Below are 83,082 nucleotides of genomic sequence, written 5' to 3' on the forward strand. Positions count from 1 at the left end.
TTGGGGGGCACGGTGTCATGGCCGCGCGGCAGCCGCAGTGCCGAGCCGGCCGGCCAGAGCACCAGGGCGAGGACGGCCACCGTCGCCGCGATGCCGTGGCTGACCGAGCCGCCGACCGGCGGGCGGGGAAAGGCGACCAGCGCGATGGTGGCCACGCCACCGATCGCGAGCAGGAAGCGGCTGGGCAGCCCGGCCGCGTGCAGGACTGCGGCGACCGAGAGGTAACAGCAGCCGAGCAGCACCAGGGCCACCACCATGATCCAGGCGTCGGTGGCGTCCTGCCCCGCCAGCTCGCTGATGGTGTCCCGGACCGGGTCGTACCCGACAGGCTGTCGGGCCTGGGCCGCCGTCCAACCGGCCACCAGCAGCACGGGTGCGGCCGCGGCCGTGGCGACGGCCCAGTTCGGTACGGCGCGCATTTCGCCACGTTAACCGGCGCGGCTGCCGGGGGAGTCGGGTTCGCCGGTCCACCCCACCAGCGAATCGTGCCGGCCTGCCGGGTGCCCGGAGGCGGGGCGGCCACCCCTGACAGAATGCGGGTGAGGACTGTTCCACGATGAGGAGTTGCCAGCCGTGATCCGTACCCACAATGCCGGAAGCCTGCGCGCCGCGGACGCCGGCTCGACGGTGACGCTCGCCGGCTGGGTGGCCCGCCGGCGCGACCACGGCGGGGTCATCTTCGTCGACCTGCGCGACGGTTCCGGTGTTGTCCAGGTGGTGTTCCGCGAGGAAGATGCGCACGCGTTGCGCAACGAGTTCTGCGTGAAGGTCGTCGGCGAGGTGACCCGCCGTCCGGCCGGCAACGAGAACCCGGACCTGCCCACCGGCGAGGTCGAGGTGACCGCCGTCGAGCTGGAGGTGCTCTCCGAGGCGGCGCCGCTGCCGCTGCCGGTGGACGACCAGATCGAGGCCGGCGACGACATCCGACTCCGGTACCGCTACCTGGACCTGCGCCGCAGTGGCCCGGCGAACGCGCTGCGGTTGCGCTCGCGCGCCAGCCACCTCGCCCGGGGTGTGCTGCACGAGCGGGACTTCCTGGAGATCGAGACGCCGACGCTGACCCGCTCGACGCCGGAGGGCGCCCGCGACTTCCTGGTGCCGGTGCGCCTGCAGCCCGGCAGTTGGTACGCGTTGCCGCAGTCGCCGCAGCTGTTCAAGCAACTGCTGATGGTCGGCGGCATGGAGCGGTACTACCAGATCGCCCGCTGCTACCGCGACGAGGACTTCCGCGCCGACCGGCAGCCGGAGTTCACCCAGCTCGACATCGAGATGTCGTTCGTCACCGAGGACGACGTGATCGACCTCGGCGAGGCGATCGTCTCGGCGCTGTGGAAGGACCTGGCCGGGCACGAGATCAGCCAGCCGATCCCGCGGATCACCTGGCACGACGCGATGGCCCGGTACGGCTCGGACAAGCCGGACCTGCGCTACGGCGTCGAGCTGACCGAGCTGACCGACTACCTGCGCGGCACCGAGTTCCGGGTCTTCGCCGGGGCGATCGACGCGGGCGGCTACGTCGGCGCGGTGGTGATGCCGGGCGGCGCGGCGCAGAGCCGCAAGGAGCTGGACGGCTGGCAGGACTGGGCGAAGGCGCGTGGCGCGCGCGGCCTGGCGTACGTGGTGCTGGACGCCGAGACCGGCGAGGCGCGCGGCCCGGTGGCGAAGAACCTCTCCGCCGAGCACCTGGGTGGGCTCGCCGACGCGGTCGGCGCCAAGCCGGGTGACGCGGTCTTCTTCGCCGCGAGCGCCACCACCCGGGAGGCGCAGGAGCTGCTCGGGGCGGCCCGGGTCGAGATCGCCAAGCGGTCCGGTCTGATCGACGAGAGCGCCTGGGCGTTCTGCTGGGTGGTCGACGCGCCGATGTTCGAGCGCACGGACGAGGGCGGTTGGACCGCCGTGCACCACCCGTTCACCTCGCCGAACGCCGAGTGGGTCGACCGGTTCGAGGAGGCTCCGGACCGGGCCCTGGCGTACGCGTACGACATCGTCTGCAACGGCAACGAGATCGGCGGTGGGTCGATCCGTATCCACCGGGGTGACGTGCAGAAGCGGGTGTTCGACCTGCTCGGCATCACTCCCGAGGAGGCGCAGGACAAGTTCGGGTTCCTGCTGGAGGCGTTCAAGTACGGCGCCCCGCCGCACGGCGGTATCGCCTTCGGCTGGGACCGGGTCTGCATGCTGCTCGCCGGCGCGGACTCGATCCGTGAGGTCATCGCGTTCCCGAAGACCCGGGGTGGCTTCGACCCGCTGACCAGCGCCCCGACCCCGATCACCGCCCAGCAGCGCACCGAGGCCGGCATCGACGCCAAGCCCAAGCCGGCAGCGACGGCCCACACCGGCACCGCCGGCCCGGCAGCCCCGGTAGCCGACCCGGTCTGAGGCACCCCCGCCCGCACTTCCCTTGGTTGATCAAGAGGTTTGCGTCATCATCGCCCGGCGAGATGACGCAAACCTCTTGATCGTCAGTGGGGGAGTGGGCTCAGGTGCGGATGCTTGTTGTCGGGGGTAGTGGGTTTCTGGGGCGGGACGTTTGTCGGCGGGGCGTTGGCGCCGGGTTGGCGGTCGTCGGGACGTTTCACTCCGGTTCGATAGGCGTGCCGGGGGTGCAGGCGCGGCGGCTGGACGTGACCGATCGGGCCGCCGTGCGTGCGCTGGTCGCCGAGGTGCGGCCGGACGCCGTGGTCGGAACCCCCTATCGGTACGGGGACTGGGCGGTCACCGCCGACGGGGCCGCGAACGTGGCGGTCGCCGCCGCCGAGGTGGGCGCCCGGCTGGTGCACGTGTCCAGCGACGCGCTGCACGCCGGACGACCCGTGCCGTACGCCGACGACGAACCGCCCACACCGGTGCACGCGTACGGTGCCGCGAAGGCCGCGGCCGAGACCGCCGTGCGGGCGATCGACCCCGGTGCGGCCCTGGTGCGCACCTCCCTGATCGTGGGGGAGGGCAGCAAGCAGATCCAGCTCTGCCGGGACGCGCTCGCCGGCCAGGCCACCCTGTTCAGCGACGAACTGCGCTGCCCGATCGACGTCACCGACCTGGCCGACGCCGTGCTGGAGTTGGTCGCCTCGTCGTACGCGGGTCTGCTCAACGTGGCCGGCCCGGACGCGGTCAGCCGGGCCGAGCTGGGACTGCTGGTCGCCGAGCGGTACGGCCTGGATCCGGCCGGGCTGAAGACCACCACCAGCGCGGCCACCGGCCTGATCCGCCCCCTGGACGTACGCCTCGACTCCGCGCGCGCCGCCGGCCTGCTGCGGACGCGACTGCGTGGAGTACGCGAAGTCCTCGCCGGCTGACCGTGCACACTTTCTATGCACAACACTTGTGCATAGAAAGTGTGCAGAGATAGTGTGCAGACATGGCGAACGACGAAGACGCTCCGCGGGCGGCACTACGTGAGGTCCGCATCGACAAGCGGCAGGTCCGGGTCCTGGCGCACCCGCTACGAATGCGGCTGGTTGGCGCCCTGCGTGTGAAGGGGCCCGCCACCGCCACCACCCTCGCCGAACTACTCGGCACCAACACCGGCGCGACCAGCTACCACCTGCGCCAACTCGCCGAGGTCGGGCTCGTCGTCGAGGATCACGACCGGGGCAGCGGGCGGCAACGGTGGTGGCGGGCGGCGCACGATGTCACCAACTGGGAGCCGAGCGACTTCGACGACGACCCCGACGCACGGGCCGCGATCGAGTGGATCCAGGGCGACCAGGTGCGTCTCCTCGTCGAGACGGCCGAGCGCTGGTTCGCCACCCAGCACGAGTGGTCACCCGCCTGGCGGGACGGCTTCGGCATGGGCGACATCTTCATGACCATCCCGCCCGACCGGCTGGAGGAACTCAAGGCGGAGGTGTGGCAGGTGCTGGAGCGCTACCACCGCGAGGTCGAGCCCGCCGCCACCGACCCGGAGGCCCGTCCGGTGCAGGTCTTCCTGGCCGCCTATCCGCTGCGCGAGGGCCTCCAGTGAGCGCGAGGAGTGAGCCGGTGTTGCGAGCCCCGCAGTCGCGAACGAGAGGTGGCCCAGTGAGCGCGAGGAGTGAGCCGGTGTTGCGAGCCCCGCAGTCGCGAACGAGAGGTGGCCCAGTGAGCGCGAGGAGTGAGCCGGTGTTGCGAGCCCCGCAGTCGCGAACGAGAGGTGGCCCAGTGAGCGCGAGGAGTGAGCCGGTGTTGCGAGCCCCGCAGTCGCGAACGGAGATGTCGTCGTGAGCGCGCTGACCGTACGCCAGGTGCGACTTCGTTACCTCACGCTCTACGGCCTGCGTTGGCTGCCCACCGGCCTGATGATCCCGGTGATGATCCTGCTGATGCAGGAGCGGGGCCTGTCGCTGCCGCAGATCGGCCTGGTCGGCACCGCGCAGGGGCTGCTGGTGCTGGCGCTGGAGTTGCCCACCGCCGGGGTCGCCGACGCCATCGGCCGTCGACCCGTGCTGCTCGCCGCCGGGGTGCTCAACCTCGCGTCGCTGGCGTTGTTCGCGGTGGCCGACTCGTTCTGGCTGTTCTTCGTGGTCTGGGCGCTGCAGGGGGTCTACCGGGCGCTGGACAGCGGCCCGTTGGAGTCCTGGTACGTCGACGCCACCCTGGCCGTCGACCCAAAGGCCGAGTACGAGCGCGGCCTCGGGCACGCCGGCACCGTCGTCGGTGGCGCGATCGGTGCTGGCGCGTTGCTCAGTGGCGGTCTGATCGCGCTCGGCCCGATCGGGCCGGTCAGCGCGCTCACGGTGCCCGTGCTGGCCGCCATCGTCGCGCAGGCGGCGGCGCTGGTCGCGCTGGCCGTGCTGTTGGTCGAGCAGCGGTCGGCGACGGGGTTCGCGGCCGTGCGGGCCTCGGCCGCCCAGGCGCCCCGGATGATCGGCGAGGCGGTCGGGTTGCTGCGCCGGTCCCGGGTGTTGCTGGCCCTGGTCGCGGTGGAGCTGTTCTGGGGCTTCGGCATGGTCACCTTCGAGTCACTGCTGCCGGTACGGCTCGCCGAGGTGATCGGCGACCCGGAACGCGCCGCCGCGCTACTCGGGCCGGCGAACTCGGCCGCCTGGCTCGCCTCGGCCGCCGGCGCGGCACTGACCCCGCTGCTGCTGCGCTGGTTCGGCGCTGCTCCGGGCGCGGCGCTGCTGCGCATCCTGCAGGGCGTGACGGTGGTCGGGATGGGGTTGTTCGCCGGGCCGGTCGGCGTGCTGGTGGCCTACCTGGCCTGTTACGCCGTGCACGGCGCGTCCAATCCGCTGCACAGTGGGCTGCTGCACCGGCAGGTCGACGGCCCGTACCGGACCAGCGTGCTCTCGCTGAACTCGATGATGGGTCAGCCGGCCGGTGCGCTCGGCGGGGTGGCGCTGACCGCGCTCGCCGCCGCCACCAGCGTCAGCACCGCGATGGTTGTCGGCGCGGTGGTGCTGGCCGTCGCGGCTCCGCTCTACCTGCCCGCCTGGCTGGCCGGCCGTCGGGCCGCCCCGGTCGTCGAGCCGACCGCCGTCCCGGTACCCGTCGCCGACCGTTAGGACGGGCCCCTCGCCTGGCCGGACGACAGGCCGGTCAGGCGAGGCGGATCGAGCTGAGCGGGAGGGTGAAGGTGTAGCCGAGCCGACGGTACAGGCGGGCCGCACCGACATTGTGGGTGTAGACGCCGAGCCCCACGGTGTCGTGGCGAGCCAGCAGTGCCCGGGTCATCCCCGCGGTCAGGGACGCGCCCAGCCCTCGACCCCGTTGGTCGGGGGCGACGGTCAGGCCGGCGATGAAGCCGATGTCACCCTGGCTGCGGTCCGCGCCGCAGGCGACCAACCGGTCGCCGATCCGGATGCCGTACCAGTCCACCACCCGTGGGTCGCCCGGGCGGGCGGTGCTGCTGGGGAACGACTCCTCGACCAGCGCAGCCAGCGCCGGCTGGTCGGCGGCGGTGAGGCGTACCACCGGCTGCTCGTCCGGCTGCGCCGGCGGTCGTGTGTCCGTCCAGTGGAAGTCCCAGTCGCTGTGCTCGGCCACTGCCAGCCGGTCGACCAGCAGGCCGTGATCGTGCCGGGGAAGGTGCAGCCGGTGCCCCGACCGCAGCACCCCGTCGGCGGCGAGCGCGACACAGATCTCCAGCGCCGGCTCGGCCGGGCCGATCGCGCAGCCGGCCGGCCCGTGTTCGGGCGGGACCAGCCACAGCACGGCGCCGTCGCGCTGATAGCCGCGCACCGGCGGGCGTCCACCCAGCGCGTGCCGGGCGAACGGGTGGTGGCCGACGGCGGCCAGAATGGCGCTCCGGTCCTGGAGCACCTGCTCGTCGATGATCATGCTGCCAGCCTAGGGCCTGTTCCAGCGCCCGCGTCGGGCCGTCGCGGCGCGGGCACATCCACCATGGAGATTGGCGAGCCGACCGATTGGGTACATCACGCGCCGACCTACTGGGAACCCCCACCGGAGGACCGACATGCTCGCCATTCTCGCGGCCATCGTCTTTGGCTTTGCCCTGCTGCTCGACCTGCTCGACACCAACTTCGGAGCGCCGGACCTGTTCAACTGGAACACCCTCGTGCTCATCGGGCTGCTCCTGCTCTCGCTCTACCTGGCCGGCGTGGGCAGCGGCCCGCGCGGCGGTGGCGGCGGCCGCTGGTACCGGGGTCGGCGCCCCGGCCGTGGCTGACCGGAACCGATCACCGGTGGCGGGCCTGCGGCGCGATTCCGGCGTCGTGGGCCCGGCCCGGTACTGTCTTCGTGATGGAGTCCGACGCCCTCTTCTCCCTCGGTGAACCCGCCGGGTCGCGCAGCGCGCCCGACGGTCCCGCCGGTGTCGACGGCTTCACCGCGGTGGCCGACGATTCGCCCCTGCCCGTCCGGATGCGCCCCGTGACCCTCGACGAGTTGGTCGGGCAGGAGCACCTGCTCGCTCCCGGCGCACCCCTGCGGCAACTGGTCTCCGGCGGGGCGCCGATGTCGGTGATCCTCTGGGGCCCGCCGGGTAGCGGCAAGACGACCATCGCGCACCTGGTGGCCGGGGCGACCGACCGCCGCTTCGTCGCCATGTCGGCGCTCTCCGCCGGGGTGAAGGACGTTCGGGCGGTGATCGAGGCGGCTCGCCGCCAACGCCGTTCCGGGGGCCCGCAGACCGTGCTCTTCATCGACGAGGTGCACCGGTTCAGCAAGACCCAACAGGATTCGCTGCTCGCCGCCGTCGAGGACCGTACTGTCACCCTGCTGGCAGCGACCACCGAAAACCCGTACTTCTCGGTCATCTCGCCGCTGCTGTCGCGGTGCGTGCTGCTCACCCTGCAACCGTTGGACGACGAGGCGGTGCGGGGTCTGCTGCGCCGCGCGGTCGCCGACAAGCGTGGCCTGGACGGCGCACTGGCCCTGACCACCGAGGCCGAGGACCACCTGGTCCGGCTGGCCGCCGGTGACGTCCGCAAGGCACTCACCGCGCTGGAGGCGGCGGCGGCCTCCGCCGCGGCCCTGGGCGGCGGGCGGATCGACCTCGCCACCGCCGAACAGGCGGTCGACGTGGCGGCGGTGCGCTACGACCGCGACGGCGACGCCCACTACGACGTGGTCAGCGCCTTCATCAAGAGCATGCGCGGCTCGGACGTGGACGCGGCGGTGCACTGGCTGGCCCGCATGCTGGTTGCCGGTGAGGACGCCCGGTTCATCGCCCGTCGTCTGGTCATCTTCGCCAGCGAGGACGTGGGCATGGCCGACCCGACCGCGCTGAGCGTCGCGACCGCCGCCGCGCACGCGGTCGAGTACGTGGGGTTGCCCGAAGCGCAGCTCAACCTCGCCCAGGCGGTGATCCACCTGGCTACCGCACCCAAGTCGAACTCGGCCACCACCGCCATCGGCGCCGCGATCGCCGACGTGCGGGCCGGTCGCGGTGGCCCGGTGCCCCGGGGGCTCCGCGACGCGCACTACGCCGGCGCGCGCGGGTTGGGCCACGGGACCGGCTACCGCTACCCGCATGACGACCAGCGCGGCGTGGTCACCCAGCAGTACGTCCCGGACGACCTGGTGGGTACCGACTACTACCAGCCCAGCCCGCACGGCGCGGAGCGGTCGGTGGCCGGCCGGCTGCCGCTGCTGCGCCGGATCGTGCGCGGTCTGCCGGCCCCGGCCGCCCGCCCGGAGACGCCGACATCCAAGCCGTCCGTAACGGCGCAGACCGCGCCAGCGCTATCCCCGGGGGCCGCCCGTCCGACGGCGGGCCCGGGTGCCCCCGGCATGATGCAGGACAGCGGCACCGACGCCGCAGGAGAGGGTCAACAGTGAGATCGCGTGGTGGGGACCGCCCGGACGAGGGCCCGGACGAGCGGCGCGATCCCCGTGCCAAGACCCGTCGTTGGGGTCGCGGACGGGCGGCTGAGCCCGAGCCGGAGGAGCCGGTCGCCGGCGAGGAGTTCGGCTGGATCGACGACCTGCGCTCGGCCAAGCAGCAACGCGGCGAGCTGGGCCCGGACGGCGCACCGGCGGAGCCGAACCGACCCCGCGGGGGCCTGCCGCCGGCAGACCCGGCCGGGCCGCCGGTACAGGTCACCCCGCGTACGCCGGCAGAGCCGGCCGGTGCGCGCGGGCCGGAGCCCTCGGCGCCGCCGACCCCGCGACAGGGTGAACCGGGCGCCGCCGCCCGTCGGCCGGTCGACGGCCCCTGGCCGGGGGAGACGCCGCCGGCGGGCCGCCGCCCGGATGACCGGCCACCCGCCGCGGTCCCCGGCGTACCCGGCCAGCCGCCGCGCCGTGGCGTGCAGCCGGTGCCCGGCGCCCGTGCTGCCGTACCGCCGCCGCCGCCCACCGCTCGCCCGGGCGGGGGTGACCCGGTCGGCCCACAGGGGCCTCGCCCGGCACCCGACGCGCCCGGTGGCCCGGCTCGCTCTCGCGGTGCAGCGGCCCCTCCCGGCGCACCCGGGGGCCCACCGACCTCAGGCGCCCCGGCCGGTCGTCGTCCGGACGTCGCTGTTCCGCCGGGCCGTCACCAGGACGCCGCCGGACCCGGCGGGCATCCCGACGCGATGCCGCCACTGCGCCGTCCGGACGCTGGCCCGCCGAGCCGCCGAACCGACCCGGAGCAGCCGGTTCAGCCCGGTCGTGCCCGGCCGCCCGCCGACGGAATGCCCGCCGGTCGACGCGCCGCCGGGACGACACCGGACCCGGCACGGGCCACCGGAGCACCCACCGCCCCCGGGCCGACCCGCGTCGACGGCGGGCCGGCTGGCCCGGTGCCGCCGAGCGCGCACGGCCCGCGGCCAAACCCCGCCATCGATCGTGGCCCGCGTACCGCCCGGCGTCGTCCGGGCCCAGGCGACCCCGGAGCCCCCGAGTCCACCGAGCGGCGCGACACCGAGCGTCCCCGTCCGGCAGCCGGCGGGCGTCGCCGCGCCGCGGAACCCGACGAGCCGGTGGTGCCCCGCTCGGGCAACGCGCCACCCGTGCCCGGCTCGGGCAACGCAGCATCCGTGCCCGGCTCGGGCAACGCAGCATCCGTGCCCGGCTCGGGCGGCGCGGCATCCGTGCCCGGCTCCGGCAGTGCCGCACCCGTGCCTGAGGTGACCGGTGCGCACAGTGGCGCCCTGCCCACCGTCGGCCCCGCCGTCGGCACCGGTCGCCGTCGGGTCGTCTCCGACGAACCGGAACGCCGCACGCCACCCGGTGGCGAACCTCGGGCGGAGCGGCCGGACCGCCCGGAGCGGCCCGCGGACTGGCTCCGCCAGGCCGGTCGCCTGCCACACACCGACCCTGGCCTACCCCTGGTCAACCGCCGAGACGGCAGCCCGCCGGCCGGTGGTCGCCGTCCGACGTCGCCCACCGGGCCGGGAGACCTTGCCGACCAGGCATCCGGTCGGCTCGCCGTGCCGGACCCGGCCGCGGAGCGCGCCGCCGCCCGCCGGCCTGCCGGCCCGCCGGTCGACCCGGGCGCGGAAGCACCGGCCGGCCGTCGCGCCGTCCGACCGGACGCGCTGGGATCCACCGGAGAGCAGGCGGCGCCCTATCCGCCGACCGCCGGTGAACGGCCCGCCCGTGGGCGGGGCGGCGCGACGGCATCCACTCCGGACCCCACCGCCCGGCGTGGCCGTGCCGCGGGGCCCGGACCGGACGCACCGCCCACCCCGGACCCGACCGGGCGACGACGTCGTCCACCGGCCGAGCCCGTCCCCGACGGTACGGCCGGCCCCGGTCGACCCGGGCCCGTCAGCGACACCGGCGACGGCCCCTACGGCGGCGGGCGACCCGCCCCCGGTGCCGGTCCTGCGGCTCGGGGCGCCGCCCGCTCCGCCCCACCCGGCCGGGCGAGGCCCATCCCCGGCGACGCGCCGGCACCCGGCAACGGACGCCGTGGCGCTGACGGCCCACCGCGCCCCGGCCCGGGCGTCGCGCCGGCACCCCGGGACGCGACCCGTCCGGATGGTCCGGCCCGTGCGGCGGTGCCGCCGGGTGTGGACGGTCCGCCACGTGCACGTCCCGACGGTCCGGCTCGCGCCGCCGTCCGCCCGCCCGGCGCGCAGCCGCCCACCGACGACCGGACGACCGGTGAACCGGGGCCGACCCGTCCTGCCGCGCCGGTCGGCCGACCCGCGCCGGCCGACCGTGCCGCCGGACGTGCCCTGCCCCCGCATCGGGAGCCGGGTCGTGCCGAGCCGAGCGGTGTCGCGCCCGTGCCGCCGCCCGGACGCGCCGGTGAGCCCGTCGGTGTGGCCCGGGCCGCGGCCGTGGTGCCCTCCGCGTCCGGCCCGGTCGACCGGCCGGCACCGGAGCCCGCCGACGGACCGGCGCTGCGCTCGGCCGGCCAGGACCTGCCGGACGACGACGCCGCACCGGGCGCCCGCTCCGAGGAGCGCCGGCAGACCCGGGAACGACGCCGCCTGCGCGCGGCGGTGTTGGCGCTGGTCAGCATCGTGCTGCTCGGCGCGGTGCCGGTCTTCTTCGGCATCCGGACGCTGAGCCGTGACCCGGTCTTCGACAACCTGGACCAGCTCGGCGTGCCCGGCTGGGCCGCCGCGAAGACGGTCGACGACGTCAGCGGGAGCCGGTGGTGCCTGCTCGACTGCCGGTTGCGGGAGCGGACCGTGACCTCGGAGAAGGCGCCCAAGGAGACGGCGCAGGCCTACGAGGACGCGCTGCGTCAGGACGGGTGGCGGCCGTGGAAGGTGAGCCGCTGCCCGGAGCAGCAGACGAAGGGCAGCTACACCTGCTGGCGTCGCGACGAGCTGACCCTCGACCTGTGGGTACGCGAGCCGACCTGTGTGCCGCCGCCGGTGGACGGCGAGCCGGCAGTCGTCCCGTCCGGCGACCCGTCGGCCGCTGCGACCGAGTGCACCGGCTCGTTGGTGTCGGTGAAGGTGCGTAATGCGATCGACGACGAGCGGACCAGGCCGCAGCCGACCACCGACCCCTCACTGACCGGTGAGGATCCGTTCCCGACGGTCAGTGCGGATCCGCTGGGTGAGCTGACACCCTCACCGTCCTGAGCCGGTTTCCATCACGGACGGTAGGGTCTGGGGCTGGCGGCACGCCCGCTACCGGTGAACGTCGACGGCTCGACGGGCTTGACGGCCGGCGCGGGTGCCATGGTTGTGCGTTCCGGGGACGTCGGGTCCTGCGGAACTCTGCTTGAGGAGGACAGGCATGGGCGACATTGGAGCGATCGCGGCGCTGATCGCGGCATCCGCGTTCGCGGTGCTGGTGCTCATCCTGACGCTGCCCATCCTGCGGCTGCGGCACACGGTTGACGCCACCACCCGCATGATCAACGACTTGAACGATCGGACCGCGCCGCTGCTCGGTGACGTGAACACCACGGTGAAGAACGTCAACACCGCGCTGGAGCAGGTGCAGACCTCGCTCGACGGTGTGAACCTCCAGCTGGCGAAGGTCGACACCATGACCAGCCACGCGCAGAACGTCACCGCCAACGTCGCCAACCTGGCCACCGTCGTCTCCGCCGCGGCGGCCAACCCGTTGGTCAAGGTGGCCGCGTTCGGCTACGGCGTGCGTAAGGCCGCCGCCGGCCGCCGGCACGCCGAGACCGAGCGCGAGGTACGCGACACCATCAAGCAGCAGCGACGGGCCGCGCGACGCGGCAACAGCTGACCGGCCGGGACCAGGAGGTAGCGGGACATGAGGCGCTTGTTCTGGCTCGGCATCGGGGTGGCCGTCGGTGTGGTCGTGGTGCGCAAGGCCACCCGGACCGCGCAGGCGTACACGCCGGCGGGCATTGCCAGCTCGCTGACGGAATCCGCTGGCGGTCTCATTGAATCGCTGCGTAGTTTCGTGGAGGACGTCCGGGTCGGGATGGCCGAACGCGAGCAGGAGATCCACCACGCGTTCGCCCAGGGCGAGGCGTTCGACGATAAGTTCGCCGACCTGCGGGAAGACCCGCGAATCGGCGATCGAGAAATCTTTCCGGAGGAACACCAGCGATGAAGACGGCGGAGATCAAGCGGCGGTACCTCGCGCATTTCGAGGCGAATGGCCACACCGTGGTGCCGTCCGCTCCGCTGCCCGCCATCAGCGACCCGAACCTGCTGTTCGTCAACGCCGGCATGGTGCAGTTCGTCCCGTACTTCCTGGGTCAGCAGACTCCGGCGTACCAGCGGGCGGTCAGCGTGCAGAAGTGCATCCGCACCCCGGACATCGACGAGGTCGGCAAGACCAGCCGGCACGGCACGTTCTTCCAGATGAACGGCAACTTCTCCTTCGGTGACTACTTCAAGGCCGGGGCGATTCCCCTGGCGTGGGAGTTGTCCACGAAGCCGATCGCCGAGGGGGGTTACGGGCTGGATCCGGAGCGGATCTGGCCGACGATCTACCTCGACGACGACGAGGCGTACGAGATCTGGCGGTCGGTGGGGGTGCCCGCCGAGCGGATCGTTCGCCGGGGCAAGGCGGACAACTTCTGGTCGATGGGCATCCCCGGGCCGTGCGGCCCGTCGTCGGAGCTCTTCTACGACCGGGGCCCGGAGTACGGCCGTGAGGGTGGCCCGGCGGTCGACGAGGACCGCTACATGGAGTACTGGAACCTCGTCTTCATGCAGTTCGAGCGGGGCCCGGGCACCACCAAGGAGGACTACCCGATCCTTGGTGACCTGCCGGCGAAGAACATCGACACCGGCATGGGCCTGGAGCGGATGGCCTCGATCCTGCAGGGTGTCGACAACCTGTACGAGATCGACGAGGTCCGGCCGATCCTCGCCCGGGCGGCGGAGCTGACCGGTAAGCGGTACGGCGCGCACTCCGGGCACGTGGCCAGTGAGTCACACCCGGACGACGTCCGGCTGCGGGTGATCGCCGATCACGTGCGCACGGCGTTGATGCTGATCGGCGACGGCGTGACCCCGTCGAACGAGGGTCGCGGGTACGTGCTGCGCCGGATCATGCGTCGGGCGATCCGGTCGATCCGGTTGCTCGGTTGGCAGGAGAGGGCGCTGCCGGAGCTGCTGCCGGTGGCCCGGGACTGCATGTCCCCGTCGTACCCGGAGCTGGCGACCGACTTCGACCGGATCGCGGACTACGCGTACGCGGAGGAGGAGGCGTTCCTGTCGACCCTGCGGGCCGGCACCACGATCCTGGACACCGCGATCGCGGAAACCCGCATGGCGGGCGGTTTGGCGTTGTCCGGGGCGAAGGCGTTCCAGTTGCACGACACGTACGGCTTCCCGATCGATCTGACCCTGGAGATCGCCGCGGAGCAGGGCCTGAAGGTCGACGACGAGGGTTTCCGGCGGCTGATGGCCGACCAGCGGACCAGGGCGAAGGCCGACGCGCAGGCCCGCAAGACCGGTCACGTCGACCTGTCCGCCTACCGCTCGGTGCTCGACGCGGGTGGGCCGGTGACGTTCACCGGCTACAGCGAGGTGTCCCGCGAGTCGACGGTGCGGGCGCTGCTCGGCGTCGACGGCCCCCGCCAGGCGGCGACCGAGGGCGACACCATCGAGCTGGTGCTGGACACCACCCCGTTCTACGCCGAGGGCGGTGGCCAGCAGCCCGACCAGGGCATGATCACGGTTGGTGGCGGGCAGGTCGAGGTGCTCGACGTGCAGCAGCCGGTGCCCGGCCTGATCGTGCACCGCGCCCGGGTGATCCGGGGTGAGGTCCGCGCCGGTGAGGCCGGCTTCGCCGAGATCGACACGACCCGGCGTCGGGCGATCTCCCGGTCGCACACCGCCACGCACCTGGTGCACCAGACGATGCGCAACTTCCTCGGCGAGTCGGCCACGCAGGCCGGGTCGCTGAATGCCCCCGGTCGTCTCCGGTTCGACTTCAACACCCCGACCGGGGTGTCGCCGAGCGTTCTGCGTGACGTGGAGCAGCAGGTCAACGAGGTGCTCCTGGCCGACCTGGAGGTGCACGCCTTCATCACCTCGTTGGAGGAGGCGCGGCGGATCGGCGCGATGGCGCTCTTCGGCGAGAAGTACGGCGAGGAGGTGCGGGTCGTCGAGGTGGGTGACTACGCCCGGGAGTTGTGCGGCGGCACGCACGTGGCCCGCTCGGCCCAGCTCGGCCTCGTGAAGATCCTCTCCGAGTCGTCGATCGGCTCCGGTGTCCGCCGGGTCGAGGCGCTGGTCGGCATGGACGCCTTCGGCTTCCTGGCCAAGGAGCACCTGCTGGTCTCCCGGCTGGCCGAGCTGTACCGGGTGCCCAACGATCAGGTCGCCGACCGGGTGGAGCAGACAGTCACCCAGCTGCGGGACGCCGAGAAGGAGTTGGAGAAGCTGCGCGCCCAGCTGGTGCTGGGTGGCGCGGCGGCGCTCGCGGCGCAGGCCAAGGACGTGCGCGGGGTCGCGTACGTGGGCACCGAGGCGCCGGAGGGCGCGGCCGGCAACGACGTGCGCACCCTGGCCCAGGAGATCCGCGGCAAGATCGACCCGGCGCGGCCGGCGGTCGTCGCGGTGGCGGCGCGGTCGAACGGCAAGGCGTCCCTGGTGGTCGCGGTCAACGCGGCGGCGCGCAGCCGGGGCCTGGCCGCGTCGGATCTGGTGAAGGCGGCGTTCTCCGGGCGCGGGGGTGGCAGCCCCGACCTGGCCCAGGGCGGCGGCCTGCCCGCGGCCGAGGCGCCGAACCTGCTGCTCACCGTTGAGAAGGCGATCACTGAAGCGTGATAGACCATCACTGTCGGTCAGGGCGGGCCATGTGGCCCGCCCTGGTTCGTACCCGGCCGTTGGTGACAGCCGGTGTCTGAGTTGACGCGTGGTGTGCGCATCGGCGTGGATGTCGGTCAGGTGCGGGTGGGTGTCTCCCGCTCGGATCCGGACGGGATCCTGGCGACGCCGCTGGTCACCCTGGCCCGCGATCTCACGGCGGCGCCGGACGCGGTGCCCAGTGATCTCGCCGAGCTGGCCGCGTTGGTGGCCGAGCACGAGGCCGTCGGCGTCGTCGTCGGTCTTCCGGTCAATCTCGCCGGCAAGCACGGCCCTGCGGCTGTCCATGTGAAGGCGTACGCTGACCGACTGGTCGATGTGATAGCGCCTGTGCCGGTAACGCTCACTGACGAGAGGATGTCGACGGTGGTCGCCTCTCGTAGGCTTGCCGAGCGTGGCGTCCGAGGTAAACGTCAACGTGCGGTTGTCGATCAGGCGGCCGCGGTGGAGATCCTGCAGAGCTGGCTGGACGCGCAGCGGAGGCGGACGTAATGATCGACGATCTGGATCTTGGGTTCGACGAGCCGGAGCGGGGGGAGAAGGGCCGGCACCGGCGCGGCTTCCGCAAGCGCAAGAGCGGGTCCGGCGGCGGCCGGGGCAAGACATTCCTGGCGCTGCTGATGGCCCTGCTCCTGTTGGGCACCATCGGTGGCGGCGCGTTCTACGGCTTCGACCGCATCCAGAACTACTTCGTCACCCCCGACTACGACGGCGGCGGGACGGGCGAGGTCACCGTCGAGATCAAGAACGGCGCGCTGCTCGCCGACATGGCCGACGCCCTCGTGGCGGCCGACGTGGTGAAGAGCCAGAAGGCCTTCATCGAGGCGGCCGACGCCAACTCGCGCAGCAAGAACATCCAGCCGGGCACGTACAAGCTGCGCAAGCAGATGAGCGGCGCGAACGCCGTGACCGCGATGCTCGACCTGAAGAACAAGATCGTCAACGGGCTGACCATCCCCGAAGGCCGCACCAGCTTCAACATCTACAAGTTGCTCTCCGAAAAGACCAAGATCCCGGTCAAGGACTTCCAAGCCGCCGCGAAGGACCCGGAAGGGCTCGGCGTTCCGGACTGGTGGTTCAAGCGCGACGACGGCAAGAAGTCCGTCAAGTCCATCGAGGGCTTCCTCTTCCCGGACACCTACGAGATCCCGCCGAAGGCCACCGCGGAGAGCATCCTCAAACTGATGGTGAACCGCTTCCTCTCGGTCACCGGGGAGATGAAGTTCGCCGACCAGGTGCAGGAGAAACGAAAGGTCAGCCCGTACGAGGCGCTGATCGTGGCCTCACTGGCCCAGGCGGAGGCGGGCAACAAGGACGACCTGGGCAAGGTCGCCCGGGTGGCCTACAACCGGGCGTACGGCGAGTTTCCCTGCAACTGCCTCGAGATGGACGTCACGGTCAACTACTACCTGGAGTCGATCGGCAAGCCGACCAAGACCTCCGGGCAGATGACGGCGGCCGAGCTGGACGACGAGAAGAACCCGTACAACCGCAAGCTGCGCGGCATGATCCCCACCCCGATCAACAACCCCGGCAAGGAAGCCCTGGACGGGGCGATGAACACGCCGCCGGGCAAGTGGCTCTATTTCGTGGCGATCGACAAGCAGGGCCACTCGGCCTTCGCCGAGAACTACGAGCAGCAGTTGCGCAACGAGGACAGGGCGAGGGCGGCCGGGGTCATCAAATAGTGAGCAGGGCTGATGGCTTCCTTCCTGGTGGCGACCGTATGGGGGAGTGATGTCGACAGTGACCGGGCCGCCGGCCTCGACCGGCGGTGATCGTGCCGACCCGTAGGGCCGCCGTGCTGGGCAAGCCGATCGCGCACTCGCTCTCCCCGGTGATCCACACTGCTGGCTACGTCGCCGCCGGGCTGACCGGGTGGTCGTACACCCGGATCGAGTGCGCGGCGGCGGAGCTGCCGGATCTGGTCGCCGGCCTGGGCCCGGAGTGGGCCGGGTTGTCGGTGACCATGCCGGGCAAGGAGGCGGCGCTCGCCGTGGCCGACGCCGCGTCGCCGGTCGCCACCGCCGTCGGTGCGGCCAACACGCTGGTACGCCGCCCGGACGGCTCCTGGTACGCGGACAACACCGACGTCGCCGGAATGGTGCAGGTGCTCACCGACGCCGGCGTGACCGCCGGTGCCGCCGTGACGGTGCTCGGTGCCGGCGGGACAGCGCGCGCCGCGCTCGCAGCCGCCGCGCAACTGGCCTGTTCGTCGGTCACGGTGGTGGCCCGTCGGCCGGAGGCCGTCGAGGAGCTGCGTCCGGTGGGGGACGCGCTGGGTGTCGTGCTGACGCCCGCCCGATGGGTCGATGCGCCCGGGCGGTTCTCCACCGCCGACGTGGTCGTCTCCACGGTGCCGAAGGGGGTCGGCGACCCGTTGGCCACCGCGGTGGCCTGGCGGCCGGGCGCGGTGTTCTTCGATGCGCTCTACGACCCGTGGCCGACACCGTTGGCGACCGCCGCCGACGCGGCCGGCTGCCGGATCGTCTCCGGTCTGGATCTGCTGCTGGCCCAGGCGGTCGGGCAGTTCGAGCAGTTCACCGGGGTGCCCGCGCCGAGGGCGGCGATGGCCGCCGCGTTGGCAGCGGCTCGCGCCGGCTGAAGCAGCCGCACCTTAGCTGACGGTTAAGACGCGCTTACGGAAAACTGTCCTACCCCCGACATGCCCTGGTCATCGATACGCTGCTCACCGTTATGGACGCAGACACAGGGAGTTTCCTTGACCAGGCACGGACTGCACCGCATCACCCGGTTCCGTTCCGGACCCCGGCGTAAGGCGATTGCCATCGGCGTGGTCGGTGGTTCGGTGGTGGCCGGCATCGTGGCGACCATGATGCCGCTGCTGGCCAGCGACGACCTGTCGATCCGGGCGACGGCCGACACCACCGCGACCACGGTGTCGCAGGACGGTGACAACGCGGCCAAGACGACCCTCGCGACCTGCGCGACGCGCTGCGACGGCAACCCGCGTGGTGGCCGTGAGGCGGTCATCGAGTTCGCGGTGACCACGCTGCCGGCCGCCGCGGTCAACATCCGGGCGACGCTGCGAGTGCACGCCTGGGAGCAGTTCGCCGCCACGGTGACGGCGCACGCCTCGCCGCTGAGCGCCCGCGAGTCGCGGCCTCCCCTGACGCCGGCCGGTGCCGCCCTGGACAGCGTCACAAGCGTGTCCAAGGGCGTCAACGAATGGGATGTCTCCACGTTGGTCACCGGCAACGGCACCTGGACGGTCTCCCTGGCGCAGAGCGGCCTGGAGAGCCGGATCTACTGGGCGTCGGTCGAGAACCGCAACGTGGACCTGCGGCCCAGCCTGGTGATCAGCTACGACCTCGGGGCCCGACCGTCGCCGGTGACGACCACCCGGCCGGCGCCGCCGCCGTCGCCGAGCGCGTCGCCGACCACCGCCGCGCCGAAGCCGTCACCCACCATCGCACCGACCCGGACGGCGTCGCCGAGCGCCACCGGCACCCTTCCGGCCGGCAAGTGTGGGTCCGTCTCGGACAAGCTCGTCCCGTCCTGTGGCGCCTGGTGGGGCATGTACTCACCCGCCGGGGCGGCCGGCGGCTGGGACCACGGCAAGGCCGTCGCGGACGTGGAGGCGCAGGTCGGGCGCAAGTTCGACATCGTGCACCGCTACCACGACTTCTCCAACTCCGGCAGCAACGGCGCCTTCCCCGACGTGTACGAACAGCAGCAGATGCGCGAGGGCCGTCTGATGTTCTTCGCCTGGGAGTCCCGTGACTTCTCCGCCGGCACCACCCTCAAGTGGTCCGATGTGTACGGCGGCAAGCAGGACGCGACGATCGACGCGGTCGCTGGTCGGATCCGGGCCGCTGGCGTGCCGGTGTTCATCGGCTTCGACCACGAGCCGGAGGACGAGCCGAACAAGGGAAGCGACGCCGACTTCGTGCGCGCCTGGCGCTACGTCCACGAGCGGTTCGCCAGCGCGGGCGCGACCAACGCGGTCTGGGTCTGGACGATGATGGGCTGGTCCGGGCATTACTCCCGGTACGCCGGCCTGTACCCCGGTGACCGGTACGTGGACTGGGTGGCCTACGACCCGTACAACTTCCACGTCTGCAACGGCAGCACGGTGTGGAAGAGCCCGAGCACGACGGTCGGGGGCTTCTACCGGTGGTTGGACGACAACGGCATCGGCGCAGGTAAGCCCCGGATGCTCGCCGAGTTCGGCACCAACTTCAACTCCGCCGACCTGGGCGCCAAGCAGCGCTGGTTCCAGGATTTCCCGGCGGCGCTGAAGGCCCACCCGAAGATCAAGGCGGCCATCTACTTCAACTCGGCCGGCATGACCAGCCGCACGTCGACCTGCGACATGACGATGAACCACGATGCCTCGGCAGTCGCCGGCTTCGCCAAGGCCGGGCAGGACGCTTACCTGCGGCAACCCACGGGAGGCAGCCGCTGACGGTCGAAACGCACTGACAGCACGGCGGTTCGCCGGGGATCGGGCATCCGATCCTCCGGCGTTCTGTCGGCTTGCGGATTCATGCACCGCCCAATCGGCGGATTTTGTTAACCAGCTTGGAGGAGGCACGCTACCTCGGGTTCTCATCCAATCTGGAGGCGCAGCGTGCCCATACTCTCGCACTTGTGGCGTTCCGCAGGACAACGTCGTACTCGGGCGGGGATGGTCGCGTTGGCGATCACCGCCGCCGCTCTGGGCGTGCCCACCACCGCGTCGGCCGCCGTGGTGCCGGCCCCGACGACGGCGACTCTGGTGTCGGCGAACCCCGCCGACTCGACCCCGCACGCGCGAGATGGTGAAACCCGTGCCTTCGCGCAGGTGGGCAACACGGTCTTCGTCGGCGGCAGCTTCACCCAGCTCCGGCAGACCGCCAGCTCCGCGTGGATCACGCAGCGCTACCTCTTCGCGTACGACCGGACCAGCGGCACCATGTCGACGACCTTCCTGCCGGTGCTCGACGGCGCGGTCAACACCCTCATCGCCGGCCCCGGTGGCACGCTGATCGTGGGTGGCGCCTTCAAGAACGTCAACGGCGTCTCCCGCAAGAACCTGGTGGCGCTCAACCCGTCGACCGGCGCGATCATCGACAGCTGGGTCGGGCGCTCCGACGGCGGCAACGTCCGGGACCTGGTGCTGAACGGCAACTGGTTGTACGTGGCCGGTGCGTTCAACTGGCTCAACGGCACCGCGCACGCCGGTCTCGCCCGACTCAACGCGACCACCGGCGCGATCGACCCGAGCTTCAGCATCGACGCCACCGTCGGGCGGCACGGCACCGCGTCGTACGTCTGGGCCATCGACGTCACGCCGGACGGCGACACGCTGGTCGTCGGCGGCAACTTCACGCTCGTCAACGACCTGCCGCGCAACCAGATGGCGTTGGTGGACGTCTCCGGAACGCCCACGGTGCTGGACTGGAGCACCGAAAAGTTCGTTGCGCCGTGCGCCTCGCCGGCGACCTTCGTGCACTACGTGCAGGACGTGCGGTTCGGTGGCGACGGCAGTTGGTTCGTGGTCGGCACCAACGGCGGCGGCGGCTGGCCGAGCGCGTACTGCGACGCCCTGGTCCGCTTCGAGACCGCCGCGCGGGGCACCGGGCAGCTTGCCACCTGGGTCGACTTCACCGGCAACGACACCATCACCTCGGTCGAGGTGGCGGACAACGTGATCTACCTGGGCGGGCACTTCCGCTGGCTGAACAACCCGAACGCCAGCGACAAGGCCGGCACGGGCGCGATCGACCGGCTCGGCATCGCCGCCGTCACGCCGGCGACCGGTATGCCGGTGAACTGGAACCCGCGCCGTAGCGGCAGCGCCTCGATGCCGTCGGGCACCAGCAACTGGGGTTCGTCGGTGCCGGTGCTGTGGCGCGGCTCGGACGGCCTCTACTTTGGGCACAACTCCGATGGCATGGGCGAGGAGTACCACGGCCGGCTCGGTATGTTCCCGCTCGCCGGCGGACGCACGATCGCCCCGAAGAACCCGCCGTCGGCCACCAGCGGCAACCTCTACCTGGGCACCGCCTCGGGCACCCTGGCGAAGGTGCCGTTCGACGGCACCACGCTGGGCACCGCGACCACCGTCAGCCAGCCGGCGTACACGGCGGCCGGCGCGACCTGGCGGGTGGACGACCGGATCTACTGGTCGCACACGGTGGCCGGCACTCCCACCGGTAGCCGGATCGACGTCTCGCTCTTCAACGGGGGCGCGATCGGCTCGCCGTGGGAGGCTTCCGGCTACAACGACTGGTACAACCCGGCGTTGCTGACCGGCGCCTTCTTCCTCGACGGCCGGCTCTACTACACCCGTACCGGGGCGAACAGTCTTTTCTACCGCTACTTCGAGATCGACGGTAACTACCTGGGCGCTACCGAGTTCACCCTGCCGACCACGGGGCAGAACTGGTCCGGAATGCGGGGCATGGCCTGGGTGAACGGCCGGATCGTCTACGGGGCCACCGATGGCAACCTGCGGAGCGTGGCGTTCGACCCGACGGCCGCGCCGGCAGCGGTGGTCAGTGGCGCCACGGGCTTCGTGGTCGCCACCTCGACGCCCGAGTTGTCCTGGTCTACCCCATCGACGTTCTTCTCCGTAGAGTAGCGGTCAACCGTTCGTAACGAAGCATCGGTAGGTTGTTCACGTAGGGCCGGTGGCGGCTACCACCGCCGCCGGCCCCGCGACGTGGGGGAGGCTCGTTGCTCGGCGCCGCTGGCATCCGAACAAGACGCGCGGTGCGTCTGGTCTTCGCGGTCAAACGCGGCTGGTACCGACTCCGCTACCGGCGGTTGACACTCGGCCGGGACGTGGAGATCCGTGGCCGAATCCGGCTGCGCCGCGGCGTACGGGTGACAATCGGTGACCGCACCCGGTTGAACAAGCTCGTCCGCTTCGCCGGCCCCGGCGAGGTACGCGTCGGCGCTGACTGTCTGCTCAACGCCACCTGGGTCGGCACCTGGACGTCGGTGACCGTGGGGGACCGGTGCCTCCTGTCGGACTGCGAGCTGCTCGACAACGACTTTCACAACCTGCCCCCCGAGCAGCGGCACGCACCGCCCGGCCCGCTCACCCGGGCCCCGATCGTCCTTGAGGACAACGTCTGGGTCGGTGCGCACGCCCTGGTCCTGAAGGGCGTGCGGGTCGGCCGGGACAGCGTCGTCGGCGCGGCGACGGTGGTCCGCACGGACGTCCCACCCGGCGTCGTGGTCGTCGGCAATCCTCAACAGACGGTGAAGAAGTTCCATGACTGACGCAGCGCCCGCCACCTGGCCCACGGACGGCCCGTCCTCCGGCACCTCGCGTTCGGTGACCCTGACCGACCTGCTGCGGGTGCCGATGCACCGGTTGCGGTTGGTGGTGGCGGTCGCCATGGTGGGTCTGCTCGCCGCGCTCGGTTACGTGCTGCTGGTGCCGGCGGCGATGACCGCGAGCGCCGTGGTCGCGGTCCGGCCGGTGGTGACCGACGCCTTCACCCCCAGCGGCGCGGGCGCCGACCGCGCGGTCAACATGAACGTGGAGAGCGGCATCGCCACCGGCACGGAGGTGGTGCAGCGGCTCGCCAACTCGGCCGGCGGTGCGCCGCGCGACATCCGCGACGCGCTCGAGGTCGAGGTGCCCACCGGTGGGCAGATCCTGCGCTTCACCTACCAGGCGCGCGATGCGCATCAGGCTGTGCAGAGCGCCAACCTGGCCGCCGAGGCCTACCTGAGCGTGCGCCGGGCCATGTACGAGCAGCAGCGCGCCGAGATGCTGCGCTCCTACGACGAGAGCATCACGAAGGTCGTCGCCCAGCAGACCGCGTTGCAGAAGCGGGCGAACACCGCCAAGGACACCGCCGCCGGCGACGCGCTGGTGGCCGAGCTGTCCGGGATCAACAACCAGCTCACCCAGCTCAGTTCCGCCCGTACCGAGATCGCAGCCGTCGACGTCAACCCCGGCTGGGTCACCCAGACCGCCGAGAAGGCGCTGGTCACCTCCGCCGGGCACCGACCGCTCTACCTGGTCGCCGGCCTGCTCGGTGGCGCGCTGATCGGCGTCGTGCTGGCGTACCTCTGGGAGTCGACCGACCGGCGGGTCCGTTCGGTCGCCGACGGCCGGGAGGCCTCCGGCCTTCCGTTGCTCGGCACTGTCCGCCGACCGGCGTTCCGGGGCAGCCCCCGCTCGGTCGACGCCGACATCCGGTACGTGGCGATGGCGGTCGCCGAGCGGGTCCGGCAGCCCGCCCGGGTGGCGCTGGTCAGCGCCCGGGAGGACGCCACCACGCTCACCGCCGGCCTCGCGGTGGCGCTCGCCGTCGACGGCCGGGAGGTCTTCGTCGCCGACGACAGCGGACGGATCGAGCGGCTGCGCGCCAGCGTGCTCGCCGACCGGGGACGGCTGCCCATCGACCCGTCCCGGCCGCTGGTGCCCAAGCCCCGGCCGTCCGGCGGCACACCGGCCGCCGGTGCCGCCACGGACAGCCCGCCCGCCCGCCGACCCTCCCCGCACCCGCCCGGCGCCCGCCCGTCCACCGACCCGGACGCCACGCTGACGCTGCCGCGGGTGTCGTCCGCCCGCCCGGAGAACAGCCGCGTCGTCGCCCCGGACGAGGTTGCCGTGGGCATGGGCAGTGTCCGGTTCGGCACCTGGCGACAGGGCGCCGATCACGGCCTCGTCCTGTTCAACGCCCCTCCGGCGGAGTCCGACGAGCGTGGGGTGGCCGTGGCCCGGCAGGGCAGCGCGGTCGTGGTCGTCGAGCGGGACCGCACCCGGCAGACCGACCTGCGACGTCTGGTGGAGCGGCTGCGCGCCGCCGGGGTCACTCCGCTGGGCTTCGTGCTCACCCGCAACGGCCGGGCCTGAGCGTGTCGGTGACCCGCGCCCCGGCGACCGAACCACCCCCCGGAGGCGCTCCGGAGGAGGCCGCGCCGGTGCCGTCGGCCGCGCCGCCGCAACTGCCGCTCTGGCCGCTGTCGATGATGTTCGGCCTGGTTCCGCTCTGGTGGCTGCTCGGTGCGTTCTACCTCGGCTGGCCGCTGCTGGGTGCGCTGCTGCTCGCGTTGCTGCTCACCCGGGGGCGGGTGCCGCTGCCGCCGGCGGTCGGCATCTGGCTGTTCTTCCTCGCCATCGTGGTGGTCAGCGCCACCCAGCTGTCGTCGCCCGCCTCGCTGCTCACGTTCGCCCTGCGCCTGGCCTTCTACCTGACCGCGCTGGTGGTCGGCGTCTACGTCTACGCCGCAGCCCGGGAACGCGCCAGCCTGGTGGCGGTGCTCACCCCGCTCTGCGCGTTCTGGTTCGGGCTGGTGGCGCTGGGCTGGCTCGGGGTGCTGGTGCCGCGGCTGGCCATGACGACGCCGATGGAGGTGCTGCTGCCCGGCGGGGTGGCCGGCACCCCGTTCATCCAGGACATGGTGCACCTCACCACCGCGGAATACAGCGCCCGTTCGCTCAACCCGATCTTCCGGCCGGCCGCGCCGTTCGCGTACACCAACAACTACGGCAGCGCGTACGCCATGACCCTGCCCTGCGTGGTGGCCTTCGCGATGCTGCGTCGGCAGGGATTGCTGCGCTGGGCGTTGTTGGCGTCGCTGCCGCTGTCGCTCGCACCGGCGTTCCTCACCCTCAACCGGGCGATGTTCCTCAGCCTCGGCGCCGGGCTGGCGGTGCTCGGGGTGCGGGCCAGTCTGCGGGGCAACGTCCGGGTGGCCGCGTCAATCGTCGGGGTGGTGGTGATCGGCGGGTTGGCCACACTGTTCATTCCCATCACCGAGCTGATCAGCAGGCGGGTCGACTCCAGCGACACCAACACCGACCGGCTTTCGCTCTACAGCGAGGTGATCCGCCGGGTGCAGGAGTCACCGTGGTTGGGCTACGGCGCTCCGGTGAACGTCGACACCGTGTCGGCGGCCGCACCGATCGGCACCCAGGGGCAGTTGTGGATGGTGCTGTTCAGCCATGGCGTACCCGCGCTCATCTGTTTCCTGGCGTGGTTCGTCGCCGCCGCGGTGATCTGCGCGCGGGCGACCTCGGCGGCCGGGCAGTGGCTGGCGGTGGTGCCGGTGGTCTGCCTCGTGCAGATCCCGTTCTACGGCATGGCGAACCAGAACCTGGCTGTCGCGTTCTTCGCGGTCGCCTTCGCGATGGCGCTGACCGAACGCGAACGGTTGACCCGGTTGGTCGGGTCGTCGCCCACGGCCGCGCCGACCGCGGCGGTGCCCGCATGACCGCCGCCACCCGGCCGCCGGCCGGCGCCGACGAGGGCCGGACGCCCGCCCTCACGCCGGAGCAGCCCACCCCGTCGTCAGCCGGGGACGGCGGCTCGGCCGAGACCCGCCGCAGCGCGCGTAGCGGCGTGGCCGGACTGTTGGGCGCGGCCACCAGCGGGTTGTTCGGGTTCGTGCTGGCCGTCGTGATCACCCGGGGGTACGGCACGGCCGGCGCGGGTGCGTTCTTCGCCGCGATCGGGGTCGTCACCGTGGCCACCGCGATCTGCACGCTCGGCGCGGAGACCGGTCTGATGTGGGCGCTGCCCCGGCGCACCGCCGGGGTGCGCGGCGACGCGGCCCGGATACTGCCGGTGGCGCTGATCCCGCCGCTGCTGACCGGGCTCCTGGTCGCCGGCGTGGGGGTGCTGGCCGCCGACGCGCTCGCGCCCCGGGTGCTGGGCGGCTCCGGCGCGAGCGGTGAAGCGCTGCTCACCGTCACGTTCGCCGCGGTGCCGGTGGTGGTCGCGATGACCCTGCTGCTGGCCGCGCTGCGCTGCGTACGGCCCATCCGGGCGTACGTCGGGGTGCAGTTCCTGCTGCTGCCGGTCGCCCGGCCGGTGCTGGTCGGCGCCGCCGCGCTGGCGGGTGGTGGTCTGCTCGCCGGCATGACCGGCTGGTTGGTGCCGGCGGCGTTGGCGCTGCTGGTCTGCCTCACCCTCGTCGCCGGGCCGCTCGGGCTGGGCCGGGGGGCGACGCTGCGTCCGCGCCGCGCCGACTGGTCGACGTTCTGGCGCTTCGCTCTGCCCCGGGCCGCCTCGGCGGCCATCGACGCCGGCAGCATGTGGGTGGGAGTGCTGCTCACCTCGGTGCTGGCCGGGCCGGCGGACGCCGGCGTGTTCGGTGCCGTCGGCCGGTACGTGCTGGCCGGTCAGTTGGCCATGCAGGGGCTGCGGGTGGCGGTGTCCCCGCAGCTGTCCCGACTGCTCGGGCGGGGCGAGCGGGCCGCGGCGGCGGCCGTGCACCGGCAGTTGACCACCTGGGGGCTGGTGCTGTCCTGGCCGGTGTACCTGCTGCTGGCGGTCTTCGCGCTGGCCTTCCTCCAGTTGTTCGGGCCGGAGTTCACCGCCGGTGTGCCGGCGATGACGGTGCTCGCGCTGGCGATGTTGGTCAACACCGGAGTGGGCAACGTGCAGAGCCTGCTCCTGATGGGCGGGCGCAGCGGCCTGCACCTGGTCGCCGCCGTGGCCGGGTTGACGGTGACCGTCTCACTGGGTCTCTGGCTGATCCCGCGCTACGGCGCGACGGGCGCTGCGGTGGCCTGGGCCGCCGGCATCGCCACCGAGAACCTCACCGCCGCCGGGTTCGCCCGGTCGGTGGTTCGGGAGCCACTGTTCGACGCCGCGATGGTGCGTGCCGCGGTCGCCACGATCGCCGGTGTGGGCCTGGCCGCCGGCGCCGGCGTGCTGGTGGGCGGTCGCGGTCTGCCCGGCCTCGCGGTGGCGCTGGCGGTGCTGCTGGTCGGCTGCGTCGGCATGTTGACGTTGCCCCGGGTACGCGCCGGTATCCGGGGGACCATGAGGCAGATCCGTGGAGGGGGCGACGCGGCCGCGGCCGCCGAACCCACCACGGCATCGACGAGAGGCAGGTGAGGTCCGTCGTGGCGTCCATCCGTGACCGGGTCAAGCAGTTGGTTCCGACCCAGATGACCACCCGGGTGAAGGAGTCGCTGGTCGACTACGGCGTTCGCACCAGCGATCGCCGGCCGCTGCCGGACTTCCTGATCATCGGGACCAAACGGGGTGGCACGACCTCCCTGTGGAACTACCTCATCCAGCACCCGTTGGTGCCCCGGCTCTTCCCGGCGTGGAACACCAAGTCGGCGCACTACTTCGAGGAGCACTGGGGGCGCGGCGAGGCCTGGTACCGCTCGCACTTCCCGACCGAGCGGCAGCGCGAGGCACTGGCCAAGCGGCACGGCGGCCCGGTCCGGGTCGGTGAGGCCGCCCCGCTGTACATGTTCCACCCGCTCGCCGCGCAGCGGGTCGCCGCGCTGATGCCGACGGTGAAGCTCATCGTGCTGCTGCGGGATCCGGTCGAGCGGGCGTACTCGCACTGGAAGGAACGCCGTACCCACGGCATCGAACCTCTGGACTTCGCCGCCGCGCTGGCGGCCGAGCCGGAGCGCACGGCGGGGGAACGGGAGCGGTTGATCGCCGAACCGGAGTCGTTCAGCGAGCCGTACGACTGGTACACGTACCGGGCCCGGGGGCGTTACCTGGAGCACCTGGAGCCGTGGCTGGAGCGCTTCGACTCCGAGCAGATCCTCTTCCTGCCCAGCGAGGAGCTGTACCGCGACTCTCGCGCGACCTACCGGCGCACCCTGGACTTCCTCGGTCTGCCGGCGTACGACCTGCCCAACTTCAAGGTCTACAACGATCGGCGCTCGGCACCACTGGAGCCGACGGTGCGCGCTGAGCTGACCGACTACTACCGCCCGTACAACGACGCGTTGCGCCAGCGGCTCGGGCTGGACCTCGACTGGGCGGACCGGGCGGCGTGACGACCCGGGTGGGCCCCGCCACCGACCCGCGGTCCCGGGCGGACGGCCTGGGTTGGGTGAGCCGCGCGGTCTTCCCGGACGACCGGGTCGGCCTGACCGTGGCGGGCGACCCGCCGGCCGGTCACCAGGCGGTGGCCCGGTACGCGGTGGTGCCGTCGGTCGCCCGAGCCCGGTTCCTGGTGCCGTTGGGCGCGCCCCGGGCCGGGGCGGCGTCCCTGTTGGCGTACAACGCGCTGCGGCCACCGAAGGTGCGCGCGCTGCGGGCGGTGCTCGGCGGGCTCGCCCGGTTCGGTCGGGTGGGGCTCGCTCCCTTCCCGACGTTGACCGTCTCGGTGCCGGCCGGGGTGCCGGCCGCGGAGCTGCTGCTGAGCGAGCGGCTCGCCGCCGACCTGGGGGACAAGCCGCTGCTGGCCGCGTTCGGGGTCCGCCCACCCGACCCGAACGGCAAGCCCACCCTGCAACTCTTCAGCACCGACGGGCGTCCGCGTGGCTACGCGAAGATCGGCTGGAATGACGCGACCCGCGCGTTGGTCAGCGCAGAGGCGGCGGCGCTGCGGGCGTTGCGCGCGGTGGTCGACGTCGCCGACCACCCGACGCCGCCGAGGCTGCTCACCGAGCTGTCGTGGGCGGGCCAGGTGGTCGCGGTGATCGAGCCGTTGCCCCCGGCGGTACGCGGTGTGCCGGTGGACGATCCACCACGGATCGCCGCGCTGCTCGCGGTCGCCCGGCGCGGCGGCTCGGCGGGCACACCTCGTCCGCTGCTCGACTCGGCCTTCCTGCAACGGCTGGTCGATCAGGCCGGCCGGGCCGCCGCTACCGAGCCGGCCGGTGCGCGGGCGGTCGCCGCGGTCTGCGCGCTGGCCCGCCGGCACGGCAACACCAGCGTCGAGTTCGGGCACTGGCATGGCGACTGGGTGCCGTGGAACCTGGGCTGGCACGCCGGCCGGTTGGTCGCCTGGGACTGGGAGCACAGTGGGCCGGACGTGCCGGTCGGCTTCGACCTGGCGCACGACGCGTTCCAGCGGGCGCTCGTGTTGCGGGGGGAGCCGGCGGCGGTCGCCGCGTCGGCCGTCGACGGTTATCTGAGCCGCCACGGTGAGCGGCTCGGCCTCGACGCGGCGCAACGCCGACTCGTCGCCGACGCGTACCTGGTGGAGATGTGGTTGCGGACCTGGCGGCTGGCCGACGCGGGCGCAGGCTGGAACGCCGCACTGCATCCCGCACTCTTGGACGTCATCGAGAAAAGACATAGCGGCTGATCCGGAGGAATCGCGGCGGTGGGAGCGCGTCGCAGAGTGACGACAAAATCGCAGGTGGTGATGACGATCGATGGATTTTGGACGTTCGGTGTGCTGGCACCGCCTGCTGGGGAGATCGCCATCTCGGCCGGTCGCTCTATTCAACGACCGGGAATCGTGTGATCTGCTTCTGCCTGGCGTGAACTGAAATTCCAAGCGAACTTGTGGGGAGTCGCGTGGACACGAACAACGACGACAGTGGGGCGCCGGTGCTGCTGCTGGTCGGCTCCAGCGGCGGCCACCTGGCCCAACTACTGGCCTTGCGGCCCTGGTACGAACGGTGGCGGCGCTGCTGGGTCACCTTCGACACCCCGGAGGCGGTGTCGCTGCTGGCCGGCGAGGACCTGGTGCCGGCGCACCACCCGACCACCCGCAACGTGCCGAACCTGCTGCGCAACGCGCTGCTGGCCTGGCGGGTGTTGCGGGCGCGGCGGGTCGCCGCCGTGGTCACCACCGGCGCCGGGGTGGCGGTGCCGTTCGTGGTGCTGGCCCGGCTGCGGCGCATCCCGACCGTCTACATCGAGGTGTACGACCGGATCGACACCCCGACGCTGACCGCTCGGCTCTGCCGGCCGTTCCTGTCCGCGATGCTCGTGCAGTGGGACGAGCAGCGTCGGCAGTACCCCGAGGCGACAGTCGTCGGGACGCTGCTGTGACCGGGGAGACGGGCACCGCCCGGCGTGCGCAACCCCGGCCGACCACCGAGGCGGCCCGCCTGCCGCGCCAGCGCGACAGTTCCCCGGTCGCCCAGCTCGGACTGCTGGTCGCGGTGGGCACCGACAAACACCCCTTCGACCGGCTCGTCGACTGGTTGGCGCAGTGGCACGCGCAGGCCGCCGGCCCGACCGGGCTGACCGTGCAGCACGGGCACACGAGCGCGCCCCAGCTGCCTGGCGCGGTGCCGTTCCTGGGCCACGACGCGTTGCAACAGGCGATGATCGATGCGGACCTGGTGGTCTGCCACGGTGGTCCGGCGACCATCCTGGAGGCCCGCCGGCACGGCCACCTGCCCATCGTGGTGCCCCGCGATCCGGCTCGCGGTGAGCACGTCGACAACCACCAGCTCCTCTTTGCCCGCCGGCTCGGCGCCGCCGGGCTGGTGGCGCTCTGCGAGACCCGGGAGGCGCTGCACGACGCGCTGACCGCAGGGGCGGCCGACCCGTCCCGGTACGCGGTGGCCGCCGACCCGGAGGCACACGAGGCGCAGCGGGCGGCGGTGGCCCGGGTCGGGCAGATCATCGACGACCTGGTGGCCCGCTCGACCCCGCGCCCACCCCGGTGGCGGGTCTGGTCCCGGCCGCGCCCGGGTACGGAGGAGATTCGATGACCCAGCAGCCGAGCGTCAGCGTCGTGGTGCCCACCCGGGACCGCCCCGAGCTGCTGCGGGCCGCCGTGCGCGCGATCCTGGCTCAGGACTACCCGGGCCCGATCGAGGTCGTGGTGGTGTTCGACCAGTCCGCGCCGGACGAGTCGCTGACCGAGCTGGGGAGCGACCCGGCCCGCGCGGTACGGGTGATTCGCAACTCCCGTACCCCCGGATTGGCCGGGGCGCGCAACAGCGGCACCCTCGCGGCCGAGGGCGAGCTGGTCGCGTTCTGCGACGACGACGACGAGTGGCTGCCCGGCAAGCTGGCCGCCCAGGTCGACGCGCTGGCCGGCGATCCGACGGCCGAGTTCGTCTGCTGCGGCATCCGGGTCAGCTACGACGGGCACACCGTCGACCGGGTGCTCGACAAGGACCGGATCACCCTGGACGACCTGTTACGCGACCGGATGACGGAGCTGCACCCGTCGACCTTCCTGATCCGCGCCACCGCGCTGCGCGACGGGTTCGGGCTGGTCGACGAGGAGATCCCGGGCAGCTACGCGGAGGACTACGAGTTCCTGCTGCGGGCCGCGCGCAGCGCGCCGCTGATCAACCTGCGGACGCCGTCGGTGCTGGTCCGCTGGCACAAGCGCTCGTACTTCGCGCAGCGCTGGGACACCATCTCCGAGGCGTTGCAGTGGTTGCTGCGCCGCTATCCGGAGTTCGCCAGTCAACCGGCCGGCGAAGCCCGGGTGGCCGGGCAGATCGCGTTCGCCCAGGCCGCCTCCGGCGACCGCCGGGGCGCGTTGCGTTGGGCCCGGCGCACCCTGCGGAGCAACCCCCGTGAGCCGCGCGCCTACCTGGCCCTCGCCGTCGCCGGTCGGGTGGTTCGGGCCGACGCGGTGCTGCGCACCCTGCACAAGCGCGGTCGAGGGATCTGAGCCGCCGCCCGCGCGAGCGGGCGGCGGCGTCCGCTGGGCGGGACGCCCCGGGGAGCGCGTCGCGCCGGTGGCCCGCCGTGACAGACTGACCGCTGTGTTGCGCTGGCTGACTGCAGGTGAATCGCATGGTCCCGCCCTCGTCGCGATGATGGAGGGGGTGCCGGCCGGCATCGAGGTGACCACCACCGAGATCGCCGACGAGCTGGCCCGTCGCCGGCTGGGCTACGGCCGGGGTGCCCGGATGTCGTTCGAGCGGGACGAGGTCGAGCTGCTCGGCGGCCTGCGGCACGGTGTCACCCTGGGCAGCCCGGTGGCGATCCGGGTCGGCAACTCCGAGTGGCCGAAGTGGCAGACCGTGATGGCCGCCGACCCGGTCGACCCCGACGAGTTGGCCCGGCAGGCCCGCAACGCCCCACTGACCCGCCCCCGACCGGGCCACGCGGACCTGGCCGGCATGCAGAAGTACGGCCACACCGACGCCCGGCCGATCCTGGAGCGCGCCAGCGCCCGGGAGACGGCCGCCCGGGTCGCCGTCGGCACGGTCGCCAAGGCGCTGATCCGGCAGGCGCTCGGCATCGAGATCGTCTCGCACGTCGTCGAGTTGGGCCCGGTGGCAGCGAAGCCCGGGCTGCGGCCCACGCCGTCCGACACCGCCCGGATCGACGCCGACCCGCTGCGCTGCCTGGACCCGGAGGCCAGCGCCCTGATGGTCGCCGAGGTCGACGCCGCGAAGAAGGCCGCCGACACCCTCGGCGGCGTGGTCGAGGTGCTGGCGTACGGGGTGCCACCAGGGCTGGGCAGCCACGTGCAGTGGGATCGCAAGCTCGACGCCCGGCTGGCCACCGCGCTGATGTCCATTCAGGCGATCAAGGGCGTGGAGATCGGCGACGGCTGGCAGCAGGCCCGATCCCGCGGCTCCGAGGCGCACGACGAGATCATTCCGTCGGCCACCGGCGTGCGCCGGGTCACCGACCGGGCCGGCGGGCTGGAAGGTGGCATCACCACCGGTGAGCCGCTGCGGGTCCGCGCCGCGATGAAGCCGATCTCGTCGCTGAACCGGGCCCTCTCCACCGTGGACGTCGCCACCGGCGAGCCCGCCACCGCGATCAACCAGCGCTCCGACGTGTGCGCGGTGCCCGCCGCGGCGGTGGTCGCCGAGGCGATGGTGGCGTTGGTGCTCGCCGAGGCGGCCACCGAGAAGTTCGGCGGAGACTCGGTCACCGAGATCCGCCGCAACCTGGCCGGATACCTCGACGCGCTGGTCATCCGCTGATGGCACCGGTCGTCGTGCTGGTCGGCGCGCCCGGTTGCGGCAAGACCACCGTCGGGCGGGCGTTGGCCGCCACCCTCGGTGTGGACTTCCGCGACACCGACGCCGACATCGAGCAGATGGCCGGGAAGCCGATCCCGGAGATCTTCATCGACGAGGGTGAGGCGCACTTCCGTACCCTGGAACGGGCCGCGGTGGCCGCGGCGCTGGCCGCCGGCGCGGGGGTGCTCGCCCTCGGCGGCGGCGCGGTGCTGGCCGAGGAGACTCGGGCGGCGCTGATCGGGCACCGGGTGGTGCACCTGTCGGTCGAGCTGCCCGATGCGGTGAAGCGGGTCGGGCTCGGCGCCGGCCGGCCGCTGCTGGCGATCAACCCGCGGGCCACCCTCAAGCACCTTCTGGACCAGCGCCGGCCGCTCTACGCCGAGGTGGCCACGGAGACGGTGGTCACCGACGGCCGGGCCCCGGCGCAGGTCGTCGCGGAGATCGCCGCACTGCTCCCGCGCTGACGCCCCGGGGCCTGTTGCGCCGATCTTGCACTTACTGCTGTGACTTAAGGGGCATTCACCGCATCTCGGCAACAGGAAGTGCAAGATCGGCGCAGGAGGGGCGGGGCGGGGAGGAGAGGGGCGGGGAGGGGCGGGGAGGGGCGGGGCGCTGGGGCGGGGTTAGGTTTGGGCTATCAGGTCTAGGACGTCGGACAGGGCCTTCGGCTCGCTGAGCATCGGCCAGTGCCCGGTGGGCAGTTCGTGCAGCTGGCTGTCGGCCAGGCCGGTGAAGAACGGGTGCCCGTCGCCGATCATCTGCCGGACCACGGCGAGCGGGAAGGTGCTGGCGACCAGCGCGCTCGGCACCGGGCGGCCACCGGTGCGTCGGACCGGGTCGGTGGCGGTGCGCAGCGGCTGCGGGGTGGCCCGGGTGCGCAGCAGCGCGAGCGTCGGCTCGTCGAGGCCGGCGAGGTTGGTCGGGTCGGCGGCCGGGTCCCAGGCGGGCGGTGGCAGCAGGTGCCCGGTGCCGATCGCGTCGCGCAGCCGCTGCTGTTCCTGCGGTGGCATCGTGTCGAACTGCGCGGTGCCGTCCGGCAACGGCCCACTCTCCACGTAGACGACCCGGGCGATCCGGTCCGGGATGCGGTCGGCGGCCCGGGCGGCCGGCATGCCACCGCCGGAGTGCCCGACCAGCAGCACGTCGCGTAGCTCCTCGACCTCGATCAGCCGGACGATGTCGGTGGTGTGGGTGTCCAGGTTGACCTCCGGCCCGGCGAGGTGGTCGCGCTCGGCCAGCCCGGTCAGTGTCATCGGGTACACCTCGTGCCCCTGTGACCGCAGCGCGGCGGTCACGTCCCGCCACGCCCAGGCGCCCAGCCAGAATCCCGGCACCAGCACGAATGTCGCCATCTGTCGCTCCTTCTCTCGGTTACCGGTAGACCGTACGATCGAATCCGGGCGCTCTCCGCCCGGTTTGGAGGAGTGGCCCGTGTCACATCCCGCTGGTCGGGTGCTGGCCCTGCTCGAACTGCTGCAGACCCGGCACCGGGCGACGGCCGCCGAACTCGCCGGCCAGCTCGGCGTGGACGAGCGGACCGTGCGCCGGTACGCGACCACGCTGGTCGAGCTGGGCATCCCGGTCACCGCCGACCGGGGTCGCTACGGCGGCTACCGGCTGCACTCCGGTTACAAGCTGCCGCCACTGATGCTCACCGACGACGAGGCGGTGGCCGTGCTGCTCGGTCTCGTCGTCGCCGAACGGGTCGGGCTCGCCACCGAGCAGCCCGCCACCGCCACCGCGCTGGCGAAGATCCGCCGGGTGCTGCCGGCGGCGCTCGCCGACCGGCTCGCCGCCGTCCAGGAGCATCTGGGCTTCACCCTGCGTCGCCCGGAAGCGGAGCGCGGCCCGGCGTCGGGCACCCTGCTCGCTCTCGCCTCGGCCACCCGGCACCGGCAACGGGTCGCGCTGGACTACCGCTCCTGGCGCGGCGAACAGTCACACCGCGAGCTCGACCCGTACGGGCTCGTCTTCCACGCCGGCCGTTGGTATGTCACCGGCCACGACCACCGGCGGGGGGAGGTTCGCACCTTCCGACTGGACCGGATCGGCGCGGTGACGCCTGGCGTGGCGACGTTCACCGTGCCCGACGGCTTCGAGGCGGTGGCCTGGGTGACCCGGTCGCTGGCCGAGGTGCCGTACCAGCACGAGGTGGAGGTCGTGCTGGAGACCGACCTGGTGGCCGCCCGCCGCCGCATCCCGCCCAGCGTGGCTGAGTTGACAGCCACCACGCAGGGCGTGCTGGTGCGGGCGCGGGCCGAGAGCCTGCCCGGGATGGCGGCGCTGCTCGCCGGGCTGGGCTGCCCGTTCACCGTGCGGCATCCGGACGCGCTGCGCGCCGCGGTGGCCGAGCACGCCCGCCGGTTGACGGACTGGGCTGCCCGGCCAGCAGGTGGACAGCCGCCGTCGCCGCGCCGTCCGCTGGACTAGGCTGCCGGCGATGGACGAGGTGACCCGGATTCCGGTCGGCGGCGAGCGGCCGTACGACGTCTTGGTGGGACGTGACCTGCTGGGCGCGCTGCCTGGCCTGCTGCCCGGCGCGACCCGGGTGGCGGTGCTGCACGCGCCTCCGCTCAAGGGCCTCGCGGACGCGCTCGGCGAGCGGCTGCGCGCCGCCGGCGTCGAGCCACTGCCGATCGAGGTGCCCGACGCCGAGTCGGGCAAACACATCGAGGTGGCCTCCGCCTGCTGGGATCGGCTCGGAGCGACCGGCTTCACCCGTACCGACGCGGTGGTCGGGGTGGGCGGCGGCGCGGTGACCGACCTGGCCGGCTTCGTCGCGGCCTGCTGGTTGCGGGGAGTGCGCTGGGTGCCGGTGGCGACCTCGCTGCTGGGCATGGTCGACGCCGCGGTGGGCGGCAAGACGGGCATCAACACGGCCGCCGGCAAGAACCTGGTGGGCGCGTTCCACCCGCCGGTCGGGGTGTTGGCCGACCTGGCCACGCTGGACAGCCTGCCCGCGGTCGACCTGGCGGCCGGGTTGGCCGAGGTCGTCAAGTGCGGGTTCATCGCCGACCCGACGATCCTGGATCTCATCGAGGATGATCCGGCGGCGGCCACCGACCCCGGTGGGCCGGTGAGCCGGGAGCTGATCGAGCGGGCGATCCGGGTCAAGGCCGACGTGGTCTCCGGCGACCTGCGCGAGTCGGGCCTGCGGGAGGTGCTCAACTACGGTCACACCCTGGCCCACGCCATCGAGCAGAACGAGGGCTATCGCTGGCGGCACGGTCACGCCGTCGCCGTCGGTCTGGTGTACGCGGCCACGCTGGCCCGCCGCGCCGGGCGACTGGACGCGCCGACCGCCGACCGGCACCGGGTCACGTTGAGCGCGCTGGGCCTGCCGGTGAGCTACCCGGCCGACGCCTGGCCGCAGCTGTTGGCCGCGATGCGGGTGGACAAGAAGGCCCGGGGCAGCCGGCTGCGCTTCGTGGTCCTCGACGGGCTGGCCCGCCCGGCGATGTTGGAGGGCCCGGACGACGCGTTGCTGGAGGCCGCCTACCAGGAGCTGGTGATCCCGTGAAGGTCTATGTCCTCAACGGGCCGAACCTGGGCCGGCTGGGCACCCGTGAGCCCGACGTGTACGGCGCGACCACCTACGCCGACCTGGTGGCGCTCTGCGAGAGCACCGGTCGGGAGTTGGGGCTGGACGTGACGGTCCGGCAGACCGACGCCGAGCACGAACTGCTCGGCTGGCTGCACACGGCCGCCGACGAGGCCGCCGCGGTGGTGCTCAACCCGGCCGCCTGGTCGCACTACTCGTACGCCGTGCGGGACGCCTGCGCGATGCTGCGCGGGCCGCTGGTGGAGGTGCACATCTCCAACATCCACACCCGCGAGGAGTTCCGGCACCATTCGGTGGTGTCGGCGGTGGCGACGGGGGTGATCTGCGGTCTGGGCATCGACGGCTATCGCCTCGCCCTGCACCATCTGGCCGCCCGCGGAGAGCCCGCCCCGAGCGGGGACGGGGCGATTCGACGCAGCTAGTAGACTCGTAGGGTCTGTCCGCCAATTGATGATCAAGGCAGGAAATGGCCTCCACCAACGACCTCAAAAACGGCCTGGTACTCAACCTGGATGGCGAGCTTTGGGCCGTCGTCGAGTTCCAGCACGTCAAGCCCGGTAAGGGTGGTGCCTTCGTGCGCACCACGCTGAAGAACGTGCTGTCCGGGAAGGTGGTCGACAAGACCTTCAACGCGGGCACCAAGGTCGAGACCGCGACCGTTGACAAGCGCACGATGCAGTACCTGTACGCCGACGGCGAGGACTTCGTCTTCATGGATCTGGAGACCTTCGACCAGATCACCGTGCCCGGTGGCACCGTTGGTGAGGCAGCCAACTACCTGCTGCCCGAGGCGGAGGCGACCGTCGCCCAGCACGAGGGTGTGCCGCTCTACATCGAGCTGCCCACCAGCGTCGTGCTGGAGGTCACCTACACCGAGCCGGGCCTGCAGGGCGACCGTTCGACCGGCGGCACCAAGCCGGCGACCGTGGAGACCGGCGCCACCGTGCCGGTTCCGCTGTTCATCACCACCGGCGAGAAGATCAAGGTCGACACCCGCGACGGCCGTTACCTCGGCCGCGCCTGATGGCTGAGGGCGCCAAGCAGCAGATGCCGGCGCGCCGCAAGGCGCGCAAGCGGGCGCTGGATGTCCTCTACGAGGCCGACCTACGGGACAAGCCTCCGGTGGAGGTGCTCGCTGGCTACGTGCAGCGGATCGAGCAGCCCCGGCCGGAGCATCTGGGCTACGCGGTGGGCCTGGTCGAGGGTGTTGCCGAGCACCTCAACCGGATCGACGAGCTGATCGCCAGCTACGCCGAGGGTTGGACGCTGGAGCGGATGCCGGTCGTGGACCGTAATCTGGCCCGGATCGCCGTCTACGAGTTGCTCTACGTCGACGAGATCGACGACGCGGTGGCGATCAGCGAGGCGGTGGAGTTGGCCCGGCAGATGTCGACCGACGATTCGCCGCGCTTCCTCAACGGGGTGCTCGGCCGGATCGCCGAGTACGCCACCCGCTGAGCGTCACACACCCGCAGCATCGAAAGGGCCCGTGCCCGGTGGCACGGGCCCCTTCGATGCTGCGACAGCTCAGGGGGGGAAGAACGCCCCGGGGTCGGCCACCAGCACGCCGTGCTCGGTGAGCCGCTCGATCAGACCCGACGGTGAGGCGTCGTAGACGATCGCGAGCGCCCGCAGGTCGTCGGCGCGGATGGAGAGCACCCGACCGTTGTAGTCGCCGCGCTGCTGCTGGATGGCGCGGGCGTAGCGGGCCACGTAGGCCAGGTCCTCGGAGGCCTCGTCGTAGAGCCGCTCCAGGTCCAGGACAATCTTGCTGGTGGGCTCGTGACGGACGCCACTGCCGTCAGGCAGCAACTCCGAGACGGGTACGCGGTAGAACTCGGCCAGCTCGGCCAGACGGGACACCGTCACGGCCCGGTCGCCACGCTCGTACGAGCCGACCACCACGGCCTTCCACCGCCCATTCGACTTCTCCTCCACACCCTGCAGGGAGAGACCCTGCTGCTGGCGGATGGAGCGCAGGCGGGCGCCCAGAGACTTGGCGTATTCAGAGGGCATTCGGACACTCCCAGTGCTGCTCGGGGTTCTCCCGTCGATCGCTACGGAGCGTGACGGTACGGGGAATGCGACACGTGGTCAAGTGGTCGTGACCCTACCGTTGGGGAGCGTGCGGGAAGTTATCCCCCTTTCCGGTGCCTGACCCGATGGTCAGCAGCCGCCGTCCATCACCCCGGTGACCACTGGTAACGTGGCGGAAGCCCCGGCCCAGGTCTGCTCAGCTGTCCGGCCGGAGGTGCCCGACATCCTTTAACGACCCGTCCCGTGAGGCGGGGAAGGAGGTCCGCCGTGGCATACCCACCGGCTGCCCGCTCGTCACCACCGCGACAACCCTCGGTGAAGGTGATCCTCGACACCGCCGACGTGCAACGCGTGGTCGACCGCATCGCCCACCAGATCCTGGAGAAGACCCAGGGCGCCGCGAACACGGTGCTGCTGGGGATCCCCACCCGGGGCACCCCTCTCGCCCGGCGGCTCGCCGACCGGATCAGCACCTTCGAGGACGTCGCCGTTCCGGTCGGTGTGCTCGACATCACGCTGTACCGCGACGACCTCCGTCGGCATGCCACCCGCGCGGTGGGTCCGACCGAGCTGCCGCCCGGCGGGATCGACGGCAAACGGATCATCCTGGTCGACGACGTGCTCTTCTCCGGCCGCACCGTCCGGGCCGCGCTCGACGCGCTCAACGACGTGGGCCGTCCGGCGTCGGTGCAACTCGCCGTCCTGGTCGACCGGGGTCACCGGGAGCTGCCGATCCGCGCCGACTACGTCGGCAAGAACATCCCGACGTCGCTCGCCGAGAGCGTCAGGGTGACGCTCGCCGAGACCGACGGAACGGACGAGGTCAGGCTCTACGGGGGGACCACCTCATGATCAAGCATCTGCTCTCCGGCGGGGACCTGGACGCCGACACCGCCACCGAGATCCTCGACACCGCCGCCGAGATGGCCACCGTCGCCGGCCGGGAGATCAAGAAGCTTCCCGCGCTGCGGGGCCGGACCGTGGTGAACCTCTTCTACGAGGACTCCACGCGTACCCGGATCTCCTTCGAGGCGGCGGCGAAGCGGCTCAGCGCCGACGTGATCAACTTTTCCGCCAAGGGGTCCAGCGTCGCCAAGGGCGAGAGCTTGAAGGACACCGCGTTGACCCTGCAGGCCATGGGCGCGGACGCCGTGGTCGTCCGACATCCCGCCTCCGGCGCGCCGCACCGCCTGGCCAACTGGGTGGACGGTTCGGTGGTGAACGCCGGTGACGGCACCCACGAGCACCCCACCCAGGCGCTGCTCGACGCGTACACCATGCGGGCCCGGCTGGGCCGGCTCGCCGGCCTGTCGGTCGCGGTGGTCGGGGACGTGCTGCACTCCCGGGTCGCCCGTTCCAACGTGCTGCTGCTCTCCACCCTCGGTGCCAAGGTCACCCTGGTGGGCCCGCCGACCCTCATCCCGGTCGACATCGCGGGCGCCCTCGCGCCCGGCACCGACGTCTCCTACGACCTCGACTCCGTCCTGCCCAACGTGGACGTGGTGATGATGCTGCGGGTGCAGCGGGAACGGATGAACGACTCCTACTTCCCCTCCGCCCGCGAGTACGCCCGCCGCTACGGGCTGGACGGGCCGCGGATGCGTCGGCTGCCCGAGCACGCGATCGTCATGCACCCCGGCCCGATGAACCGGGGGATGGAGATCACCGCCGAGGTCGCCGACTCGCCCCGCTCCACCATCGTCGAACAGGTCACCAACGGGGTCTCCGTGCGGATGGCTGTCCTTTACCTGCTGCTCGGAGGGAACAACCGGTGACCGCGTACCTGATCACCAGCGTGAGTGTCGTCGGCGCCGCGCCGACCGACCTGCTGATCCGCGACGGCGTGATCGCCGAGGTCGGGCCCGGCCTGACCGCGCCGGACGCCACAGTCGTCGACGGCACCGGCCTGGTCGCCCTGCCCGGCCTCGTCGACCTGCACACCCACCTGCGCGAGCCCGGTCGGGAGGACGCCGAGACCGTCGAGTCCGGTTCCCGGGCGGCGGCGCTCGGCGGTTACACAGCGGTCTGTGCGATGGCCAACACCTCCCCGGTGGCGGACACCGCCGGTGTGGTCGAGCAGGTCTGGCGGCTCGGCCGGGAAGCCAACCTGGTCGACGTGCAGCCGATCGGCGCGGTCACCGTCGGGCTGGCCGGCGAGCGGCTGGCCGAGCTGGGCGCGATGGCCGACTCGGCGGCCCGGGTGCGGATCTTCTCCGACGACGGGCACTGCGTCGCCGACCCGAAGCTGATGCGCCGGGCCCTGGAGTACGTCAAGGCGTTCGACGGGATCATCGCCCAGCACGCCGAGGAGCCCCGGCTCACCGAGGGCGCCCAGATGCACGAGGGTGAGGTCTCCACCCGCCTCGGCCTGATCGGCTGGCCGGCGGTCGCCGAGGAGGCGATCATCGCCCGGGACGTGCTGCTCGCCGAGCACGTGGGCAGCCGACTGCACGTCTGCCACGTCTCCACCGCCGGCAGCGTCGAGGTGCTTCGCCAGGCGAAGGCCCGCGGGGTACGCGTCACCGCCGAGGTCACCCCGCACCACCTGCTGCTCACCGACGAGCGCGCCGAGACCTACGACCCCGTCTTCAAGGTCAACCCGCCGCTGCGGACGGCCGCGGACATCACCGCGCTGCGCGCCGCCCTCGCCGACGGGGTGATCGACGTGATCGCCACCGACCACGCCCCGCACGCGGTGGAGGACAAGGAGTGCGAGTGGGCGTACGCCCGGCCGGGCATGCTCGGTCTGGAGACGGCCCTCTCCATCGCGCTGGACGTGCTCGGTCCCGAGTGGGATCTGATCGCCGAGCGGATGTCGCGCACCCCCGCACGGATCGCCGGCCTCACCGGGCACGGCGTCGACCCCGCGCCGGGTGTGCCGGCGAACCTGACCCTGATCGACCCGGCCGCCCGCCGCACCATCGAGCCGGCGGAGTTGGCCAGTCGCAGTCGCAACACCCCGTACGCCCGCATGACGCTGCCAGGTCGCATCGTGGCGACCTTCCTGCGCGGCGAGCCGACGGTCCTGGACGGAAAGGCTGTCAAGTGAGTAAGCGCAGACCCGCGATCCTGGTGCTGGAGGACGGACGCACCTTCCCCGGTGAGGCGTACGGCAGCGTCGGGGAGACCTTTGGCGAGGCGGTCTTCAACACCGGCATGACCGGTTACCAGGAGACGCTGACCGACCCGTCCTACCACCGTCAGGTGGTGGTGCAGACCGCGCCGCACATCGGCAACACCGGCGTCAACGGCGAGGACGACGAGTCCGCCCGGATCTGGGTGGCCGGGTACGTCGTGCGCGACCCGGCCCGGATCGGCTCGAACTGGCGGGCGACCGGCGGTCTTGAGGACCGCCTCGCCACCGAGGGTGTCGTCGGCATCAGCGGGGTGGACACCCGGGCGCTGACCCGGCACCTGCGCGAGCGGGGCGCCATGCGGGTGGGCATCTCCAGCGTCGACAACGACCCGCAGAGCCTGCTGACCCGGGTCCGCGAGGCGCCGCAGATGCTCGGCGCGGACCTGTCCGCCGAGGTGAGCACCGCCGAGCCGTACGTCGTCGAGGCCCTGGGCGAGCACCGGTTCACGGTGGCCGCGCTGGACCTGGGCATCAAGCGCAACGTGCCGCGCCGGCTGGCCACCCGCGGGGTGACCACCCACGTGCTGCCGGCGTCGTCGACCATCGACCAGATGCTCGCCACCGGCGCCGACGCGATCTTCCTGTCGCCGGGCCCGGGCGACCCGGGCACCGCCGACGCCCCGGTGGCGCTGGCCCGGGAGGCGCTGCGGCGGGAGGTGCCGCTGTTCGGCATCTGCTTCGGCAGTCAGATCCTCGGTCGGGCGCTCGGCTTCGGCACCTACAAGCTGGGCTACGGCCACCGGGGCATCAACCAGCCGGTGCTCGACCGGGCCACCGGCAAGGTCGAGGTGACCAGCCACAACCACGGCTTCGCGGTCGACGTGTCGGGCCGCGACCAGCGGCTCGGCGCGGTGCGGGTGCCGGGCGCGGGTGCCGGCGCGGTCGTCCCCGACCAGGTAATCGACACCGACTTCGGTGGCGTACGGGTGTCGCACGTCTGCCTCAATGACAACGTGGTCGAAGGGCTGCGGGCTGTGGACCTGCCCGCGTTCACCGTCCAGTACCACCCGGAGGCCGCGGCCGGCCCGCACGACGCGGACTACCTTTTCGACCGATTCGCCGATTTGATCGAGGGTCGGACCCACAGCAAGGGGCGCAGCAATGCCTAAGCGGACCGACCTCAAGCACATCCTCGTGATCGGCTCCGGGCCGATCGTCATCGGGCAGGCCTGCGAGTTCGACTACTCCGGCACCCAGGCCTGCCGGGTCCTGCGCAGCGAGGGGATCCGAGTCAGCCTGGTCAACTCCAACCCGGCCACGATCATGACGGACCCGGAGTTCGCCGACGCGACCTACGTCGAGCCGATCACCCCGGAGTTCGTGGAACTGGTCATCGCCAAGGAGCGCCCGGACGCGATCCTCGCGACCCTCGGTGGGCAGACCGCGCTGAACACGGCCGTCGCCCTGCACGAGGGCGGTGTCCTGGAGAAGTACGGCGTGGAGCTGATCGGCGCGAACATCGACGCCATCAACCGCGGCGAGGACCGGCAGCTGTTCAAGGAGATCGTGGCGAAGGCCGGCGTACGCCTCGGTGTCGAGGACCCGACCGGGCTGGTGCCCCGCTCCCGGGTCTGCCACTCGATGGACGAGGTCGAGGCGACCGTCGCCGAGCTGGGCCTGCCGGTGGTGATCCGGCCGTCGTTCACCATGGGCGGCCTGGGCTCCGGCATGGCGCACACCCCGGAGGACCTGGCCCGCATCGCCGGCGACGGCCTCTCCGCCAGCCCGGTGCACGAGGTGCTCATCGAGGAGAGCGTGCTCGGCTGGAAGGAGTACGAGCTTGAGCTGATGCGCGACCGGCACGACAACGTGGTGGTGGTCTGCTCGATCGAGAACATCGACCCGATGGGTGTGCACACCGGCGACAGCGTCACCGTCGCCCCGGCGATGACGCTCACCGACCGGGAGTACCAGCGCCTGCGTGACCTGGGCATCGCCGTGCTGCGCGAGGTCGGGGTGGACACCGGCGGCTGCAACATCCAGTTCGCGGTCAACCCGGTCGACGGCCGGATCGTCGTGATCGAGATGAACCCCCGGGTGTCGCGGTCCTCGGCACTGGCCTCCAAGGCGACCGGTTTCCCGATCGCGAAGATCGCCGCCAAGCTCGCCATCGGCTACACCCTCGACGAGATCCCCAACGACATCACCCTGAAGACCCCGGCGGCGTTCGAGCCGTCGCTCGACTACGTGGTGGTCAAGATCCCCCGGTTCGCGTTCGAGAAGTTCCCCGGCGCGGACCCGGAGCTGACCACCACGATGAAGTCGGTGGGCGAGGCGATGAGCCTCGGGCGCAACTTCACCGAGGCGCTGAACAAGGCGATGCGCTCGATGGAGACCCGGTCATCTGGTTTCTGGACCATTCCGGACCCGGAGGGCGTCACGCTCGCGGACACCCTGGCCGCGCTGCGCATCCCGCACGACGGTCGGCTGTACACGGTGGAGCGGGCGCTGCGCCTCGGCGCGTCGATCGCCGAGGTCGCCGAGGCGTCCGGCGGCATCGACCCGTGGTTCCTCGACCAGATCGCCGCGCTGATCGAGCTGCGCGCCGAGATCGTCGACGCGCCGGTGCTCGACGCCGACCTGCTGCGCCGCGCCAAGCGGGCCGGCCTGTCCGACCGGCAGCTCGCCGCGCTTCGCCCGGAGCTGGCCGCCGAGGACGGCGTACGGACCCTGCGGCACCGCCTCGACGTGCGCCCGGTCTACAAGACCGTGGACACCTGCGCGGCCGAGTTCGAGGCGACCACGCCGTACCACTACTCGACGTACGACCTGGAGACCGAGGTCGTGCCCTCGGACCGGCCCAAGGTGCTGATCCTGGGCTCCGGCCCGAACCGGATCGGGCAGGGCATCGAGTTCGACTACTCCTGCGTGCACGCGGTGCAGGCGTTGCGGTCGGCCGGCTACGAGACCGTGATGGTCAACTGCAACCCGGAGACGGTCTCCACCGACTACGACACCGCCGACCGCCTCTACTTCGAGCCGCTGACCTTCGAGGACGTGCTGGAGGTCTGGCACGCGGAGGACTCGTCCGGCCGGGCGGCCGGCGGGCCGGGCGTGGTCGGGGTGGTCGTACAGCTCGGCGGGCAGACCCCGCTCGGGCTGGCGCAGCGGCTCAAGGACGCCGGTGTGCCGATCGTCGGCACCTCGCCGGAGTCGATCCACCTGGCCGAGGAGCGGGGCGCGTTCGGCGCCGTGCTGGCCCGCGCCGGGCTGCGCGCGCCGTCGCACGGCATGGCCACCTCGTACGACGAGGCCAAGGCGATCGCCGACGAGATCGGCTACCCGGTGCTGGTCCGGCCGTCGTACGTGCTGGGCGGTCGGGGCATGGAGATCGTCTACGACGACCCGACGCTGCGCGACTACATTGGTCGGGCCACCGACATCTCCCCGGACCACCCGGTGCTTGTCGACCGGTTCCTCGACGACGCCATCGAGATCGACGTGGACGCGCTCTGCGACGCCGACGGTGAGGTCTACATCGGCGGCGTGATGGAGCACATCGAGGAAGCCGGCATCCACTCCGGTGACTCGTCCTGCGCGCTCCCGCCGATCACCCTGGCGGGCTCGCACCTGGTCGAGGTCCGCCGCTACACCGAGGCCATCGCCCGTGGTGTCGGCGTCCGCGGCCTGCTCAACGTGCAGTACGCCCTCAAGGACGACGTGCTCTACGTGCTGGAGGCCAACCCGCGCGCGTCGCGGACCGTCCCGTTCGTCTCCAAGGCCACGGCGGTGCCGCTGGCCAAGGCGGCGGCCCGGATCGCGCTCGGGGCGAGCATCGCCGAGTTGCGCGCCGAGGGTCTGCTGCCGGCGACGGGGGACGGAGGCACCATGCCCGCGGACGCGCCGGTCGCGGTCAAGGAGGCGGTGCTGCCGTTCAAGCGCTTCCGGACCCGCGCGGGCAAGGGGATCGACTCGCTGCTGGGGCCGGAGATGAAGTCGACCGGCGAGGTGATGGGCATCGACACCAACTTCGGGCACGCCTTCGCCAAGAGCCAGTCGGCCGCGTACGGGTCGCTGCCGACCGCCGGGAAGATCTTCGTCTCGGTGGCCAACCGGGACAAGCGGGGCATGATCTTCCCGATCAAGCGGCTGGCCGACCTGGGCTTCGAGATCGTCGCCACCGCCGGCACGGCCGAGGTGCTGCGCCGGCACGGCATCGCCTGTGAGCAGATCCGTAAGCACTACCAGGCCGGCGCGGGCGACGACGCGGTGTCGCTGATCGGTGGCGGCCACGTGGCGCTGGTGATCAACACGCCGCAGGGCTCGGGTGCCAGTGCCCGCTCCGACGGCTACGAGATCCGCAGCGCGGCCGTCACCGCGGACATTCCCTGCATCACCACGGTTCCCGGCGCGGCGGCGGCGGTCATGGGCATCGAGGCGCGAATCCGCGGCGACATGCAGGTCCGTCCCCTGCAGGACCTGCACGCCACCCTGCGGGCGGCCCAGTGACCCTGTTCGAGCAGGCGGTACGGCCGTGGTTGTTCCGGCTTGGTGGCGGGGACGCCGAGGCGGCGCACGAGTGGACGTTGCGGCGGTTGGCGACTCTGTCGCGACGCCCGGCCGCGCTCGCCGCGCTGCGGGCCCGGTACGCGGTCGACGCTCCGCGCACGGTGTTCGGGGTGCGGTTCCCCAACCCGGTCGGGTTGGCCGCGGGCATGGACAAGGACGGCGCGGCTCTGCCGGCCTGGCCGGCGCTCGGCTTCGGTTTCGTGGAGGTCGGCACTGTCACCGCGCACGCCCAGCCGGGCAACCCCCGGCCCCGGCTGTTCCGGCTGCCGGCCAGCGAGGCGGTTGTCAACCGGATGGGCTTCAACAACGCCGGGGCCGCCGCGTTGGCCGCCCGGCTGGCGGCGCTGCCGCGCCCGCTCGGGGTGCCGCTGGGCATCTCGCTGGGCAAGTCCAAGGTGACCCCGCTCGACGAGGCGGTCGAGGACTACCTCGCCTCCTACCGGGCGCTGCGGGGGCACGGTGACTACTTCGCCGTGAACGTGTCCTCACCGAACACCCCGGGCCTGCGGTCGTTGCAGGACCGCGCCCACCTGGACGCGCTGCTCGGCGCGTTGGTGGGGGAGAAGCCGGTGCTGGTCAAGATCGCACCGGACCTGACCGAGGCGGCGATCGCCGAGCTGCTGGAGGTCTGCCTGGCCCGGGGCGCCGCCGGGGTGATCGCCACCAACACCACCCTGTCTCGCGACGGGCTCGCCGGCGTGGACGTCGAGCGTGGCGCGCAGGCCGGTGGCCTCTCCGGTAGGCCGCTCACCGCGCGGGCCCGCGACGTGGTCGCCTTCGTGCACGCCGAGACCGACGGCCGGCTGCCGATCATCGGCGTCGGCGGTGTGTTGGACCCGGACGACGCGGCGCGGATGTTCGATGCCGGCGCCGCCCTGGTGCAGCTCTACACCGGCTTCATCTACCGGGGCCCGGCCCTGGTCCGCGCCGCCGCCCGGGCCGCCGCCCGCGCGACTGCCACGTCAGCGGCTCCGGATCACGTCGCGGGTCGGTGACCGCCCGCGACACGGTGTTGGCGGCGGCGGGGGAGGCCGAGATGCTCCGCCCCGCCGCCGCACGCGGCAAGGTCGCGCTTGATCCTGGATGTAGTGGCCTCGCTCGCGCCGGAGGCCACTACATCCTTGTTCGAGCACGATCTTGCGGTCGGACCCGACCGAGCACGATCTTGCGGTCGGACCCGACCGACACGGCACGAGCGCGACCCGCACGGCGCGCGCGACGCCGCCGGCGGACATTGGCCGTCCGGACCGCTTGAGGCGCAGAGGAGTTACCCGTGACACCCGAGGAGATTCTGGCCGCGGACCGGGCCCACGTCTGGCACCCGTACGCCGCGTTGCCGCCAGCCAGCCCGCCGTACCTGGTGCAGAGCGCCGAGGGCGTACGGCTGCGGCTGGCCGACGGGCGGGAGCTGGTGGACGGGATGTCGTCCTGGTGGGCGGCGATCCACGGGTACCGGCACCCGGTGCTGGACGCGGCGGTGACCGACCAGCTCGGTCGGATGAGCCACGTGATGTTCGGCGGGCTGACCCACGAGCCGGCGGTGCGGCTCGCCCAGACGCTGGTCGAGCTGACCCCGGACGGCCTGGAGCACGTGTTCCTGGCCGACTCCGGCTCGGTCAGCGTCGAGGTGGCGGTGAAGATGTGCCTGCAGTACCAGCGGGCCGTCGGCCGGCCCCAGCGGCGCCGGCTGGCGACCTGGCGGGGCGGCTACCACGGCGACACGTTCCACCCGATGAGCGTCTGCGACCCGGAGGGCGGAATGCACCACCTCTGGGGCGACGTGCTGCCCCGGCAGGTGTTCGCCCCGGTGCCGCCGGGCGGCTTCACTGATCCGCCCGACGACGCGTACGTGGCGGCGTTGGTGGAGACGGTCGAGCGGTACGCCGACGAACTGGCCGCCGTGATCGTCGAGCCCGTCGTCCAGGGCGCCGGCGGGATGCGCTTCCACCACCCGGGTTACCTGCGGGTGCTGCGTGAGGTGACCCGCGCGCACGGGATTCTGCTGATCTTTGACGAGATCGCCACCGGCTTCGGTCGTACCGGTGAGATGTTCGCCGCCGGGCACGCCGGGGTGACGCCGGACGTGCTGTGTGTGGGCAAGGCGCTGACCGGCGGGTACCTGACCCTCGCGGCGACCCTGTGCACCCCGGAGATCGCCCGGGGCATCTCGGTGACCGGCGTGCTGGCGCATGGGCCCACGTTCATGGGCAATCCGCTGGCCTGCGCGGTGGCGAACGCCTCCATCGGGCTGCTGCGGGCCGGAGACTGGGCCGGCCAGGTCGCCAGGGTCGGCGCCGGCCTGCGCGCCGGCCTGGAGCCCCTGCGCGGCACGCCGGGCGTGGCCGACGTACGGGTACTCGGTGCGATCGGCGTGGTCCAGCTCGATCACGAGGTCGACCTCGCCGCGGCCACCGCCGCCGCGGTGGCCCAGGGGGTGTGGCTGCGTCCGTTCCGCGACCTGATCTACACGATGCCGCCGTACGTCACCGACGACGTCGACCTGGCCCGTATCGCGAGCGGGGTGGCGGCGGCGGTGGCGGCTGGCTGAGTCGACCCGGTCACCGGGTCGACGGTTACCCGGGCGGGGCAGCCGTCCGGACGAGGAGAGGGGAACACTGGTGATGGAGAGCTTCGGTACCCGGCTGCACCGGGCGATCACCGAGCGGGGCCCACTGTGTGTGGGCATCGACCCGCATCCGGGTCTGCTGGCCCAGTGGGGCCTTCCGGACGACGTGCACGGACTCGACCAATTCAGCCGAACAGTCGTCGAAGCGCTCGGTGACCGGGTTGCGGTAGTCAAGCCTCAGTCGGCCTTTTTCGAGCGGTTCGGGTCCCGAGGTGTGGCGATTCTTGAGTCAACTATCCGACAGTTACGAGATGCCGGCTCGCTCGTTCTGCTCGACGTCAAGCGTGGCGACATCGGCTCGACGGTGAGCGCGTACGCTGCGGCGTACCTCGACCCATCCAGTCCTGTCTATGTCGACGCGGTCACCGCGAGCCCCTACCTCGGCGTCGGCTCGCTGGCGCCGATGTTCGAGTTGGCCGCCAAGCACGGCGGCGGGGTGTTCGTGCTGGCCCTCACCTCCAACCCCGAGGGCGCGGCCGTGCAGCGGGCCGTCACGGCCGACGGCCGCACCGTGGCGCAGACCGTGATCGACGAGATTTCCCAGCTCAACAGGGGTGCGACCCCGCTTGGGAGCTTCGGTCTGGTGGTCGGCGCGACCATCGGCGACACCGGTCACGACCTATCCGGGGTGGGGGGCCCACTGCTCGCTCCGGGGCTCGGCGCGCAGGGTGCCGGCGCAGCCGATCTGCGTACCGTCTTCGGTTCGAGCCTCGCCTCGGTGCTCCCGTCGTACTCCCGGGAAGTGCTCTCCGCGGGCCCCGACGTGGCCGCGCTGCGGGCCGCCGCGGACCGTGTGTTGGCCGACTGCCGGGCCGTCCTGCCTGCCCGGTGACTGACTGACGGGTCGGTCACTCTACGGTGATCATGCGGCCCCCACGTTGCCGAAAGCTCCGTTGGCCGCTAGTTTTCCCCGCGCTGGGAACCATGGACCCCTTGGTTCACAGCGACACCACGTTTCACAGATGCGGCGGTGCGCCCCGCCCGCCGCGATAGGGACCTGAGGAGAACTGGTGCCGCTCCCGTCACTGACCCCCGAACAACGCGCTGCCGCGCTCGAGAAGGCCGCGGAGATCCGCAAGGCCCGTGCTCAGCTGAAGGAGCAGCTCAAGCAGGGCAAGACCACCCTTGGTGCCGTGCTTGAGCGGGCCGAGAGCGACGACGTCGTCGGCAAGCTCAAGGTGTCGGCCGTCCTGCAGGCCATGCCGGGCATCGGCAAGATCCGGGCTACCCAGATCATGGAGAAGCTCAAGATCGCCGACAGCCGTCGCCTGCGTGGCCTCGGCGAGCAGCAGCGCAAGGCACTGCTTGGAGAGTTCGCCGCCAACTGAACCTGGCAGCGTGTAGAAACAAGCAGTGAGCACGGATGACGAGGCGCGCCCGGCGGCTCGGCTCACTGTCCTGGCTGGACCTTCGGGTGCCGGCAGGGAGAGTGTCGTCGAGCTCGTCCGGGCGCGTTCTCCGTCCGTGTGGATCCCGGTCGCGGCGACCACCAGGCCGCGCCGGGAGTCGGAGGTCGACGGGGTGGACCGCGTCTTCCTCGCCCCCGCCGAGTTCGATCGCCGGATCGACGCCGGCGAGCTGCTGGAGTGGTCCCGGATCGGTTCGCACCGCCGGGGCACCCCGTACCCGCCGCTGCGCGCCCGGCTCGACGCCGGGCAGCCGGTGCTGCTCCCGCTCGACCTGCGCGGCGCCCCACTGGTCCGCGCGCGCCTGCCGGATGTCCGGCTGGTGCTGCTGAGCCCACCCGGGTACGCGCCGGACGACACGGTGGCCGGCACCGTCGAGCACACGCTGACCCACGACCACACCGAACGGGTGGTTGAAGAGCTGGTAGGCTTACTCGGTTCTTCTTATCCGGATCCGGCCTGGTCGCGCGTGCGTGGCTGACGGCCGGCCGCCGTTGAGACTCAGCACCGCGTCCGCGCGGCTCGAAAGACGCAGAGGTTAATTCGTGGGATCCATCGCCAACCCCGAAGGCATCACCAACCCGCCGATCGACGAGCTCCTCGAGAAGACGACGTCGAAGTACGCGCTGGTCATCTTCGCCGCCAAGCGCGCGCGCCAGGTCAACGCCTACTACAGCCAGCTCGGTGAGGGTCTGCTGGAGTACGTCGGTCCGCTCGTCGAGACCACCCCGCAGGAGAAGCCCCTCTCGATCGCCATGCGCGAGATCAACTCGGGCCTGCTCACCGCCGAGCCGACCGACCAGCCGTAAGCCCCCGCTGGCCGATGTCCGCCTCGATCGTCCTCGGGGTCGGCGGCGGCATCGCCGCCTACAAGGCGTGCGAGCTGCTGCGACTCTTCACCGAATCGGGTCACCGGGTTCGGGTCGTGCCAACCGCGTCGGCGCTCCGGTTCGTTGGAGCGCCGACCTGGGCCGCGCTCTCCGGTCAACCCGTCGCCGACGACGTCTGGACCGACGTCCACGAGGTGCCGCACGTCCGGCTCGGTAAGCAGGCCGACCTGGTGGTGGTCGCGCCGACCACCACCGATCTGCTCGCCAAGGCCGCGCACGGCCTCGCCGACGACCTGCTGACCAACACCCTGCTGACCGCCCGCTGCCCGGTCCTGCTGGCCCCGGCCATGCACACCGAGATGTGGGAGCACCCCGCCACCGTGGCCAACGTCGCGACGCTGCGCTCCCGGGGGGTGCGGGTCATCGAGCCCGCCGTTGGCCGGCTCACCGGCGCCGACACCGGCAAGGGTCGGCTGCCCGACCCGGCGGAGATCTTCGCCGTCGCCAGTCGGCTCCTGTCCCGTGGTGACTCCGCCCCCGCCGACCTGGCCGGTCGCCGGGTGGTCATCACCGCCGGTGGCACCCGCGAACCCCTGGACCCGGTCCGCTTCCTGGGCAACCGCTCGTCGGGCAAGCAGGGGTACGCGTTCGCCCGCGCGGCTGTCGCCCGGGGTGCCCGGGTCACCGTGATCGCGGCCAACGTCGACCTCGCCGACCCGGCCGGCGTCGACCTGATCCGGGTGGGCACCACCGCCGAGCTGCGGGAGGCGACCGTCAAGGCCGCCGTCGACGCCGACGCGGTGGTAATGGCGGCGGCTCCGGCCGATTTCCGGCCCGCGACGTACGCGCCTGGCAAAATCAAGAAGTCGGACGACGGCGTCGCGCCCACCATCGAGCTCGTCACGAACCCGGACATCGCGGCGGAGCTCGGCCAGCGCAAACGACCGGAGCAGGTGCTGGTGGTGTTCGCCGCCGAGACCGGCGATGCCGAGGCCAACGGCCGGGCGAAACTCGCCCGGAAGCGGGCCGACCTGATTGTGGTCAACGAGGTCGGTCCAAACCTGGTCTTCGGGGCCGACACCAACACGGTGACGGTCATCGGCGCGGACGGTTCGGTCAGCCGGCTGCCCGAGCAGGCCAAGGAAGCGGTGGCCGACGCCGTCTGGGATCTCGTCGTGGCGCGGCTGCCCGGCCGCTCCTGACGGGTGGAACAGGGCGCGACCGATCCCGACACCGGCCGCAGTGGTGATTAGACTGCCGCGGAACGACCTCACACGCTTAGGAGTGCCGTGACACGCCGTCTCTTCACGTCCGAATCGGTCACGGAAGGCCACCCGGACAAGATCGCTGACCAGATCAGCGATGGCATCCTCGACGCGCTGCTGACCGAGGACCCCCACAGCCGCGTGGCGGTGGAGACCATGATCACCACCGGTCAGGTGCACATCGCCGGTGAGGTGACCACCAAGGCGTACGCCGACATCCCGACGATCGTCCGCCGGACCATTCTCGACATCGGCTACGACTCGTCGAAGAAGGGCTTCGACGGCGCCTCCTGCGGGGTCAGCGTCTCCATCGGCGCACAGTCCGAGGACATCGCGCAGGGTGTGGACAACGCCTTCGAGCTGCGGACCGGGGCGTCGGAGAGCGCGCTGGACGCGCAGGGCGCCGGCGACCAGGGCATGATGTTCGGCTTCGCCTGCTCCGAGACGCCCGAGCTGATGCCGCTGCCGATCGCGCTGGCCCACCGGCTGGCCCGCCGCCTCTCGGCGGTGCGCAAGGACGGCACGATCCCGTACCTGCGGCCGGACGGCAAGACCCAGGTCACCATCGAGTACGAGGGGCTGCGCCCGGTCCGGCTGAACACGGTGGTCGTGTCCAGCCAGCACGCCGCCGACATCTCGCTGGACTCGCTGCTCACCCCGGACGTGCGCGACCACGTGATCGCCCCGGAGCTGGAGAGCCTCGGCCTGGACACCGACGGCTACCGGCTGCTGGTCAACCCGACCGGCCGGTTCGAGATCGGCGGCCCGATGGGTGACGCCGGGCTGACCGGCCGCAAGATCATCGTCGACACCTACGGCGGGTACGCCCGCCACGGCGGCGGCGCGTTCTCCGGCAAGGACCCGTCCAAGGTGGACCGCTCGGCCGCGTACGCGATGCGCTGGGTGGCCAAGAACGTGGTCGCCGCCGGCCTGGCCGAGCGGTGCGAGGCGCAGGTCGCCTACGCCATCGGCAAGGCCCACCCGGTGAGCCTCTTCATCGAGACGTTCGGCACCGAGACCGTGCCCGTCGCCTCGATCGAGAAGGCCGTCACCGAGGTGTTCGACCTGCGTCCGGCCGCGATCATCCGGGACCTCAACCTGCTCCGCCCGATCTACCAGCAGACCGCCGCGTACGGCCACTTCGGCCGGGAGCTGCCGGACCTGAGCTGGGAGAGCACCGACCGGGCCGCCGACCTCAAGTCGGCCGCGGGAGCCTGACCGCCACCAAGCGCAGCGACCGGCGACCCGCGGATGGGTCGCCGGTCGCGCGCGTCTGCGTGGATGTTCCGCTGGCGCACCTGGACCGGCCTTTCGACTACCTGGTGCCGGCGGAGCTGGACGAGGTGGCGGTGCCCGGTACCCGGGTGAAGGTGCGCTTCGCCGGGCAACTCGTCGACGGGTGGTTGCTGTCGCGCGCCGACGACTCCGGGCACACCGGCCGCCTCGCGTACCTGGAGAAGGTGGTCTCGCCGGAGCCGGTGCTGGCCCCCGAGATCGCCCGGCTGGCCCGGGCGGTCGCCGACCGGTACGCGGGCAGCCTCGCCGACGTGCTCCGGCTCGCCGTGCCGCCCCGGCACGCGCGGGTGGAGAAGGAGCCCCACGACGACCAGCCCGCCCCGGCGCCCCCCACCGAGGCGGTCGACCCGCGCGGGTGGCGCGACTACCCGACCGGCCCGGCCCTGCTGCGCGCGCTCACCGACGGCCGGGCGCCCCGCGCGGTCTGGTCGGCGCTGCCCGGTGAGGACTGGGCGGCCCGCTACGCCGACGCGGTGGCGGCCACCGTCGCCGGTGGGCGCGGCGCGGTGGTCGTGGTGCCCGACGCGCGTGACCTGGACCGCCTCGACGCCGCCCTCACCACCGTGCTCGGCCCGGGGCGGCACGTCACCCTCTCCGCCGCCCTCGGTCCGGCCCGGCGGTACCGGGCGTTCCTCGCCGCTCGCCGGGGCCAGGTGCCGGTGGTGATCGGCACCCGGGCGGCGATGTTCGCCCCGGTGGCCCGACTCGGCCTCGTCGCCATCTGGGACGACGGTGACGATCTGCACTCCGAGCCCCGGGCGCCCTACCCGCACGCCCGCGACGTGCTGCTCACCCGTGTCCACCTCGCCGAGGCCGGCGCGCTGGTCGGCGGCTACGCCCGTACGGCCGAGGGGCAGCTGCTGGTGGAGACCGGCTGGGCTCGGGAGGTGGTCGCCGACCGGGGCACCGTGCGGTCCCGGATCCCGGCCATCGCGCCGACCGGGGACGACCCCCAACTGGCCCGTGACCCCGGGGCCGCCACCGCCCGACTGCCCAGCCTGGCCTGGACGGCCGCCCGCGACGCGCTCCGCCAGGACCTGCCGGTGCTGGTGCAGGTGCCCCGACGCGGTTACCTGCCGTCGATCTCCTGCGCCGAGTGCCGCACTCCGGCCCGCTGCGCGCACTGTGCCGGCCCGCTCGCGCTGCCCTCGGCCGGCGGCACCCCGGCTTGCCGGTGGTGCGCCCGGGTGGCGGCCGCGTACGCCTGCCCGCAGTGCGGTGGGCGGCGGCTGCGGGCCGCGGTGACCGGCGCCCGGCGGACCGCCGAGGAGCTGGGCCGGGCGTTCCCCGGCGTCCCGGTGCGCACCTCGGGGCGCGAGGAGGTGCTGACCGAGGTGCCCGGTGGCGCCGCCCTGGTGGTGGCCACCCCGGGCGCCGAACCGGTCGCCGAGGGCGGCTACGGCGCGGTGCTGCTGCTCGACTCGTGGGCCCTGCTGACCCGGGCCGACCTGCGCGCCGGGGAGGAGGCGCTGCGCCGCTGGCTGGCGGCGGCGGCCCTGGCTCGTCCGGCGCCGGCCGGTCGGGTGGTGGTGGTCGCCGACGGCGCGCTCGCCCCCGTGCAGGCGCTGCTGCGCTGGGACGCCGGCTGGTTCGCCGGCCGGGAGTTGGCCGAGCGCCGCGAGCTGGGCTTCCCACCGGCCGTACGGATGGCGAGCGTCACCGGCGCGGCCGAGGCGGTGGCGGATCTGCTGGCCGCGGCCCGGCTGCCGGACGACGCGGAGGTGCTCGGGCCGGTGCCGGCCGAGGAGGGGCGGGAGCGGATGTTGGTTCGGGTGCCGCGGGCCCGGGCTGCCGCGCTCGCTGAGGCGTTGCACTCGGCCGCCGGTGCTCGGGCCGCCCGCAAGGCCGCCGATCCGGTTCGTCTCCAGGTCGATCCGCTGAGCCTGTTCTGAGGAGTTTCGGCCGGTCCCGACGGTGGCTGGCCTCGCCGGCCGCGGTTGCCCTCGCACACCGCGTCCGGCAGAGCGGTGGCATCCGAGTGGTAGCATCGCCCGTCATGCCGAGGCGTACGACGGGCTCCCGATCACGGGGGAGCGTCAGAGGCGCCGAGCTGGAGCCGCCGCGGGATGACGCGGGGACGGCAGGAACGCGTCGGTCGGGCGCGGGGGTCGATATGTCAATGAGCCGGTGATCAGGGGTGGACCAGTCGTGACCGTTGGACAATCGATCGTCTTCAACGGCGACCTCGGCAGCGGCAAGAGCACCGTGTCGGTCGAGATCGCCAAGCGGCTCGGCATGCGCCGGGTCAGCGTGGGGGACCTCTACCGGGAGATGGCGCAGCAGCGGCAGATGACCGCGCTGCAGCTCAACCTGCACGCCGAGCTCGACCAGGCCGTCGACGGCTACGTCGACCAGCTCCAGCGGGACATCGCCGCCTCCGGTGAGCGCCTCATCATGGATTCCCGGCTGGCCTGGCACTTCTTCACCGACGCGCTCAAGGTGCACATGATCACCGAGCCGGGTGAGGCGGCCCGCCGGGTGCTCGCCCGTCCGTCCGGGCCGGCGGAGAGCTACGCCTCCCTGGAGGAGGCCAAGGCCAAGCTCCGTGAGCGCAGCGCGAGCGAGCGCAGCCGGTTCATCATCCGTTACGGGGTGGACAAGGCCCGGCTGCGCAACTATGACCTGATCTGCGACACCACGCGGGCGTCCGCCGGCGAGGTGATCGAGCACATCGTGGCCGCGTACGAGGGCACCCTCGGCGCCGAGGTGCTGCGCGACGCGCCGCCGCTGCTGCTGCTGGACCCGGCCCGGGTCTACCCGACCGAGGACATCGCCACCCTGCGGGGTCTGTGGGACACCGACTTCGTCGGTGACGTGGCCGAGGCCGGCGACGAGGCCCTCGAACCGTTGAAGATCGGGTTCACCGGCGAGTACTTCTTCGTCGTCGACGGTCACCGCCGCCTCAGTGCTGCGCTGCAGAACGGGTTCTCCCTGGTCCCGGCCCAGTTGGTCGCCGAGGTCGACGAGCCGGTCGTGGGTGGGATGACCGCTATCGACTACTTCGCCGCCCAGGTGCGCCCCGGCCTGATCTACGACTGGGAGGCGGCTCACAAGATCCAACTGCCGCTGCCCGAGCCCGCGCTGCTCCGTGGTGACGCGGTCCTCGCGGGAGACCCGGGCGCCAGCGTCTGACCCAGCGCGAGGCCGGGCCGACGCGCGGGGTACGCGCGCCGGCCCGGCCACCGAGTCGCACGGCGGTCGCCGAGACGCCTCAGCCGAGGACGACGCCCGAGGCGCCGACGCCGGCCATGCCGGAGAAGATGTCCTCGTAGTAGAACCGCCAGGCGCAGACCCGACCGGTGGTCACGTAGCCGGTACAGCCGACTGTGGTGTTGGTGTCGTCGATGGCGGTGTTGGTGCCGGTCGCCCAGACCTGGAGGGTGTTCGCCGCGTTCACGATCTGCACCGGGCCGCCGCTGTCGCCCTGACCGACGGCGTTGGTGCGGGCGGTGTTCTCCGCCTGCACCTGACCGCAGACCGTGCCGAAGTTGCGGACGTTGATGCAGAGGTTGCGGGCCTTCACCTGGATCGAGCAGCGGGTGCCGGAGTACGCGCCGGAGGTGCACACGAAGTTGCCGACCTGGCTGGCCGACGCGCCGATCACCTGGTTGCTGAACTCACTGACCACCGCGCCGGCGGCGGTGGTGCTGTTGTTGAAGATCCGACCGCCCGAGCTGCCGGCGAGGACCAGGGTGTCGCTGCTGACGTTGCGGCTGACGACGTTGCCGATCGGCTGCCCGGTCGGGTCGGTCGCGAGGACGTTGAGGTTGGCGCAGTGCGCGGCGGACAGCATCCGCGCCACCCCGCCGTGGAACACCCCGAAGCCGGTCGAGCAGCCGCCACCGGTGGCGGAGTTGCGCCAGGCGGCGCCGCCCCACCACGGTGAGGTGTCGTCCCACCGGGTCGCGGGCGCGGCGGCGACGCCGGTCTGCACGGTCACCGGTACGCCGGCCAGAGCCGCCGCGCCGAGTAGCCCGTCCTGCGTGCCGACGAGCAGGCCGGCGCCGTCGGCGCGCGGACCGACCGTGGTGATCTTGTTGCCGGCCGCGGCCCGCAACCGGTCGGCCGCGGCGGTGAGTTCCCGCTGTGAGTACGCGGCGGGCAGCACCTGGGTGGCGACGGTGGCCCGGGCGGTGGCCACCAGGTTGGCGGGCGGCTCCCCCTTCCAGTAGACCTGGAGTTGGCGGGTGGTGGGGTCGGCGACGATGCCGGCGAAACCGGAGTTCGCGCTGCGCTGTGCCGCGTTGGTGATCCGCGCGGCGGCGGTGTTCATGCGCTGCTGCAACCGGAGCAGCTCCGACCAGGAGGCGAAGCCGCCGGGCACCGGTGTGCTGTCGACGAAGGATCCGGTGGTGGTGGCCTTGCCGCCCGGTGCGGCGGCGGCCGGGGTGGCGGTCAGGCCCGCGGTGAGCAGCGTGAGACCGATCGCGGTGACGGCGATGCGACGCAGCATCGCCACGGGGCGTCGGGCGGTCGGGTGTGGACGGATCATCGGGTACCTCTTCCCCCAGGTGTCGTGGAGCGGGCCGTGCCCGCACCAGGACGGTGGCAGGGGCGTCGGCGTCGCGGGGCGGATCCTGGACGGGGCTGGACACCGTTGGACACCGCCGGACGGCGAACGGTCCGCAGTGGAACTGTCAGACATTGGCAACCGTCTATCGAGTGGTGCGGAGCTGGAATTACTCTGCCCGTGCGTATCCGGGGGGCCGGATGACCGGGGTGGGGGCCGCATGTCTGACCAGTGGGTACCATCCGGCACTCGTCAGACGTCAGACGGGTCGCCCGGAGCGTTCGAGTTGGCCCGCGCGGGCGTCGAGGCGCAGACCCTTCCGGAGCTGGCCGGGTTGCTCCGCCAACTGCGTCGCCGTGAAGCCCGTCAGCAGGGCGAGACCCTGCTGACGTACCGGCAGTTGGCCGCGAAGACCGGCTGGTCGCGCGGGATCATCGGGGAGTACTTCGCGGGCAACATCCTGCCGCCGCCGGATCGGTTCGACGTCCTCATCCGACTGCTCGGGGCGACCCCCGCCGAGCAGGGGGTGCTGGCCACCGCGCGCGACCGGGTCGAGGAGCGACGTCGACGCCCAAACCGGGACCACGCGACCACGGGGCGGGCGGTCGCGCGGGCCAGGGCCGGCGGCCCGCGCACCGGTACGACGTCCCCCCGGTTCCCGGTGCCCCGCCAACTGCCCCCGGCGCTGCCCGGGTTCGTCGGCCGCGTGACCCAACTCGCGCAGCTCGATGCCGAGTGCGCCGGCGCCGTGGCGTCCGGGGACGACGGCATGGCGTCGGTCACCGTCCTGACGTTGTCCGGCACCGCCGGGGTCGGCAAGACGACCCTCGCCGTCAACTGGGCGCACCGGGTCGCCGATCGCTTCCCGGACGGTCAGCTCTACGTCGACCTGCGCGGATTCGACTCCACCGGGACGGTGGTGACCGCCGTCGAGGCGGTTCGAGGCTTCCTGGAGGCCCTCGGCGTGCCGCCCGAACGCATCCCGACCCACCTGAGTGCCCAGGTGGGGCTCTACCGCAGCCTGCTCGCCGGCCGTCGGATGCTGGTGCTGCTGGACAACGCCCGCGACGCCGACCAGGTTCGGCCCCTGCTGGTCGGCAGCCCGAGCTGCCTGGTCCTGGTCACCAGCCGCAACCGGCTCGCCGGCCTGGTCGCCGCCGACGGCGCCCGGCCGATCGGCGTCGACCTGCTCAGCCCCGCCGAAGCCTGGCAACTGTTGGCCCGGCGGCTCGGCGCGGAGCGGTTGGCGGCCGAGCCGGAGGCGGTGGACGAGATCATCGAACGGTGCGCGCGGCTGCCGCTGGCGCTGGCCGTGCTCGCCGCGAGAGGTGCGGAGAAGCCGGCGTTCCCACTGGCCGTCCTCGCCGCCGAACTGCGGGCGGCACCGCGACCACTCGACTCGTTCGACGGTGGGGACGCCGGCACCGACGTGCAGGCCGTCTTCTCCTGGTCGTACCGGAACCTGAGCCCGGAGGCAGCCCGGCTGTTCCGGCTCATCGGCTGCCATCCCGGACCGGACATCGGGTTCGCCGCGGCGGCCAGTCTGGCCGGACTGCCCCGGGGTCAGGTGCCCCGACTGCTGGCGGAGTTGGCCCACGCCCACCTCGTCACCGAGCACGCCCCCGGCCGGTTCGGCGCGCACGACCTGCTCCGGGCGTACGCGGCCGAGCAGGTCGAACGGCTCGAACCGGCGCCGGCCCGGCGGGCGGCGATCCGACGTGGGCTGGACCACTACCTGCACACCGCGCACGCGGCGGCGCTGCTGCTGCAACCGGGCCGGGATCCGGTCACCCTCGCCGCCGCCGCGCCCGGCGTGGTGCCCGAGGAGATCAGCGACCACGGTCAGGCGCTCGCCTGGTTCGCCGCAGAGTATCCGGTGCTGCTGGCGGCGGTCGCCCACGCGAGGCGGGCCGGGTTCGACGGCCACGCGTGGCAGCTGGCCTGGACACTGGTGGACTTCCTGCAACGTCGAGGACGTTGGCCGGACCTGGCCGTGGCCCAGCGCAACGCGCTGGCCGGGGCGCAGCGGGCCGACGACCGACCCGGGCAGGCGAACGCCCACCGCGACCTCGCCCGGGTGCTGTCCCGGCTGGGTCGGGTGAACGAGGCGGCGAGGAACTACCGCCAGGCCCTGGCGATCTTCGCCGAGTTGGGTGATCACACCGGTCAGGCGCGTACCCACCGGGCGTTCGGCGCGATGCTCGACGGGCTCGGCCGGCACGCCGAGTCGCTGGAGCAGAGCGAGCGTGCCCTGGCGCTGTACCGGGCCGCCGGCCACGTCGCCGGGGAGGCCAGCGCCCGCAACGCGGTGGGTTGGGCGCACGCCCAGCTCGGCCAGTACGGGCCGGCGCTCAGGCACTGCCGGGAGGCGTTGGCGTTGCTGCGGACGACAGGTGACCGGCACGGTGAGGCGAACACCTGGGACAGCCTCGGCTTCATCCACGCCCGGCTGAGCGACCACCGCGCGGCGATCCGCTGTTTCCAGCGGGCGCTCGGGCTGTACCGGCGGGTCAGCGACCGCTACGACGAGGCGGACACCCTGTCCCGGCTCGGCGAGAGCCGCCAGGCGGTGGGGGACGCCGCCGGCGCTGGGCGCACCTGGCGACGGGCCCTGGGCATCCTCGACGAACTCGGCCACCCGGACGCGGAGCGGGTGCGTGACCTGTTGGCCCGGCAGCCCCTCCGGTGACGCTGGGCACACCGGCGGTGGTTGATCGAGGTGCGCCGCCCGGCGTCCGGCCGGGCACTCCGTAGACTGGTACGGCACCGCTCGTCCACCCGAAGAAGGAGCCGTCCCGCGTGACCGTCCAGCCCATCCGTCTGTTTGGGGATCCGGTGCTGCGCACGCCGGCCGATCCGGTGGTCGACTTCGACGCCGAGCTACGTCGGCTCGTCGCCGACCTCACCGACACGATGCGTGAGCAGAACGGCGCCGGCCTGGCCGCGCCGCAGCTCGGTGTGAGCCTGCGGGTGTTCACCTTCGACGTCGACGACGTCCTCGGGCACCTGATCAACCCGGTGCTGGAGTTCCCCGACGAGGAGGAGCAGGACGGCCCCGAGGGCTGCCTGTCGATCCCCGGGCTCTACTTCGACACCAAGCGTCGGCAGAACGTCGTCGCCAAGGGCTTCAGCTCGTTCGGCGACCCGATGCAGATCGTCGGCACCGGTCTGATGGCGCGTTGTGTGCAGCACGAGACCGACCACCTCGACGGGGTGCTCTTCCTGGACCGACTGGACGCCGAGGGGCGCAAGGAGGCCATGAAGGCGATCCGCCAGGCCGAGTGGTACGACGCGGCGGCCCCGCCCACGGTCAAGCTCAGCCCGCACATCAGCGATCCCTTCGGTCTGGGGCGATGACCCGGATGCGCGTGATCTTCGCCGGTACGCCGGCCGTCGCCGTTCCCGCCCTGGCCGCCGTCGCCGCCTCCCGACACGAGCTGGTGGCCGTGGTCACCCGGCCCGACGCGCCCGCCGGGCGTGGACGCGGTCTGTCCCGCTCCCCGGTCGGCGCGTGGGCCGACGAGCATGGCGTCGAGGTGCTCACCCCGACCCGCCCCCGCGACCCGGAGTTCCTCGACCGGCTGCGTGAGCTGGAGCCGGACTGCGTGCCGGTGGTCGCCTACGGCGCGCTGGTGCCGCCGGCGGCCCTGGAGATCCCCCGGTACGGCTGGATCAACCTGCACTTCTCCCTGCTGCCCGCGTGGCGTGGCGCCGCGCCCGTGCAGCACGCCGTGCTGCACGGTGACGAGCTGACCGGGGCCAGCGTCTTCCAGTTGGAGGAGGGCCTGGACACCGGCCCGGTCTACGGCACGCTGACCGACGAGATCCGCGCCGCCGACACCTCCGGTGACCTGCTGGAGCGGCTCGCCGATTCCGGCGCCGGGCTGCTGGTGGCGGTGCTCGACGCGATCGCCGACGGCACCGCCCGCGCCGAACCGCAGCCAGCCGACGGGGTGTCGCTGGCGCCGAAGCTGACTGTGGACGACGCGCGGGTGCGCTGGAGCGACCCGGCCTTCGCCGTGGACCGGCGGATCCGGGCCTGCACGCCCGCGCCGGGCGGCTGGACGACGTTCCGTGACGAGCGGGTGAAGCTCGGCCCGGTTGTCCCGGTGCCCGACGGCCCCGAGCTGAAGCCGGGGGAGTTGCTGGTGGAGAAGTCCCGGGTGCTGGTGGGCACGGCGACCGTGCCGGTGCGGCTCGGTGAGGTCCGTGCCGCCGGCAAACGGGCCATGGGCGCGACCGACTGGGCGCGCGGCGTCCGGGTCGGCACTGGAGAGGACTTCGCGTGACGGCACCGGAGGGAACCCGACCGACGCGCTCCGGCCCGTCGACCGGCCGTGGCGGGGACCGCCGCCCGGTCCGGCCGCCGCTGGACCGACCACGCCGCGCCGCGTACGAGGCGGTGGCGGCGGTGCACCGGGACGACGCGTTCGCCAACCTGGTGCTGCCCATCATCCTGCGCGACGAGGGGCTGTTCGGCCGGGACGCGGCCTTCGCCACCGAGCTGACCTACGGCACCCTGCGCCACCTGGGCACGTTGGACGCGATCCTGACCGACGCGGCCGGCCGGGACGTGGCCCGAATCGACCCGCCGGTCCGCGACGCGCTGCGGCTCGGGGCGTACCAGCTGCTGCACACCCGGGTGCCGGCGCACGCCGCGGTCTCGTCGACGGTGGACCTGGTCCGTTCGGTCGCACCGGGCGCCACCGGCTTCGCCAACGCGGTGATGCGTGAGGTCTCCACCCGTGACGCGGACGCCTGGGTGGCGAAGCTCGCCCCACCGATGGAGACCGACCCGATCGGGCACCTCGCGTTGGCGTACAGCCATCCGCAGTGGATCGTGCGGGCCTTCTCCGAGGCGCTCGGCGGTGACCTGGGTGAGACGGCCCGCCTTTTGATCGAGGACAATGAGCGCCCGCCGGTGCACCTGTGCGCCCGGCCCGGCTTGATCGACCCGGTGGAGCTGGCCGACCAGGTCGGCGGTGCGCCCGGCGCCTTCTCGCCGTACGCCGTCTATCTGCCCGGCGGCGCTCCGGGCGACATCCCGGCGGTGGCCGACGGCCGCGCCCACGTCCAGGACGAGGGCTCCCAGTTGGTGGCCGCCGCGCTCGCCGCCGCACCGTTGGACGGCCCCGACGGGCGTTGGCTGGACCTGTGTGCCGGCCCGGGCGGCAAGGCCGGGCTGCTCGGCGCCCTGGCCGCGCAGCGGGGCGCCCGGGTGACCGCGGTGGAGGTGGCCGAGCACCGCGCCCGGCTGGTCTCCCTGGCCACCCGGGACCTGCCGGTGGCCGTGCTGACCATGGACGGCCGGGATGTCGGCGGCGACCCGAAGCTGCCGGAGCAGCACTTCGACCGGGTGCTGGTGGACGCGCCGTGCACGGGGCTGGGTTCGCTGCGTCGTCGGCCGGAGTCGCGCTGGCGTCGCCAGCCGTCGGACCTGCCGCCGCTGACCCGGCTGCAACGGGAGTTGCTCGGCGCGGCGCTGCGGGCGGTCCGACCGGGCGGCCTGGTCGCCTACGTCACCTGCTCGCCACACACCGTCGAGACGCACGTGACGGTGACCGAGGCGGCCCGCCGCAGCGGGGTTCCGGTGGACTTCGTGGACGCCCGGCCGCTGCTGCCGGCCGGCATGCCCGGTCTCGGCGACGGGCCGACCGTGCAGCTCTGGCCCCACCGCCACGGCACCGACGCGATGTTCCTCGCCGTCCTGCGCCGAGGCTGACGACGTACGTGTCCGGCCGGTCACCCGACCGGCCGGACGCCGTGCGTCAGGTGACCGGAAGGCCCTTGGTGCCGGCGTTCTTCATCGAGCGGGTCAGGTTCCGGTCGGAGATCCAGAGGAAGCACTGCACGCCCCGGTTGCCGTTGCGCCATTCCTCCTCGTACGGCTGGTAGTAGATCGTCCCGGCGCGGAAGTCCAGCTGGGAGTTGTCCGGCACCTTGGCGTACTTGGCGATCATCGTCTGGCAGGCCCGGTGGGCCCGCTTGACGTCGCTGGTGAACGCGGCGTAGCTGACGTCCGGCGCCTGCCAGACGCCGACGAACTCGGCGTGGTGCTTGGCGGTGCAGGAGACCGGCACCATCTCGTCGATCTCGTCCTTGACCAGCTTCGGGTTGAAGCAGCGGTACGCCAGCGGCGCCGCACCGGACAACGCGCCGCGGAGGCTGCCGGTACGCAGATCGACCGCGGTGTCGTCGATGCTGGCGATCTCGGTGACGTCGCAGCGGTACCAGCGGGCCCCGCCCGACCAGGCCTGCGGCGACGGCAGCACGACGGTCAGGCCGAGCCGCCCGGAACGCCAGTCGGCGCCCACCGCCTTGTTGACCGCCGTGTCGCACCCGGCCTGCGCGGCCCGCATGCCGGCCGAGCCGGGCTGCGGGGGCGTGCCGCCCGCGGCGCCCGGGCCGGTGAGGGTGCCGACGTGCATGGTCTCCACCCGGTGCGCCTCGGTGCACGCCGTCGGGTTGTAGCCGGTCAGGAAGCCGACCTGCTGGGAGCTCTGGTGGCAGACGTCGACGGCGGGGACGAACTGCTGCGCGGCGACGGGCGCCGGCCAGTCGTCGATGAGGTCACGGTCGACTCCGGCGGGCACGCCGCACCCGGCCAGCGCCAGGGACAGTGCCCCACCTCCGGCCAACGCCGCCAACCACCGTCGCATCCCGACCTCCCGCCGCCGGTGGCCCCTGACCGGACCCAACCGGTCGGTAGCGCCACGGCGCAGCAGCATACGGCACCGTTGCTCAGATCGCGGGCAGTCCCTCGGGGCCGGCACCGCGCATCGAGCGGGTGAGTTTGCGGTCGTCGCTCCACAGGAAACAGCGCACTCCACGGTCGCCCTCCTCCCACTCTCGCTGCGACGGAGGGTAGTAGATGGACCCGGCCCGGTACGGCAGCTCGCTGTTGTTGGGCACCGCCGCGTACTCGGCGATCAACGCCATGCAGCGCTGGTGCGCCTGCTGGGCAGACTTGACGAACTCCGCCCAGCTCATGTCCCGCTCCTGGTAGACGCCCACGAACTCGGCGCGGTGCGGTTCGGTGCAGAGCACCGGCGCCATGTAGTTGAGGTTGTCGCCGATCAGCTTGGGGTCGAAGCAGCGGTGCGTCAGGGGCGTGTCGCCGATCAACGCTCCGCGCAGGCTGCCGGTGCGGTTCACCGCGCGGGTGTTGTCGATGCTGCCGGTCTCGCTGAGGTCGCAGCGGTACCAGCGGGCGCCGCCGGCCCAGGCGGCCGCGGACGGCAGCGCGAGGGACAGCGCGAGTCGGGCCGTGTGCCAGTCACCGCCGAGCACCTCCCGGGCCCGCTGGTCGCATTCGGCGCGAGCCGTGCGCAGCGCCGACGATCCGGGTTCCGGCCGGGCCTCGGTCAGCGCGTCGGGGCCGGTGAAGGTGCCGACGTGGATGGTCTCGGCCAGGTGGTTGCGCGCGCAGTCCACCGTCTCGTACGTGCTGGCCTGCACGACCGTGGCGACCCTCGGCAGACAGGTGTCGGTGGCGGGGGTGAACGGCTTCGGCACCCGCAGCGTCGGCCAGTCGTCGGTGAGATCACCGTCCGCGCCCCGCGCCGGCGCGCAGCCGGCCAGCAGCATCGTCGTGACGCTGGCCAGCGCCAGCGCTGGAAGCCACCGTCGCATCGTCCGCCCTCCCGGGAGCTGGCGGCCGGTCACCGCGCCCCGCGGCGATACCCCGGCGGGCGTGCAGCCTACGGCACCGTCCCGGTTGGAGTGTCGTCGCGTTTCCGTCGTTCGGCCAGCCGCTGATGTCTGTTCGTCCGGATTCGGAGGTCCGGAGCGTTCAATTCTGCACCACTGGTCACTGCTGGATCACAGCGCGTCGGAGTTGATGCCGCGATGCGGGTGGCGGGTGACCACGTTCGTACACTGGCCCCGTGACCGTACCGCCGCCGATCGTCGCGCCGAGCATCCTGGCCGCCGATTTCGCCCGCCTCGCCGAAGAGGTCCGTGCCGTCGAGGACGCCGCGGACTGGTTGCACGTCGACGTGATGGACAACCACTTCGTGCCGAACCTGACCATCGGGCTGCCCGTGGTGCAGAGCCTGCGGGCTGTCACGGCGATGCCCTTCGACGTGCACCTGATGATCGAGGACCCGCGCCGGTGGGCTCCCGGGTACGCCGACGCCGGGGCGTACAACGTCACCTTCCACGCGGAGGCGTCCGACGACCCGGTGGCGTTGGCCAAGGACCTGCGCTCGGCCGGTGCGAAGGCGGGCCTGGCCATCGACCGGGACACCCCGATCGAGCCCTATCTGGACCTGCTGCCCAGCTTCGACACCCTGCTGATCATGACGATCAAGGCGGGCTTCGGTGGGCAGCGGTTCATTCCGCAGTTGCTGGAGAAGGTGCGTACGGCCCGGCGGCATGTGTCGGCCGGGCACCTGGAGCTGCGCATCGAGGTCGACGGCGGGATCGCCGCCGACACCATCGAGCAGGCGGCCGCCGCGGGCGCCGACGCCTTCGTGGCCGGCACCGCCGTGTACGGGGCCGCCGACCCGGCCGAGGCGGTACGCCACCTGCGGTCACTCGCGGAACGCGCGGCTCCCGGGGCCTGAGGTGGAGCCCGAGGCCGACCGCAAGGACATCATTCTCGTCGTGGACGACGATGCGGACATCGCCCGTTTCGTCGAGTTCAACCTGCGGCTGCACGGCTTCGACGTGATCCACGCCAGCGATGGCCAGGAAGCCCTGGAGGTCATCGAACGCCAGCGGCCGGACCTGGCGGTGGTCGACCTCATGATGCCCCGCATCGACGGGCTGGAGCTGACCCGCCGGCTGCGCGCCGACCCGATGACCTCCGCCCTTCCGGTGATCATGCTGACCGCCAAGGGGATGACGGTCGACAAGGTGCACGGGCTCAGCGCCGGCGCGGACGACTACCTGGTCAAGCCGTTCGACACCGCCGAGCTGGTGGCCCGGGTGTCGTCCACCCTGCGCCGCAACAAGGAGTTCCGGGAGGTCTCCCCGCTGACCGGGCTGCCCGGCAACAGCCGGATCCGTCGGGAGATCAGCGATCGGGTCCGACAGGGCGTGGACTACGCGGTCGGCTACGTCGACATCGACCGGTTCAAGAGCGTCAACGACCGGTACGGCTTCGTCCGCGGCGACGACTTCATCTCCGCGCTGGCCCGCAGCCTGCACCGGGCGGTGGTGGGCGTCGGGCTGCCACCGGCCTTCCTCGGCCACGTCGGCGGTGACGACTTCGTCATCGTCTGCGCCCCGGACCAGGTGCGCCCACTGACCTCCCAGGCGGTGGTCGACTTCGAGAACGCCGCCGACACGCTCTACGACCCGACCGACCGTGAGCGCGGCTTCGTCGAGTTGAAGGACCGGCGGGGCAACATTCGTCGCGCCGCCCTGGTCACGCTCTCCATCGGGGTGTCCCTCTCCGACGCCGCCAAGCGGTTCGCCGACCCCCTCGAGGCGATCGCGATGGCCTCGGAGATGAAGACCGTCGCCAAGAGCCAACCGGGCTCGTACGTGGCCGTGGACCGGCGACGCGGCGTCACCTGAGCGTGATACCGCTGTGAAGTAGCTCGCCTAGGTGGCGGCGAAGGCGGATCGGCGTGTAAGACTTCCCGTGTACCCACCACGCGCTGGCGGGACTCGGTGAAATTCCGAACCGGCGGTGATCCACGGTCCAACCGTGGTCAGCCCGCGACCCGGACGGCTGTGCCGCCCGGTGGACCTGGTGAAAATCCGGGGCCGACGGTTGGGGGCGGTTCGTCCGCGCCCAGACAGTCCGGATGGGAGACAGCGCGCGGGACGGACGGGTCCGAGCCGGCCGCTGGCTTCAGCGTGCCGTGCCGACCCCCCGGGGCGGCTGTGCCGTTCCCGGAATCCGCCACCGCCTGCCCGTGGCCCCATGGCCACCGCCTCCCTGACCGCCCGCGCGCGGACCGGCGAGTGAGAGGGCAGGGGCAGGGCGATGGCCAGCGTCTCCGTTGATGAGGCGATGCGGCGTGCGATCGAGTTGGCGGCGCGCGGGCTCGGCACCACCAGCCCCAACCCGGTGGTCGGGTGTGTGCTGCTCGACGAAGACGGCGAGGTCGTGGGCGAGGGCTTCCACGCGTACGCCGGCGGGCCGCACGCCGAGATCGTCGCCCTGGCGCAGGCCGGGCGGCGGGCCAAGGGCGGCACCGCGATAGTCACTCTGGAACCGTGCGATCACACCGGCCGCACCGGCCCCTGTAGTTCCGCGCTCGTCCAGGCCGGGGTGGGCCGGGTGGTCATCGCCGTGCCCGACCCCAACCCGGTCGCGTCCGGTGGCGCCGCCACCCTGCGCGCCGCCGGGGTCCGGGTCGATCTGGGGGTACGCGGCGAGGAGGCCGAGGCCGGCAACGTCGCGTGGCTGACCTCGATGCGCCGGGGCTGGCCGTACGTGATCTGGAAGTACGCCGCCACGCTCGACGGGCGCTCCGCCGCGGCGGACGGCACCAGCATGTGGATCACGTCGGAGGCGGCCCGGATCGACGTGCACGCGCTGCGCGGCACTGTCGACGCGGTCATCGCCGGGGTGGGCACCGTGCTCGCGGACGACCCCCGGTTGACCGCCCGCAACCTGCGTGACGGCAGCCTGGCCATCCGTCAGCCGCTGCGGGTGGTGGTGGACAGCTCGGGGCGTACCCCGGCTGACGCCCGGGTCCGCGACGGCGCGGCGCGGACGTGGATCGCGACCGCCGACGAGGTCGGCGCCGGCCCGGACGGCCGGGTCGACCTGCCGGCGCTGCTCGCGGCGCTGCACCAGCGCGGGATCCGCGCGGTGCTGCTGGAGGGCGGCCCCCGGCTGGCCGGCGCGTTCCTGCGGGCCGGCCTGGTCGACAAGATCGTCGGGTACGTCGCGCCGCGGTTGCTCGGCGCCGGCCCGACCGCTCTGGTCGACGCGGGAGTGACCACCATCGCCGAGGCCATCGATCTGGAGTTCGTCGACGTTACGCAGATCGGTCCGGATCTCCGGATCACCGCTTTGCCCCGGAAAAGGGAGGGCTGAGATGTTCACCGGAATTATCGAGGAGCTGGGCGAGATCGTCCGGGTCGCGCCTACGGCGGGCGATTCGGCGTTGCTCGGCGTACGTGGCCCGCTGGTCACGTCCGACGCTCGGCACGGCGACTCGATCGCCGTGAACGGTGTCTGCCTGACCGTCGTGGAGGTGGCCGACGGGGTCTTCACCGCCGACGTGATGGGGGAGACGCTGCGCCGCTCCGCGCTGGGCGCGCTGCGCCCCGGCGACCCGGTCAACCTGGAGCGGGCCGCCGCGCTCGGCAGTCGACTGGGCGGGCACCTGGTGCAGGGCCACGTCGACGGCGTCGGTGAACTGATCTCCCGGGAGCCGGCCGAGCAGTGGGAGACAGTCCGGTTCCGGCTGCCCGCCGCCCTGTCCCGGTACGTGGTGGAGAAGGGCTCGATCACCATCGACGGTGTCTCGTTGACCGTGGCGGCCGTCGGTGCGGACGAGTTCGCCGTCGGGCTGATCCCGACCACGCTCAAGCTGACCACGCTCGGCGCGAAGGGCGTCGGTGACCCGGTCAACCTGGAGGTCGACGTGTTGGCCAAGTACGTCGAGCGGCTGCTCGGCGACCGGCTCACCGACGCTCGCGGGGTGGCCGTGAACCCGGGCGGGGTGGCCTGATGGGCCCGCTCAGCTGGCTGCTGGACGCCCAGGTGCAGGTCGCCGGTTCGCCGGTGCTGGCCCGGGAGATCGTCGGCAACGCGTTCGGGTTGATCTCGGCGCTGCTCGGGTTGCGTCGGCTCGTCTGGGCGTGGCCGGTCGGCATGATCGGTAACGCGCTGCTGCTCACCGTCTTCCTCGGCGGGGTGTTCGCCACCCCGCAGGAGCACGACCTGTACGGGCAGGCCGGCCGTCAGGTGTTCTTCTTCGCGGTCAGCGTCTACGGCTGGTGGCGCTGGCAGCGCAACCGTCGCGCCGACGGCGGGCAGGCAGCGGTCGTCCCGCGCTGGGCCACCGGACGCGAGCGACTGATGCTGCTGGTGGCCGCCGTGATCGGCACCGCCGCGGCGTACCCGGTGCTCAAGGCGCTGGGCTCGTGGGGCCCGCTGCCCGACGCCTGGATCCTCACCGGCAGCCTGCTGGCCACCTACGGCATGGCCCGCGGCTGGGTGGAGTTCTGGCTGCTCTGGATCGCGGTGGACGCGGTCGGCGTGCCGCTGCTGCTGCGCGGCGGGTTCTACCCGTCGGCCGTCATGTACCTGATCTACGGCGCCCTCTGCGTCTGGGGCTTCGCCGCCTGGTGGCGCACCTCGCGGGCGACGACCGCCGTCCGCACGCCCATCTACACGGAGGCCATCGCGTGACCAGTTTCGGGGATATCGAGCAGGCGATCGCGGACATCGCGGCCGGCCGGCCGGTCGTGGTGGTCGACGACGCGGACCGGGAGAACGAGGGCGACCTGATCTTCGCGGCCGAGTTGGCCACGCCGGAGTTGATGGCGTTCATGGTGCGCTACACCTCCGGATACGTCTGCGTGGCGCTGACCGAGAGCGAAGCCGACCGGCTCGACCTGCCGCCCATGCACCACACCAACCAGGACCGGCGCGGCACCGCGTACACGGTGACCGTGGACGCCCGCGAGGGGGTCAGCACCGGCATCTCGGCGGCCGACCGCGCGCACACCAGCCGGCTGCTCGCCGCCGCGACGACCGACCCGACCGACCTGGCCCGTCCCGGGCACGTGGTGCCGTTGCGCGCCCGCGAGGGCGGGGTGCTGCGCCGGCCGGGGCACACCGAGGCGGGCATCGACCTGACCCGGCTGGCCGGGCTGCGTCCGGCCGGCGTGCTCTGCGAGCTGGTCAACGACGACGGCACCATGATGCGCGTGCCGGACCTGGAGAAGTTCTCCGCCGAGCACGGCCTCACGCTGATCACCATCGCCGACCTGATTGCCTACCGGCGGCGGACCGAGAAGCAGGTCGAGCTGGTCGCCGACGCCCGGATGCCGACGAAGCACGGGGTGTTCCGGGCGCTCGGCTACCGCGCCGAGCACGACCCGGCCGAACATGTCGCGATGGTCCTGGGTGACATCGGTGACGGCCAGGACGTGCTGGTCCGGGTGCACTCCGAGTGCCTGACCGGGGACGTGTTCGGCTCGCTGCGCTGCGACTGTGGGCCGCAGCTGGACGCCGCACTGGCCCGGGTCGGGCAGGAAGGCCGGGGCGTGGTGCTCTACGTCCGTGGGCACGAGGGGCGCGGCATCGGCCTGCTGCACAAGCTGCAGGCGTACCAGTTGCAGGACCTGGGCCGCGACACCGTCGACGCCAACCTCGACCTGGGCCTGCCGGCCGACGCCCGCGACTACGGCACCGGGGCGCAGATCCTCTACGACCTGGGCGTGCGTTCGATGCGGCTGCTGACCAACAACCCGGCCAAGCGGGCCGGGCTGGAGGGGTACGGGTTGACCATCACCGGCCGCGAGAGCCTGCCGGTCGGCGCGCACCCGGAGAACATGCGCTACCTGCGCACCAAGCGGGACCGGATGGGTCACCTGCTGGACGAGTTGGACGAGGTGTCCGAGGCGCCGCTGGGGCGTCCGGTCGCCAACGACGAGATCGGAGCATGACGATGGCGGGTTTCGGTGAGCCGGGAGTCGAGGCGGTCGACGCCGCGGGGCTGACCGTCGGGGTCGTTGCCGCCCGCTGGCACGGCGAGCTGACCGACCACATGGTGGAGCGTGCGGTGGCCGCCGCCGAGGCGTGCGGCGCGCGGTCCGTGGTCGCCAGGGTTGCCGGTTCGGTCGAGCTGCCGGTGGTCGCGCAGGCCCTCGCCCGCCGCTGCGACGTGGTGGTCGCCCTCGGTGTGGTGGTCCGCGGTGCCACCGCCCACTTCGACTACGTCTGCCGCTCGGTCACCGACGGGTTGACCCGGGTGGCGCTGGACGAGGGCAAGCCGGTGGCGCACGGGGTGTTGACAGTGGAGACCATCGAGCAGGCCCGCGACCGCGCCGGTCTGCCCGGCTCGGCGGAGGACAAGGGCTGGGCCGCCACCGTCGCGGCCCTCGACGCGGCGCTGGCCGTGCGGACCGTGGCGGCGGGCAACGCCCAACGGGTCGGTTTCAGCGGCTGAGGCGCCTCACAGCCGACCGGCCTCGATGATCCGGCGCAGGAACTGCCGGGTTCGGGGCTGCGTCGGCTCGCCGAGCACCTGCGCCGGCGGGCCGCTCTCGACGACCCGCCCGGCGTCGAGGAAGCAGACCTCGTCGGCGACCTCCCGGGCGAAGCCCATCTCGTGGGTGGCCAGCACCATGGTCATGCCGTCGGCCTTCAGGTCGCGGATCATCGCCAGCACCTCGCCCACGAGCTCCGGGTCCAGCGCGGAGGTGACCTCGTCGAGCAGCATCAGTCGAGGTGAGTTGGCCAGCGCCCGGACGATAGCCACCCGTTGCTGCTGCCCGCCGGAGAGCCGGTCCGGGTAGGCGTCCGCCTTGGCGCCGAGCCCCACCCGGTCGAGCAACTCCCGGGCCTGCGCCTCGGCCTCTGCCCGGCCCCGCCGGTGTACGCGGCGCGGCGCGAGGGTGATGTTGTCCAACACGCTCAGGTGCGGAAAGAGGTTGTACGCCTGGAACACCATGCCGATGCGCCGACGGACCTGGTCCGGGTCCACCCGGGGATCGGAGATGTCCTCCCCGTCCAGCTCGATGGTGCCGTCGTCGAGTTCCTCCAGCAGGTTGACGCAGCGCAGCAGTGTCGACTTGCCGGACCCGGACGCGCCGATCAGGGCCACCACCTGGTGCTCGGCGACGCGCAGATCTAGTCGGTCGAGCACGACGTGCCCGCCGAACTCCTTGCGCAGGCCCCGACAATGCAGCAACGGCATGGGTCAGCCCCCCGACTGTCGGCGGGCCGCGCGCAGCGTCACCCAGTCGGTGACCGCGATCAGCGGGATCGCGAGCAGCACGAAGAGCACCCCCGCCACGATGTACGGCGTGTAGTTGAAGGTCTGTGCGGTGGCGATCTGGGCGGCGCGGACCGCGTCGATCGGCCCGGCGAGGGAGACCAGCCCCACGTCCTTCTGCAACGCCACCACATCGTTGAGCAGGGGTGGCGCCACCCGGCGGACGGCCTGCGGCAGGACGACGTGCCGCATCGTCTGCCGGTAGGTCAGCCCCAACGAGCGGGCCGCGGCGAGCTGGCTGGAGTGCACCGACTCGATGCCGGCCCGGAACACCTCGGCGAGGTAGCCGCCGTAGGTGAGGACCAACGCGATCCCACCGAGCACCAGCACCGGCGGCATGCCCTGCAACCGCAACCCCGGCACGCCGAGGGTGAGCAGGTAGAGCACGATGATCAGCGGCAGGCCCCGGAAGGTGTAGGTGTAGCCGGCGGCCAGCGCGCGCACCGGGAAGAAGACCGGCCCGCGCAGCGTCCGCAGCACGGCGATCACCAGCCCGAGCAGCAGCGCGCCGACCGCACAGCACACCAGCAGACGTACGTTGAGCCAGAGCCCGCTCAGCACCGTCGGCAGCGCGTCGCGGGCGATCTGCGGATCCAGGAACGAGCGTCGGACCCGGTCCCAGCCGGGCGCCCCGGTCACCGCGATCACCAGCAGCGTGCCGAGCGCCGCCGTCGAGAACGCCGCGACGAGCACGCTGTGGACGGTCTGCCGACGCCGGTACGCCGACCGCCGCAGCTGCGCCTCGGACGGCACATGATCCAGAAGCGTCACCGCAGCTCGGCCGCCCCTGCCACCTGCGCGAGCCACTTCTGTTCCAGCTCCTTCAGCGTGCCCGCCGTGGTGAGCTGACCGACCGCCCCGCTGACGCAGGAGGTCAGTGGGGAGTTTTTGTCCAGCAGCAACCCGAACGCCTCGGGCGTGCCGACCTGCGGCACCTGCCCGACGATCGTCGCGTCGGTGATCTCCGCGCCGGTGATGTAGAAGGCGGTCGGAAGGTCCACCACGAGACCGTCCAGCTGCCCGTTCTGCAGGGCCTTCTTGGCGTCGTCGTTGCTGTTGTAGACCTGCGGCTTGGCGGTTGGCTTGATCACGTCGGTGATCGCCTGGTAGCTGGTGGTGCCGACCTGCGCGCCGAGCCGGGCGTCGCGGAGCTCGGCCAGCGACGTCCGGCCGGCGATCTTCGAGGACTTCAACGCAATCACGGTCTGCCGCACCAGGTAATACGGCGCGGAGAAGTCGACAGCCCGCTTGCGTTCCTCGGTGATGGAGAACTGGTTGATGTCGAAGTCGAAGTCCTTCGGGCCGGGCGCGATCGCGGTGTCGAACTTGACCCGGATCCAGGTGACGTCGGCTCGGGTGTAGCCGAGCTTCTCGGCCACCGCGTACGCGACGGCGGATTCGAAGCCCTCGCCGTTGTCCGGCTTGTCGTCGGAGAACCACGGCTCGTACGCGGGCTGGTCGGTGGCGATGGTCAGCTTGCCCGGCGTACGCGTGGGCAGGCTGTCCTTGGCGCAGGACGACGCGGCGGTGACGGTGGGGGTGGGTTTCTCGTCCTGTGGCGCGCATCCGGCGGTGGCTACCACGACGGCGCCGGCGAGGGTGAGCGCGAGGGGACGTGATCTGCTGGCCATGGCGGACAGCGTAGGGCTCCATGAGCATCGATCGACAATTGTCCCACCATGTTGATAGGGAATTGTCCGCTTGCTGGATTCCGGCGGACCCGGACGTGGGGCCTCGCCCGGGCGGCTGGAAGAATCGTTCCTCGTGAAGACGTTCGAGGAGTTGTTCGCCGAGCTGCAGGCCAAGGCCGCCGCCGGCACCCCGGGCTCGGGCACCGTCGCCGCGCTGGACAAGGGCGTGCACTTCATCGGCAAGAAGGTCGTCGAGGAGGCGGCCGAGTCGTGGATGGCCGCCGAGCACGAGGGGCCGGAGCGCACCGCCGAGGAGATCTCCCAGCTGCTCTACCAGGTCCAGGTGCTGATGCTCGCCAGTGGTCTCGAGCTCAAGGACGTCTACCGACATCTGTGAGTGCCCCCCACCCCGTTGATCGCCATCCGGATCGAAGGAGCACTCCGTCATGCTGCGTGTCGCCATTCCCAACAAGGGCACCCTGGCCGAACCGGCCGCCCAGATGCTGCGCGAGGCGGGCTACCGCCAGCGCACCGACCCCAAGGACCTGGTCTGCCGGGACGAGGCCAACGACGTCGAATTCTTCTACCTGCGTCCGAAGGACATCGCCACCTACGTCGGCTCCGGTGACCTCGACCTCGGGATCACCGGCCGGGACCTGCTGATCGACTCGGCCGCGCCGGCCGAGGAGGTCGTCGACCTCGCCTTCGGGCGGGCCACCTTCCGCTTCGCCGCCCGCCCCGACGACATCGCCTCCGTCCAGGAGTTGGGCGGTCACCGGATCGCCACCGCGTACCCGGGGCTGGTCGAGCGGCACCTCGGCGAGGTGGGGGTCAAGGCCGACGTGATCCGCCTCGACGGCGCGGTGGAGAACGCCGTACGCCTCGGCGTCGCCGACGTGATCGCGGACGTGGTGGAGACCGGCGCGACCCTGCGCCAGGCGGGCCTGGTGGTCTTCGGCGAGCCGCTGCTGCGCTCGTCGGCGGTGCTGGTCCGGCGTGCCGGCGCGCCCGCACAACCGCAGGCCGAGCAGTTGCTGCGCCGCCTGCACGGTGTGCTGGTCGCCCGCCGCTACGTGATGCTCGCCTACGACGTGCCGGCCGGTCTGCTGGACCGGGCCAGTGGGCTCACCCCGGGCATCGAGTCGCCAACCGTGTCGCCGCTGCACCGCGAGGGCTGGGTGGCGGTGCAGGCGATGGTGCTCCGCGACGACGTGCACCGCATCATGGACGAGCTGTACGAGTTGGGCGCCCGCGCCATCCTCGTCACCAACATCCACGCCTGCCGCCTCTGACCCACCCCCCGCGCCCGGGCCCGCGCCCGCGCCTCGCGCCCGCACCCGCGCCCCGCCCGCGCCCCGCCCGCGTTCCCCCGCGTCGATCATGGAGTTGTGGTGCCCGTTTCAGCCGCTTTCGCGACTTGCGTCCACCACCACAACTCCATGATCGGCGCGCCGGCGGCTGCCCGGTCGCTGCTGGAAGCGGAAGATCGCGCTCGATCATTGAAGTAGTGGCCTCGATCTCGACGGAGGCCACTGAATCCTGGATTGAGCACGATCTTGAGGTGGCTGGCCGCCCTGGGCCCGGGGTGGTGGCTCTCGGCGGGTGGTGCGTTTGCTGGCGGGTGTGGGTGGCAGACTGGCGGGGTGAGTGAAACCGAGCTGGTCCGCCTGAAGCCCCGCCGCATCCGCGTGGTCTGCTGGTCGGCGGCGGTTGCCCTGGTGGTCGTGTTCGGTCTGGTCGCCACGTCGCTGAGCGGCCCGACCGGCGATGGTTACGGCAGCTTCCAGCGCGGCGACCAGATCGCCATGATCGGCCTGGGCGTCTTCGGGGCGCTCGGGTTCCTGCTGTTCACCCGTCCCCGGGTGGAGGCGGACGCGCGGGGCATCCGGGTGCGTAACGTGATCAGCTCCTACGAGCTGCCCTGGGAGGTCGTCCGGGGCGTCCGGTTCGACCGGGGCGCGCCGTGGGCCAGCCTGGAGCTGCACGACGACGACCTGCTGCCGATTGTCGCCTTGCAGGCCGCCGACAAGGAGTCGGCCGTCGAGGGGGTCCGCGCGCTGCGCCGGCTGCACGAGGCCCACCAGGCCCGCCTCGCCGAACGCGCCGTCGGCCGCTGACCCGGCCGCCCCGACCGGCCGCCCCGACCGGCCGCCCCGACCGGCCGCCCCGACCGGCCGCCCCGACCGGCCGCCCTGACCGACCGTCCGACCGTCCGGCCGGCTGCCCTGACCGGCTGGGCCGGTGCTGAGGCCGCGGGCCGTGCCCGGTTTGGGAGCTGCCGGGGCGCCGGTGTAGTGTTATCGAGTCGACCAGGCTGTCTCCGCGTGCGAGCAGACAGCCGTGAAAGCGGAGCGCCTGCTCCCACCCGAGTCGCCGCTACGGTGGCCGGGTCCGGTCACCGGTTCCGGGCATGTCCCGGGGTCGGGTGTGTGATCCTGTGATCACGCCGACCGGTCGAGCGGGCCCTGGCATGCGCCGGGGCCTTCTGCTTTTCGGGTCGGTTCCCTCCCGGGAGCCGCAGGGGTCGGCGACAGAGCAGAAACGACTCGAGGAGGCCCCATCAGCGTCGAACCACGCGTGAACGAGCAGATCCGGGCACGTGAGGTCCGACTGGTCGGCCCAGAGGGTGAGCAGGTGGGCATCGTCCCGCTGGAGCGCGCTCTTCAGCTGGCCGCGGACGTCGATCTGGACCTGGTCGAGGTTGCGCCGATGGCGCGCCCGCCGGTGTGCAAGCTCATGGACTTCGGCAAGTTCAAGTACGAGAGCGCACTCAAGGCGCGCGAAGCGCGGCGTAATCAGCAGCAGACCGTCATCAAGGAAATGAAGCTTCGGCCGAAGATCGACCCGCACGACTACGAGACCAAGAAGGGTCACGTGGTGCGGTTCCTCAAGGCGGGCGACAAGGTCAAGGTGACGATCATGTTCCGCGGTCGCGAGCAGAGCCGCCCGGAGCTGGGTTACCGGCTCCTGCGCCGGCTCGAGTCCGAGATCACGGACCTGGGATACGTCGAGGCCGCTCCTAAGCAGGACGGCCGAAACATGATCATGGTTCTCGCCCCGCATCGGGCCGTCAAGGCCTCCGCGGTCGCCGCTACGGCGTCTCGCGGCGGACCTCGGGACCGGGCAGCGGACGAGTCCGCCGCTCCGGAAGCCGATGAGACCGCGGCGGTCAGCGAGACCGCAGCAGCCGGTGACACCGGCCTCGCCGCCGACACCAGCGGCGAGTAACAGGGGAGAAGACGTTCCACATGCCGAAGATGAAGAGCCACACGGGTATGGGTAAGCGGGTCAAGGTGACCGGCAAGGGCAAGATCGTTGCCCAGCAGGCCGGCCTCCGCCACAACCTGGAGAAGAAGCCCTCCACCCAGACCCGCCGGCTGACCGGCACGGTCGTGCTGGCCAAGGCCGACGTCAAGCGCATCAAGAAGCTGCTCGGCCGCTGACGCGCGCCACCTTACGTAATTAGGAGTTGAGATGGCACGCGTCAAGCGGGCTGTAAACGCCCAGAAGAAGCGTCGTACCCTGCTGGAGACCGCGAGCGGTTACCGCGGTCAGCGCTCCCGCCTGTACCGCAAGGCCAAGGAGCAGGTGCTGCACTCGATGCAGTACGCCTACCGGGACCGTCGCGACCGCAAGGGCGACTTCCGGCAGCTGTGGATTCAGCGGATCAACGCGGGCGCCCGGGCCAACGGGATGACCTACAACCGTCTGATCCAGGGCCTGCGTCTGGCCGGCATCGAGGTCGACCGCAAGATCCTGGCCGACATGGCTGTCAACGACGCCGCCTCTTTCGCGGCGATCGTCGAGCTGGCCCGGGCCGCGGTCACGGCCGAGGGCACCGGCGGCGCGGCGGCTCAGGCCGCCTGATCCCCACGCACCAGAGCGAGGCGTCTCCCGTGTCGGCACCGCCGTCCGGGGGGCGCCTCAATCGTGTCGGAGGAACCCACACCATGGCCTTCACCCCGCGTACCCCCAGGGTTGTCGCCGCCCGCCGTCTGCAACGCCGCCGGGACCGCGACGCCACCGGCCGTTTCCTGGCCGAGGGCCCGCAGGCGGTCCGCGAGGCCCTCGCGCGGCCGGGGGTGGTCACCGAATTGTTCGGTACGACCACCGCGCTCGACCGGTATCCGGAGTTGGCCGCCACGGCGGCCCGCGCCGACGTGCCGGTCTCCGAGGTGACCGACGAGGCCCTAGCGGCGCTCGCCGAGACCGTCGCCCCGCAGGGGCTGGTGGCGGTCTGCCGGCACCTGGACGTGTCGCTGGAGCAGGCCCTCGCGGGTGGGCCCCGGCTGGTGGCGGTGCTCGCCGAGATCCGCGACCCGGGCAACGCCGGCACGGTGCTGCGCACCGCCGACGCGGCCGGTGCGGGTGCGGTGGTCTTCGCCGGAGACGCCGTCGACCCGTACAACGGCAAGTGTGTGCGGGCCTCGGCCGGCAGCCTCTTCCATGTCGACGTGGTGCGCGCCACCGACCCGGTCGCGGTGGTCGACGCGCTGCGCGCCGCCGGGCTGTCGATCTTCGCCACCACCGGGTACGGCGACAGTGATCTGGACGACCTGACCGACTACGGCCGGCTCGTCGGGCCCACCGCCTGGTTGTTCGGTTCCGAGGCGCACGGCCTGCCCGAGGAGCTGACCGCCGCCGCCGACACCACGGTGCGGGTGCCGCTGTACGGGCGCGCGGAGAGCCTGAACCTGGCTGCCGCCGCCGCGGTCTGCCTGTACGCTTCAGCGAGAGCGCAGCGCTGAGGGTGAAAGCCTCCGGCGCGACTGACAGCAGGGGAGAGCGTCCGTCCATGAACGCGACACGGCGTTCGTTTAGCCAGCCCGCCGGTGTCGGCGGGCGGCGGGCCTGACCTGCTCCCTGCGCAACTCCTACCGGCGGGCTGCGGCACAGCCGCGCGTCCGTAGACTCGCCTAGCCGCCCGTGGAGGGCTGGCGCCGCCGTGAGGGAGTGCCCGTACGCCATGAGCTACCGCAACGATCCGTACGACCCGAAGCAGGTCGCCCTGCTCGACCCCGCCGCCCTGGCCGAGGCCGTCGCGGACGCCACGAAGGCGTTCGAGGCCGCCGCCGACCCGGACGCGCTGACCGCGCTGCGCTCGGTGCACCTGGGTGACCGGTCACCGGTCTCGCTCGCCCGCCGGGAGATCGGCGCGCTGCCGCCAGCCGCGAAGTCCGACGCCGGCAAGCGGGTCAACGAGGCCCGCCGGGCGATCGAGTCCGCGTACGCCGAGCGCGCCGAGGTGGTGGAGCGCGAGCAGGCCGAGCGGGTGCTGGTCGAGGAGCGGGTGGACGTCACCCTGCCCTACGACCGTCGTCCACGGGGCGCCCGGCACCCGTTGAGCACCCTGATGGAGTCGATCAGCGACCTCTTCGTCGGGATGGGCTACGAGGTGGCCGAGGGGCCCGAGGTCGACCTGGAGTGGGTCAACTTCGACGCGTTGAACATCCCCGCCGATCATCCGGCGCGCGGGTTGATGGACACCTTCCACATCGCACCGGAGGGTTCCGGCCTCGTTCTGCGCACGCACACCTCCACGGTGCAGACCCGCACGATGCTCAGCCGCAAGCCGCCGATCTACGTGATCGTGCCGGGCCGCGTCTACCGCACCGACGAGATCGACGCCACCCACAGCCCGGTGTTCCACCAGGCCGAGGGCCTGGTGGTCGACAAGGGCATCACCATGGCGCACCTGCGGGGCACGCTGGACCACTTCGCCCGCGCGATGTTCGGCCCGGAGGCGAAGACCCGGTGGCGGCCGCACTACTTCCCGTTCACCGAGCCGTCGGCGGAGTTCGACGTGTGGTTCCCGGAGCACCGGGACGGCCCGCAGTGGGTCGAGTGGGGTGGCTGCGGCATGGTCAACCCGCGGGTGCTGCGCGCCTGCGGCGTCGACCCGGAGGTCTACTCCGGATTCGCCTTCGGCATGGGCATCGACCGGACCCTGATGATCCGGCACGGGGTCAGCGACATCCGCCATCTCTTCGAGGGCGACGTGCGGTTCAGCCGCGCGCTCGGGACCGGGGCGTAGGCGATGCGGGTACGAGACACGGGAACGGTGGTCTGAAGTCATGCGAGTTTCTGTCAGTTGGCTGCGGGAGTACGTCGACCTCCCCGCCGACCTGCCCACCGGTGACCTGGAGCAGGCCCTGGTCGACCTCGGCATCGAGGTCGAGTCCGTAGTGGACCTGGCCGCGACCGTCACCGGCCAGTTGGTCGTCGGTGAGGTCCGCGAGATCGAGGAGCTCACCGGTTTCAAGAAGCCGATCCGGTTCTGCCGGGTCGACGTGGGTGCCGCCAACGGCACCGGCGAGCCGCAGGAGATCGTCTGCGGGGCGCGTAACTTCGCCCCGGGCGACCGGGTGGTGGTGATCCTGCCCGGCGGCGTGCTGCCCGGCGGCTTCGCCATCGGCGCCCGCAAGACGTACGGGCACAACTCGGCGGGCATGATCTGCTCGGCGAAGGAGTTGGGCCTGGGCGACGACCACTCCGGCATCATCGTGCTGGGGCCGGACGTGACGGCCAAGCCGGGTGACGACGCGCGCCCGGTGGTCGGCCTCGACGACGTCGTGTTCGATCTGGAGATCACCCCCGACCGGGGGTACGCGCTGAGCCTGCGCGGCCTGGCCCGGGAGTTGTCGCACGCGTTCGACGTGCCGTTGCGCGACCCGGCCCTGGCGCCGGCACCGGGCGGCACCGAGACGCCGGCGTACCCGGTGGAGGTCCGTGACACGGTCGGCTGCGACCGGTTCACCGCCCGCCTGGTCCGCGGCGTCGACCCGACCGCGCCCACGCCGTCCTGGATGCAGCAGCGGCTCGTCACCGCCGGCATCCGCAGCATCTCGCTGCCCGTCGACATCACCAACTACGTGATGCTGGAGCTGGGCCAGCCGATGCACGCCTTCGACGCCGACCGGATCGTCGGGCCGCTGGTGGTCCGCCGCGCCGAGGCGGGGGAGAAGCTGACCACCCTCGACGGGGTCAACCGGGTGCTCACCGCCGACGACATGGTGATCTGCGATGACACTGGGCCGATCTCGCTCGCCGCGGTGATGGGCGGCGAGACCAGCGAGGTCGTCGCCGACACGACCAATGTGCTGTTCGAGGCGGCGCACTGGGACCCGGCGATGGTCGGGCGCACCGCCCGCCGGCACAAGCTGTTCAGCGAGGCCGCGAAGCGCTGGGAGCGGGGCGTCGACCCGGCCGTGGCGCTCGTCGCGCTGGAGCGTGCCGTGCGGCTGCTCACCGAGCACGGCGGGGGCACCCCGAGCGCGGAGATCCTGGACATCGACCACGTCCGGCCGCGTACCCCGATCAGCCTTCCGGCGGACCTGCCGACCCGGCGGATCGGCGTCGAGTACCCACCGGCGCGGGTGGTGGCCCTGTTGGAGCGGGTCGGCTGCACTGTCGCGCAGGGCGCGGACCGGTTGTCCGAGGACCCGGGCGCGGTGGGCGTGGCCAGCGGCGTCGGGACGGTGCTGAGCGTCACCCCGCCGACCTGGCGGCCCGACCTGACCGACCCGGCCGACCTGGTCGAGGAGGTGGTCCGCCTCGACGGGTACGACCGGGTGCCGTCGGTGTTGCCGACCGCACCTCCGGGGCGCGGTCTGACCCCGCGTCAGCGTCGCCGCCGGGCCGTCGCCAACTCGCTGGCCGAGCGGGGGTACGTGGAGGTGCTCGCGCACCCGTTCGTGTCGCCGGAGCTGGCCGACCATCTCGGCCTGCCGGCCGACGACCCGCGTCGGCCCTCGGTGCGGCTGGCCAACCCACTGTCCGAGGAGGAGCCGCTGCTGCGCACCACGCTGCTCGGCCCGCTGCTCGGCGTCCTCAAGCGCAACCTCGGCCGCGGTCACCGTGACCTCGCCCTCTACGAGATCGGTGCGGTCTTTCACCCGCGCGTCGGTGCCGGCAGCCCGCCGGCGATGGGCGTGGACCGGCGTCCCACCGACGAGGAGTTCGCGGCCGCCGACGCGGTGGTGCCGGCGCAGCCGGTGCACGTCGCGGTGGTGCTCGCAGGCGACCTGGACCCGGCCGGCTGGTGGGGGCCGGGTCGGCAGGCCGGCTGGGCGGACGCGATCGAGGCGGCCCGTGACGTGCTGGCCGCCGCCGGGATCCCCGACGAGCGGGTCGAGGTGCGCGCCGTCGAGTACGCCCCGTGGCACCCGGGCCGCTGCGCCGAACTGCGGGTCGACGGCTCCGTCGTCGGACACGCCGGCGAGCTGCACCCGTTGGTGGTCGCGGCGCTGGAGTTGCCCCGTCGCACCAGCGCGATGGAGCTCAACCTCGACACGCTGCCGCCGACCCCGGTGACGCCCGCGCCGACGGTCTCCGGCTTCCCGCCGGCGCTGATCGACGTGGCGCTGGTGGTGGACGACTCGGTGCCGGCGGAGCAGGTGCGCCGGGCGCTGGAGGCGGGCGCCGGCGAGCTGCTGGAGGACGTGCGGCTGTTCGACGTGTACTCCGGCGCTCAGCTTGGTGAGGGTCGGCGGTCGCTGGCGTACAAGCTGACGTTCCGGGCACCGGACCGGACGCTGACCGTCGAGGAGGCGGTCGCGGCCCGCGACGCGGCGGTAGCGGTAGCGACCGAGCGCCTAGGCGCGACCCTGCGCGGCGCCTGACGGCCCCCCCGCCCCCGCCCCCGCCCCCCACCACCCCACCACCCCACCACCCGCCCCCCGCCCCC

76 protein-coding genes and 1 riboswitch (1 of these 77 cut by a window edge) are annotated in these 83,082 nt (G+C 72.5%); of the genes, 66 read left to right on the forward strand and 10 right to left on the reverse strand.

All coding sequences use genetic code 11. The features are described from left to right. Positions 1 to 419, reverse strand: partial view of a DUF998 domain-containing protein gene (locus tag V6U86_RS23590; protein WP_334506554.1) — the 5' portion only. Its footprint begins 316 nt before the window's first position; the window shows 419 of its 735 coding nt (coding positions 1-419); its start codon is at positions 417 to 419; its stop codon lies off the left edge, out of view. Positions 420 to 573: 154 nt separating this feature from the next. Here V6U86_RS23590 and aspS point away from each other — a divergent pair, with 154 nt between their 5' ends. The 4 genes from aspS to V6U86_RS23610 all read left to right on the forward strand — a co-directional run bounded on the left by aspS (position 574) and on the right by V6U86_RS23610 (position 5,486). After that, positions 574 to 2,379 carry an aspartate--tRNA ligase gene (aspS, locus tag V6U86_RS23595; protein ID WP_334506556.1) on the forward strand — a complete coding sequence of 602 codons (1,806 nt, stop codon included), beginning with the start codon at positions 574 to 576 and terminating at the stop codon, positions 2,377 to 2,379. A 104-nt stretch (positions 2,380 to 2,483) separates the two neighbouring features. Then, positions 2,484 to 3,296, forward strand: a complete 813-nt coding sequence (locus V6U86_RS23600; protein WP_334506558.1) for a sugar nucleotide-binding protein — start codon at positions 2,484 to 2,486, stop codon at positions 3,294 to 3,296. 62 nt (positions 3,297 to 3,358) lie between these two features. Then, complete coding sequence (locus V6U86_RS23605; RefSeq protein ID WP_334506560.1) at positions 3,359 to 3,964, forward strand: ArsR/SmtB family transcription factor; 606 nt, start codon at positions 3,359 to 3,361, stop codon at positions 3,962 to 3,964. 235 nt (positions 3,965 to 4,199) lie between these two features. Next, positions 4,200 to 5,486: an MFS transporter gene (locus V6U86_RS23610; RefSeq protein WP_442934997.1), complete on the forward strand. Its 1,287-nt coding sequence runs from the start codon at positions 4,200 to 4,202 to the stop codon at positions 5,484 to 5,486. Positions 5,487 to 5,520: 34 nt separating this feature from the next. Here the strand turns inward: V6U86_RS23610 and V6U86_RS23615 are convergent, their stop codons facing one another. Beyond that, positions 5,521 to 6,261 (reverse strand): GNAT family N-acetyltransferase, encoded by a 741-nt coding sequence (locus tag V6U86_RS23615; RefSeq protein ID WP_334506563.1) that lies wholly within the window; start codon positions 6,259 to 6,261, stop codon positions 5,521 to 5,523. A gap of 136 nt (positions 6,262 to 6,397) precedes the next feature. Here V6U86_RS23615 and V6U86_RS23620 point away from each other — a divergent pair, with 136 nt between their 5' ends. The 22 genes from V6U86_RS23620 to V6U86_RS23725 all read left to right on the forward strand — a co-directional run bounded on the left by V6U86_RS23620 (position 6,398) and on the right by V6U86_RS23725 (position 33,134). Next, positions 6,398 to 6,610, forward strand: coding sequence for a hypothetical protein (locus V6U86_RS23620; protein WP_334506565.1), 213 nt, complete (start codon positions 6,398 to 6,400; stop codon positions 6,608 to 6,610). A 74-nt stretch (positions 6,611 to 6,684) separates the two neighbouring features. Beyond that, a complete protein-coding gene (locus V6U86_RS23625; RefSeq protein WP_334506567.1) occupies positions 6,685 to 8,223 on the forward strand; it encodes a replication-associated recombination protein A in 1,539 nt (512 codons plus the stop codon). A gap of 2,495 nt (positions 8,224 to 10,718) precedes the next feature. Next, complete coding sequence (locus V6U86_RS23630) at positions 10,719 to 11,414, forward strand: hypothetical protein (RefSeq protein WP_442935000.1); 696 nt, start codon at positions 10,719 to 10,721, stop codon at positions 11,412 to 11,414. A gap of 157 nt (positions 11,415 to 11,571) precedes the next feature. Next, entirely contained in the window at positions 11,572 to 12,036 is a 465-nt protein-coding gene (locus V6U86_RS23635) for a DUF948 domain-containing protein (RefSeq protein WP_112677951.1), read from the forward strand. A 27-nt stretch (positions 12,037 to 12,063) separates the two neighbouring features. Continuing rightward, positions 12,064 to 12,369 carry a hypothetical protein gene (locus V6U86_RS23640; RefSeq protein ID WP_334506572.1) on the forward strand — a complete coding sequence of 102 codons (306 nt, stop codon included), beginning with the start codon at positions 12,064 to 12,066 and terminating at the stop codon, positions 12,367 to 12,369. Then, positions 12,366 to 15,044, forward strand: coding sequence for an alanine--tRNA ligase (alaS, locus tag V6U86_RS23645; protein ID WP_334506574.1), 2,679 nt, complete (start codon positions 12,366 to 12,368; stop codon positions 15,042 to 15,044). The genes V6U86_RS23640 and alaS overlap by 4 nt, the downstream gene beginning before the upstream one ends. A gap of 72 nt (positions 15,045 to 15,116) precedes the next feature. Next, positions 15,117 to 15,575 carry a Holliday junction resolvase RuvX gene (ruvX, locus tag V6U86_RS23650; RefSeq protein ID WP_334506576.1) on the forward strand — a complete coding sequence of 153 codons (459 nt, stop codon included), beginning with the start codon at positions 15,117 to 15,119 and terminating at the stop codon, positions 15,573 to 15,575. After that, on the forward strand, positions 15,575 to 16,771 hold the full coding sequence (gene mltG / locus V6U86_RS23655; protein WP_334506578.1) for an endolytic transglycosylase MltG: 1,197 nt from the start codon (positions 15,575 to 15,577) through the stop codon (positions 16,769 to 16,771). Before ruvX ends, mltG begins: the two co-directional genes overlap by 1 nt. A gap of 89 nt (positions 16,772 to 16,860) precedes the next feature. Continuing rightward, complete coding sequence (locus tag V6U86_RS23660; RefSeq protein WP_334506694.1) at positions 16,861 to 17,688, forward strand: shikimate dehydrogenase; 828 nt, start codon at positions 16,861 to 16,863, stop codon at positions 17,686 to 17,688. Between the two features lie 117 nt (positions 17,689 to 17,805). Beyond that, positions 17,806 to 19,512 (forward strand): glycoside hydrolase, encoded by a 1,707-nt coding sequence (locus V6U86_RS23665; protein ID WP_334506580.1) that lies wholly within the window; start codon positions 17,806 to 17,808, stop codon positions 19,510 to 19,512. A gap of 222 nt (positions 19,513 to 19,734) precedes the next feature. Further along, complete coding sequence (locus tag V6U86_RS23670) at positions 19,735 to 21,672, forward strand: hypothetical protein (RefSeq protein WP_334506582.1); 1,938 nt, start codon at positions 19,735 to 19,737, stop codon at positions 21,670 to 21,672. Positions 21,673 to 21,803: 131 nt separating this feature from the next. After that, positions 21,804 to 22,319 carry an acyltransferase gene (locus V6U86_RS23675; protein WP_334506584.1) on the forward strand — a complete coding sequence of 172 codons (516 nt, stop codon included), beginning with the start codon at positions 21,804 to 21,806 and terminating at the stop codon, positions 22,317 to 22,319. Further along, on the forward strand, positions 22,312 to 23,910 hold the full coding sequence (locus V6U86_RS23680) for a lipopolysaccharide biosynthesis protein (protein ID WP_334506586.1): 1,599 nt from the start codon (positions 22,312 to 22,314) through the stop codon (positions 23,908 to 23,910). Before V6U86_RS23675 ends, V6U86_RS23680 begins: the two co-directional genes overlap by 8 nt. A gap of 68 nt (positions 23,911 to 23,978) precedes the next feature. Continuing rightward, positions 23,979 to 25,271 (forward strand): O-antigen ligase family protein, encoded by a 1,293-nt coding sequence (locus V6U86_RS23685; RefSeq protein ID WP_442934998.1) that lies wholly within the window; start codon positions 23,979 to 23,981, stop codon positions 25,269 to 25,271. After that, positions 25,268 to 26,902, forward strand: a complete 1,635-nt coding sequence (locus V6U86_RS23690; protein ID WP_334506588.1) for a lipopolysaccharide biosynthesis protein — start codon at positions 25,268 to 25,270, stop codon at positions 26,900 to 26,902. The genes V6U86_RS23685 and V6U86_RS23690 overlap by 4 nt, the downstream gene beginning before the upstream one ends. An 8-nt stretch (positions 26,903 to 26,910) precedes the next feature. Then, a complete protein-coding gene (locus V6U86_RS23695; protein WP_334506698.1) occupies positions 26,911 to 27,813 on the forward strand; it encodes a sulfotransferase domain-containing protein in 903 nt (300 codons plus the stop codon). Next, a complete protein-coding gene (locus V6U86_RS23700) occupies positions 27,810 to 29,072 on the forward strand; it encodes a hypothetical protein (RefSeq protein WP_334506590.1) in 1,263 nt (420 codons plus the stop codon). The genes V6U86_RS23695 and V6U86_RS23700 overlap by 4 nt, the downstream gene beginning before the upstream one ends. Positions 29,073 to 29,287: 215 nt before the next feature. After that, positions 29,288 to 29,767 (forward strand): polysaccharide biosynthesis protein, encoded by a 480-nt coding sequence (locus V6U86_RS23705; protein ID WP_030335627.1) that lies wholly within the window; start codon positions 29,288 to 29,290, stop codon positions 29,765 to 29,767. Continuing rightward, positions 29,764 to 30,438 carry a glycosyltransferase gene (locus V6U86_RS23710; protein WP_334506593.1) on the forward strand — a complete coding sequence of 225 codons (675 nt, stop codon included), beginning with the start codon at positions 29,764 to 29,766 and terminating at the stop codon, positions 30,436 to 30,438. Before V6U86_RS23705 ends, V6U86_RS23710 begins: the two co-directional genes overlap by 4 nt. Then, the gene (locus V6U86_RS23715) at positions 30,435 to 31,358 is read left to right on the forward strand and encodes a glycosyltransferase family 2 protein (RefSeq protein ID WP_334506595.1); all 924 of its coding nucleotides are present in this window, start codon (positions 30,435 to 30,437) and stop codon (positions 31,356 to 31,358) included. The genes V6U86_RS23710 and V6U86_RS23715 overlap by 4 nt, the downstream gene beginning before the upstream one ends. A 94-nt stretch (positions 31,359 to 31,452) precedes the next feature. Beyond that, positions 31,453 to 32,631, forward strand: a complete 1,179-nt coding sequence (gene aroC / locus V6U86_RS23720) for a chorismate synthase (RefSeq protein ID WP_334506597.1) — start codon at positions 31,453 to 31,455, stop codon at positions 32,629 to 32,631. Beyond that, positions 32,631 to 33,134, forward strand: a complete 504-nt coding sequence (locus tag V6U86_RS23725) for a shikimate kinase (protein ID WP_334506599.1) — start codon at positions 32,631 to 32,633, stop codon at positions 33,132 to 33,134. Before aroC ends, V6U86_RS23725 begins: the two co-directional genes overlap by 1 nt. A gap of 159 nt (positions 33,135 to 33,293) precedes the next feature. Here V6U86_RS23725 and V6U86_RS23730 read toward each other — a convergent pair whose 3' ends face one another. Beyond that, complete coding sequence (locus V6U86_RS23730; RefSeq protein WP_334506601.1) at positions 33,294 to 34,022, reverse strand: alpha/beta fold hydrolase; 729 nt, start codon at positions 34,020 to 34,022, stop codon at positions 33,294 to 33,296. Between the two features lie 79 nt (positions 34,023 to 34,101). Here V6U86_RS23730 and V6U86_RS23735 point away from each other — a divergent pair, with 79 nt between their 5' ends. Genes V6U86_RS23735 through nusB form a run of 5 tightly spaced genes read left to right on the forward strand, consistent with a single transcriptional unit; the run spans position 34,102 to position 37,690 of the window. Continuing rightward, the gene (locus V6U86_RS23735; protein ID WP_334506603.1) at positions 34,102 to 35,100 is read left to right on the forward strand and encodes a helix-turn-helix transcriptional regulator; all 999 of its coding nucleotides are present in this window, start codon (positions 34,102 to 34,104) and stop codon (positions 35,098 to 35,100) included. A 10-nt stretch (positions 35,101 to 35,110) separates the two neighbouring features. Beyond that, complete coding sequence (gene aroB, locus V6U86_RS23740) at positions 35,111 to 36,190, forward strand: 3-dehydroquinate synthase (protein ID WP_334506605.1); 1,080 nt, start codon at positions 35,111 to 35,113, stop codon at positions 36,188 to 36,190. Then, positions 36,187 to 36,654 carry a type II 3-dehydroquinate dehydratase gene (gene aroQ, locus V6U86_RS23745; protein ID WP_334506607.1) on the forward strand — a complete coding sequence of 156 codons (468 nt, stop codon included), beginning with the start codon at positions 36,187 to 36,189 and terminating at the stop codon, positions 36,652 to 36,654. The genes aroB and aroQ overlap by 4 nt, the downstream gene beginning before the upstream one ends. Before the next feature lie 44 nt (positions 36,655 to 36,698). Then, a complete protein-coding gene (gene efp / locus V6U86_RS23750) occupies positions 36,699 to 37,256 on the forward strand; it encodes an elongation factor P (RefSeq protein ID WP_007458344.1) in 558 nt (185 codons plus the stop codon). 23 nt (positions 37,257 to 37,279) lie between these two features. Further along, positions 37,280 to 37,690, forward strand: a complete 411-nt coding sequence (gene nusB, locus V6U86_RS23755) for a transcription antitermination factor NusB (RefSeq protein WP_184188983.1) — start codon at positions 37,280 to 37,282, stop codon at positions 37,688 to 37,690. Between the two features lie 69 nt (positions 37,691 to 37,759). On the opposite strand, the gene bldD is transcribed toward nusB, so the two are convergent. Continuing rightward, entirely contained in the window at positions 37,760 to 38,248 is a 489-nt protein-coding gene (gene bldD, locus V6U86_RS23760) for a transcriptional regulator BldD (RefSeq protein ID WP_334506612.1), read from the reverse strand. A gap of 288 nt (positions 38,249 to 38,536) precedes the next feature. Here bldD and pyrR point away from each other — a divergent pair, with 288 nt between their 5' ends. The 15 genes from pyrR to V6U86_RS23835 all read left to right on the forward strand — a co-directional run bounded on the left by pyrR (position 38,537) and on the right by V6U86_RS23835 (position 56,469). Continuing rightward, positions 38,537 to 39,121 carry a bifunctional pyr operon transcriptional regulator/uracil phosphoribosyltransferase PyrR gene (pyrR, locus tag V6U86_RS23765; RefSeq protein ID WP_334506614.1) on the forward strand — a complete coding sequence of 195 codons (585 nt, stop codon included), beginning with the start codon at positions 38,537 to 38,539 and terminating at the stop codon, positions 39,119 to 39,121. After that, positions 39,118 to 40,044 carry an aspartate carbamoyltransferase catalytic subunit gene (locus tag V6U86_RS23770; RefSeq protein WP_334506616.1) on the forward strand — a complete coding sequence of 309 codons (927 nt, stop codon included), beginning with the start codon at positions 39,118 to 39,120 and terminating at the stop codon, positions 40,042 to 40,044. The genes pyrR and V6U86_RS23770 overlap by 4 nt, the downstream gene beginning before the upstream one ends. After that, positions 40,041 to 41,318, forward strand: a complete 1,278-nt coding sequence (locus V6U86_RS23775) for a dihydroorotase (protein ID WP_334506618.1) — start codon at positions 40,041 to 40,043, stop codon at positions 41,316 to 41,318. The genes V6U86_RS23770 and V6U86_RS23775 overlap by 4 nt, the downstream gene beginning before the upstream one ends. Further along, positions 41,315 to 42,514, forward strand: a complete 1,200-nt coding sequence (gene carA / locus V6U86_RS23780) for a glutamine-hydrolyzing carbamoyl-phosphate synthase small subunit (RefSeq protein WP_334506620.1) — start codon at positions 41,315 to 41,317, stop codon at positions 42,512 to 42,514. The genes V6U86_RS23775 and carA overlap by 4 nt, the downstream gene beginning before the upstream one ends. Continuing rightward, on the forward strand, positions 42,507 to 45,854 hold the full coding sequence (carB, locus tag V6U86_RS23785) for a carbamoyl-phosphate synthase large subunit (protein WP_334506622.1): 3,348 nt from the start codon (positions 42,507 to 42,509) through the stop codon (positions 45,852 to 45,854). The genes carA and carB overlap by 8 nt, the downstream gene beginning before the upstream one ends. Then, complete coding sequence (locus V6U86_RS23790) at positions 45,851 to 46,909, forward strand: quinone-dependent dihydroorotate dehydrogenase (RefSeq protein ID WP_334506624.1); 1,059 nt, start codon at positions 45,851 to 45,853, stop codon at positions 46,907 to 46,909. Before carB ends, V6U86_RS23790 begins: the two co-directional genes overlap by 4 nt. A 278-nt stretch (positions 46,910 to 47,187) precedes the next feature. Next, complete coding sequence (locus V6U86_RS23795) at positions 47,188 to 48,462, forward strand: adenosylmethionine--8-amino-7-oxononanoate transaminase (protein WP_334506626.1); 1,275 nt, start codon at positions 47,188 to 47,190, stop codon at positions 48,460 to 48,462. Positions 48,463 to 48,535: 73 nt separating this feature from the next. Beyond that, on the forward strand, positions 48,536 to 49,372 hold the full coding sequence (gene pyrF, locus V6U86_RS23800) for an orotidine-5'-phosphate decarboxylase (RefSeq protein WP_334506628.1): 837 nt from the start codon (positions 48,536 to 48,538) through the stop codon (positions 49,370 to 49,372). A gap of 178 nt (positions 49,373 to 49,550) precedes the next feature. Then, positions 49,551 to 49,868: an integration host factor, actinobacterial type gene (mihF, locus tag V6U86_RS23805; protein ID WP_030335662.1), complete on the forward strand. Its 318-nt coding sequence runs from the start codon at positions 49,551 to 49,553 to the stop codon at positions 49,866 to 49,868. 25 nt (positions 49,869 to 49,893) lie between these two features. Then, positions 49,894 to 50,427 carry a guanylate kinase gene (locus V6U86_RS23810; protein ID WP_334506632.1) on the forward strand — a complete coding sequence of 178 codons (534 nt, stop codon included), beginning with the start codon at positions 49,894 to 49,896 and terminating at the stop codon, positions 50,425 to 50,427. A 64-nt stretch (positions 50,428 to 50,491) separates the two neighbouring features. After that, a complete protein-coding gene (rpoZ, locus tag V6U86_RS23815; protein WP_030335666.1) occupies positions 50,492 to 50,755 on the forward strand; it encodes a DNA-directed RNA polymerase subunit omega in 264 nt (87 codons plus the stop codon). Positions 50,756 to 50,769: 14 nt separating this feature from the next. Beyond that, on the forward strand, positions 50,770 to 51,978 hold the full coding sequence (gene coaBC / locus V6U86_RS23820) for a bifunctional phosphopantothenoylcysteine decarboxylase/phosphopantothenate--cysteine ligase CoaBC (protein WP_334506640.1): 1,209 nt from the start codon (positions 50,770 to 50,772) through the stop codon (positions 51,976 to 51,978). 87 nt (positions 51,979 to 52,065) lie between these two features. Further along, the gene (metK, locus tag V6U86_RS23825) at positions 52,066 to 53,259 is read left to right on the forward strand and encodes a methionine adenosyltransferase (RefSeq protein WP_334506641.1); all 1,194 of its coding nucleotides are present in this window, start codon (positions 52,066 to 52,068) and stop codon (positions 53,257 to 53,259) included. Then, the gene (locus tag V6U86_RS23830; protein ID WP_442935001.1) at positions 53,256 to 55,229 is read left to right on the forward strand and encodes a primosomal protein N'; all 1,974 of its coding nucleotides are present in this window, start codon (positions 53,256 to 53,258) and stop codon (positions 55,227 to 55,229) included. Before metK ends, V6U86_RS23830 begins: the two co-directional genes overlap by 4 nt. 256 nt (positions 55,230 to 55,485) lie before the next feature. Continuing rightward, complete coding sequence (locus V6U86_RS23835; RefSeq protein ID WP_334506645.1) at positions 55,486 to 56,469, forward strand: AAA family ATPase; 984 nt, start codon at positions 55,486 to 55,488, stop codon at positions 56,467 to 56,469. 79 nt (positions 56,470 to 56,548) lie between these two features. On the opposite strand, the gene V6U86_RS23840 is transcribed toward V6U86_RS23835, so the two are convergent. Continuing rightward, entirely contained in the window at positions 56,549 to 57,829 is a 1,281-nt protein-coding gene (locus V6U86_RS23840) for a hypothetical protein (protein WP_334506647.1), read from the reverse strand. A 238-nt stretch (positions 57,830 to 58,067) separates the two neighbouring features. On the opposite strand from V6U86_RS23840, the gene V6U86_RS23845 reads away from it, so the two are divergent. The 4 genes from V6U86_RS23845 to V6U86_RS23860 all read left to right on the forward strand — a co-directional run bounded on the left by V6U86_RS23845 (position 58,068) and on the right by V6U86_RS23860 (position 63,569). After that, positions 58,068 to 60,536 carry an ATP-binding protein gene (locus tag V6U86_RS23845; protein ID WP_334506649.1) on the forward strand — a complete coding sequence of 823 codons (2,469 nt, stop codon included), beginning with the start codon at positions 58,068 to 58,070 and terminating at the stop codon, positions 60,534 to 60,536. A 110-nt stretch (positions 60,537 to 60,646) separates the two neighbouring features. Continuing rightward, positions 60,647 to 61,204, forward strand: coding sequence for a peptide deformylase (def, locus tag V6U86_RS23850; RefSeq protein ID WP_334506651.1), 558 nt, complete (start codon positions 60,647 to 60,649; stop codon positions 61,202 to 61,204). 5 nt (positions 61,205 to 61,209) lie between these two features. Then, on the forward strand, positions 61,210 to 62,136 hold the full coding sequence (gene fmt, locus V6U86_RS23855; protein WP_334506704.1) for a methionyl-tRNA formyltransferase: 927 nt from the start codon (positions 61,210 to 61,212) through the stop codon (positions 62,134 to 62,136). Further along, positions 62,091 to 63,569, forward strand: coding sequence for an RsmB/NOP family class I SAM-dependent RNA methyltransferase (locus V6U86_RS23860; RefSeq protein WP_442935002.1), 1,479 nt, complete (start codon positions 62,091 to 62,093; stop codon positions 63,567 to 63,569). The genes fmt and V6U86_RS23860 overlap by 46 nt, the downstream gene beginning before the upstream one ends. A 46-nt stretch (positions 63,570 to 63,615) precedes the next feature. On the opposite strand, the gene V6U86_RS23865 is transcribed toward V6U86_RS23860, so the two are convergent. Together V6U86_RS23865 and V6U86_RS23870 are read right to left on the reverse strand one after the other, a co-directional pair. Then, positions 63,616 to 64,506, reverse strand: a complete 891-nt coding sequence (locus tag V6U86_RS23865; protein WP_334506655.1) for a septum formation family protein — start codon at positions 64,504 to 64,506, stop codon at positions 63,616 to 63,618. Positions 64,507 to 64,588: 82 nt separating this feature from the next. Next, entirely contained in the window at positions 64,589 to 65,479 is an 891-nt protein-coding gene (locus V6U86_RS23870; protein WP_334506657.1) for a septum formation family protein, read from the reverse strand. A 254-nt stretch (positions 65,480 to 65,733) separates the two neighbouring features. Here V6U86_RS23870 and rpe point away from each other — a divergent pair, with 254 nt between their 5' ends. The 7 genes from rpe (at position 65,734) to ribH (ending at position 71,937) form a co-directional block, all read left to right on the forward strand. After that, on the forward strand, positions 65,734 to 66,414 hold the full coding sequence (rpe, locus tag V6U86_RS23875) for a ribulose-phosphate 3-epimerase (protein ID WP_334506658.1): 681 nt from the start codon (positions 65,734 to 65,736) through the stop codon (positions 66,412 to 66,414). Between the two features lies 1 nt (position 66,415). After that, entirely contained in the window at positions 66,416 to 67,372 is a 957-nt protein-coding gene (locus V6U86_RS23880; protein WP_334506660.1) for a response regulator, read from the forward strand. A 78-nt stretch (positions 67,373 to 67,450) separates the two neighbouring features. Continuing rightward, a riboswitch (FMN riboswitch) is annotated at positions 67,451 to 67,621 on the forward strand. A 166-nt stretch (positions 67,622 to 67,787) separates the two neighbouring features. Beyond that, positions 67,788 to 68,849 carry a bifunctional diaminohydroxyphosphoribosylaminopyrimidine deaminase/5-amino-6-(5-phosphoribosylamino)uracil reductase RibD gene (gene ribD, locus V6U86_RS23885; protein ID WP_334506662.1) on the forward strand — a complete coding sequence of 354 codons (1,062 nt, stop codon included), beginning with the start codon at positions 67,788 to 67,790 and terminating at the stop codon, positions 68,847 to 68,849. A 1-nt stretch (position 68,850) separates the two neighbouring features. Then, the gene (locus V6U86_RS23890; RefSeq protein ID WP_334506664.1) at positions 68,851 to 69,489 is read left to right on the forward strand and encodes a riboflavin synthase; all 639 of its coding nucleotides are present in this window, start codon (positions 68,851 to 68,853) and stop codon (positions 69,487 to 69,489) included. Further along, positions 69,489 to 70,172 carry a nicotinamide riboside transporter PnuC gene (gene pnuC, locus V6U86_RS23895; protein ID WP_334506666.1) on the forward strand — a complete coding sequence of 228 codons (684 nt, stop codon included), beginning with the start codon at positions 69,489 to 69,491 and terminating at the stop codon, positions 70,170 to 70,172. Before V6U86_RS23890 ends, pnuC begins: the two co-directional genes overlap by 1 nt. After that, a complete protein-coding gene (locus tag V6U86_RS23900) occupies positions 70,169 to 71,434 on the forward strand; it encodes a bifunctional 3,4-dihydroxy-2-butanone-4-phosphate synthase/GTP cyclohydrolase II (protein WP_334506668.1) in 1,266 nt (421 codons plus the stop codon). Before pnuC ends, V6U86_RS23900 begins: the two co-directional genes overlap by 4 nt. 2 nt (positions 71,435 to 71,436) lie before the next feature. Continuing rightward, entirely contained in the window at positions 71,437 to 71,937 is a 501-nt protein-coding gene (gene ribH / locus V6U86_RS23905) for a 6,7-dimethyl-8-ribityllumazine synthase (RefSeq protein ID WP_334506706.1), read from the forward strand. Positions 71,938 to 71,943: 6 nt separating this feature from the next. Here ribH and V6U86_RS23910 read toward each other — a convergent pair whose 3' ends face one another. From V6U86_RS23910 to V6U86_RS23920, 3 genes are read right to left on the reverse strand one after another with little or no spacing between them, the layout of a single operon-like run. Further along, positions 71,944 to 72,687: an amino acid ABC transporter ATP-binding protein gene (locus V6U86_RS23910; protein ID WP_334506671.1), complete on the reverse strand. Its 744-nt coding sequence runs from the start codon at positions 72,685 to 72,687 to the stop codon at positions 71,944 to 71,946. A 3-nt stretch (positions 72,688 to 72,690) separates the two neighbouring features. Beyond that, on the reverse strand, positions 72,691 to 73,536 hold the full coding sequence (locus V6U86_RS23915; protein WP_334506673.1) for an amino acid ABC transporter permease: 846 nt from the start codon (positions 73,534 to 73,536) through the stop codon (positions 72,691 to 72,693). Continuing rightward, positions 73,533 to 74,396: an ABC transporter substrate-binding protein gene (locus tag V6U86_RS23920; RefSeq protein ID WP_334506675.1), complete on the reverse strand. Its 864-nt coding sequence runs from the start codon at positions 74,394 to 74,396 to the stop codon at positions 73,533 to 73,535. The genes V6U86_RS23915 and V6U86_RS23920 overlap by 4 nt, the downstream gene beginning before the upstream one ends. 133 nt (positions 74,397 to 74,529) lie before the next feature. Here V6U86_RS23920 and V6U86_RS23925 point away from each other — a divergent pair, with 133 nt between their 5' ends. The 9 genes from V6U86_RS23925 to pheT all read left to right on the forward strand — a co-directional run bounded on the left by V6U86_RS23925 (position 74,530) and on the right by pheT (position 83,017). Then, positions 74,530 to 74,793, forward strand: coding sequence for a phosphoribosyl-ATP diphosphatase (locus V6U86_RS23925; RefSeq protein ID WP_030335709.1), 264 nt, complete (start codon positions 74,530 to 74,532; stop codon positions 74,791 to 74,793). 49 nt (positions 74,794 to 74,842) lie between these two features. After that, positions 74,843 to 75,688, forward strand: coding sequence for an ATP phosphoribosyltransferase (hisG, locus tag V6U86_RS23930; protein ID WP_030488425.1), 846 nt, complete (start codon positions 74,843 to 74,845; stop codon positions 75,686 to 75,688). 351 nt (positions 75,689 to 76,039) lie between these two features. Further along, positions 76,040 to 76,513, forward strand: a complete 474-nt coding sequence (locus tag V6U86_RS23935; protein ID WP_334506679.1) for a PH domain-containing protein — start codon at positions 76,040 to 76,042, stop codon at positions 76,511 to 76,513. 460 nt (positions 76,514 to 76,973) lie between these two features. Next, complete coding sequence (infC, locus tag V6U86_RS23940; RefSeq protein WP_334506681.1) at positions 76,974 to 77,624, forward strand: translation initiation factor IF-3; 651 nt, start codon at positions 76,974 to 76,976, stop codon at positions 77,622 to 77,624. Positions 77,625 to 77,644: 20 nt separating this feature from the next. Next, complete coding sequence (gene rpmI, locus V6U86_RS23945; RefSeq protein ID WP_007458415.1) at positions 77,645 to 77,839, forward strand: 50S ribosomal protein L35; 195 nt, start codon at positions 77,645 to 77,647, stop codon at positions 77,837 to 77,839. A 31-nt stretch (positions 77,840 to 77,870) separates the two neighbouring features. Next, positions 77,871 to 78,263 carry a 50S ribosomal protein L20 gene (rplT, locus tag V6U86_RS23950; protein WP_007458417.1) on the forward strand — a complete coding sequence of 131 codons (393 nt, stop codon included), beginning with the start codon at positions 77,871 to 77,873 and terminating at the stop codon, positions 78,261 to 78,263. Positions 78,264 to 78,346: 83 nt separating this feature from the next. Beyond that, positions 78,347 to 79,144 carry a TrmH family RNA methyltransferase gene (locus tag V6U86_RS23955; RefSeq protein ID WP_334506684.1) on the forward strand — a complete coding sequence of 266 codons (798 nt, stop codon included), beginning with the start codon at positions 78,347 to 78,349 and terminating at the stop codon, positions 79,142 to 79,144. A 218-nt stretch (positions 79,145 to 79,362) separates the two neighbouring features. Further along, entirely contained in the window at positions 79,363 to 80,430 is a 1,068-nt protein-coding gene (gene pheS, locus V6U86_RS23960) for a phenylalanine--tRNA ligase subunit alpha (RefSeq protein WP_334506686.1), read from the forward strand. A gap of 40 nt (positions 80,431 to 80,470) precedes the next feature. Beyond that, positions 80,471 to 83,017: a phenylalanine--tRNA ligase subunit beta gene (gene pheT / locus V6U86_RS23965; RefSeq protein WP_334506688.1), complete on the forward strand. Its 2,547-nt coding sequence runs from the start codon at positions 80,471 to 80,473 to the stop codon at positions 83,015 to 83,017. Positions 83,018 to 83,082 lie beyond the last annotated feature (65 nt).

Origin of the sequence: Micromonospora sp. CPCC 205558 (assembly GCF_036902955.1) — a bacterium.
Taxonomy (GTDB): domain Bacteria; phylum Actinomycetota; class Actinomycetes; order Mycobacteriales; family Micromonosporaceae; genus Micromonospora.

Excerpts from the sequence above, each read along its gene's own strand:
- bldD (WP_334506612.1), bottom strand. The coding sequence starts at position 38,248 with ATGCCCTCTGAATACGCCAAGTCTCTGGGCGCCCGCCTGCGCTCCATC.
- ribH (WP_334506706.1), top strand. The coding sequence starts at position 71,437 with ATGGCGGGTTTCGGTGAGCCGGGAGTCGAGGCGGTCGACGCCGCGGGG.
- V6U86_RS23725 (WP_334506599.1), top strand. The coding sequence starts at position 32,631 with ATGGCACCGGTCGTCGTGCTGGTCGGCGCGCCCGGTTGCGGCAAGACC.
- mltG (WP_334506578.1), top strand. The coding sequence starts at position 15,575 with ATGATCGACGATCTGGATCTTGGGTTCGACGAGCCGGAGCGGGGGGAG.
- nusB (WP_184188983.1), top strand. The coding sequence starts at position 37,280 with ATGCCGGCGCGCCGCAAGGCGCGCAAGCGGGCGCTGGATGTCCTCTAC.
- V6U86_RS23680 (WP_334506586.1), top strand. The coding sequence starts at position 22,312 with ATGACTGACGCAGCGCCCGCCACCTGGCCCACGGACGGCCCGTCCTCC.
- V6U86_RS23920 (WP_334506675.1), bottom strand. The coding sequence starts at position 74,396 with ATGGCCAGCAGATCACGTCCCCTCGCGCTCACCCTCGCCGGCGCCGTC.
- V6U86_RS23770 (WP_334506616.1), top strand. The coding sequence starts at position 39,118 with ATGATCAAGCATCTGCTCTCCGGCGGGGACCTGGACGCCGACACCGCC.
- V6U86_RS23910 (WP_334506671.1), bottom strand. The coding sequence starts at position 72,687 with ATGCCGTTGCTGCATTGTCGGGGCCTGCGCAAGGAGTTCGGCGGGCAC.
- V6U86_RS23870 (WP_334506657.1), bottom strand. The coding sequence starts at position 65,479 with ATGCGACGGTGGCTTCCAGCGCTGGCGCTGGCCAGCGTCACGACGATG.
- hisG (WP_030488425.1), top strand. The coding sequence starts at position 74,843 with ATGCTGCGTGTCGCCATTCCCAACAAGGGCACCCTGGCCGAACCGGCC.
- rpmI (WP_007458415.1), top strand. The coding sequence starts at position 77,645 with ATGCCGAAGATGAAGAGCCACACGGGTATGGGTAAGCGGGTCAAGGTG.
- V6U86_RS23715 (WP_334506595.1), top strand. The coding sequence starts at position 30,435 with ATGACCCAGCAGCCGAGCGTCAGCGTCGTGGTGCCCACCCGGGACCGC.
- carB (WP_334506622.1), top strand. The coding sequence starts at position 42,507 with ATGCCTAAGCGGACCGACCTCAAGCACATCCTCGTGATCGGCTCCGGG.
- fmt (WP_334506704.1), top strand. The coding sequence starts at position 61,210 with ATGCGCGTGATCTTCGCCGGTACGCCGGCCGTCGCCGTTCCCGCCCTG.
- V6U86_RS23890 (WP_334506664.1), top strand. The coding sequence starts at position 68,851 with ATGTTCACCGGAATTATCGAGGAGCTGGGCGAGATCGTCCGGGTCGCG.
- V6U86_RS23625 (WP_334506567.1), top strand. The coding sequence starts at position 6,685 with ATGGAGTCCGACGCCCTCTTCTCCCTCGGTGAACCCGCCGGGTCGCGC.
- ribD (WP_334506662.1), top strand. The coding sequence starts at position 67,788 with ATGGCCAGCGTCTCCGTTGATGAGGCGATGCGGCGTGCGATCGAGTTG.
- pnuC (WP_334506666.1), top strand. The coding sequence starts at position 69,489 with ATGGGCCCGCTCAGCTGGCTGCTGGACGCCCAGGTGCAGGTCGCCGGT.
- coaBC (WP_334506640.1), top strand. The coding sequence starts at position 50,770 with ATGTCCGCCTCGATCGTCCTCGGGGTCGGCGGCGGCATCGCCGCCTAC.
- V6U86_RS23955 (WP_334506684.1), top strand. The coding sequence starts at position 78,347 with ATGGCCTTCACCCCGCGTACCCCCAGGGTTGTCGCCGCCCGCCGTCTG.
- V6U86_RS23865 (WP_334506655.1), bottom strand. The coding sequence starts at position 64,506 with ATGCGACGGTGGTTGGCGGCGTTGGCCGGAGGTGGGGCACTGTCCCTG.
- pheS (WP_334506686.1), top strand. The coding sequence starts at position 79,363 with ATGAGCTACCGCAACGATCCGTACGACCCGAAGCAGGTCGCCCTGCTC.
- V6U86_RS23605 (WP_334506560.1), top strand. The coding sequence starts at position 3,359 with ATGGCGAACGACGAAGACGCTCCGCGGGCGGCACTACGTGAGGTCCGC.
- aroB (WP_334506605.1), top strand. The coding sequence starts at position 35,111 with ATGGACGAGGTGACCCGGATTCCGGTCGGCGGCGAGCGGCCGTACGAC.
- V6U86_RS23620 (WP_334506565.1), top strand. The coding sequence starts at position 6,398 with ATGCTCGCCATTCTCGCGGCCATCGTCTTTGGCTTTGCCCTGCTGCTC.
- V6U86_RS23670 (WP_334506582.1), top strand. The coding sequence starts at position 19,735 with ATGGTCGCGTTGGCGATCACCGCCGCCGCTCTGGGCGTGCCCACCACC.
- V6U86_RS23640 (WP_334506572.1), top strand. The coding sequence starts at position 12,064 with ATGAGGCGCTTGTTCTGGCTCGGCATCGGGGTGGCCGTCGGTGTGGTC.
- V6U86_RS23615 (WP_334506563.1), bottom strand. The coding sequence starts at position 6,261 with ATGATCATCGACGAGCAGGTGCTCCAGGACCGGAGCGCCATTCTGGCC.
- pheT (WP_334506688.1), top strand. The coding sequence starts at position 80,471 with ATGCGAGTTTCTGTCAGTTGGCTGCGGGAGTACGTCGACCTCCCCGCC.
- efp (WP_007458344.1), top strand. The coding sequence starts at position 36,699 with ATGGCCTCCACCAACGACCTCAAAAACGGCCTGGTACTCAACCTGGAT.
- V6U86_RS23845 (WP_334506649.1), top strand. The coding sequence starts at position 58,068 with ATGTCTGACCAGTGGGTACCATCCGGCACTCGTCAGACGTCAGACGGG.
- V6U86_RS23635 (WP_112677951.1), top strand. The coding sequence starts at position 11,572 with ATGGGCGACATTGGAGCGATCGCGGCGCTGATCGCGGCATCCGCGTTC.
- pyrF (WP_334506628.1), top strand. The coding sequence starts at position 48,536 with ATGGAGAGCTTCGGTACCCGGCTGCACCGGGCGATCACCGAGCGGGGC.
- V6U86_RS23840 (WP_334506647.1), bottom strand. The coding sequence starts at position 57,829 with ATGATCCGTCCACACCCGACCGCCCGACGCCCCGTGGCGATGCTGCGT.
- V6U86_RS23730 (WP_334506601.1), bottom strand. The coding sequence starts at position 34,022 with ATGGCGACATTCGTGCTGGTGCCGGGATTCTGGCTGGGCGCCTGGGCG.
- alaS (WP_334506574.1), top strand. The coding sequence starts at position 12,366 with ATGAAGACGGCGGAGATCAAGCGGCGGTACCTCGCGCATTTCGAGGCG.
- rplT (WP_007458417.1), top strand. The coding sequence starts at position 77,871 with ATGGCACGCGTCAAGCGGGCTGTAAACGCCCAGAAGAAGCGTCGTACC.
- V6U86_RS23690 (WP_334506588.1), top strand. The coding sequence starts at position 25,268 with ATGACCGCCGCCACCCGGCCGCCGGCCGGCGCCGACGAGGGCCGGACG.